Annotated in this window: 103 protein-coding genes (1 of these 103 cut by a window edge); 53 read left to right on the top strand and 50 right to left on the bottom strand. The window is 41.8% G+C overall.

The window, feature by feature from the left end; translation table 11 throughout:
- From ACP14V_RS02310 to ACP14V_RS02255, 12 genes are all read right to left on the bottom strand, one after another.
- On the bottom strand, positions 1-25 hold the 5' portion of the coding sequence (locus tag ACP14V_RS02310; RefSeq protein WP_272610811.1) for an aspartate/glutamate racemase family protein. The gene continues 659 nt to the left of window position 1, outside the view; only the first 25 of its 684 coding nucleotides appear in the window; it begins with the start codon at positions 23-25; its stop codon lies beyond the left edge, outside the window.
- Between the two features lie 172 nt (positions 26-197).
- Positions 198-566, bottom strand: a complete 369-nt coding sequence (locus ACP14V_RS02305; RefSeq protein ID WP_272610812.1) for a VOC family protein — start codon at positions 564-566, stop codon at positions 198-200.
- Between the two features lie 162 nt (positions 567-728).
- A complete protein-coding gene (locus ACP14V_RS02300; protein ID WP_272610813.1) occupies positions 729-1,544 on the bottom strand; it encodes an AraC family transcriptional regulator in 816 nt (271 codons plus the stop codon).
- A gap of 65 nt (positions 1,545-1,609) precedes the next feature.
- Positions 1,610-2,530 (bottom strand): NAD(P)-dependent alcohol dehydrogenase, encoded by a 921-nt coding sequence (locus ACP14V_RS02295; RefSeq protein ID WP_272610814.1) that lies wholly within the window; start codon positions 2,528-2,530, stop codon positions 1,610-1,612.
- A gap of 192 nt (positions 2,531-2,722) precedes the next feature.
- Positions 2,723-3,601 (bottom strand): carboxypeptidase-like regulatory domain-containing protein, encoded by an 879-nt coding sequence (locus ACP14V_RS02290; RefSeq protein ID WP_272610815.1) that lies wholly within the window; start codon positions 3,599-3,601, stop codon positions 2,723-2,725.
- Between the two features lie 162 nt (positions 3,602-3,763).
- Positions 3,764-4,216, bottom strand: coding sequence for a hypothetical protein (locus ACP14V_RS02285; protein ID WP_272610816.1), 453 nt, complete (start codon positions 4,214-4,216; stop codon positions 3,764-3,766).
- A gap of 119 nt (positions 4,217-4,335) precedes the next feature.
- A complete protein-coding gene (locus ACP14V_RS02280; protein ID WP_272610817.1) occupies positions 4,336-4,956 on the bottom strand; it encodes a HEAT repeat domain-containing protein in 621 nt (206 codons plus the stop codon).
- Positions 4,957-5,118: 162 nt separating this feature from the next.
- On the bottom strand, positions 5,119-5,958 hold the full coding sequence (dinD, locus tag ACP14V_RS02275) for a DNA damage-inducible protein D (protein WP_272610818.1): 840 nt from the start codon (positions 5,956-5,958) through the stop codon (positions 5,119-5,121).
- Between the two features lie 178 nt (positions 5,959-6,136).
- Positions 6,137-7,030: a TolB family protein gene (locus ACP14V_RS02270; RefSeq protein ID WP_272610819.1), complete on the bottom strand. Its 894-nt coding sequence runs from the start codon at positions 7,028-7,030 to the stop codon at positions 6,137-6,139.
- Positions 7,031-7,179: 149 nt separating this feature from the next.
- Positions 7,180-8,598, bottom strand: a complete 1,419-nt coding sequence (locus ACP14V_RS02265) for a hypothetical protein (RefSeq protein WP_272610820.1) — start codon at positions 8,596-8,598, stop codon at positions 7,180-7,182.
- 100 nt (positions 8,599-8,698) lie between these two features.
- Positions 8,699-8,980, bottom strand: coding sequence for a helix-turn-helix domain-containing protein (locus ACP14V_RS02260; protein WP_272610821.1), 282 nt, complete (start codon positions 8,978-8,980; stop codon positions 8,699-8,701).
- 84 nt (positions 8,981-9,064) lie between these two features.
- The gene (locus tag ACP14V_RS02255) at positions 9,065-9,364 is read right to left on the bottom strand and encodes a hypothetical protein (RefSeq protein WP_272610822.1); all 300 of its coding nucleotides are present in this window, start codon (positions 9,362-9,364) and stop codon (positions 9,065-9,067) included.
- A 241-nt stretch (positions 9,365-9,605) separates the two neighbouring features.
- On the opposite strand from ACP14V_RS02255, the gene ACP14V_RS02250 reads away from it, so the two are divergent.
- Together ACP14V_RS02250 and ACP14V_RS02245 are read left to right on the top strand one after the other, a co-directional pair.
- Positions 9,606-10,898: an alpha-L-fucosidase gene (locus ACP14V_RS02250; protein ID WP_272610823.1), complete on the top strand. Its 1,293-nt coding sequence runs from the start codon at positions 9,606-9,608 to the stop codon at positions 10,896-10,898.
- A 225-nt stretch (positions 10,899-11,123) separates the two neighbouring features.
- A complete protein-coding gene (locus tag ACP14V_RS02245) occupies positions 11,124-11,351 on the top strand; it encodes a hypothetical protein (RefSeq protein WP_136565440.1) in 228 nt (75 codons plus the stop codon).
- Between the two features lie 524 nt (positions 11,352-11,875).
- Here ACP14V_RS02245 and ACP14V_RS02240 read toward each other — a convergent pair.
- The gene (locus tag ACP14V_RS02240) at positions 11,876-13,423 is read right to left on the bottom strand and encodes a glycoside hydrolase family 32 protein (RefSeq protein ID WP_272610824.1); all 1,548 of its coding nucleotides are present in this window, start codon (positions 13,421-13,423) and stop codon (positions 11,876-11,878) included.
- A gap of 91 nt (positions 13,424-13,514) precedes the next feature.
- Here ACP14V_RS02240 and ACP14V_RS02235 point away from each other — a divergent pair, with 91 nt between their 5' ends.
- The 6 genes from ACP14V_RS02235 (at position 13,515) to ACP14V_RS02210 (ending at position 17,906) form a co-directional block, all read left to right on the top strand.
- Positions 13,515-14,030 (top strand): rhodanese-like domain-containing protein, encoded by a 516-nt coding sequence (locus ACP14V_RS02235; RefSeq protein ID WP_272610825.1) that lies wholly within the window; start codon positions 13,515-13,517, stop codon positions 14,028-14,030.
- Positions 14,020-14,634, top strand: coding sequence for a TIGR04282 family arsenosugar biosynthesis glycosyltransferase (locus tag ACP14V_RS02230; RefSeq protein WP_272610826.1), 615 nt, complete (start codon positions 14,020-14,022; stop codon positions 14,632-14,634). The genes ACP14V_RS02235 and ACP14V_RS02230 overlap by 11 nt, the downstream gene beginning before the upstream one ends.
- Positions 14,631-15,446 (top strand): purine-nucleoside phosphorylase, encoded by an 816-nt coding sequence (locus ACP14V_RS02225; protein WP_272610827.1) that lies wholly within the window; start codon positions 14,631-14,633, stop codon positions 15,444-15,446. Before ACP14V_RS02230 ends, ACP14V_RS02225 begins: the two co-directional genes overlap by 4 nt.
- Positions 15,443-16,408, top strand: coding sequence for an arsenosugar biosynthesis arsenite methyltransferase ArsM (arsM, locus tag ACP14V_RS02220; protein WP_272610828.1), 966 nt, complete (start codon positions 15,443-15,445; stop codon positions 16,406-16,408). The genes ACP14V_RS02225 and arsM overlap by 4 nt, the downstream gene beginning before the upstream one ends.
- Before the next feature lie 66 nt (positions 16,409-16,474).
- A complete protein-coding gene (locus tag ACP14V_RS02215; RefSeq protein ID WP_272610829.1) occupies positions 16,475-17,212 on the top strand; it encodes a DUF547 domain-containing protein in 738 nt (245 codons plus the stop codon).
- On the top strand, positions 17,202-17,906 hold the full coding sequence (locus tag ACP14V_RS02210) for a TIGR04283 family arsenosugar biosynthesis glycosyltransferase (RefSeq protein WP_272610830.1): 705 nt from the start codon (positions 17,202-17,204) through the stop codon (positions 17,904-17,906). The genes ACP14V_RS02215 and ACP14V_RS02210 overlap by 11 nt, the downstream gene beginning before the upstream one ends.
- A gap of 3 nt (positions 17,907-17,909) precedes the next feature.
- Here the strand turns inward: ACP14V_RS02210 and ACP14V_RS02205 are convergent, their stop codons facing one another.
- Together ACP14V_RS02205 and ACP14V_RS02200 are read right to left on the bottom strand one after the other, a co-directional pair.
- On the bottom strand, positions 17,910-18,842 hold the full coding sequence (locus tag ACP14V_RS02205) for a hypothetical protein (RefSeq protein WP_272610831.1): 933 nt from the start codon (positions 18,840-18,842) through the stop codon (positions 17,910-17,912).
- Positions 18,843-18,938: 96 nt separating this feature from the next.
- Complete coding sequence (locus tag ACP14V_RS02200; RefSeq protein ID WP_272610832.1) at positions 18,939-19,958, bottom strand: glycoside hydrolase family 113; 1,020 nt, start codon at positions 19,956-19,958, stop codon at positions 18,939-18,941.
- 136 nt (positions 19,959-20,094) lie between these two features.
- Between ACP14V_RS02200 and ACP14V_RS02195 the strand changes: the two genes are divergently transcribed.
- The 15 genes from ACP14V_RS02195 (at position 20,095) to argH (ending at position 36,704) form a co-directional block, all read left to right on the top strand.
- The gene (locus ACP14V_RS02195) at positions 20,095-21,444 is read left to right on the top strand and encodes an NAD(P)/FAD-dependent oxidoreductase (protein ID WP_272610833.1); all 1,350 of its coding nucleotides are present in this window, start codon (positions 20,095-20,097) and stop codon (positions 21,442-21,444) included.
- A gap of 9 nt (positions 21,445-21,453) precedes the next feature.
- Positions 21,454-23,058 carry a 4Fe-4S binding protein gene (locus ACP14V_RS02190; protein ID WP_272610834.1) on the top strand — a complete coding sequence of 535 codons (1,605 nt, stop codon included), beginning with the start codon at positions 21,454-21,456 and terminating at the stop codon, positions 23,056-23,058.
- Positions 23,059-23,140: 82 nt separating this feature from the next.
- Positions 23,141-23,830, top strand: a complete 690-nt coding sequence (locus tag ACP14V_RS02185) for a glycosyltransferase family 2 protein (protein ID WP_136565428.1) — start codon at positions 23,141-23,143, stop codon at positions 23,828-23,830.
- A gap of 1 nt (position 23,831) precedes the next feature.
- Entirely contained in the window at positions 23,832-25,316 is a 1,485-nt protein-coding gene (locus ACP14V_RS02180; protein WP_136565427.1) for a cellulose synthase family protein, read from the top strand.
- A gap of 4 nt (positions 25,317-25,320) precedes the next feature.
- Positions 25,321-26,673 carry a polyprenol phosphomannose-dependent alpha 1,6 mannosyltransferase MptB gene (gene mptB, locus ACP14V_RS02175; protein ID WP_272610835.1) on the top strand — a complete coding sequence of 451 codons (1,353 nt, stop codon included), beginning with the start codon at positions 25,321-25,323 and terminating at the stop codon, positions 26,671-26,673.
- 221 nt (positions 26,674-26,894) lie between these two features.
- Positions 26,895-27,509 (top strand): GNAT family N-acetyltransferase, encoded by a 615-nt coding sequence (locus ACP14V_RS02170; protein ID WP_136565425.1) that lies wholly within the window; start codon positions 26,895-26,897, stop codon positions 27,507-27,509.
- Positions 27,510-27,585: 76 nt separating this feature from the next.
- Positions 27,586-28,776, top strand: a complete 1,191-nt coding sequence (locus tag ACP14V_RS02165; RefSeq protein WP_272610836.1) for an argininosuccinate synthase — start codon at positions 27,586-27,588, stop codon at positions 28,774-28,776.
- The gene (argC, locus tag ACP14V_RS02160) at positions 28,769-29,743 is read left to right on the top strand and encodes an N-acetyl-gamma-glutamyl-phosphate reductase (protein ID WP_272610837.1); all 975 of its coding nucleotides are present in this window, start codon (positions 28,769-28,771) and stop codon (positions 29,741-29,743) included. The genes ACP14V_RS02165 and argC overlap by 8 nt, the downstream gene beginning before the upstream one ends.
- A gap of 66 nt (positions 29,744-29,809) precedes the next feature.
- Positions 29,810-30,604, top strand: coding sequence for a pyrroline-5-carboxylate reductase (gene proC, locus ACP14V_RS02155; protein ID WP_116217568.1), 795 nt, complete (start codon positions 29,810-29,812; stop codon positions 30,602-30,604).
- A gap of 84 nt (positions 30,605-30,688) precedes the next feature.
- On the top strand, positions 30,689-31,816 hold the full coding sequence (locus ACP14V_RS02150; protein WP_272610939.1) for an aspartate aminotransferase family protein: 1,128 nt from the start codon (positions 30,689-30,691) through the stop codon (positions 31,814-31,816).
- The gene (locus ACP14V_RS02145) at positions 31,813-32,754 is read left to right on the top strand and encodes an acetylornithine carbamoyltransferase (RefSeq protein WP_136565420.1); all 942 of its coding nucleotides are present in this window, start codon (positions 31,813-31,815) and stop codon (positions 32,752-32,754) included. Before ACP14V_RS02150 ends, ACP14V_RS02145 begins: the two co-directional genes overlap by 4 nt.
- Positions 32,751-33,497: an SDR family NAD(P)-dependent oxidoreductase gene (locus tag ACP14V_RS02140; protein WP_272610838.1), complete on the top strand. Its 747-nt coding sequence runs from the start codon at positions 32,751-32,753 to the stop codon at positions 33,495-33,497. Before ACP14V_RS02145 ends, ACP14V_RS02140 begins: the two co-directional genes overlap by 4 nt.
- 1 nt (position 33,498) lies before the next feature.
- Complete coding sequence (argB, locus tag ACP14V_RS02135) at positions 33,499-34,278, top strand: acetylglutamate kinase (RefSeq protein ID WP_136565418.1); 780 nt, start codon at positions 33,499-33,501, stop codon at positions 34,276-34,278.
- Positions 34,275-35,348 carry a M20 family metallo-hydrolase gene (locus ACP14V_RS02130; protein WP_272610839.1) on the top strand — a complete coding sequence of 358 codons (1,074 nt, stop codon included), beginning with the start codon at positions 34,275-34,277 and terminating at the stop codon, positions 35,346-35,348. Before argB ends, ACP14V_RS02130 begins: the two co-directional genes overlap by 4 nt.
- A gap of 75 nt (positions 35,349-35,423) precedes the next feature.
- Positions 35,424-36,704, top strand: a complete 1,281-nt coding sequence (gene argH / locus ACP14V_RS02125; protein ID WP_272610840.1) for an argininosuccinate lyase — start codon at positions 35,424-35,426, stop codon at positions 36,702-36,704.
- On the opposite strand, the gene ACP14V_RS02120 is transcribed toward argH, so the two are convergent.
- The 5 genes from ACP14V_RS02120 to ACP14V_RS02100 all read right to left on the bottom strand — a co-directional run bounded on the left by ACP14V_RS02120 (position 36,701) and on the right by ACP14V_RS02100 (position 41,136).
- Positions 36,701-37,144 (bottom strand): hypothetical protein, encoded by a 444-nt coding sequence (locus ACP14V_RS02120; protein WP_272610841.1) that lies wholly within the window; start codon positions 37,142-37,144, stop codon positions 36,701-36,703. The two genes, argH and ACP14V_RS02120, sit on opposite strands and share 4 nt — an antisense overlap.
- Before the next feature lie 3 nt (positions 37,145-37,147).
- A complete protein-coding gene (locus ACP14V_RS02115; protein WP_272610842.1) occupies positions 37,148-37,993 on the bottom strand; it encodes a pseudouridine synthase in 846 nt (281 codons plus the stop codon).
- Between the two features lie 62 nt (positions 37,994-38,055).
- Positions 38,056-38,964 carry a geranylgeranylglycerol-phosphate geranylgeranyltransferase gene (locus ACP14V_RS02110; RefSeq protein ID WP_272610843.1) on the bottom strand — a complete coding sequence of 303 codons (909 nt, stop codon included), beginning with the start codon at positions 38,962-38,964 and terminating at the stop codon, positions 38,056-38,058.
- Between the two features lie 9 nt (positions 38,965-38,973).
- Positions 38,974-39,912, bottom strand: a complete 939-nt coding sequence (locus tag ACP14V_RS02105; RefSeq protein WP_272610844.1) for a mevalonate kinase family protein — start codon at positions 39,910-39,912, stop codon at positions 38,974-38,976.
- Positions 39,913-40,050: 138 nt separating this feature from the next.
- Complete coding sequence (locus ACP14V_RS02100) at positions 40,051-41,136, bottom strand: diphosphomevalonate/mevalonate 3,5-bisphosphate decarboxylase family protein (protein ID WP_272610845.1); 1,086 nt, start codon at positions 41,134-41,136, stop codon at positions 40,051-40,053.
- 90 nt (positions 41,137-41,226) lie between these two features.
- On the opposite strand from ACP14V_RS02100, the gene ACP14V_RS02095 reads away from it, so the two are divergent.
- The gene (locus ACP14V_RS02095) at positions 41,227-41,703 is read left to right on the top strand and encodes a TspO/MBR family protein (protein WP_272610846.1); all 477 of its coding nucleotides are present in this window, start codon (positions 41,227-41,229) and stop codon (positions 41,701-41,703) included.
- A gap of 92 nt (positions 41,704-41,795) precedes the next feature.
- On the opposite strand, the gene ACP14V_RS02090 is transcribed toward ACP14V_RS02095, so the two are convergent.
- Positions 41,796-42,338: a DUF1697 domain-containing protein gene (locus ACP14V_RS02090; RefSeq protein WP_272610847.1), complete on the bottom strand. Its 543-nt coding sequence runs from the start codon at positions 42,336-42,338 to the stop codon at positions 41,796-41,798.
- A gap of 56 nt (positions 42,339-42,394) precedes the next feature.
- Here ACP14V_RS02090 and glpK point away from each other — a divergent pair, with 56 nt between their 5' ends.
- Complete coding sequence (gene glpK / locus ACP14V_RS02085; protein WP_272610848.1) at positions 42,395-43,891, top strand: glycerol kinase GlpK; 1,497 nt, start codon at positions 42,395-42,397, stop codon at positions 43,889-43,891.
- A gap of 34 nt (positions 43,892-43,925) precedes the next feature.
- On the top strand, positions 43,926-44,654 hold the full coding sequence (locus ACP14V_RS02080; RefSeq protein WP_272610849.1) for an MIP/aquaporin family protein: 729 nt from the start codon (positions 43,926-43,928) through the stop codon (positions 44,652-44,654).
- Here the strand turns inward: ACP14V_RS02080 and ACP14V_RS02075 are convergent, their stop codons facing one another.
- Entirely contained in the window at positions 44,655-45,926 is a 1,272-nt protein-coding gene (locus tag ACP14V_RS02075; protein WP_272610850.1) for an NAD(P)/FAD-dependent oxidoreductase, read from the bottom strand. It abuts the gene before it with no gap.
- The gene (locus tag ACP14V_RS02070; protein ID WP_272610851.1) at positions 45,926-46,621 is read right to left on the bottom strand and encodes a glycerophosphodiester phosphodiesterase; all 696 of its coding nucleotides are present in this window, start codon (positions 46,619-46,621) and stop codon (positions 45,926-45,928) included. The genes ACP14V_RS02075 and ACP14V_RS02070 overlap by 1 nt, the downstream gene beginning before the upstream one ends.
- Before the next feature lie 248 nt (positions 46,622-46,869).
- Here ACP14V_RS02070 and ACP14V_RS02065 point away from each other — a divergent pair, with 248 nt between their 5' ends.
- Positions 46,870-47,289, top strand: coding sequence for a hypothetical protein (locus tag ACP14V_RS02065; protein ID WP_272610852.1), 420 nt, complete (start codon positions 46,870-46,872; stop codon positions 47,287-47,289).
- 49 nt (positions 47,290-47,338) lie between these two features.
- On the opposite strand, the gene ACP14V_RS02060 is transcribed toward ACP14V_RS02065, so the two are convergent.
- Genes ACP14V_RS02060 through ACP14V_RS02050 form a run of 3 tightly spaced genes read right to left on the bottom strand, consistent with a single transcriptional unit; the run spans position 47,339 to position 52,536 of the window.
- Positions 47,339-49,117 carry an alpha-amylase family protein gene (locus tag ACP14V_RS02060; protein ID WP_272610853.1) on the bottom strand — a complete coding sequence of 593 codons (1,779 nt, stop codon included), beginning with the start codon at positions 49,115-49,117 and terminating at the stop codon, positions 47,339-47,341.
- A gap of 41 nt (positions 49,118-49,158) precedes the next feature.
- On the bottom strand, positions 49,159-51,465 hold the full coding sequence (locus ACP14V_RS02055; protein WP_424987753.1) for a glycoside hydrolase family 65 protein: 2,307 nt from the start codon (positions 51,463-51,465) through the stop codon (positions 49,159-49,161).
- Between the two features lie 51 nt (positions 51,466-51,516).
- Positions 51,517-52,536 carry a LacI family DNA-binding transcriptional regulator gene (locus ACP14V_RS02050; RefSeq protein ID WP_136565403.1) on the bottom strand — a complete coding sequence of 340 codons (1,020 nt, stop codon included), beginning with the start codon at positions 52,534-52,536 and terminating at the stop codon, positions 51,517-51,519.
- 376 nt (positions 52,537-52,912) lie between these two features.
- Here ACP14V_RS02050 and ACP14V_RS02045 point away from each other — a divergent pair, with 376 nt between their 5' ends.
- The 8 genes from ACP14V_RS02045 to ACP14V_RS02010 all read left to right on the top strand — a co-directional run bounded on the left by ACP14V_RS02045 (position 52,913) and on the right by ACP14V_RS02010 (position 70,831).
- Positions 52,913-56,029, top strand: a complete 3,117-nt coding sequence (locus tag ACP14V_RS02045; RefSeq protein WP_424987751.1) for a SusC/RagA family TonB-linked outer membrane protein — start codon at positions 52,913-52,915, stop codon at positions 56,027-56,029.
- 18 nt (positions 56,030-56,047) lie between these two features.
- A complete protein-coding gene (locus tag ACP14V_RS02040) occupies positions 56,048-57,658 on the top strand; it encodes a RagB/SusD family nutrient uptake outer membrane protein (RefSeq protein ID WP_424987749.1) in 1,611 nt (536 codons plus the stop codon).
- 336 nt (positions 57,659-57,994) lie between these two features.
- Positions 57,995-61,150: a VCBS repeat-containing protein gene (locus ACP14V_RS02035; RefSeq protein WP_272610857.1), complete on the top strand. Its 3,156-nt coding sequence runs from the start codon at positions 57,995-57,997 to the stop codon at positions 61,148-61,150.
- Complete coding sequence (locus ACP14V_RS02030; RefSeq protein WP_272610858.1) at positions 61,147-64,491, top strand: VCBS repeat-containing protein; 3,345 nt, start codon at positions 61,147-61,149, stop codon at positions 64,489-64,491. The genes ACP14V_RS02035 and ACP14V_RS02030 overlap by 4 nt, the downstream gene beginning before the upstream one ends.
- Positions 64,484-67,717 (top strand): VCBS repeat-containing protein, encoded by a 3,234-nt coding sequence (locus tag ACP14V_RS02025; protein ID WP_272610859.1) that lies wholly within the window; start codon positions 64,484-64,486, stop codon positions 67,715-67,717. The genes ACP14V_RS02030 and ACP14V_RS02025 overlap by 8 nt, the downstream gene beginning before the upstream one ends.
- A gap of 9 nt (positions 67,718-67,726) precedes the next feature.
- Positions 67,727-69,058, top strand: coding sequence for a vanadium-dependent haloperoxidase (locus tag ACP14V_RS02020; RefSeq protein ID WP_272610860.1), 1,332 nt, complete (start codon positions 67,727-67,729; stop codon positions 69,056-69,058).
- 22 nt (positions 69,059-69,080) lie between these two features.
- A complete protein-coding gene (locus ACP14V_RS02015; RefSeq protein ID WP_272610861.1) occupies positions 69,081-69,977 on the top strand; it encodes a GyrI-like domain-containing protein in 897 nt (298 codons plus the stop codon).
- On the top strand, positions 69,974-70,831 hold the full coding sequence (locus ACP14V_RS02010; RefSeq protein ID WP_272610862.1) for a hypothetical protein: 858 nt from the start codon (positions 69,974-69,976) through the stop codon (positions 70,829-70,831). The genes ACP14V_RS02015 and ACP14V_RS02010 overlap by 4 nt, the downstream gene beginning before the upstream one ends.
- An 8-nt stretch (positions 70,832-70,839) precedes the next feature.
- Here the strand turns inward: ACP14V_RS02010 and ACP14V_RS02005 are convergent, their stop codons facing one another.
- Positions 70,840-74,547, bottom strand: coding sequence for a metallophosphoesterase (locus ACP14V_RS02005; RefSeq protein ID WP_272610863.1), 3,708 nt, complete (start codon positions 74,545-74,547; stop codon positions 70,840-70,842).
- 53 nt (positions 74,548-74,600) lie between these two features.
- Between ACP14V_RS02005 and ACP14V_RS02000 the strand changes: the two genes are divergently transcribed.
- Positions 74,601-75,794, top strand: a complete 1,194-nt coding sequence (locus ACP14V_RS02000; protein ID WP_136565393.1) for a Pycsar system effector family protein — start codon at positions 74,601-74,603, stop codon at positions 75,792-75,794.
- Here the strand turns inward: ACP14V_RS02000 and ACP14V_RS01995 are convergent, their stop codons facing one another.
- The gene (locus tag ACP14V_RS01995; RefSeq protein ID WP_272610864.1) at positions 75,795-78,167 is read right to left on the bottom strand and encodes a GAF domain-containing protein; all 2,373 of its coding nucleotides are present in this window, start codon (positions 78,165-78,167) and stop codon (positions 75,795-75,797) included.
- A gap of 117 nt (positions 78,168-78,284) precedes the next feature.
- Between ACP14V_RS01995 and ACP14V_RS01990 the strand changes: the two genes are divergently transcribed.
- Together ACP14V_RS01990 and ACP14V_RS01985 are read left to right on the top strand one after the other, a co-directional pair.
- Entirely contained in the window at positions 78,285-79,181 is an 897-nt protein-coding gene (locus tag ACP14V_RS01990) for a metallophosphoesterase family protein (RefSeq protein ID WP_136565391.1), read from the top strand.
- 107 nt (positions 79,182-79,288) lie between these two features.
- Positions 79,289-79,930: a hypothetical protein gene (locus ACP14V_RS01985; RefSeq protein WP_136565390.1), complete on the top strand. Its 642-nt coding sequence runs from the start codon at positions 79,289-79,291 to the stop codon at positions 79,928-79,930.
- On the opposite strand, the gene ACP14V_RS01980 is transcribed toward ACP14V_RS01985, so the two are convergent.
- From ACP14V_RS01980 to trmB, 10 genes are all read right to left on the bottom strand, one after another.
- A complete protein-coding gene (locus tag ACP14V_RS01980) occupies positions 79,931-82,102 on the bottom strand; it encodes an acylase (RefSeq protein WP_272610865.1) in 2,172 nt (723 codons plus the stop codon).
- Between the two features lie 48 nt (positions 82,103-82,150).
- Positions 82,151-83,134, bottom strand: coding sequence for a TPM domain-containing protein (locus ACP14V_RS01975; RefSeq protein ID WP_272610866.1), 984 nt, complete (start codon positions 83,132-83,134; stop codon positions 82,151-82,153).
- Positions 83,135-83,251: 117 nt separating this feature from the next.
- Positions 83,252-83,584 (bottom strand): 2Fe-2S iron-sulfur cluster-binding protein, encoded by a 333-nt coding sequence (locus ACP14V_RS01970; RefSeq protein WP_116216329.1) that lies wholly within the window; start codon positions 83,582-83,584, stop codon positions 83,252-83,254.
- Positions 83,585-83,609: 25 nt separating this feature from the next.
- Complete coding sequence (locus ACP14V_RS01965; protein ID WP_272610867.1) at positions 83,610-83,966, bottom strand: four helix bundle protein; 357 nt, start codon at positions 83,964-83,966, stop codon at positions 83,610-83,612.
- Between the two features lie 30 nt (positions 83,967-83,996).
- The gene (locus tag ACP14V_RS01960; RefSeq protein ID WP_272610868.1) at positions 83,997-85,055 is read right to left on the bottom strand and encodes an NAD(P)/FAD-dependent oxidoreductase; all 1,059 of its coding nucleotides are present in this window, start codon (positions 85,053-85,055) and stop codon (positions 83,997-83,999) included.
- A 66-nt stretch (positions 85,056-85,121) separates the two neighbouring features.
- Positions 85,122-85,361 carry a NifU family protein gene (locus ACP14V_RS01955; RefSeq protein ID WP_136565385.1) on the bottom strand — a complete coding sequence of 80 codons (240 nt, stop codon included), beginning with the start codon at positions 85,359-85,361 and terminating at the stop codon, positions 85,122-85,124.
- A gap of 2 nt (positions 85,362-85,363) precedes the next feature.
- Positions 85,364-86,503: an Mrp/NBP35 family ATP-binding protein gene (locus ACP14V_RS01950; RefSeq protein ID WP_272610869.1), complete on the bottom strand. Its 1,140-nt coding sequence runs from the start codon at positions 86,501-86,503 to the stop codon at positions 85,364-85,366.
- Positions 86,504-86,630: 127 nt separating this feature from the next.
- Entirely contained in the window at positions 86,631-86,957 is a 327-nt protein-coding gene (locus ACP14V_RS01945; protein ID WP_272610870.1) for an MGMT family protein, read from the bottom strand.
- A 1-nt stretch (position 86,958) separates the two neighbouring features.
- Positions 86,959-87,588, bottom strand: coding sequence for a LysE family transporter (locus ACP14V_RS01940; RefSeq protein WP_136565382.1), 630 nt, complete (start codon positions 87,586-87,588; stop codon positions 86,959-86,961).
- A gap of 3 nt (positions 87,589-87,591) precedes the next feature.
- The gene (trmB, locus tag ACP14V_RS01935) at positions 87,592-88,260 is read right to left on the bottom strand and encodes a tRNA (guanosine(46)-N7)-methyltransferase TrmB (protein ID WP_272610871.1); all 669 of its coding nucleotides are present in this window, start codon (positions 88,258-88,260) and stop codon (positions 87,592-87,594) included.
- Between the two features lie 83 nt (positions 88,261-88,343).
- Here trmB and ACP14V_RS01930 point away from each other — a divergent pair, with 83 nt between their 5' ends.
- On the top strand, positions 88,344-89,459 hold the full coding sequence (locus tag ACP14V_RS01930) for a glycosyltransferase (RefSeq protein ID WP_272610872.1): 1,116 nt from the start codon (positions 88,344-88,346) through the stop codon (positions 89,457-89,459).
- On the opposite strand, the gene ACP14V_RS01925 is transcribed toward ACP14V_RS01930, so the two are convergent.
- Positions 89,381-90,439, bottom strand: coding sequence for a sensor histidine kinase (locus ACP14V_RS01925; RefSeq protein ID WP_272610873.1), 1,059 nt, complete (start codon positions 90,437-90,439; stop codon positions 89,381-89,383). The two genes, ACP14V_RS01930 and ACP14V_RS01925, sit on opposite strands and share 79 nt — an antisense overlap.
- Positions 90,439-91,125, bottom strand: coding sequence for a response regulator transcription factor (locus ACP14V_RS01920; RefSeq protein WP_136565378.1), 687 nt, complete (start codon positions 91,123-91,125; stop codon positions 90,439-90,441). The genes ACP14V_RS01925 and ACP14V_RS01920 overlap by 1 nt, the downstream gene beginning before the upstream one ends.
- Positions 91,126-91,303: 178 nt before the next feature.
- On the opposite strand from ACP14V_RS01920, the gene ACP14V_RS01915 reads away from it, so the two are divergent.
- The 6 genes from ACP14V_RS01915 to ACP14V_RS01890 all read left to right on the top strand — a co-directional run bounded on the left by ACP14V_RS01915 (position 91,304) and on the right by ACP14V_RS01890 (position 99,054).
- The gene (locus tag ACP14V_RS01915) at positions 91,304-94,246 is read left to right on the top strand and encodes a TonB-dependent receptor (protein ID WP_272610874.1); all 2,943 of its coding nucleotides are present in this window, start codon (positions 91,304-91,306) and stop codon (positions 94,244-94,246) included.
- A 50-nt stretch (positions 94,247-94,296) separates the two neighbouring features.
- Entirely contained in the window at positions 94,297-96,402 is a 2,106-nt protein-coding gene (locus ACP14V_RS01910; protein WP_272610875.1) for a hypothetical protein, read from the top strand.
- Between the two features lie 158 nt (positions 96,403-96,560).
- Positions 96,561-96,872 (top strand): T9SS type A sorting domain-containing protein, encoded by a 312-nt coding sequence (locus tag ACP14V_RS01905; protein WP_136565375.1) that lies wholly within the window; start codon positions 96,561-96,563, stop codon positions 96,870-96,872.
- 142 nt (positions 96,873-97,014) lie between these two features.
- Positions 97,015-97,338, top strand: a complete 324-nt coding sequence (locus ACP14V_RS01900; protein WP_272610876.1) for a T9SS type A sorting domain-containing protein — start codon at positions 97,015-97,017, stop codon at positions 97,336-97,338.
- Positions 97,339-97,403: 65 nt separating this feature from the next.
- Positions 97,404-98,390, top strand: coding sequence for an acyl transferase (locus ACP14V_RS01895; RefSeq protein WP_272610877.1), 987 nt, complete (start codon positions 97,404-97,406; stop codon positions 98,388-98,390).
- A 118-nt stretch (positions 98,391-98,508) separates the two neighbouring features.
- Positions 98,509-99,054, top strand: a complete 546-nt coding sequence (locus ACP14V_RS01890) for a quercetin 2,3-dioxygenase (RefSeq protein WP_136565372.1) — start codon at positions 98,509-98,511, stop codon at positions 99,052-99,054.
- Positions 99,055-99,089: 35 nt separating this feature from the next.
- Here the strand turns inward: ACP14V_RS01890 and tyrS are convergent, their stop codons facing one another.
- On the bottom strand, positions 99,090-100,385 hold the full coding sequence (gene tyrS / locus ACP14V_RS01885; RefSeq protein WP_136565371.1) for a tyrosine--tRNA ligase: 1,296 nt from the start codon (positions 100,383-100,385) through the stop codon (positions 99,090-99,092).
- Between the two features lie 84 nt (positions 100,386-100,469).
- On the opposite strand from tyrS, the gene ACP14V_RS01880 reads away from it, so the two are divergent.
- Complete coding sequence (locus ACP14V_RS01880; protein ID WP_272610878.1) at positions 100,470-101,468, top strand: NAD-dependent epimerase/dehydratase family protein; 999 nt, start codon at positions 100,470-100,472, stop codon at positions 101,466-101,468.
- Here ACP14V_RS01880 and ACP14V_RS01875 read toward each other — a convergent pair.
- The 3 genes from ACP14V_RS01875 to ACP14V_RS01865 are packed head-to-tail and all read right to left on the bottom strand — an operon-like array spanning position 101,465 to position 103,961.
- Positions 101,465-101,893, bottom strand: a complete 429-nt coding sequence (locus ACP14V_RS01875) for a DUF4296 domain-containing protein (RefSeq protein WP_272610879.1) — start codon at positions 101,891-101,893, stop codon at positions 101,465-101,467. The two genes, ACP14V_RS01880 and ACP14V_RS01875, sit on opposite strands and share 4 nt — an antisense overlap.
- Before the next feature lie 3 nt (positions 101,894-101,896).
- A complete protein-coding gene (locus tag ACP14V_RS01870) occupies positions 101,897-103,231 on the bottom strand; it encodes a dihydroorotase (RefSeq protein ID WP_272610880.1) in 1,335 nt (444 codons plus the stop codon).
- Between the two features lies 1 nt (position 103,232).
- Complete coding sequence (locus tag ACP14V_RS01865) at positions 103,233-103,961, bottom strand: polyprenol monophosphomannose synthase (RefSeq protein WP_272610881.1); 729 nt, start codon at positions 103,959-103,961, stop codon at positions 103,233-103,235.
- Between the two features lie 119 nt (positions 103,962-104,080).
- On the opposite strand from ACP14V_RS01865, the gene ACP14V_RS01860 reads away from it, so the two are divergent.
- Genes ACP14V_RS01860 through ACP14V_RS01850 form a run of 3 tightly spaced genes read left to right on the top strand, consistent with a single transcriptional unit; the run spans position 104,081 to position 107,143 of the window.
- Positions 104,081-105,742 (top strand): ArnT family glycosyltransferase, encoded by a 1,662-nt coding sequence (locus ACP14V_RS01860; RefSeq protein ID WP_272610882.1) that lies wholly within the window; start codon positions 104,081-104,083, stop codon positions 105,740-105,742.
- Complete coding sequence (locus ACP14V_RS01855; RefSeq protein ID WP_272610883.1) at positions 105,739-106,392, top strand: DUF4271 domain-containing protein; 654 nt, start codon at positions 105,739-105,741, stop codon at positions 106,390-106,392. Before ACP14V_RS01860 ends, ACP14V_RS01855 begins: the two co-directional genes overlap by 4 nt.
- Positions 106,393-106,399: 7 nt before the next feature.
- Positions 106,400-107,143, top strand: a complete 744-nt coding sequence (locus tag ACP14V_RS01850) for a uroporphyrinogen-III synthase (protein WP_136565364.1) — start codon at positions 106,400-106,402, stop codon at positions 107,141-107,143.
- Between the two features lie 66 nt (positions 107,144-107,209).
- Here the strand turns inward: ACP14V_RS01850 and pckA are convergent, their stop codons facing one another.
- Both pckA and ACP14V_RS01840 read right to left on the bottom strand, forming a co-directional pair.
- The gene (gene pckA / locus ACP14V_RS01845) at positions 107,210-108,826 is read right to left on the bottom strand and encodes a phosphoenolpyruvate carboxykinase (ATP) (protein ID WP_272610884.1); all 1,617 of its coding nucleotides are present in this window, start codon (positions 108,824-108,826) and stop codon (positions 107,210-107,212) included.
- A gap of 62 nt (positions 108,827-108,888) precedes the next feature.
- Positions 108,889-109,281, bottom strand: coding sequence for a DUF423 domain-containing protein (locus tag ACP14V_RS01840; RefSeq protein WP_272610885.1), 393 nt, complete (start codon positions 109,279-109,281; stop codon positions 108,889-108,891).
- Between the two features lie 79 nt (positions 109,282-109,360).
- Between ACP14V_RS01840 and ACP14V_RS01835 the strand changes: the two genes are divergently transcribed.
- The 4 genes from ACP14V_RS01835 (at position 109,361) to ACP14V_RS01820 (ending at position 112,251) form a co-directional block, all read left to right on the top strand.
- Positions 109,361-110,734: a saccharopine dehydrogenase family protein gene (locus ACP14V_RS01835; RefSeq protein ID WP_272610886.1), complete on the top strand. Its 1,374-nt coding sequence runs from the start codon at positions 109,361-109,363 to the stop codon at positions 110,732-110,734.
- A 48-nt stretch (positions 110,735-110,782) separates the two neighbouring features.
- Positions 110,783-111,253: an Lrp/AsnC ligand binding domain-containing protein gene (locus tag ACP14V_RS01830; RefSeq protein WP_136565360.1), complete on the top strand. Its 471-nt coding sequence runs from the start codon at positions 110,783-110,785 to the stop codon at positions 111,251-111,253.
- 39 nt (positions 111,254-111,292) lie between these two features.
- On the top strand, positions 111,293-111,613 hold the full coding sequence (locus tag ACP14V_RS01825; protein ID WP_136565359.1) for a hypothetical protein: 321 nt from the start codon (positions 111,293-111,295) through the stop codon (positions 111,611-111,613).
- Positions 111,614-111,732: 119 nt separating this feature from the next.
- Positions 111,733-112,251 (top strand): ferritin, encoded by a 519-nt coding sequence (locus ACP14V_RS01820; protein WP_136565358.1) that lies wholly within the window; start codon positions 111,733-111,735, stop codon positions 112,249-112,251.
- Between the two features lie 44 nt (positions 112,252-112,295).
- Here ACP14V_RS01820 and ACP14V_RS01815 read toward each other — a convergent pair whose 3' ends face one another.
- From ACP14V_RS01815 to ald, 4 genes are all read right to left on the bottom strand, one after another.
- Entirely contained in the window at positions 112,296-112,838 is a 543-nt protein-coding gene (locus tag ACP14V_RS01815; protein WP_272610887.1) for a DinB family protein, read from the bottom strand.
- A 2-nt stretch (positions 112,839-112,840) separates the two neighbouring features.
- Positions 112,841-113,185: a winged helix-turn-helix transcriptional regulator gene (locus ACP14V_RS01810; protein ID WP_272610888.1), complete on the bottom strand. Its 345-nt coding sequence runs from the start codon at positions 113,183-113,185 to the stop codon at positions 112,841-112,843.
- 113 nt (positions 113,186-113,298) lie between these two features.
- Positions 113,299-114,000 carry a zinc metallopeptidase gene (locus ACP14V_RS01805; protein ID WP_272610889.1) on the bottom strand — a complete coding sequence of 234 codons (702 nt, stop codon included), beginning with the start codon at positions 113,998-114,000 and terminating at the stop codon, positions 113,299-113,301.
- 94 nt (positions 114,001-114,094) lie between these two features.
- Positions 114,095-115,195, bottom strand: coding sequence for an alanine dehydrogenase (ald, locus tag ACP14V_RS01800; RefSeq protein ID WP_272610890.1), 1,101 nt, complete (start codon positions 115,193-115,195; stop codon positions 114,095-114,097).
- Positions 115,196-115,343 lie beyond the last annotated feature (148 nt).

The raw sequence follows: 115,343 nt of genomic DNA, 5'->3' as shown, positions 1-115,343 counted from the left end.
CACCCACCAATCCTATTCTTTTCATTTTTGATGTATTCTTTTTCTAGCTTGTTACCAAAGGTAAAGCTTAAAAAGCAGGCGGATTAACATTACTTCTAGTTTAACAAAATGCCCAGTTCAACAAAAAAACGGCTTGGGTTGCCCCCAAACCGTTATCGATTTTATCCATTTTGTGCGTTCGCTCTTTTATTTTCCTGTCAGTTTGGAGAATTAAGAGCCATCCTGTTTCCTTCAGAGTCAATAAAAAGGGCAAAGTATCCGCTGTCGTCCGCGTGGGCTGTTTTAGGGACTATCGTTTGCCCGCCATTTTTCTCTACCCTATCCAATACTACTTGGAGATTTTCCCCGGCGTTCAAGTACAGGGTCACTCCATCTGCCGATGGTTTATATCCGTCTGCTTGGATTATGACACCTGTTACCATTTGTCCTTCATAGGGCAATATTCCCATTTGCATACCATCAACATCCATTTTTTCTATGTTGATGTCCAACAGAGCTTCATAAAAATTAATAGCCCGCGAAATATCCGTTGCCGGAATCTCAAACATTGAAATATAACTTTTCATATCATTTACTTTTGAATTTGTATTGCACGAAATAAGGCATAGTGCAGAGACCATCGAAGCTAAAAGTATTCCTTTGACTGCCATTGGCGTGTTAGTTATTATCCAAGAGCAAAAGTAAATGTGGGCAAGAAGGCAAAATAGTAGAAATGCGACACCACAGACTTATTTGTAGAAAAGTGCGGATAGGGCCATATGTTCATTGTCCAAAAACTCCTTTGGCGTGATCCCAACAAAGTCTTTAAAATCTTTTATGAAATGGTTTTGGTCAAAATAGTCATTTTCGTAAGCAATCTCCGTCAATGTTTCTGATTTTTTGTTGAGCAACAAATGCAAAGTCGCTTGCAGTCTAATGGCCTTGCCCAGCTGCTTGGGACTAATGCCGATTTGTTTTCTAAAATGCCTTTCAAGCTTTCTTCTTTTTGAAATGTCTTCTTTTAAAATAGCATTTATAGGAGTCGCTCCGTTTGTTTTGAGCAGGGCATCAACGGTTGATTTCACGATAGTACTGACCGTATTCTTTTCGTTGAGCCGCTTTAGCAGAAAGCGTTCAACAATGGTAATCCGATGTTGTGTGTCGGTTGCATCCATCATTTGTTGTTCCAGTTCATAGGCTTCTTCTTGTCCAAAAAGTTCTGAAATGGGTGTTTCCTTGTCAACCAAGTTTTCAAGTGGTGTCTCTACGAAGTTTACAAATCCAATAGGATAGAAGCATATGGCAAACGTGTCAACATGACCAACAGGCAAAATGAAATATGATTTTGTCCGCTGCCCCATTAGCATTGCATTGGGGTGAAGGATAAAGTCATTTTCCGAAGTATATCTTCTGATCTTATCACCAAAATTGAAAGTCATTTCTATACAGCCGTCAGGAATAATTTTTTGCTTTTGGTTGTTTGGATCAAAAGGCACTTCCAAGGTCCAATAAAATTTGACTATGGACTCCAAGTCTTTATGTGGCTTATAGGTCTGGTAGTTCATTTATGCAATCTGTTTGCTGAAGTGACGGAACGGTTTAGGCTATGGGTAGTTGCTGGGTTCAGCAGTTAATTCAGTAAATCAATTATAACATTTCCCCTTTTTCTACCTGTGTCAACATATTCGTGGGCTTTTACTATTTCATCAAGTTTAAAGGATTTGTCAATAAAAGGCTTTAATGCTCCGTTTTCAGCCATATTTTTTATCAACTTAAGGTGTTCATCCTTCTCTTTTGTCAACATTTTAACCGAAACGAAAGCACCTCCGGTTTTTAAAACTTTTTTTACTTTCGCTTTTGTAGTTTTCCCAACCGCATCAAAAATCACATCAAACTTCTCACTGCCTTCAGAATAATCCTCTTTCTTATAATCCATAAGACTATCGGCTCCCAATGATTTTACCATTTCAAAATTCGAAGTACTGCACACCCCCTTTACGCTTGAACCTTTTTGATTAGCAATCTGTACAGCGTAGCTTCCAACACTTCCGGAAGCACCATAGATCAATACGGTTTGGCCTTTTTTTAAATTGGCTTTCTCCAAAAGATACATTGCCGTCATTGCTCCGATCGGTAATGCCGCCGCTTCCTGGCAGGTCAAGTTTTCCGGTTTCAATGCAACAACACCATGTTTCCACTTTTGGGGAAGGCAAATATATTCGGCATACGACCCTGAACTTAGCATTGTAGTGGTGCCGAATACGCTATCGCCAACATTGAATTTAGTAACACTTTTCCCCGTTTCTTCCACTATTCCGGCCAATTCATGTCCCAAAATTTTCTTTTTGGGTTTAAAAAGTCCAAAAACCAACCTGGCCGGAAGCCAGAATAAAGGTGGGAAATCAGAGCTGCGAAGTCTAACATCCCCGGAAGTAACCGTGGCTGCATGTATTTTTACCTGGATCTCATCATCTTTTGGTTTTGGTCTTTCCATATCCTTTAATGTAAGGACTTCTGGCGGGCCATATTTTTCATAAACTACTGCTCTCATATTTGTTTTTGGTATTCTGGAAATGACACACAACTTGTTCATAGAAACGCAAAACACACCCCACACACCCCACACACCCCAAAATATAAATAAAACCGATCATTGCATAGCAATGCCCAGAGGCACCAGACCGCAAGATGCCATCTTGCAGGAGTAGAGCAATGGATTATAGCCATTGTTGTAAGCCATTTTTTATTCACACATCGCATTCAGATAGAAACTTAAATTTTGTCCGCCTTTATTCCAACTGTCCATTGCTTTTTCTCTAAAATACGCTGTATGAGTTGGTGAACTAGCAGTTGAAATGGCAAAGTATTTACTTTTATCATCCGCTTTTACACTTTCGAGCCATTGTATAGTAACGGCAATTTCTTCTACTTCTTCTTTTAAATAAATCTCGTATGGTTCTAAATCAACTTTAAACCAACCTAAAAAATTGTCCTTGATTTCAAAAATGATATTTTTTTGGACCTTTAAATCTGTTGGAAGACCATTTTCTATCTTATAGAAATTTACTCTGAACTTTAGAGATTTGAAATCATTAGAAGTAATATTGAAGTTCAAATCTTTAATGTGACAGTTTTTCCTTATTTTGAATTTCATTCCTCGTTCTTTGCTCAAACGGTCATCAACACCTTTTTCATAGTAGGAATAAAAATTCGAGTGCATCAATCCGAGTCCTTTGGATGTTCTTCCAATTTTCTTGGACTTTAATTTAATTTTTTTTGAGGTTATAACAACTTCATCCAATTCCGTATTCTGAGGTTGCAACAAAACAGTTCTTTTATGATTGCTCAATTCAGAGACCAAATACTTTTTGGTTTTAAAACCTATATACGAAAAAACGACAGTATCTTTTGGTGTTGTATTTTTATTTAAGTCAAGTTTGAAAAGTCCATTTTCATTGGAGACTGTTCCGACCGTTTTATTTGCAATTCCAATATTCACATACGGCAAAGGTTCATTGTTTTCAAAATTCTTCACTTCGCCTATAATTTGTTTGATTTGGCAATATCCAATATTTATAGTATTGAGGGTTATAATCAATATAATTGCTGAAAATCTATTCATTTTCGAGGTTTTCTTAAATGGCTTACAACTTGTTTATATAAATACAAAACACATCCCCACACCCCCAAAATAGAAATAAAACCGATCATTGGTGTTGTTTTATGGCGAAGTAACATCTCGCAGGAGTAGGGCAATGAATTATAGCCGGTGTTAGCACAAGTATTATTTATTCCATTTCTGTACTAAATCATTCAATTTCTCAGAGACGTAGAAGTGCTTAAATTCCTTGAATCCATTTGATTTTTCTAAATCCTTAGAGTCGAAATATCCAATCGGAATTTTTCCTTTGTCAACTGGGTAAATGAACAAATTCAGTACTTCTCCATCTTTCCATATTTTCAGTGTCAGTAAGCTCCGCTTTCCTTCCGCATTGTATTTTATTTTCTTGAAGTAATTTGTTGAGTCCAAGAAAAAATTAGAAAGCAGGATGACTCTTTCCTTTTCTAAAATCCTATTTGGGTTTACAGTTCCACGTTTTTTAATTACTATGCTATCCAAATTCGAAAAGTCAAAACTTGGGAATTCCTGAGGTTTTCCATCTGAATTATTTTTTACAGGATTTAGACAAGAACTCACTGAAATAACAAGAAATAATAAAAGTAATGGTTTGGTCATATTTGTGCTAACGGTCTAGTGTATGATTAGTTGCGGACTTTTCCAACGGAAAATGTCCGCCTGACTCTAAAGATAATTGATTGCAGGAATTTCCTGGTGGAAATTCCGACCGCAATTAATTATACATCCTGCTGCCCACTGTTTTTCTTTTTTAGTTTCCTCAAAGCTCTTTCCTTCGCTTTAAACTCATATTTACCTTTTTCGGCCTCAATTTTTTCAATTATTCCAATAGCAGCAGTATTACCCAATTTTCCAAGTCCATCCAGAGCATGTCCTCTAACTTTTTTGTCAGCCAGTCCTTCCAAAAGGACTTTGTAGGCCTCCTGGTTTTTAATTTTAGGAAGAGTTTTAAGAAAAAGCATTTGTCTTGAAGTCCCAAGCGCAGAGTTTTTGCAAATTTTAATGATTTCAGGATACGATTCTTTATCATCAATTTCGCAAAGTGTATTTCCAACTGCCCAAAGAAATAATTCAGAATACTTTTTGTAATCGTAAAACATTTGTACTAAAAAGGGAGCCACTTTTTTTATTCCTTTTTCAGAAAGGGCACGTACAATCATTTCCTTTTCATTTTCCTGCACTTCGGGCAGATATTTCAGAAGAATTTCAACATACGGCTTTGAAGAAATCCTAGTATTAACCAAAGTATCAATGGGAACACCACTGAAATTAATAAATTCATGATTGGGTAATCCCAATTTTTCTAACTCCTTATTTAGTTCTTGATATTCTGGAGACATTTTTCAAATAACAGCCAACTTGTCCATAGAAACATAAAACACATCCCTACACCCCCAAAATAGGAATAAAACCGATCATTGGCATTGTTTTTTGCCGAAGTAATGAACATTGCCGAAACAGGGGAAGGGCCAACAATGAATTATAGCCATGGCTGACGTGCGTTATTTTAATTTATCAGGGTTTTTACCTAACTTTTTTGGCTCAGAATTTACCCTCCGTTCAAGTTTTTTAATATCCTCCTCAGCAGGTAATTCTTCTGGCTTTATTCCTCTTTTTAGAAGGATACTTCTAACTCCTCTATTGTTCGTAATATGTTCTGTTGATATTTGTCTTTCAGAAGTCAATCCTTTTTCTTTCGTATTGAATACGGTTATTTCTGTTGCAAAATCTTTCGCTTTTATAGTAATTGTAGGTAAAAAATCGGCTAAGGCCCTTCCTTTTGGAACACCAAGTTGGTTTTTCATTTGTTGGGTTGATTTTCCAAATAATGCTTGGTCGCCTTTACTTCTTATGATTCCGAAATTTCTATCGTTTCCAGTTTTTTCATAAATAAGTTCAGATAACTCTTTTTCTGACAAAGTAAGTTTTTGACGAGCTTGAAGTCGTTCCCAATCTTTAATTCGTTTTTCAATTACTTCCAGTTTTCTAGTCTGGACTGCAAAATAATTTTGAGCAAAAGCAATTTGTTCTTTTCTTGGGTCACCATTTTGAGCAACTAAATAACAGGCGTATCTAGTAAGCATTATATCCTCTATTTCTCGCTCTGTTCCAGAGCCAATCCTAACCATTTTGTTGACGTCAACAAAATGGTCTAAAATGTTATTTCCAGTTGCCTCGCACGATGTTTTAGCTTTTACGATTACCTTTTGAAAATTTCTCCATTCAGAATATCCCAAAAGTTGCTGTATATCTCTAGCAAACCAGAATTCAATACCATTTTCAGTAGTTTGAGAATGGTCTTCAAAGTTGTTTGATAATGATTTTATAATTTCGGATTTCATTCTGAATGTTTAAATATTTTAGTTCGTTTTTTTAATGCACCACAACCTGTTTACAAAGCACATCCCTACACCTCAAAATAGGAATAAAACCGATCATTGCATAGCAATACCCGGAGGCACCAAACCACAAGATACCGTCTTGCAAGGGCAGGGCAATTACGTATAGCCATTGTTGGCATTAGTTATTTTTTATTTCGGATTCTATATTTACCCATTTCACTTTCCAATTCTTTTCTAGATACTCTCCAGTTGTATAAAAAAGAAATTTGTTGTCAGGTGTAACATATGGATTTCCTTGCCCTTTGTTATTAATTTTGTCATTCAATTTTTTAGTGTCTATCCATTTGCCCTTTCCATCATTATAACTTATCATCAAGTCAAGTTCATTTCCAATTGAGGCAAAAATTAAATAGTCTTCTTTTGGGGAAACATATGGTGTGCATTTTCCAGCGTTGGGATTCATCGAGATTATAGTTTTTTCTGCGTTTTCAAATTTCCCATTCACTTTTTTTGAATGATAAATATCCATTTCACTATAATCCAAATTACTTGTGTGAAAATATAGAGTTTCCGAATTTGTAATTGTTGGATGCGAAACCAATTTGTCTCTTAAATTTGGAATATCAACAAAAATAGGTTCTTTCCATTCTCCATTAATTTTGTCAGATTTCCAAATATGCCAAGTTTCAAAAACACCTTGAATATTTGTCGGTCTTGTTGAACTAAAATAGATAGAATTTCCATCAGGTGAAAAACTCATTCCGTGTTCGTTATATTTACTGTTGAAAAATGCTCTCTTTGGTTCAGACCAACTTCCGTTTTTATTTTTTATTACGAAAACATCAAATTTTTCGAAGCCCTTATCTGAAATAGTAAAATAATATTCTTTTAAGTCAGGGCTAAACGTTCCCTTATGAATAAGTTTATTTTTAGGAACTAAATTTTGCTTGAATTCAAAAGGTATATTATTCGGAATTTCGTCATCTAAAAAATTCATTTTGGTATTATCATTTTCATTTCTGCAACTCAAAAAGACAATTGTAAATAGTAAGATGATTTTGAGTTTGTTCATTTCTCTAATTAATGCCAACGGTCTCGGCTATGATTTCGTTGTGGAATCATCCGCAGGATTATTCCGCTTATGAAATCAGCCGTATTTTATGTTATTATTTCCTTTTTTGCAGTAAAGCCACAATGAATTAGAGCCAATGCTAGCAACAGTTATTTTATATCTGGCAACTTTATTAAGTCTCCTAATTGGTTTTTTATTTCTATTCTGCATAATTCGGCAAATTTCATATCATCAGATTCTTTGATATATCTACTGACTAAAAATAAATCAGCAGTATTTATTAGTCCGATTTTTTCTCTTCTTGCGCCGGTTTTACATTTTTCAGTAAAGTCCAACTTTCTTTTGTTTGGCTCTACTAGTCTTTGCGGATTTCCAAAAAGTAAGCCGAATGCCTTTTCTCCAACAGTTTCTTTTTCAAAGTCAGCATTAAGTCCATCCAATAATTGTCTGAATTTAGATACATCAATATCTTTATTGTCTTTGCCTTCACACTCTCCGATAAATCTGTCTCCTTCAGGTGATATAATTATTTGGTCTAATTCAAGTTCTCCATCATCATAATTCTCTGCTTTATACCCCAAGATTTTTAGAGCTAAAACAACAGCTTCTTCTAGAGGTTTACCTGTTTCAAAAAGTAAATCTTTTAACTTTTCTTGCTCATCAAAAACTTGAGATAAATTTTCATTTTCTTCAAGCCTCTTTTCTATTTCTCGTTTGTTTTTATCAATTATTTTCTTTGTTTCTACTGCTTCAAGTATTTGGTAACTTTTTTTGTCAACCCAATTGGGTTTAGGTGACTTTTGACTCCCTTTTGATAGAACTTTATCAATTTCTGCTAAACAGTTTATAAAAATTTTTCCTTTGGTAATTGCTTCCTTTGTCCAAAATTCTTCATCAGTCTCTTTTTCATATCTAGTGAATGATGGTATATCTAATTTTAGATTTGGCAAAAAAATTACATGTCCTTCTTTGACTTTTAAGGTTGCTCCTAAAATTCTATCTTTCTTTTTAGTTGTGAATGAAGGTTTTTCGATTTTTTCACTGACCAAATATGTTTCAAAAGTGAAGAAGTCTTTAAATTGATTTATAATATTCTTGTAAGTAGTTGATTCTGTATAAACACTTTTACCAGTTGCAGAATAGTATTCTATTTTGGAAAAAGGTAAAAATTCATAATTGCTTAGTGGCGCAACGTGATTTGTCGTTTTTTGATTTCTACCTGTGCCACTTATATCTTTTGTTCCGGTGTAAATAAAGAAATCTTGTTTTTTACAGAGTACAACAAATAAAGTTCCACCTTTTTCAACAAAGTTCAATAGCTCTTTTTTCCAATGCTTAATATGTTCAAGCATTTTAGCAGAAGATTCTTTATTGTAAAGTTTTTTCCCTTCATATTCTTCATGTCTTCTATTAAATCCACCACTATTGTAACTTGAATAGGAAGTGGTACTTAAATCTGGTGAAAATACTGCAATGTCTGTTTCTGAAAGTGAACTGTTGCTATCAATACTCAAATAATCATCATTTTCAGATGGTATTGTAAATCCAATTCCTTTTATTTCTTTCATTTACAATTTGCTTTTAATTGTAGGCAACTCGTTCTTAGAAACTTTAAACACATCCCCACACCCCCAAAATAAGCATAAATACCCTGATAATCAGGCTAGCTTATTTTCCAAGATCAAAAAGCTCTTCAATACCAATTTCAAGAGCTTTGGCAATTTTGCGGAGTTGAAGAAGATTGGCTGCTCGCTCACCACGCTCTATTCTACCTATCATATTTTCATGGACCTTGGCCTCAAAAACCAAATCAGCTTGGGTCATCCCTTTTTCTTTGCGTAAGCGACGTATCCGCGCACCAAATTTCAGGAGGTACTGTTCTTCTTCTTTTGTCAAGTCTTTCAGCATAGCAGCAAATTGCCCATTCCCAAAATCGAATAAAAACACCATATGGTGTTATTTTGTGATATTTTACCTACCTTCCGTCTATAAAATCCCCAAATCCTATAATCTACTATGCCAACACCTTCCATTTTATCCACCTTTGACCGCTTTCTCCACCAAAACTCCACTGCCCCCTTGCACCTTACCTTTGCCAGCTTGGAAATCCAAAACCACCAAAACGGGCAATTGCTGCAACAGGTGCATAGGCCGCAGGGCCATCTGATCCTCCAGAAAACCCCACAAGAGGGCATGGCCCAAATAACGGTGCTGGACTATATGGTGTTTCCCTTCTCCTTCCAATTCACCATGCCCCACGCCCAAGGGCCCCATGAGGGCCACATGCTGCAGCTGCCCCGCCCCCTCCACCAAGGCAGTTGGTATGTGGACCATGATAAACTGCAGCTCTCCTTTTTCATAGATCCCCCGGACCCCTTTCTACGGCTGCAGGTAACCCATGTGTACCAATACATACTGGTGTGCAACCGTTGCTGTGCCCCATGTTGCGGGTAACCACCAACATTAGGGTTTAGTTTCTTTCGTTTCCTTTCAAGTGCGTATCTTAGCGGACCACACCAAACCTGATGACCCAATGAAGTTTTTTACAACCTGTTGTTTCCAAATCTTAGGCTGTATGTTGTTATTGCTGCCTATTTCCCTACACGCCCAAGAAGAAGTCCTTAACCTGAACAAACCGGAAAGGGAAGCTTGGTTTTCCGAGCAAGGTTTTGGCATGTTCATCCATTGGAGTGTGGATGTGGAACTGGGCTCCGTGATCAGCCACTCCCTTGTTGGGGCATCGGAAGATTACACCAAACGCTATTTTGAGGAGCTTCCAAAGACCTTCAACCCCAAGGCATTTGACCCCGAAAATTGGGCCAAACTGGCCAAACTGGCCGGGATGCGGTACGTAATGTTCACCACCAAGCACCATAACGGCTTCTGTATGTACGATACCAAGACCACGGACTACAACATCATGAACACGCCCTTTGGGCGGGATGCCACCCGCGAGGTCTTTGATGCGTTCCGAAAAGAAGGCATTGCCATTGGCGTATATTTTTCCCCGGACGATTTTCATTTTTTATATGAGCAGGGCGTTACCATCAGTCGGGTAGATCCCAAGGCCAAGGCTTCTGGAAACCCAGAACTCAATGCTTTTGCCAAAAAGCAGTTGCGCGAACTGTTGAAGAACTACGGTAAGGTAGACCTGATCTTTCTGGACGGCATGGAGCAATATGCCGAGACCGAACTGGCCAAGGTGGCCTGGTCCATGGACCCGGACATTGTAGTGACCCGCGGCGTAATGCACACCCCGGAACAGAACACACCCAACGAACCCATGCCCGCCCCTTGGGAGGCTTGCTACACCATGGGTACCCAATGGCAGTACAAACCCACCAACGAGACCTATAAAAGTGGTACGGATATTATTGAACAACTTATTGAGATCAGGGCTAAAGGCGGCAACTGGTTGCTGAACGTGGGCCCAAAACCGGATGGCTCATTGCCCATTGAACAGGAAGAGCGCCTTCGCGAAGTGGCCCTTTGGCAGTTTGTGAACGGGGAGTCCATCCATGAGGTGGAATCCTGGGGTGTGATCCGCGAAGGGAACATCTGGTTCACCAAAAAGAAGAACCAGAATACCGTTTATGCCTTTATCACCAAAGAGGCCATGCCCTTTGGGAAACGGAAGGCATTTACCCTAAATTCCGTAAAGGCGGGTCCCAATACCAAGATCAGCGTTTTGGGACAAAATGGAAAAGTGTTGGAGTACGCCCCGAACACGGACCCAGCTCCCAAGATCTTGTCCACGGAAGGTGGTCTTACCATAAGTGTGATGCGATCGCAACGCCTCTACAACGACCAGACCTGGCCCAATCCTGTGGTGGTGAAAATAGAAGGGGTGGAGTTCCAAAATCCGTAGAAGACCGGAACGCATTCCATACTAGTGAGCAACTGCGTTGACACGGGTCCAATCACTTTAAAAAGCTGTTTTTCACCCGTCCACGTTTTTGAAACTTAGAAAAAAAAGTTAAAGCGACTTTTTTCTCTTAAGGTTTTCATAAATACAAAAATCGAATGGTATTATAAGCACAAACTATAAAACAAACCCTTATATTTAGCCAATTCAGATTAATTTTAAACAAAAATGACTCAAGAGTTACTTACAAAGGCCCAAGAGTTTGAAAACAGACCTCTGAGCCACATGTCCACAAGCGATAGGGTTGAAGCTTCCAGGGAAGCCAAACAGCTTATATTATCCATTAATGAGATCTATAAAAAGACCAAAGATTCCAAATTGATGGAAGTGATGAAAAATCTGACCCTTAAAAAGCAAAAAATTGAAAAGCGTCTTAAAGGAACCCCTTTGGTTTAAGGTAAGGTTTCCTGATAAGGCAGGAATGGGGCCGTAGGCAAAAAGCTTACGGCCCCATTTCTTTTATTTTTGATTCCGACCCACACCACATCAAGGTAACTTTCTGGTTTTCAGAAAAAAACGAAACAAAAACCCACTACCTTCCATTCCTTTCCTTTCTGATTTTCAAAAAAATAGGGGCTGGTTTTTCCATTTACAAAGCAATTTGCACCAATTATATCCCATTTGTTGCCATAAATAAAATTGTGAATTGTAGGGACATTGCTTTTAGTACTTTCGGTGACAGAACATCTCAACCAAGAACAAACACTATTGCAAAATGAACACTGTAGAAGTAAAACTGGGTTACCTTTTCTGGTATTTTGTCATTGCCATTTCTGTAGTTTCCCTTATTAGCAGTCTATACAATTATATCAGTTAAGCTATACTAAACACCATTCACGAAAATTCCCAATTAGAAAATGTAGTCTCTCCAAAGGGTATCTTTTTTAGGATGCCCTTTTTTATTCCCCGTCATCAAAAATTCACCAAATGGTTTGCATGGTTTCTATGCCTTCCAATAAAATGTCTTGCCCACTTTGCCCATTGGATATGATTAAGATGGTATAAGGTGCGGTTGGGAAAATTTGGTCGGTCATCACCCAAAGCCCTTCATTTATAAAAACCTCAACAGACGACCTGTCCAAAAAGATACTTAGCTCCAGCTCCCCTACCTTGGAACAATCCAATGGCATTTGGTGATGCTTATTGCCAAACTCTTGTTGAAATTCAACCTGTCCTGAATTGGTCCGATCCAACCTAAACATATTGGTAATGGAATCCATGGACAACACCAATGCTTCATCTAAATGGTTCTTAAAAGTGATGCTGAAGTCCTTGCAAGCTGTTCTTAATTTGATTCGGGATTGGTTCAGTCCATCTAAAACCACCTCCCTTTTTCCACCTGATGGAACCCTTACATCTTTTGCCATCATTTCTGCAGTCAATCCATCTACTTGCTCCAATGGGAAGTTTTTCAAGGCATATTCCTCTCCCATTTTTACCAACGACAGTTTTCTGGGCAAGGTCATGGCACTTCTCCAAACTTGGGTCGGTGTATCCCTGGCATAATCCCAGTTGCTCATCCACCCTATAAATATTCGGTCACCGTTGGGTACATTATTATAGGTGAACCCAGCATAATTGTCCGTTCCATAATCCAACCATTTTGCCTCTTTCTGATCTGAAGTGAATTTCTCCCCATCAAAATCCCCAACAAAATACTGCGTACCACTCCCTCCATTGGGTGCTCCCGGATTTATACTGGTGATCAACACCCATTTTTCCTCATCAGTGCCCTCTACAGGCAATTTAAAAAGGTCCGGGCACTCCCACACACCGCCATGCGCACCCTGATTTTTTCCAAAATCACTGAGATACTCCCATTCCCTCAAATTTTCCGATGCATAAAACTTGGCATGGTCCCCTGCCACCAAAGCCAATATCCATCGCTTTGTGGATTCGTGCCAAAAAACCTTGGGATCTCTAAAATCCTTTATTCCCTCATTGCCAATAACCGGATTTCCTTCGTACTTGGTCCATGTATCCCCATTGTCCAGACTGTACGCAACGCCCTGGGTCTGAAAATCGGTCCTGCCCTCTTTTTCTCCTTCCATAGAGTGATAGGTGAAAATAGCCACCAAGGGTGTTTCACCATTCTTGGCAAAACCCGAAGTATTGTTACGGTCTACCACGGCACTTCCTGAAAAAATAAGGCCATGCTCATCCGGATACAAGGCAATAGGCTTGTGTTCCCAATGTACCATATCCTTACTAACCGCATGCCCCCAATGCATAGGTCCCCATACAATATCATCTGGATAATATTGATAAAAAAGGTGGTAGACCCCCTCGTGGTATACAAGTCCGTTGGGGTCGTTCATCCACATCTTGGGAGGTGAAAAATGGTATTGGGGGCGGTATTGCTCCTTATACACTTGAGGTTCTTGCCCTTCATCAACCTTCTTTTTCCTTGTTTCCTTACAGGCCATAAAACCTGCCAAAAAAACACATACGACCATTGCTTTTTGCATCGGATTGGATTTTGTTCATGAATATTCCTTTAAGTTAATCATAATAATGAATGAAAATTTAAAGGCTATCTTTGGATTACATCCAAAATCCATGAAGCATTACCTACATCTTCTTCTTTTTTTGGCCCTCAGCATGGTTTCCTGTGCGCAATCCCTTCCCGATGTACTTAAAAAGTACAATGACGACACGGTGGCATACATCCAAGTAATGGAATTGGACACAACAGGTCCTATTGTTCTTTTGGATGCACGTGAACTCGAAGAGTTTCAGGTTAGCCACATAAAAGATGCCGTATATGTTGGCTATACCGATTTTGATATAAAGTCCACACAAGAAAAAATCCCGGACCCCAATACCCCGCTAGTGGTTTATTGTTCCATTGGCGTGCGCTCTGAAGATATTGCCGAACAACTCATTACTGTCGGGTACACAAACGTTAAAAATCTATACGGTGGAATTTTTGAATGGAAAAACCAAGGTCGCCCAGTAGTTGACCAAACCCAGAAACAAACAGAAAAAGTACATGCTTTTAGTAAGTATTGGGGACGATTTTTGACCAATGCCGAAAAAGTGTACGCCAACAAAAGTAACACACATGGGCAGTAGCCTTCTCATAATTCTCACCAGAAACCCTGAACTTGGCAAATGCAAGACCCGTTTGGCAGCCAAGGTTGGAGATAGGGCCGCACTAGACATATACAAGTTCTTACTCCTCCATACCATTTCTTTTACCCAGAATCTAGATGTTGATAAATGGGTTTTATATTCAGAGTCCATTTGGGTTGACGATATTTGGAACAACCATATCTATACAAAAAAACTGCAACGCGGTCCTGATTTGGGGACACGCATGTTAAACGCTTTTGAAGAAGGTTTCAAGGCTGGGTTTAAAAAAATCTGTATTATTGGAAGTGATATGTACCACCTCTCCCAAGCCAATTTGGAAGAGGCTTTTTCCAGATTGGACGACCATGATTTTGTGGTAGGACCTGCGGAAGATGGAGGGTACTATCTTCTTGGAATGACCACCTTGAAAAAGGAATTGTTTCTGAACAAAACATGGGGAACAAATACTGTTCTCTCGGATACATTAAAGGACTTAAGGGCTGATTCTGTTTTTTTACTTTCCGAAAAAAACGATGTGGACCATTACGAAGACATAAAAGATATTGAGGCTTTTCAGCCTTTTTTAAAACATATGAAAAAATGACCCAAGCACAACTTGACGAATCTGTTGATTATTTAATAAAACGAGGGTTTGAAGCCCCTGAAATTGGAATTGTACTGGGCACAGGACTAGGGCAATTGGTAGATAACATTGAAAATCCGGTTGAGGCCCACTACAACCATATTCCCCATTTTCCTTTGGCTACAGTGGAGTTTCATTCAGGAAAACTGATCTATGGAACCATATCCGGCAAAAAGGTCGTGGTCATGCAAGGGCGTTTCCACTTATATGAAGGATATGATTTTGTGGATATCACCTACCCCATTCGGGTGATGCACCTTTTGGGCATAAAAAAACTCTTTGTGTCCAACGCGGCTGGGGCAGTGAACCTTGACTTTAAAAAAGGGGACATCATGCTCATCGAGGACCACATTAATCTTCAAGGGGGATCTCCACTGGCTTTTAAGGGTGTTTCCGAATTTGGAGACCGTTTTGTGGACATGAGCGAACCCTACGATGCGGACATGCGCAAAAAAATTGAGAACATCGCCAACAAAAATGGAATTTCCCTCAAAAAAGGAGTCTACGCTTCAGTAGTGGGACCACAACTGGAAACCAAGGCGGAATATCGCATGTTGAAAATTTTAGGGGCAGATGCCGTAGGAATGAGTACCGTACCAGAAGTAATTGTCGCCAATCATTTACGACTACCCATTGTAGCGGTATCTGTTTTAACCGATGAATGCGACCCTGAAAACCTTCAACCCATTGACATTCAGGAAATCATAGCCGTCGCCAATAGAACAGAACCAAAAATGATACAATTGTTTAAAGAATTGATACTGGAAATATGAGTTATTTAGATGCCACCCAAGACCTCTATAAAGAGGCAGCACTTACCCCAGACGTTGGACTTTGCTGTACCACCAATCCCATTTGGCAGTTCCCGGGACTGTCCATTCCCAAAATTATGCAGGAGATGAACTACGGATGCGGAAGCACCGTTTCCGCGCAAGATTTGGTGAACGACCCCAAAATTCTATATGTAGGCGTTGGTGGCGGAATGGAATTGCTACAGTTCTCCTATTTCTCCAGACAAAAAAGCGGGGTCATAGGTGTAGATTCCGTGGATGAAATGTTGGAAGCTTCCCGAAAAAACTTTAAGGTGGCCGAAGCGGAAAATGATTGGTTCAAAAGTGAGTTTGTAGACCTCGTAAAAGGTGATGCATTAAACCTGCCCGTAGCCGATGAAAGTATTGATGTTGCAGCCCAAAACTGTCTGTTCAACATCTTTAAAATGGAAGATTTAAAGAAAGCCGTTGCAGAAATGTACCGGGTCCTCAAACCCCATGGCCGTTTGGTCATGAGTGACCCCATCTGCGAACAGCCCATGAACGACACCCTAAGGAACGATGATAGGCTTCGAGCACAATGCCTAAGTGGCAGCATCCCCTTGAAAGATTACGTAAAGGTCCTGACCGATGCCGGTTTCGGCACCATTGAAATACGGGGCCGCAGGTCGTACCGAGTCTTGTCGCCCAACCACTATCCCACGGATGAACTCGTCTATATCGAGTCTATTGAAATTGCGGCCATTAAAGACCCAATGCCAGAAGATGGACCTTGTATGTTTACAGGAAAAACGGCCATCTATTATGGAAACCAAGAGTATTTTGATGATGGAAAAGGCCACGTGCTCCTTCAGAACCAACCTTTGGCCGTATGCGACAAGACCGCAACCGCTTTGGGCAGTGCATCGGATGAAATCCATATCAGTGAAAGTACTTGGCACTACAACGGAGGCGGGTGCTGCTAATATGACTCATGGAATCGCTGCTTTTGGAAATTGCACTTTTCAAAAACAGTTTACATCTTTTTGGATATGAACAGTGTTTTGCACATCGTTTTAGGGTTGATTCTGATTTGTTGCGGCGGAAAGAACGTAAAAATTGAGCATCAAGAAACATCAAACCCTTCATCACACACCCTTTGGAACACTTTGGTGCAACAGTATGTGGATAAAGATGGAAATGTAGATTATAGCAGCTTTCAAAAAGAGGCATCCCAATTGAATGGCTATTTGGAAGAACTTTCAAAAAGCCCACCAGGTTCCTCTTGGACCAAGAACGAAAAACTGGCCTATTACATCAACCTGTACAATGCCGGGACCGTGAAACTTATCGTGGACCATTATCCAGTGGAAAGCATCAAGGATATTCCCAACCGTTGGGACAAAGAATGGATCAAGGTGGGAAACGATGTACTATCATTAAATGATATTGAGCATAAAATCCTTCGTAAAATGAATGAACCCCGCATCCATTTCGCCATTAATTGTGCTTCTTATTCCTGCCCAAAGTTGCTCAACACCGCTTTTACCGCTCAAAATTTAGAGGAACAGCTTCAGCAAACGGCTTTTGATTTTATCAATGACCCCAAACGGAACCGATTTGAAGGCAATACTGCCTATTTATCCAAAATTTTCAAGTGGTACAAAGGTGATTTCACTGAGAATGGGTCGCTTCAGGAGTATATCAGTTCCTATTTGGACAAACCCATTATCAAGGATACCAAAATTGATTATTTGGAATATGATTGGAGCTTGAACGATGCCAAATAAACCTCAAACCTTAAGTATTATTATTCCTGTGCTCAATGAAGCACCGCATATTGGCAATTTACTCACATACCTTTCAAAGAATTCATCCCCACATTTGATATCGGAAATAACCTGTGTGGATGGTGGCAGCACGGACAATACAAGTGCTATTGCCAAAAAACATGGTGCAAGGGTCATACTTTCAGAGAGAGGGCGTGCCGTTCAAATGAACCTTGGAGCCAAACATGCCCAAGGCAGTGTACTCTACTTTTTACATGCAGACACTTTTCCTCCTAAAGATTTTGACCAAATTGTCCTCAAAGCCACCGAGAAAGGGCATAAGGCAGGGTGTTTCCGGATGAAATTTGACACCAAAAATCGTTTTTTGGGGTTCTTTGCCTGGTTTTCGCGCATCAACCATATCCTGTGCAGGGGTGGGGATCAATCCTTATTTGTGCAACAAGCACTTTTTAGCCAACTGGGCGGGTTCAATGAAACTTATAAAATTTATGAGGATACGGAATTTATATCGAGAGTATACAGACATGACCAATTTATGGTTTTGCCGCACTATGTAGTCACATCGGCCAGAAAATACCATGAGGTGGGATGGTTTAGATTGCAGTTTCACTTTGCCATGATCCACCTAAAAAACTTTTTCGGTGCAGGACCCGAAGAACTACATCGGTATTACAACAAAAATATCCTGACCTAAATTTTATTCATTGATTTCCAGATCAACATAATCGTTCATAATGCCATTGGTAAGCACATTGACGAACTTTTTTCTATCCAGTTGCATCGCAATTTTTTCCTTGGATTTTTTAGATGCGTTTTCTAAGGTGATAAGACTTATGGCTGGTAGAATATTTCGAGCGAGATAGAGATTTTCCTTGTCCTCAAAAATCAAATGGACATCTTCATACGTGCGGTTTGAAACACTGTTCTTTTTGAACACGTTCTCAATATTATTGGCCAAACGCTGTCCCTGCTCACTCTTATTGTAATGGTACACAGCCACATCTGTATTGCTTCCAGCAATTACGTCAACTGCACGTATCACAATAACCCTTTGGTATTTGCCTGTGTTTTGAATATAACGCTTATTAATGGCTTCAATATAATTTCCCATTTGCTGCATTTCGGTCAGCGGCTCATCCAACTCAGGGGAATCCGGAATTCCTTGTCCCAAAATATAGACTTGGGCTCCGTGAACCATCAATTCTGCGGCCAAACTCTCCGTAACACCTTTTGCATACCCATTATTTATATCTTTCTTATCCTCAACAATGAGATAATACACGGCATTTTTTAAGGTTTCACTTTTCAAGGACATTTGTGCCAACTCTGAATCAAAAATGGGTTCTTCAACACCATCTTTGGACTGCACCACCACCCCGGTTTTTTTAAACGAATCTTCAGCCCGTGGCACTTCATAGCCTACACCCACTTGTAGCAGACTGCCATTCTTTATTTTTTCAGAATTCAATTTGATGAACTCTTCATAATGTTTGACAGGATCTAACCCCTGCTTTCTCAAGAGCGAAAAAATTCCGTCCCCGGGTTGGGCAACTACGGTGTAATGGTCCTCTTGCGCCAAAATAACAGAGCAAGCACAGACCCAGAAGAATAGGGTTGGCATTAATCTCATAACTGTAATTTTTTGGGGAAGGGTGCATTACAAATATGGCAAAAAAACAGCTACGATTGCGATTGGTTAGGGGAAAATTCTTAACAATTCTTTTCTTTAACCTTGAGGGTTCAATTTCTTAATCCGGGCATAGTGTTTTCGTATCACCGATTCTGCAGGTTTGTTCTGGGGCGTAAACCTATTATCGGCATGCCCTCCAGCCCTATCATGGTGTATAAACCATTTCCAGACAAACCCTCCGGCAAACCAATCCTCGTCCCAAAACTCATCAAAAATCATCTGGGTGGCCTCTGCCTGTGCCTCAAGATTTACCTCCATTTGGTTTCGGTCCACCAGCCAAGGTTTTTTTCCTGTATAATCCATACTACGGTATCCAAACTCTGTAAAAAGAATAGGTTTTTCAAACTTTTCGGATAACGCTTTTAATTGCTTTTTCCATGGTTGCCAACCACTTTTCAATTGCTCTTGGGAAGGCTCCCGATGCTCAGATAATGGAAAATATGCATCCACCCCAATAAAATCCAACTGATTCCAAAATGGGGTTCGTGTGTACTCGTCCCAATTGGCCGCATAGGTAAGCTTGCCCTTATAAATATGTTTAACCTGAATAATCAAATCTTGCCAAAATTGAGGTCGGTTCTTTACAAACTCTTCCAGTTCGGTACCAATGCAATACATATCGCATTGGGTTTCCTGGGCCAGTTCCGCAAAAGCCAGAATGAACTTGGCATACGCACCCTCCAAAGCCTTCCAGTCCGCTTCGGATTGCATGACCATATCCCCTGTGAACGCTCCACGCCAAATCCAAATTTGGGGTTTCAACATCACTTTTATACCATTCTTATGCAACATCCCTATATACTGCTTGGCCCCCTGTTTGGTTTCACCATACCATTGTCGTTCCGTATCAAATACCAGTTCCGGAGATTGCAAATCCTTAATAAAACCAAAGGGCATTACCGCTGCATAGTTGGCATGGATATCCAATACAGGATTTACATGGGCCTGCAACACCTCTTCGCGAGACCCCACAAAACTTATCCCATTGATCTTATCTCCTTTTTGTCCACTGCAAGAAAGAAGGGCAAACCACAATAGAAAGGCAAATTGTTTCATGTATTTTGGAATGTACAGTCCTAAAAATAATCTTTTTATCTGTTGGGTCTTGTTAATTAAAACCTTTCTAAATTAACCCAAAGGGTTAAGTTCCTATCTTTAAAAACGACACAATAGCCACAATCAATCTAATCCTATGGAGAACATTGTCATTATCGGGAATGGAATAGCTGGAGTGACCGCAGCGCGGCATATCCGCAAACTTTCCGATAAACGTATCATCATCATTTCTGCGGAAACCGACCATTTCTTTTCAAGAACGGCCCTCATGTATGTGTATATGGGCCATATGAAGTTTGAGCACATTCAACCCTATGAAGATTGGTTTTGGGAAAAGAATCGGATAGAATTGGTGCGTGGCTACGTTACCCAAGTCAATACCGAAGAAAAAAAACTTATCCTTGACAACGTAAGCTCCCTACATTACGACAAGCTCATCATTGCCACAGGCTCCAAACCCAATAAATTTGGTTGGCCCGGACAGGATCTTCATGGAGTCCAAGGGCTTTATTCCAAACAAGATTTGGACCTTTTGGAAGTAAACGCCCCCAACAAGAATGTCTGTAAAAGAGCTGTAATAGTTGGTGGTGGATTGATTGGCATTGAATTGGCGGAAATGCTCCGAAGCAGGGATATTCCCGTTACTTTTTTGGTAAGGGAAACCAGTTTCTGGAACGGGGTTTTGCCTGAGGGCGAATCGCAGATGATCAATGAACATATCTTGGAGCACCATATCGACCTTCGATTGGGCACCAACCTCAAAGAAATTGTTTCGGATGAAAATGGGAGGGTAAAATCCGTAATCATCGCCGACACCAATGAAGAAATCCCATGTAATTTGGTGGGCCTTACCGCAGGGGTCACCCCCAATGTTGATTTCCTAAAAGATTCCGGCATTGAACTGGGACGAGGTGTAAAAGTGAACCGTTTCCTAGAAACCAATATCAAAGATATTTATGCCATTGGCGATTGTGCCGAACAACATGAGGCCATTGGCAACCGTAGGCCCATTGAAGCAGTTTGGTACACCAGTCGCATGATGGGCGAAACCTTGGCTCAGACCATTTGCGGGAACCGGATTGCCTATAATCCAGGGCATTGGTTCAACTCCGCCAAGTTTTTGGACATTGAGTATCAAACCTATGGATGGGTATTTTCCGAGCGGAGAAAGGAAACCCATGAGATGCATTTCCACTGGCGACACCCAGAGGAAAAAATCTGCATTACGATTGCTTTTCACCAAGATTCCAAGCAATTTTTGGGCATCAATACCTTTGGTATCCGAATGCGCCATGAAGTATTTGACCGTTGGCTCAACGAGGAACGCACCGTGGATTTTGTCCTGGAACACTTGGCGGATGCCAATTTTGACCCGGAATTTTATAAAAAGTATGAACCAGATATAGTTTCCAAGTACAATATTGATTTCGGAACCTCCATCAAACCTAAAAAGAAAAGTTTAAAACGCATATTCCAAATTACCTAAGCCCATAGTATGAGCACGTACAACAGAAGCATGGCCCTTACCGGCCAACCGCCTAAAAATATTACCCGAAACCAAAAATTCGCCACCTTGGTAGGGATGTTTGGTTTGGCCGTGATGCTATTGGCCGCCTTTAATGTCTCTTTCCCCAACAAGACACTATGGCTGACCATTTCCCTTTCCGCACTGTTCACGGGTATTCTCTGGTTTTCATGGGAAGCCTATTCCCAAAAACTGCCCGGTATTAAAAACGATGGGGTATGGTTCAAATCCATTTCCAATAAAGGGCTTTGGGGTTGGATTGCGGGAATTGCCCTTACTGGATTCTACATCGTCCTCTATTTTTATCCCGAATATTTGGGATTAGCCAGCAAAGGCAATAACAAAGGGGTGATTGCCCTGTTCGACCCACTTAGCAAAGCCTTGAGCGGGAACCCGGCCAGCCAATGGTTTGTGTATGGAACACTCTACACCGTGGCCATTTTGGCCTTTGGGATCAAGTTTTTGTGGAAATACCGACACAATCGCTACGAAAGGTTACGAACATTAAGTGTGATGTTCTTCCAAACGGCTTTTGCTTTTATCATTCCCGAATTGATGGCCCGTTTGAATGGTGATAAACTATTAAATGGTGGCAGTCTGCCCTACTACGACCTTAAAAACGTATGGCCCCTCAATTACTATAATTTTGAAGGCTATCGCATCAAAGGTTTTTTAAGTTCTGGGGATATTGGATTTGCACTTTTGATTTTTGGTATTCTTTCCATCTTTGTGATTACACCCATCCTCACATACAAATACGGAAAACGTTGGTACTGTTCTTGGGTTTGTGGATGCGGCGGATTGGCCGAGACTGCTGGGGATTCTTTCCGACAGCTCAGTGACAAATCTGTAAAGGCATGGCGGATTGAACGTTGGGTCGTACACAGCGTAGTAGTTTTTGTGACTCTCATGACCACGGCTGTCATCTATTCCTATTTGGGAACGGATACGAGCAAGTACTGGCTCACCAAAAGCACCTTTTTAATCGGTGTGGCCACTTTTTTGACCTTGGTTTTTGGTTGGGTAATGCTCTTTAAAAGGGAACAGCTTCAAAAAGATGCCCAATATGGAGCCCTAGGTTATTTTATCATCATTATGGCGTTGATCGGATTCCATTTTTTTAGTGGGGAGGGGCATGTATTCCTGTTCAAATCTGAAACCCTTCGTAAATCCTATTCATTTTTGATCGGCAGTATTTTTTCCGGAGTGATCGGAACCGGGTTTTACCCCATTTTTGGAAACCGGGTCTGGTGTAGGTTTGGCTGTCCCATGGCCGCCATACTTGGTTTTCAACAACGCTTGTTTTCCCGATTCCGCATTACCACCAATGGAGGCCAATGCATCTCTTGCGGCAATTGCTCCACCTATTGCGAAATGGGTATCGATGTCCGTGCCTATGCCCAAAAAGGGGAGAATATTGTCAGGTCTAGTTGCGTAGGATGTGGCATCTGCTCAGCTGTTTGCCCAAGGGGAGTGCTAAAATTGGAAAATGGCCCACAAAAAGGACGTATAGACAGCAACCAAGTGTTGTTGGGGAATGATGTTGACCTTATGGACTTGGTGAACCAAAAATAATTCCCATTGGATCATGTCCATTAAGTCAAAATCGGTGGAATAGTGTAGTTTTGGCAACTTCAAGATAAACCTAAGAATGCCTATGACCAACATCAAGGTAATCATTCCCGCAATCAATGAAGGAGATTCCATAGGCAAAGTGGTTTCCGAATTGCCGAAACATGTTTCTGAAATCATTGTGGTGGACAATGGATCTATCGACAATACCATTCAAAATGCTCAAAAAGCAGGAGCTACCGTAATCACCGAAACCCGCAAAGGATATGGCTCTGCCTGCCTAAAAGGAATAGATTACATATCCAAAGCATCCAAAACACCCAATATCATCGTATTTATTGACGGAGATTACTCAGATTATCCAGAAGAACTGGATAAAGTAATCGCCCCCATCTTGGAGAAGGACATTGATTTTGTGGTCGGCGCACGTAAAAAAGAACTTCGTGAACCAGGATCTATGACACCGCAACAGGTTTTTGGCAATTGGTTGGCCACTTTTTTGATGCGATTATTCTTTAGATCAAGATTTACGGATTTAGGACCTTTTAGGGCCATTAAATATGAAAAGCTCAAAGAATTGGGAATGCAGGACACGACTTACGGGTGGACCGTGGAAATGCAGTTAAAAATATTAAGAAAAAAAATGACATATACCGAAGTACCAGTACGTTATAAACGAAGAATTGGAGTGTCAAAAGTTTCAGGAACGGTAAAAGGTACTATATTTGCAGGCATAAAAATTTTGGGTTGGATCTTTAAATACAGTTTAAAATAACATGGGACTCACTATCGCTCTTATCATCATTGCTATCTACAGTACGGCCCTGATTTTGATATTCTTCTACAGTCTAGCCCAATTAAACCTCTTGATAAACTATCTAGGGTATAAAAAGCGAAACGAGGAAGCCCCAAAATTCAATTTACTAGATCCAAAAGAAATTCCCTTTGTTACCATTCAACTTCCCATTTACAATGAGGAATACGTAATGGAGCGCTTGTTGGACAATATTGCCAAAATAGAATACCCTAAAAGCAAATTGGAAATCCAAGTGTTGGACGACTCTACCGATGACTCTGTAATAGAAACAGCCAGAAGGGTAAAAGAGCTCCAAAAAACAGGTTTGGACATCCAACACATCCGCAGGGAAAACCGAAAAGGCTTTAAGGCCGGTGCCTTGAAAGAAGGTTTGGCTATAGCCAAAGGAGAGTTCATCGCCATTTTTGATGCAGATTTTCTTCCTGAAAGCGATTGGCTCAAAAAGACCGTTCCCTACTTTAAAGACGAGGAAATCGGAGTAGTGCAAACGCGCTGGGGACATATTAATCGTGATTATTCTACCCTGACCCGTATACAAGCCTTTGCTTTGGATGCCCATTTCACCTTAGAGCAAGTGGGAAGAAATTCCAAGGGACATTTCATCAATTTTAACGGTACCGCAGGTATCTGGAGAAAAGAGTGCATCTTGGATGCCGGTAACTGGGAAGGCGACACCTTGACCGAGGATTTGGACCTGAGCTACCGTGCCCAATTGAAAAACTGGAAATTCAAGTATTTGGAAGATGTGGAAACCCCTGCCGAACTTCCCGTAGTAATCAGCGCAGCCCGCTCCCAGCAATTCCGTTGGAACAAAGGTGGTGCCGAAAACTTCAGAAAAACGGTTTGGAGTGTGATCACTGCCAAAAACATTCCCTTTAAAACCAAGTTCCACGGTGTAATGCACCTATTGAACAGTTCTATGTTCCTTTGCGTGTTCATCGTTGCTCTATTGAGCATTCCAATGCTATACATTAAAAATATGTATGGCCATTTGGGATGGATATTTGAAGTGACCAGCTTCTTCATCATCAGTACCATTATCCTATTCATTTGTTACTGGTTCACCTATAAAAGTATACAGGGAAGTAGTTTTGATAATTTTGTGGACTACATCAAGTTGTTCTTTACTTTCTTTTCGGTAGCATTGGGCTTCTCCCTGCATAACACGGTTGCTGTTTTGGAAGGACATTTAGGAAAGCGAAGTGAGTTTGTGCGAACTCCAAAATTCAACATCAACAACCTTACCGATACGTGGAAGGGCAATAAGTATTTGGCCAAGAAACTATCGCCCAACATGATTTTGGAATTTGCCCTGATGGTCTACTTCCTTTTTGGAATGTACAGTGCCATCCCATTGAATGATTACGGACTTTTCCCATTCCATTTGATGTTGTTCCTAGGCTTTGGCTTTGTATTCTTTAAGTCGCTGACATCCAAGGCTTAAATTCATGCGCTCTTACTGGAACCTGCACAAATACCCGATACTCTTTGTTATCGGGAGTATGCTGTTCTACACCAGTTTTGGGTATGATTTAGACCGCACCGACTACATAAAGCTGCTGGCACTGTTTAGTGGACTGTTCTTTTTTTGCTACAAGATTATTCAGTTTGAAAAATGGAACTTTAAGTTCCTTTTGGCGGCGGGAATCCTTTTTAGGTTGATTTTCCTTATCGCAGAACCTAATCTCTCCCAAGATTTTTATCGGTTTATTTGGGATGGGGAGCTCATCAAAAATGGTTTCAACCCCTACTTGTATACGCCGGACCGGCTCATGGAGCAACCCAATCTTTCCATAGCCAATGCTGATGAACTACATGCCGGTATGGGAAGCCTTCATGCCAAACATTATAGCAACTACCCTCCGGTAAACCAATTTTTCTTTGCCCTTGCATCTATTCTGGGTGGTGGTAGTATGCTCGGTGCCGTCATTGCCCTGCGACTGATTATTATCCTTGGTGACTTGGGAGTCCTCTATTTTAGCCGAAAGCTTCTCCAAAAGCTCAACCGCCCCAGCTATATGGCCTTTTGGTATTTCTTAAACCCCTTGGTCATCATCGAACTCACCGGAAACCTGCACTTTGAAGGAACCATGCTGTTCTTCTTTGTTTGGGCAATCTATCTAATCTCAAGCCAAAAATGGTGGCTCGGAGCTCCATTGTATGCCATATCCATAATGGTAAAATTGGTCCCAATTCTCTTCCTACCTATTTTTTTAAAGTATTTGGGATTACAAAAAAGTATTTTCTTCTATGCTTTAACAGGGCTGGGCTGTCTTACTTTGCTCACTCCTTTTTACACTCCATTTTTCATAGACAACTATTCGGATACCATTGGTCTATGGTTCTCCAATTTTGAATTCAATGCCGGAATCTACAATGGCATCAAAAAAATAGCGGTCACTTTTTATGACGCCAAGCCTTGGGAACTCATTGAAGCCTATGGAACATTGGTGATCAAGGTAATGGCCATCGTCATCCTATTATTTGCCTTCTTGCGGAAGAATCAAAGCCTACAAACCCTAATTACTTCAACTCTACTGGTACTCTCGATATATTTTTTCATATCCAGCACAGTTCACCCATGGTATGTTGTGTTCCTTTTGGGAGTCTCCCTTTTAACGGATTACCGCTTCCCCTTGATTTGGTCTTTTGCCGTTGTATTGAGTTATCAGGCTTATTCAAATCCAGATTTCAAGGAAAATATGTGGTGGTTGGCTTTTGAATACATTTTGGTCATAGGCTTTTTTATTTATGAAATGATAAGCAAAGGCCCAAAAAAGTTATATTTCTTTAAAAAATAAATCTGTTCTTAGGTCAATTGGAATTAATTTGTACTTTTAATCCCGAAATGAAAGGACAACAATACATATTACATACATTGAGTATTCCTGCTCCAGTACGTCCATTTTCTCCCCGTCGTCGCCCGTAAGGGTGCATCACGATCTATGGAAATAGGTGAGTCCATTTCCGCAACAACAAACCAACATCTTTCATTAATTTTTTATCAGTTTAAACGCTTGCAATGGAAATTGTAGTTGCTAACGAATCACATTTTAAATACGCACACATCATAAGTGATACCATCACGGAATCTGCCAAGGTACGAGGCACCGGAATTGCCAGAAGAACCCCGGAGTACATTATGAAGCGATTACAGAATGGGAATGCGATTATTGCCCTGGATGGTGATAAATTCGCAGGGTTCTGTTATATAGAAGTATGGGGCAACAAGGACTTTGTGGCCAACTCTGGATTAATTGTACATCCAGATTACCGAAACCAAGGATTGGCCAAGGAAATAAAAAAGGCCATTTTTGACCTCTCCCGAAAAAAATTCCCCGACGCAAAAATATTTGGCATCACCACAGGTTTGGCCGTAATGAAAATGAATTACGAACTAGGCTATAAACCTGTTACATTTTCTGAACTCACCGACGACCCCGAATTCTGGAAAGGCTGTCAGACCTGTAAGAATTTTGATATCCTTACCCGCACAGAACAAAAAATGTGTCTGTGCACCGGTATGCTTTACGATCCCAATTCCAAAAAGCCAGTAACCAAAAAGTGGAACGAGAAAGCCTTTCAAAGACTGAAAAAAATTAAGGAAGCCCTTTTTTTAAAAAAGAAGCAAAAATAAATGTCAGTTCGAACGCAGTCGAGAACGGTAAACTTTCCACTGCCTTCGTAACATAAATTAATAGAAGAAATACAACATGAAAAAATTAGTTTTGGCCTATAGCGGTGGATTGGACACCTCATATTGTGCAAAATATCTTTCACAGGACCAAGGTTTTGAAGTACACGCCGTAAGTGTGAACACGGGAGGCTTCAGCAAGGAAGAAATCAAGGAAATCGAGGAGAAGGCGCTGGCCCTTGGTGCAAGTTCCTACACCTCCATCAACGCCATTGCCACATTTTATGAAAAAGTGGTCAAGTACCTTATCTTCGGAAATGTCCTTAAGAACAATACCTATCCCCTTTCGGTAAGCGCGGAACGGATTGTACAGGCCATCGAAATTGTAAACCATGCCAAAAAAATAGGGGCACAGTACATTGCCCATGGTAGTACCGGTGCCGGAAACGACCAAGTACGGTTTGATATGATCTTTCAAATTTTGGCCCCTGAAATTGAAATCATCACCCCGATCAGGGACAAAAAATTGGCCCGGGAAGAGGAAATCAACTACCTACAACAAAATGGTATTGATTATTCTTGGGAAAAAGCAAAATATTCCATCAACCGAGGTTTATGGGGAACCTCTGTGGGTGGTGAAGAAACCCTGACATCCCATTCGGCCCTGCCCGGAAGTGCCTACCCAAGCCAATTGGAAAAAGAGCTTCCCAAAGAACTAAAATTGACCTTCTATAAAGGAGAGCTTGTAGCCTTGGATGGGGAAAAGGACACTCCCGTAGCCAACATTGAAAAGTTATCGGCCATTGCATCCAAATATGCCATTGGCAGGGATATCCACGTTGGTGATACCATTATCGGCATCAAGGGTCGGGTCGGTTTTGAGGCTGCCGCACCTCTCATCATCATTAAAGCGCACCATCTTTTGGAAAAACACACCTTGAGCAAATGGCAGCAGTACCAAAAAGAGCAATTGGGCAATTTTTATGGCATGTTGTTGCATGAAGGAAACTATTTGGATGAAGTGATGCGAAACATTGAAGCGTTCTTGGCGGATACCCAAAAACATGTTTCTGGCGACGTTTTTATTACGCTTCACCCCTACCGATTTGAACTCAATGGAATTGCTTCGGACCATGACCTCATGAACGCTTCTTTTGGAAGTTATGGTGAAATGAACAAGGGCTGGACGGCTGATGATGCCAAAGGATTCATTAAAATTTTATCCAATTCCGGTAAAATTGCGAACCACGTAAACCAGAACAATGATTAAAGCAGGCATCATAGGCGGGTCCGGATACACTGGCGGGGAACTTATCCGAATCCTATTGCACCATCCCCAAGCCGAAATTGACTTTGTGTTCAGCACCACTAGGGCTGGAAAACCCATTACCTCGGCCCATCAAGATCTTTTGGGATTGACAGATTTGGCCTTTACCGGCGAGGTGAATCCAAATGTGGATGTGGTTTTTCTATGCCTTGGACATGGCAATTCCACCTCTTTTTTACAGGAGAACACCTTTTCAAAAGACACCAAGATCATAGACCTCAGCAACGACTTCAGATTAAAAGCCGATGCCCATTTTAATGGAAAAGAGTTTGTATATGGACTTCCCGAACTGAACAAGGAGGCCATAATATCCGCTGACGCCATTGCCAATCCCGGATGTTTTGCCACCGCAATCCAATTGGGATTATTACCCTTGGCCAAAGCAGGACTGTTGAAAAACGAAGTGCACATCAATGCCGTAACGGGGAGTACCGGTGCAGGGGTCGGGCTATCGTCCACCTCCCATTTTAGCTGGAGAAACAACAATGTATCCTGGTACAAACCCTTTTCTCACCAACATTTGGGAGAAATTGGGGAAAGCCTGGACTCGTATGGAAATCCTGTGGGCAAACTCTTGTTCTTGCCAAACCGTGGAAACTTCACAAGGGGAATATTGGCCACGGCCTATACTGCCTTTGACGGAAGTTTAGAGGACGCAAAAGCCTTGTTCAAAGAATTTTATACAGGCGCGGTTTTCACGCATGTTTCCGATGAACCCATCCACCTAAAGCAAGTGGTGAATACCAATCAGTGTCATATCCACCTGCACCAGCATGAGGATTTGATCTTGATCACCTCTGCCATCGACAATTTATTGAAAGGTGCGTCTGGTCAGGCAGTGCAGAATATGAACCTGATGTTCGGTTTCCCTGAGACCGAAGGTCTATTGTTAAAAGCGGGAGTGTTTTAAAAATAATTTTGGTCGAGCTGTCATATCGAGCACAGTCGAGATGCGAGACCCCTTAATTAAGAAAAAATGAAAATAGCCATCATAGGAACAGGAAATTTGGGATTGTCCATTGCCAAGGGCATTTTGCACAGTAATGGGGCCACCACCATGTACCTCACCAAAAGAAACACCAAATCCATCCAGGAATTTGAAAAGTACGGAAACGTTACAGTGACTTCGGATAACCAAGAAGCGGTAAAAAATTCCGACATCTTGATTTTTGCCGTGCAGCCCGGGCATTTTGCTACCATTCTAAAGGATGTCAAGGACCTGCTCTCAGAAAAACATGTGGTGATCAGCACCATTACAGGATTTAGCATTCCAAAAATTGAAGAAATCATAGGTGCTGACAAATTCATCATCCGCAGCATGCCCAACACAGCCATTTCCGTAGGCAAGTCCATGACCTGTATCTGCAGTAACGAATTGGGCAAAAAACGTGTTGATTTGGCCAAGGCCATCTTTAACCGTATGGGGCACACCATGCAAATCCCCGAAGAACAAATGCAGGCCGCAACCGTAATCTGCGCCAGTGGTATTGCCTTTTGGATGCGTTTGATACGTGCCACAACCCAAGGGGCCATTCAATTGGGGTTTGATGCCAAAGAAGCGCAGGAACTGGCCATGCATACTTGTAACGGTGCCGCAAGCCTTTTGATCGAGTCCGGAAGCCACCCCGAAGAGGAAATAGATAGGGTAACCACCCCCAAAGGCTGTACTATTGAAGGCTTGAATGAAATGGAACACCAAGGATTGAGTTCTTCCTTGATTCGCGGAATTGTGAGCTCATATGAGAAGATAAGCCAAATTAAAAAAGGATAAAACAATATGAGGTCGAGCGTAGTATTGACCTTCAACCATAAAAACCACCTCTCGGCTCGGTTCGAGATGACCAGTAAAAAGATTATGAAATTATTTGACGTATATCCTCTTTATGATGTTACCCCCGTATTTGCCAAAGGCATTGAGGTATGGGATGATAAAGGGCAAAAATATTTGGATTTTTACGGAGGTCATGCCGTAATCTCCATTGGGCACACCCATCCACATTATGTGGCGAAAATCAAGGACCAACTTGATAAGATGGCGTTTTACAGCAATTCCGTGCAAAACCCACTTCAAGAGGAGCTCGCAGAAAAATTGGGAAAATTATCCGATTGCACCGATTATGACCTGTTCATGTGCAATTCGGGGGCCGAAGCCAATGAAAATGCACTGAAAATGGCCTCTTTTCATACCGGAAAGGCAAAAGTGATTTCCTTTAAGAACAGTTTTCACGGCAGGACCTCGGCGGCGGTGGCCGCTACGGACAACCCTAGCATCAATGCACCCATTAACCAGCAACAGGAAGTGACCTTTCTTCCCTTGAATGATTTTGAGGCCTTTGAAAAGGTCATCACTTCCGATGCCTATTGTGCTGTAATCTTGGAAGCCATTCAAGGTGTGGGCGGATTGGATGAACCTTCCACGGAATTCTATCAGTTCATCGCCAAAAAATGTAAGGAGAACAACGTGGTTCTTATTGCGGATGAGGTACAATCCGGGTATGGCCGAAGTGGGAAGTTCTTCGCCTTTCAACACCACAATATTCAACCCGATATCATAACCATTGCCAAAGGCATGGGGAATGGCTTTCCTGTGGGCGGTGTGCTGCTTCATGAAACCTTTAAGCCTTCATATGGACTTTTAGGCACCACTTTTGGTGGAAACCACTTGGCCTGCGCGGCCTGTTTGGCGGTCTTGGATGTGGTTGACAATGAAAATTTGATTGCCAACGCAGCTAGCTTGGGCGCTTATTTTAAGGAAAAAGCCGCAGAAATTCCCCAAATTAAAAACGTAAAAGGCCGAGGGCTGATGATAGGTTTGGAATTTGATTTTGAAGTGGCCGATTTGCGCAAAAAACTAATCTATGATGAACATATTTTCACTGGTAGCGCCAAAAACAAGAAACTGCTTCGGTTTTTGCCGGCATTGAACATTACCAAAGAGCACATCGACCTATTTTTTGAAGCCCTAAAAACCGCACTCAAATGAAACACTATCTCTCCATAAACGATATTGATTCCCTCCCCGTATGGGTAGATGAAGCAATTACCTTAAAAAAAGACCCTTATCAATTTAAAGAACTGGGCAAACAAAAAACCATTTGCCTGCTTTTTTTCAACAATAGCCTTAGAACGAGGTTAAGTACCCAAAAAGCGGCCATACATTTGGGAATGGAAGTAATGATCATGAACTTTGGCAGTGAGGGTTGGGCCTTGGAATTTGGAGATGGCACCCTTATGGACCAAGGTACTTCAGAACATATCAAGGAAGCAGCCCGTGTGGTTTCCGAATACTGCGATATTATTGCCATTAGGGCCTTTGCCGGGCTGAAGGACAAAGCCAAGGACGAGGCCGAAGAAGTGCTGAACGGTTTTGCCAAATATGCCTCCATTCCGGTAGTGAACATGGAAAGCTCAGTGGGTCATCCACTTCAGGCTTTTGCAGATGCCATTACCATCGCAGAGCACGGTACAAAATCAAAGCCCAAAGTGGTCTTGTCATGGGCACCACACCCAAAAGCATTGCCCCATGCAGTGGCCAATTCGTTTGTTGAAATGATGAAACTACAGGATGCGGAATTTGTAATAACCCATCCGGAAGGATATGAGCTCAACCATGAGATCACAAAAGGATGTAAAATTGAGTACAATCAAAAAAAAGCCTTGGAAAATGCTGATTTCGTCTACGTAAAAAATTGGAGCAGTTATACGGATTATGGAAAGGTATTGAGCAAGGATCTTGATTGGACCATGACCCAAGAAAAATTGGGAAAAGCTAAATTCATGCATTGTCTACCCGTAAGGCGCAATATAGTTGTTGAGGATGCCGTATTGGATGGCAATCAATCTTTGGTGTTGGATCAGGCAAATAACAGGGTCTTTTCAGCACAACTCGTACTAAAGAAGTTATTGGAGGATATAAAATGAAATTAAAGGACAAGGTATGTATAGTAACTGGAGCCACCAGTGGCATGGGAAAAGCCATTGCTAAGGCTTTCTCATCTGAAGGGGCTCAACTAGTCCTGTCCGGACGAAACAAGGAAGCTGGCCGTTCACTCGAAAAGGAGCTCGGCAAAGCTGTGTTCTTGGCAGGCGACATTACCGACCCATCCTATAACGAACAATTGGTGTCCACAGCAATGGACCGCTTTGGGAAATTGGACACGCTTTCCCTAAACGCCGGTATCCTAGGCCTTGGAAATGTAATGGAGCTTCCCATTTCTGAATGGCACCAAACCATCAACACCAATTTGAGTTCAATTTTTTACCTATCCAAATATGCGCTGCCCCATTTGCAAAATAACGAACAGGGCCATATTTTGATCAACGCATCCATAGCAGCATTCAAGAGTTTTCCCAACCACCCAGCCTATTGTGCTTCAAAGGCAGCAGCCTTGGCATTGATGAAGCAAATGGCCGTGGACTATGCCCCAAAAGTAAGGGTAAACGCTATTTGTCCGGGTCCAGTGGACACCCCTTTGCTATGGGATTCCGCAAAAGCTTTCAACAACCCGGAGACGGCTGTGGAAAAGGCAAAGGAAGCCACTTTGTTAAAACGGTTAGGAACTCCTGAAGATATAGCAAAACTTGCACTTTTTATGGTCTCGGAAGACAGCTCATGGATTACCGGCACCGCAATAACCATAGATGGAGGAATTTTAAATGTATAATATGAAACAGACACTTTCCATAATAAAAGTAGGAAGCAATCTGATTGAGGACGAGAAAGGGTTTTACCGTATTTTGGAGCTTTTTTCCAAAATGCCGGGCAATAAGATTATGGTCCATGGTGGTGGCAAAAAGGCCACCGAGATGAGTAAAAAGCTTGGTGTTGAGACCAAAATGATAAATGGTCGGCGAATCACCGATGCGGAGAGCTTGGATATTGCCATTATGGTATATGGCGGCTTGGTCAGCAAGAAAATGGTAGCGCAATTACAAGCTTTTGGCACCAATGCCATTGGAATGAGCGGTGCGGATGCCAATGCCATAAAAGCCCATAAAAGACCCATTAAGAAAGTGGATTTTGGTTATGTGGGCGATGTGGATATGGTTAATTCCTATGGTATCTTTAAATTATTGCAGTCTGGTTTTACCCCCATCTTTTGTGCATTGACACACGACGGTAAAGGACAATTGCTCAACACCAATGCCGATACGATTGCTGCGGAATTGGCCATTGCAATGTCTGACCAATTTGACACCACCCTGTACTACTGCTTCGAAAAGAAAGGGGTGCTTCAGGATGTAGAGGATGAAAACTCCGTGATTCAACATATAGACACCAAGGCCTATGACGAGCTGTTGGCCTACGGTATTATTTCTGACGGAATGCTTCCCAAAATGCACAATTGCTTTTATGCCTTAAGAAATCAAGTATCCAAAGTTTGTATTGGTGATGTCAGCATGCTTGAAAAAGGCAATTCAAATTTTACCACATTAACGCTATGAAAATACCCCAAGACCAATTGACCCAAAAAGCCATTGAGCTTTTAAAACAGCTCATTTCCATTCCTTCATTTTCAGGAGAGGAAGATAAAACAGGTGATGCCATTGCTGCATTTCTCACAGGATTTGGGATAGATGTCCACAGACAATACAACAACATCTATGCATTCAACAGACATTTTGATGAATCCAAACCCACTTTACTGCTAAACTCGCACCATGACACGGTAAAGCCCAACAACGCCTATACCAAAGACCCGTTTCACCCCCATATTGAGGATGGAAAACTGTATGGTCTGGGTAGCAACGATGCCGGAGGATGCTTGGTATCCCTCCTTGCTACCTTCGTCCATTTTTACGAAATAGAGGGGATGAGTCACAATATTATTATGGCGGCAACTGCAGAAGAAGAGGATGCCGGGGAAAAAAGCATTCGTTCCCTACTGCCCATCCTTCCAAAAATTGATGTAGCTGTGGTAGGTGAGCCCACCTTGATGGATTTGGCCATTGCGGAAAAAGGACTCGTCGTTTTTGATGCTGTGGTCAAGGGAACCCCGTCGCACGCTGCACATCCGAATGATAACAATGCCATTTACAATACCATACAAGTTTTGGAATGGTTTAAAAATTGCACTTTTGATAAAGTTTCCGAAGCTTTGGGAGAAGTCAAACTCACTGTAACCCAAATCAACGCAGGAAAGCAGCATAATGTGGTCCCTTCACAAGTAGATATGGTAGTGGATGTTCGGGTAAACGATTGCTATTCCAATCAAGAAATTGCGGACATTCTACAAAAAGAAGCGCCTTGCGAAATGACTCCACGTTCCCTGCGTTTGAACTCATCCTCCATTGACCCTGAACACGCTTTGGTAAAAAGTGGTTTGGCATTGGGCAGGGGCACTTATGGCTCCCCGACCTTATCCGATCAAGCGGCCTTGAGCTGCCAATCGGTAAAATTGGGGCCTGGGGACAGCACCCGTTCCCATTCGGCCGATGAATTTATATATGTAAATGAGATTGAGGAAGGAATCGCTTTATATATAAAAATATTAGAAGGTTTTCTAAAAAAATAAAACACAAGTACAAGTTTCAAACACAAAAAAAACTGTACTTGAACTTGATTGACAATTGAACTTGAATTATTCACTATGAAACTCTGGGACAAAGGTTTTAGTACCGATAAGAAAATAGATCACTTTACCGTAGGCAACGACCGTGAATTGGATTTGGTTTTGGCCAAATACGATGTAATGGCTTCAACCGCACATGCCAAAATGCTGGGAAAAGTGGGATTGATTACCGAAACGGAAACCAAGGATTTGGTAAAAGCTTTGGGAAACATCGCCAAGGATATAGAAAAAGGGAAATTTACCATTGAGGGTGATTTTGAGGACATGCACTCGAAAATCGAGTTTTTGTTGACCGAAAAATTGGGGGATACCGGAAAAAAAATCCATACGGCCCGATCTAGGAACGATCAAGTCCTGGTGGCCATGCAATTGTATCTCAAGGATGAATTGGATGCTATCAAGGCTCTGGTAAAAACACTTTTTGACCTATTGCTGAAACTTGCGGAGCAACACAAAAATGTATTGTTACCAGGATATACACATTTGCAAATTGCCATGCCCTCTTCCTTTGGGCTATGGTTTTCTGCCTATGCCGAAAGTTTGGTGGATGACCTTTATTTTATAGACGCCGCCAATAAGGTTGCCGATCAAAATCCATTGGGAAGTGCTGCTGGTTATGGCAGCTCTTTTCCCATAGATAGAAGTTTCACTACTACCGAAATGGGCTTTGAAACCCTAAAATACAATGTGGTTGCCGCCCAAATGGGGCGGGGAAAAGTAGAAAAGGCCACAGCTTTTGGAATTTCGAGTGTAGCTGCCACCCTTTCCAAAATGGCCATGGATATCTGTTTGTACATGAGCCAGAATTTTGATTTTATCTCCTTCCCCAATGAGTTGACCACGGGAAGCAGCATTATGCCCCACAAGAAAAACCCAGATGTGTTTGAATTGATTCGGGCCAAATGCAACAAGATTCAGGCGGTACCCAACCAATTGATCCTCATCATGAACAATTTGCCCAGTGGCTATCACCGGGATCTTCAATTGGTGAAGGAGGTAATTGTTCCTGCTTTACAGGATATGCAGGCCTGTTTGGAGATGATGGTGTTCAGTCTAAAGGAAATTAAGGTGAACGCAAATATTTTGGACGATCCCAAATATGATTATCTCTTTAGCGTGGACACTTTGAACGAGCTGGTAAAAAGCGGAATGCCGTTCCGGGATGCCTACAAGACCATGGGTAAGGCCATTGAGAATGGTAATTTTAAGCCTAAAAAGGATATTGAACACTCCCACGAGGGTAGTTTGGGGAATCTATGTCTGGAAGAAATCCGAGCCAAAATGGACAAAATTGTCTAATTGGTTTTATGTTTTATTGTGGATGTTAAAATATTTGCGAAATATAACGTTTGACCCACAATGAATCCCAACAATACCAGAAACCACGCATAATCAATACGCTTTAGCAAAGCTAGGCTTTCAAAGTTAGGTTCAGGGGAAATTAGGTTGGCAAGGGATATCATCAAAAAAGGCAAAAGACTCAATACAAAGTGTGCCCAATGCATCCATTGAAACACCGTTATTTTTAACCTAAAAAGAATCCAATAGCCCAATCCGCAAAGGCCAAACCACAAACCCGTCAAGACGAACAGGTCGGCATGGGCCATGACAAAATAGGTGTCATGGACATTAATGTCAACATATGAGTTTCCGAAGAAAAACTTGAAAACGGCCGCAAGTGAAAAAAAGCAAAGTGATAACAACCAAAAACGAGTATGATAGAGCTTTGCTTTTTCCAAATCTTATTTTATGTTTCTAAGATTAATGATTTCCTGCTCGGTCAAATGCCTCCAATGGCCCCGGGGCAAATCCTTTTTGGTAAGTCCGGCAAATATAACCCGGTCCAATTTGGTCACCTCATAGCCCAAATGCTCAAAAATACGGCGCACAATACGGTTTCTTCCGCTATGGATTTCCACCCCTATTTCTCGTTTGGGTGCTCCTTGGATAAAACTGATGCTGTCCACATCAATAGGCCCATCTTCCAGTTCCAAGCCTTCCTCAATCTTATGCAAATCGGATAAACTCAGGTTTTGATCCAAATGCACATGGTATATTTTACGTACTCCGTGTTTTGGGTGGGTGAGCTTTTTGGTAAGATCCCCATCATTGGTAAAGAGTAAAAGTCCAGTCGTGTTACGATCCAATCTCCCCACGGGCAATAGCCTGGCTTTGGAAGCGCTTGAAATCAACTCCATTACGGTTCGTCTTCCCTTTTCGTCACTGGTGGTGGTAATAAAGTTTTTGGGTTTATTCAAAAGGATGTATTCTTTCTTCTCGAGGCTCAATCGCTTTCCATCGAAACGGACCTCATCAGAGCGCTTTACCTTATAGCCCATTTCAGTGACCACCTTTCCGTTCACGGATACGTTACCGGCAGCAATGTAAGTGTCGGCCTCCCTACGGGAGCAGATGCCTGCATTGGCAATATAGCGGTTCAACCGAATCTCATCCGGGTTGGATTTTTTCTGTGGTGTATTTCCTTTTTCACGGGTGTTGTACTTTTTGGCAAAGGGCTTACGGTTGTTTCCTCCCCTGTTGCCGCCTTTTGGATTTCTCCTGTTCCCGTTATTGTCCGATCTCGTCATCAGTCATCAATTTTTTGCAAATGTAGTGTTTTTACCTCCCGAAAAACCTCTAGGGCAAACAATTACAGGATTCGGTTCAGTACCAAGTCCACATCAATCAGAAGAATGCTAAAGACACCTGCTACAATGATAAACTTCAGGATGTTATGGAGCCAAACATAGTCCCGTTTTCCTTGCGATTTCCACAAAAGCACCAAAAACAGCAAAAGCAAGGCAATACAGGCCACAAAGTAGAGGTACATATAGCCCACATCAAAGGTCTTAATCAGTAAAAGTGCAGGGACCAGTGTTAGGACGATGAGCAGACCGATAAGAAATTTGGAAACCTTTGGACCATAAATAATGGGAATGGTCTTATAGTTCTGTGCCATGTCCCCAGCCATATTCTCCAAATCCTTGATCATTTCCCGGGCCAAAATCAAGAGAAATAAAAATAAAGCGTGCACAAAGATCACGGTCTTAAAGTTCTGATAGTAAACAAATACCACAAAGAAGGGCGCAATGGCCAAGGTTGCCGAAACCAGGTTGCCCAAAAAGGGAATGCGTTTCAATTTGTGGGAATAGAACCAGATACCAAAAATGTAGGCCGAAAAAAACAACACGGCCTTAAACGAAATATAACTTGCCGCGAACACCGCCAAAAAATTCAGGATAAAATAAGTCGTCAGCTTAAACCGTTGGCTAACCAACCTGTCCAACATACTTTTGGTGGGTTTGTTGATCAGGTCCTTTTCGGCATCATAAAAATTATTGATGATATATCCACTTGCAATGACCAAGGCAGAAGCCGTAACGATCAAAAAAAGATTAAGATCAAGCACCACCTGACGAAGCGGGACATCTGGTGAAAGTATGTAGATGGAGGCCAGATACTGGGCCAAGGTGATCACCAAAATGTTATATCCGCGCACCACAGAAAACAGACTCAACAGCTTAAAAAGCAAGAGTTTGTTCTTTCGACTGAGTAACATGGGACGATTTTAGAAGTTGTACACCACCTCTAAATTGTAGTCTTTGAGTGCTTTTTTGGCCTTCTCTAAATCTTGGGTAAAGCCCAAAATGTATCCTCCGCCCCCAGAACCACACAATTTCAGGTAGTAATCGTTGGTTTCAATACCTTGCTTCCAAAGTTGATGGAATTTGGAGGGAATCATAGGTTTAAAGTGGTCAAATACCACATGGGACAGTTGCTTCAGGTTTCCAAAAAGCGATTTGATGTTCCCATTCAAAAAGTCCTCCACACAGGCATCGGTATGTTTTACAAATTGGTTCTTGACCATATTTCTAAACCCTTCCTGCTTCATCTTCTCCATAAAAATCTGGACCATTGGTGCAGTCTCTCCAGTGATTCCGCTATCCAAAAGGAATACGGCGCCTTTTCCATTGGTATGTTGGGAAGGTATGCTGGTAGATTCTATATTATCCTTGGAATTGATAAGGATGGGAAGGCTCAAATAGCTGTTCAGGGGGTCTAAACCAGAAGATTTTCCGTGGAAAAATGATTCCATCTTTCCAAAAATCTCTTTCAACTTCAGCAATTTGTCCCGGGTCAGGTTTTCAAGCACCGTGATTTTGTCCTTCGCATATTTATCGTAAATGGCTGCCACTAAGGCACCACTACTGCCAATCCCATAACCTTGGGGAATAGAGCTGTCAAAGTACATTCCGCTGGCTATATCCTCTTCCAAAGCTTTTAAATCAAAAGACACCAAATCTTCCTCCTGATTTTGGAGCTGCTTTAAATATCCCGCAAAAGCCTTTAGACTTTCATTGGATTTCTGGGCTTGTCCAGACAAATCCTTACCCCTTTTTAAAGCTCCCTTGAAAAAATTATAAGGAATGGAAAGTCCTTTGGAATCTTTGATGATGCCATACTCTCCGAAAAGTAGAATCTTGGAATAAAACAGAGGGCCTTTCATATACTAGCGCTAAGATACAAACTATGTGTTTGATTATTAAACTAATCCGATGAACAAAACTGTTTTCTCTTCAAAATCTTGTGTCACCGTCAAAATTTGGGGCAAAGAACGCAAAAAAACGGCTTCCTTGAGTTTGTTTTACCGTATTTTTCGTGCTCCTTGGCCAATTCGGTCGCAAATGTAGTGGCCTTTCTCACAATGTTCAATCAATTCATCCTGAATAAATTGGATGGCTTTTTCCTTGACCGACTCTGGGTAGAACACATGCACATTGGCCCCTGCATCCAAGGTGAAGCAAATGGGAATATGGGTTTGCATTCGGTAGGCCCAAATCTTGTTGATAATCTCCAAAGTATCCGGTTTCATTAAAATGAAATAGGGCATACTGGTCATCATCATGGCATGTAGGGTAAGCGCCTCACTTTCCACAATCTTGATGAATTCCTCCACATCTCCATGGGCAAATACCGGCTTTAGCGCATCCAAATTTTCATGGGCTTGCCGAAACCTATTTTCGGCAAAAGGATGTCCATGCATCAATTCGTGCCCCACGGTGCTGCTCACTTGTTTTTGCCCTTTATGGACCAATAAAATGGTATCGTGATAATTTTTGAATACCGGATTGACTTCAAACGGGTATTTGATCCCGTACAGATTGGAGCTTTCGGGTATGTTTTTATGTGTTCCCCATTGAATCAAATCACCCTCAATACTCCTACAGGCGCTTCCCGAACCCAAACGGGCCAAAAAGGATGCTTTTTTATTGAAAAAGACCTCGTCCATATCAGGGTTCATTTGCTTTTCAATGTCCATGATACACAAGGACAATGCGGCCATACCGCTTGCCGAGGAAGCAATTCCACTACTGTGAGGAAAGGAATTGGAGGTTTCAATAACCAAATGGTATTCCTTTAAAAAAGGAACATACGCATCGATACGTTCCAAAAAGGTTTGGATCTTGGGTTTAAAATCTTCCTTGGGTTTCCCCTCAAAAAAGAAGTCGAAAGAAAATGTATTGGAGCTTTCCTCTTTTTTCCCGAATGCCATCGAAGTGGTCGTGGCACAGGCATCCAACGTAAAACTGATGGATGGGTTGGCCGGTATCTGATGGGCCAGTTTCCCCCAATATTTCACCAAGGCGATATTGCTGGGGGCCTTCCATGTGACCTTGCCCTCCTTTGGAAAATGGGAATAGGTGTTTTGGGAAAAGTCGTTTTCGGTCATGGGAAATGTTTGGACAAATATAAGATAGCATGCCTCTTACCGGAAAGGGGATTCAAATAAATTCTTATTTTAGTTGATGTAGTGCCAGCCATGAAAAAAAGAATCATTTACATTTCCATCAGTGTCGCCGTGTGTCTTCTCATAGGTTTCCTTTCGGGTTTTGCAACCCAAAGTTCTGTTAATGAATGGTATACCACTCTGAACAAGCCTTCCTTTACCCCGCCTAATGAGCTTTTTGCCCCGGTCTGGACCGTGCTTTATGTGTTGATGGGTGTTGCGGCCGGGGTGGTCTGGTCCAAGGGATATCACCATATTTGGGTGAAAACGGCCCTTTATCATTTTGTCTTTCAATTGCTTTTCAACGCTTTGTGGAGCATTGTCTTTTTTGGATTGAAGAATCCACTATTGGCCCTTTTGGTGATTTTGGTGCTGCTCACCCTGATCATGTTGACCATTAAATGGTTCAAGGTGGTAAGTAAACCTGCCGCTATTTTAATGGTCCCCTATCTATTATGGGTTTGTTTTGCCGCTGTCCTCAACTATAAGATATGGGAGCTTAACCCTTAAATACAAGTTCAAGTTCAAAAGCAAGCTCAAGTTCAAACATAAGTTCAAGGGCAAGTTCAAGTTCAATACCATTTGCGGGCAATATTGGTCGACTACTTTTTTTGGACCATATCCAGCAACTTTTGCATGGTTCTCAAATTGCGGGTAGTGGCTTCCACTTTGAGTTTTTGCTCTACCAGATTATTACTGAGTTTGGCGTTTCCATATCCCTTTTTGCATAGTAGATAGACACAGGCATCCGTGATGTGAAAATCTTCTTGTTCAAAATTGAGTTTATTGAATTCATTTATGGCATTCTTCCCTGGAGGTTCCTTGAGCAATACATAATATAATTTATTGTCCTCATCATTTTGGCCAAACGGATTTTTATTCAATATTTCTTTGATATCCTCCTCCAATACCACCAAAATGGGCACTTCAAAGCCAAAATCATCCGAAATGGCCTTATGGATACGACTTTCAAGCACTCGCTTGTTTGACTCCTCATCCCTAAAAACCACATTCCCGCTCTGAATGTAGGTTTCCACATTGTTCAATCCTGTTTTTACCAAGGTTTTCTTTAGGTCTGCCATTTTTATCTTCTTTTGTCCCCCAACATTGATTCCCCTTAGAAGTGCTATATAGTTATGCATCATAGTAAAAAGCTACCCAAATTAATTTTAGTAAATTCAATCGCGTTAAATTAACTAAAATGAACCAATACATCCTTGCTTTAGATCAAGGCACTACCAGTTCCAGGGCCGTGATCTTTGATCAAAAGGGAACTATTATCTCTGTGGCCCAGAAAGAATTCACCCAAATTTTTCCTAAACCGGGTTGGGTAGAACACGACCCCAATGAGATATGGGCTACCCAAGCAGGAATGGCCGCCGAAGCGGTCAGCAAAAAAGGATTGAAAGGGGAACAAATGGCCGCTATTGGCATCACTAACCAGCGTGAGACCGTAGTGGTTTGGGACCGAAACACCGGGGAACCTGTCTACAATGCCATCGTCTGGCAGGACAAGCGTACGGCCGACTATTGCGATGTCTTAAAAAAACAAGGGAAATCAGACTTGATCCGTAAAAAAACAGGTTTAGTTATTGACTCTTATTTTTCGGGAACCAAGGTAAAATGGATATTGGACCATGTGGAAGGCGCCCGGGAAAAAGCCGAGGCCGGTGATTTGATCATGGGCACTATAGATACCTGGCTCATCTGGAAAATGACAGAGGGCAAGTTGCATATCACGGATGTCACCAATGCCTCACGCACCCTTATCTTTAATATAAACACCATGCAATGGGACGATGAGCTGTTGGAGTTGCTCACCATTCCAAAAAGCATGCTTCCCAAAGTACATCAATCCAGTGAGGTCTATGGCTTTACCAGTCCTAATTTCTTTGCCTCCAAAATCCCCATTGCGGGAATTGCCGGAGACCAACAAGCAGCTCTCTTTGGCCAAATGTGTACTAAAAAAGGCATGGTCAAGAACACCTATGGCACGGGTTGTTTTATGCTCATGAACATTGGGGAGACCCCTGTAGTATCCAAAAATAATCTATTGACCACGGTGGCATGGAAAATCAACGGAAAGACCCAATATGCCCTGGAAGGGAGCATTTTTATTGCCGGGGCTGTGGTACAATGGCTTCGGGACAGTTTAAAGATCATTAAAACCTCCTCGGAAGTTGAACAACTGGCAGGGGGTGTCAATAGTTCGGATGGGGTCTATTTTGTTCCCGCCTTTGCAGGTTTGGGGGCGCCGCATTGGAACCAACATGCACAAGGCACCATTTTTGGATTGACACGAGGAAGTACCGATGCCCATATTGCAAGAGCCTCTTTAGAATCCATTGCTTATCAAACCATGGATATTTTAAAAGCCATGGAGGCTGATTCAGGCATTTCCATCAAAGAGCTTCGGGTGGATGGCGGTGCAACCATAAACGATATGCTTATGCAATTTCAGGCCGATGTATTGAACACGGTTACCGTTAGACCGAAAATTGTGGAAACCACAGTCATGGGTGCCGCTTATCTAGCTGGATTGGCCGTTGGGTACTGGAAAAGCACCTCAGAGATACAGGATATTTGGCAAGCCGATGTTCATTTTAAACCCACATCGGACAGAGAAACCATAGATCAAGGTATACAAGGATGGTACAGGGCTATAAAAGCTTTGGAACATTGGACAGAAAACCCATAAATTAACCCACTGTAAACACTAAACCTAAATCCGTATGACTCCCTTTATCGCCGAAATTGTGGGCACCTTTCTTTTGATTCTCTTGGGGTGTGGTGTCAATGCCAACGTCTCTCTACAAAAAACCTACGGAAATGGCTCTGGTTGGATTGTGATCACCACTGGATGGGCCTTTGCGGTTTATACCGGGGTCGTGGTAGCCGGCCCCTACAGCGGTGCCCATCTTAACCCCGCTGTTACCATTGGGTTGGCCGTGGCAGGGGAATTTCCAGTTGATGCCATTTTAAGCTATATTTTGGCGCAGTTCATAGGCGCCATTTTGGGTGCCTTTTTGGTGTGGCTCATTAATAAAGACCATTTTGATGCCACTGAGGACGGGAACGCAAAGCGTGCGGTCTTTTGCAATGCTCCCGCTATTCCAAATACCTTCTTAAATCTGTTGACCGAAATCTTGGGCACTTTTGTCCTTGTATTTGCGGTGCTTTATTTTACCGATGCCGTGATGTCTTCTGACAACACCATCATTGGTCTGGGTTCCTTGGGCGCCTTACCTGTAGCATTGATCGTGTGGGGGATTGGGTTGTCCTTGGGAGGTACTACAGGCTATGCCATCAATCCGGCACGGGATATGGGGCCTAGAATCATTCATGCTTTGGTACCCATAAAAAATAAGGGTTCCAACGGGTGGGACTATTCTTGGATTCCAGTGATAGGCCCTATTCTGGGAGCGGCATTGGCTGCTGCTATCGCTATGCTCTTGCAGTAATTAATCCGATGATGCAATTGCCTGTGCGGCCAAGTAGGCCCCTGTCCATGCATTTTGAAAGTTGAATCCACCGGTAATGGCATCCACGTTGATAATTTCTCCGGCAAAATAGAGATTGGGAATGATTTTACTTTCGAATGTCCTAAAATCGATTTCTTTTAAATCCACCCCTCCAGCGGTGACAAATTCCTCTTTAAAAGTGCTTTTTCCATCAACCTTAAAGGAGGATGCGGTAAGCTGTTTTGCCAAGTCTTGAAGTTTCTCTTTGGTCAGGTCTGCCCATTTTTCTTCTTTTTTAATATGTGCCGCATGAACCAGTTTTGCCCAAAGTCGTCTTGGAAGTTCAACGGCATGGGTTCTCAAAACCGTCTTTTTGGGTTCTACTTCTTTAATTTTTCGGAGTAAGCCTTCCATGGAAGCTGTTGTATATTCAGGTGTCCAATTGATGTTCACTCGAAATACATAATTATATTCATTCAAAATATTGGCTCCCCAAGCAGACAATTTTAGGATTGCCGGTCCACTTAACCCCCAATGTGTAATCAATAAGGGGCCTTCGGACTGTAAAACGGGTTCTTCCTTCTTTGCACTTTTTAAATTGAGGTCAACTTTATTGGAAGCGAAAATTTTCTTGGGAGGGATTTCAGCAGAAACATAGGTGCTTATGCCTTGTATTCCATTAATGCGCTCATCATTGATGTTGAACGTGAACAAAGAGGGTACGGGTGTAACAATAGTATGTCCCAACGTTTGAAGTTGTTGCCAAATTTTGGTGTTGCTCCCTGTGGCCAGGAGCAGTTTTTTGGCATGATAATGTTTATTCATGGTGGTTACCTGCCATTCCTCCCCAATTTTTTCAAATTGTTTTACGGAGCTGTTCCGCAAAATCGTGATGCCCAATCGTTCGGCTTCGCCTACAAGACAATCTATTATGGATTGTGAAGAATCGCTTTGGGGGAATACGCGTCCATCCTCTTCAATCTTGAGCGGCACCCCACGTTCCTCAAAAAATGCCATGACATCCATGGGGGCGTAATTGTGGAACGGTCCCAATAGCTCTCTCTCACCACGGGGATAGTTGGTACAAAGATCGCGTGGCGAAAACTCACCATGGGTTACATTGCACCGACCGCCCCCTGAAACTTTTACTTTGGACAATACGCTCTTGCCCCGTTCAAAAATGGCAATCTTTAAATGGGAAGCCTTTTCGGCAATGTGGATTCCGGCATAAAACCCGGCAGCACCACCTCCAACGATGATCACATCAAACATCAATGCGCTCGTTCAGGATAATTGGTAATGATTCCGTCTACCCCAAAATCTTTCATTCGTTGAATATCTTCAGGTTCGTTGACTGTCCACGTATAGACCTTCAATCCTTCTTCCTGCATTTTTTGCACGTTTTCAGCAGTCAATGTGGTATATCTGGGATTGATGGCCACTGCATTCAATTCTTTAGCTACCATAATTGCCTCCAGTGGGTCTTCTGCCGTTAGTACCGCAATCTTGATATCCTTGTTTAGTTTTCGCATTTCCCTTAGTTCGTCCCAATCGAAACTGGAAATAACAATATTATCTGGTGACCAGCCCTTGTTTTCAATAAAACTTTTTGTGATGAAGTTAACCTGGTCAGACGTTCCCGCACCCTTCAATTCAATATTTAATCCCACTTGGTTATCAATAAGATTCAACACATCCTCTAGCAACGGAATCTTGTGTCCTCCATCCAAAACAAGTTCCTGCATGTCAGTTAAAATATATGCTTCTATTTCACCTTCCCCATTCGTTAATCTATCCACTGTATCATCATGAAATACCACAGTTTCGCCACTTTTAATCTGGAATACATCTATTTCAATCATATCCACACCCATATCCAGTGCCTTTTGTACAGACGCCAATGTGTTTTCGGTTTCGCGCCCCATGGCCCCTCTATGGCCAATGACCAATGGTTTTAAATCTTTCATTCCACAGCTGTTAAATAAGAAAGTGACAATCGATGCCCAAAGTAGGTTTTTCTTCATTTTTTGATTTTTAAGACAGTTAAAAATACAACTTGAAAATTGAATTTGGGAGCTAAATGGGAAAATGAAATATTTACGGACCATATGGCTTAAAAAAGAGATATTCATTTTATAACACATTGATTTTTATCGATTTGTTAAATTTTATTTAATACATTTATCATATTGATAACCAATAAAAAACTATGAACATGTTTTCTAAATCTAATTTGTTGGCCACCTTGGTTGCCGCTATTGCCATGTTTTTTCTGGGATACCTCATTTGGGGTATTGCCACTGTAGACTTTTTTACAGAACACACCATTGTCAACGCCATGAAAGAGGTTCCCGATTTGGGAATCATAGCCTTAGCGAATCTTATTGCCTCCTTTATCCTTAGTACCCTGTACAGCAAATGGGCCAGAGGCCATCATTCTTTGGGTCAAGGATTTGAGTTCGGGGCCTGGATTGGGGCTCTAATTGGATTGGGAATGGGACTTATTACTTATGCCACCGTAAGTTGGATGGACATTACCGCTCATTTGGTCGAAGCCATAATCGACATTATTTTTTACGGTATCATAGGGGCCATCATTGCACTGATCTACAAAAAAACAGCTGCAAAGGAGTAAGGCAACTAACCAACCTAAGCTCGGGCGGATTGCTTTGCAATCCGCTTTTTTATTGTTCCAATCTAAAAATATTGGATTCTAAAGGTTTCAACTCTACCCAAACCTTTCCTTGCCCATTCTCTACTGATAGGGTTGGTTCCACTTTTCCATATAATGCTTCGGAAAGGCCATACGCTTTATCCTTCAATTGCCATTTGGCAATGATATCTCCCGGAACCTTAAGCTCAAAGGCATAGCTTTTTTGGGTATCGAAATTGGAAATGACCAGCAGTTTTTCCTCATCGGTCCACCTTGCAAAGGAAAGGACCCTATGATCATAGTTCTCGGTACGTTCTTTATTATAAAAATGAGTTTCTTGGTAATCGCCCATCAAGGCCTCACTTTGTTTGGTAAAATTTAAAAGACGGGCATAAAAATCCCGTAGGTCTTTTTCTTCTTGTGACAATTGACCTCCATCAAATGCTTTATTGTTCATCCAACGTTGATGGTGGGGCACTCCAATGTAATCGAAAATGGAGGTTCGTGTAGGACTTCCAAAACCAGCATCCTCAGCGGCTGGCTCACCCACTTCCTGTCCAAAATAAATCATGACAGGAGAGGTACTTATGGTTGCCGAGACCACCATCGCTGGTTTTCCAAGTTCCGCTTTGCCTGCAAAATCTGGGCTGGCAATCCTTTGCTCATCATGGTTTTCCAGAAAATGGAGCATATGGTGCTCAATGTCCAACACTTTTTGCTGCACTACGGGAATATGGTCTGTCCAACCATACCCTTTCATAATATGCTTTAAACCATCATAAAAATCCACTTTATCGTAGAGATAATCCATTTTTCCCAAATGGATATAGCCCCTATACAGGTCAGGATTGTACACTTCCGCCATTAAAAAAGCGTCTGGCTTCTTCATTTTGATGTTGGAATTCAGGTAGCTCCAAAACTCCACCGGCACCATTTCGGCCATGTCGTAGCGAAACCCATCCACTCCAAAATCTAACCAATACAGCACAATATCCCTAAATTTTATCCAAGAATCGGGCACAGTTTTATCACTCCAAAATTGAAAGTGTTCTTTGTAGCCCTTGCTCCTGAAGTCCCCCGGCAACTCATCAAAATCCTTGGTTCCATCCGGACGCACCCCATAATTGATTTTCACCGTTTCATACCAATCGTTGAAATGGGGTTGGGCCATTCGGGAGCCATTTCCTGTCCATTTTGCTGGATTTTCCTCAAGCTTTTGATTTGACCCTGGAAAGTTTCTCCCTCCCAAAGGTATATAGCCATGCTCCCAATGTGGCAATTGAAAGGGTTGACCAGGGATGTAGTAAAAATTATTGTCAACATCGTATTCCTTCATAACATCGTCACGGTCGCCCAAGTCCACCACTCCTTCGGGGTTGTTGGTTCCTTCATATTTGCGGGCCACATGGTTGGGAACTATGTCAATAATCACCTTCATCCCCAATTTATGGGTCCTCTGGATAAGTTCCTTGAATTCATCGAGTCGTCTGGAAGGGTCCAAGGCCAAATCGGGATTTACATTGTAGTAGTCCTTCACGGCGTAAGGTGAACCTGCACGTCCCTTGACTACATTGTAATCGTTATTGGAAATGCCATAGGCAGTATAATCATTGACCAATGCATGGTGTAGCACTCCGGTATACCAGACATGGGTGACCCCTAAAGCTTTAATTTCCCCCAAAGCTTTTTCAGTAAAATCCGCGAACTTCCCCACTCCATTTTCCTGAATGGTACCCCAAGGAATGTTATGGGCATTTGTGTTTCCAAAAAGTCGGGTAAAGACTTGATAGACTACTGCTTTTTTCTTCATGGGTCTCGGGGTTTTTCCAACCGCAAAATAAGGGAACTTTTTTAGGCACGAACCGTTTTCCCCGGTATCAACTTGAGGGGTTTCCCATCTACCTGAATGGTCAGGGCATCATCCCCGGAAACTGTAAAGGCAGTTCCTTGGGTAGAGACGGTCATGGTCACGATTTGGTTCCTAAAATTGATTTTGAAGGAGTAGGATTTCCATTGTTCTGGAATTTGTGGGTTAAAACTGAGTACGTTGTCCACAACGCGCATTCCCCCAAAGCCTTCCACAATGCTCATCCATGTGCCGGCCATGGAGGTAATGTGAAGCCCTTCCTCCACTTCCTTGTTATAATCGTCCAGATCCAACCGGGATGTTCTCAAGTAAAAGGTATAGGCCTGTTCCATGCGTCCCAGTTTGGCAGCCTGAATGCTATGCACGCAGGGTGAAAGTGAGGATTCGTGAACGGTAAAAGGTTCATAGAAATCGAAATGACGTTCCAATTCCTCCTGACTGAAATGGTCTTCAAAAAAGTAAAAGCCTTGGAGCACATCGGCTTGTTTGATGTAAGGAGACCGAAGAATATGGTCCCAACTCCATTTTTGGTTGATGGGTCTTTGGGACTTGTCCAAATCTTGCACCCGAACCAATTCCTTGTCCAAAAATCCATCTTGTTGTAAGAACACTTTGTGTTTTTCAGAAAAAGGAAAATACATGTTGCCGGCCATTTTGGCCCAGTCTTCAATTTCAGTTGGAGACAACTTTGTGTTGGAAATTATACGTTGGTAATCCTCAGGGTAGGATTCGGCTACTATTTGGAGCTGTTCAGCGGCATATTCCATACACCATTTGGCCAAATAGTTGGTGTACCAGTTGTTGTTGACATTGTTCTCATACTCATTGGGTCCGGTTACGCCCAGCATGACATATTGTTGTTTTTCTTCTGAAAAATTGACCCGCTGGTGCCAAAACCGAGCTATCCCGATCAAGACTTCCAAGCCCATTTTGGGGATATAGCTGTAATCTCCCGTGAAACGGTGACAATTGTATATGGCGAAGGCAATCGCCCCGTTTCTGTGGATTTCCTCAAAGGTAATTTCCCATTCGTTATGGCATTCTTCGCCGTTCATGGTGACCATTGGATAGAGTGCCGCACCATTTTTAAATCCTAATTTTTCCGCGTTCTCTATGGCCTTTTGTAAATGGTTATAGCGGTATTCCAATAGGTTCCATGCCACCTCCTGGTTTTTGGTGGCCATATAAAAGGGCAGGCAGTATGCCTCGGTGTCCCAATAAGTGCTTCCTCCATATTTCTCACCGGTGAACCCTTTTGGGCCAATATTCAGTCTGGAATCTTTTCCAAGATAGGTTTGGTTAAGCTGAAATATGTTGAATCGGATTCCTTGCTGTGCCTTTACATCACCTTCAATGGCAATGTCGCTCATTTCCCAAATTTTAGCCCAGGCTTTCTTTTGCATTTGCAATAGGGCTTCAAAACCTAGTTTGGATGCTTGGTCCAGAACCCGATTGGCAACTTCGACAAGTTTTTCTGCCGGATGATTTCTATCCACGGTATAACCGCCATATTTAATCAAGGTCAGGGTATCATCCTTTTGGAGGTTTAACTTATAGGTATGGGATATGGAAACTTCATCTTTTTTAACGGCAGGGATTTCATTGGTCTTGATTCCATCAACATATAGCTCACTACCCATGAAGGTACAGACCTTAAATTGGGTCTTCATGGTGTGCGATTCCACAAAAGCCCTATTTTGTTTGGAGTCAATTCCAGTGATGTTCCAAAATTTGTCGTCCCAGTTGCTATCCCTGTTCTTTATCCCACCATCCACATAAGGCGTTACTGTGACTTCTGCATCGGCATTGAGGAGCTGTACATTATATTGTATGGCACCCAATTCATCCAAATCCAAACTCAAAAAACGAACCACCTCAACAGCAATTTCCAAATCATTGGGCATGGTGGCAACGAAACTGCGCTTGTACCATCCTTCTTTCATATTGAGTTCCCGAAGAAAATGCGCAACTTTTTTGCAGTCGGCCAAATTCAATGGCTGGCCATTCAAGGGAATATCGATACCAATCCAATTTGGCGCATTGAGGACTTTTGCGAAGTACTCTGGATAACCGTTTTTCCACCATCCCACACGGGTTTTGTCCGGATAGTAGACCCCAGCTATATAACTGCCCTGAAAAGTTTCCCCTGAATACTGCTCTTCAAAATTGGCGCGCTGCCCCATGGCTCCATTCCCAAGACTGAATAGGCTCTCGGACGATTGTACCAATTCTTTATTAAACCCCTCTTCAATAATGGACCAAGGGTGTGCGGTTATGTATTCTTGATTCATTTTTTCTGAATTAATATGCTGGCCGAAGTTAACCTATTACCCGCATTTTGGTTAATGTACGATGGAATCCCTGATCACCAAGGTAGGCTCCAAAATTTTGGTCTGGTAGGTTTCTTCATCTTCTTCACTTTCTACCTTGTCTATCAGCATTTGGGCAGAGACCTCACCCATTTTTTCGCCATGTTGGGCCACTACTGTAAGACTTGGATTGGCATATTTGGACAAAACTCCATCCGTAAAACCTATAACAGAAACATCTTCCGGAATTCTAAGTCCATTTTTCTGTGCCAATCGCATGCTATAGACGGCGAATATTTCATTAACGCATAGGACTGCATCAAGTTTTTGGTTTTCCAAGAAGTCTTTGATGCTTGCTTCGTCCATTTCCATGGTAGGTAGTTTTAGGATTCTGGATTCATCCACCTCAATACCGGTTTCCATGAGTGCTTTTTTGTAACCCATGGTACGTGATTTGCTTACACTGAGGTAATCGTCCGTAGTGATCAACGCTATTTTTTTCCTCCCCTGTTCCACGAGCTTTTTTGTGGCTATATACGCCCCAAGCTCATCATCTATGATGACTTTGTCACATTCAATCTCATTGGTGATACGATCAAAAAGCACCACAGGAATCCCCTGCTCGGTAACTTCCTTAAGGTGATTATAGTCCCCTTTTTGTTGGGTTTCCGATGATAGCGACATAATAAAGCCATCTATGCTTCCATTAGCCAACATTTCCATGTTAATTACCTCTTTATCAAAGGACTCCTCGGAAAGGCATACAATTACATTATAGCCCCTGGCATTGGCATACTTTTCAATACCCCGAATAACTGTGGTAAAAAAATGGTGCACAATATCCGGGATTACCACACCAATGTTCTTGGTCCTCTTATTCTTGAGGCTAATGGCTATATTGTTGGGTTTGTAATTATACAGCCTTGCAAAAGCCTGTACTTTTTCCTTGGTGTCCCTACTGATTTCTTCACTGTTCTTCAGTGCCTTTGACACAGTGGAGATGGACACCTCCAATTCTCTTGCGATATCTTTTAAGGTGATTTTTGTTTTCAACAATCCAAAATTTTAGATTTTCATGATTTGGTATTTTGAAAGTACGCATTAAAAAAAAGAGCCTTTATCAAAATATGTTTTTTTAACACATAAAACCTTTTAGTTAGAAATAAAATCTTAATTAAATGTTAAAACGTCTAAGAAAATAAAAAATGTTATATTAGCCATGTATTACAAAATTCTTAATTTTCTTTTCTTATATTGTAATATAAACAAACCAACCCATTAAGTTTTGTCAACCCTTCACATATCCAAAGTTATTAACACGAAACCGTTTTCGTTTTGCATTGCAGATATGTGTTGATTTTAATTAACATATTTTTTATATATGTTTACCACTTGAATTAAAATTAACTAAACTTAAAATTAATTATTTATGAAGATTACGCTACTAAAAAGCTTTTTGATGCTTGGGGCATTTTTATGCTTTGGCTTAGCAAAAGCTCAGACAGTGTCAGGTACTGTTTCGGACGCAACTGGACCGTTGCCCGGGGCAAGCGTACTTGTAAAAGGCACTACCAATGGTACTCAAACCGATTTTGACGGAAACTACACCTTGGACGGCATAGCTGACTCTGCCGTTTTGGTGTTCAGTTATATTGGTTACAAATCCATTGAAGTTGCCGTCAATGGACGCTCTACAATAAGTGTGACCCTAGAAGAGGATACCCAAGCCTTGGACGAGGTTGTAATTATTGGTTATGGTCAAACAACCATTAAAGATGCAACTGGAGCCGTAGCTGCCGTTACCTCGGAAGATTTTAATGGTGGGGTCATTGCTTCACCTGAACAGCTTATTCAAGGTAAGACAGCCGGTGTGCAGATTACCCAAGCCAGTGGTGCTCCAGGAGATGGAGTGGCTATTCGTATCAGGGGTACTAACTCGGTTCGATCTAACAACAATCCACTTTTTGTGGTGGATGGAGTGCCACTTTCTGGAGCTGACACATCTCCTTCCAGTGGAGACACCGGTCTTGGAACCTCTACATCTTCCAACCCGCTTAACTTCCTTAACCCCAATGACATTGAAAGCATCAGTGTCCTAAAAGATGCCTCCGCAACTGCCATCTATGGTTCCCGTGGGGCAAACGGTGTGGTTATTATTACCACCAAGACAGGAAGAGGAAGTCAAGGAGGAATATTTGAATTTTCTTCCAACCTCAGTATTTCAACCCCTGCCAATGAATACGACCTTTTGGACAGAGAGGCTTTCTTGGATGCTGTTGAACAATTTGGAGGTGACCGAAATGCACAAGACTTTGGCAACAATACGGATTGGCAAGATTATGTAACCCGAACTGTTGCATCACAAAACCAAAACCTTTCTTACTCCCATAATTATGGAAAGGGTAATGTTAGGGCAACTTTTGGATATGGAAAACAATTTGGTGTTGTTGAAAACTCAGACTTGGAAAGAATCACAGGACGTATCAATGCCACACATAGATTTTTGGATGATGACCTAACCTTAAATTTCCAAGGAACAATTTCAAGAGTAAACGAGCAAAGAGCGCCATTGAGCGGTAGTGCAGGTTTTAACGGGGATTTGCTTGGTGCGGCATATTCAGCCAACCCTACTTGGCCTACAAATGCATCGTTTTCTGCAGCCGGTGGACTATTAAGTCCTGCAACATTATTGGAAGAAGTAAGAACTACCAGTAATGTGAACCGCATACTATTGAATGGGTCGGTTGAGTATAAATTTACTCCTGAACTAACCGGTAAAATCAATGTAGGTTATGACAAATCCAACGGTCAAACTATAGCACTTACCACTAAAGATGCCATCAATGCAGGACGAAATGTCCAGGGTAACGGTCGGGGTAACTACAACACCCTTGATTTGGAGAACCGTCTTGTTGAAGCTACTTTGAACTATCGCAAAGAGTTTGAAAATTCTTATTTGGATGCAATTGTGGGATACTCTTTCCAAGACTTTGGCACCAGTGGCCGAAATGTGGAAGGATTTGGTTTTAACTCCTCTGATTTCAACACCATGGAAACTGACTTGAAAAGATCTACCCGAACTACTCAGGCAGAAATAGATGGTCGCTTCCAACAGTTTGGTTATGATGCCAGATCTGAGGATATTATCGTAAATCGTCTTTTGCCCACCGTTGAGGCTGCAGTGGCCGTGCCCTTGGGCAATTCCACTCGCTCTGTTAGAGCACTTGCCGCCAATACTTTTGACAATACCGATGAACTACAGTCATTCTTTGCCAGGGTAAACTATACTTTAATGGATAAGTACTTGTTCACCGCTACTGTCCGTGCTGATGGATCTTCCCGATTTGGTGGAAACAACCAATATGGATACTTCCCTTCAGCAGCATTTGCTTGGAAAATAAACGAAGAAGATTTTATGGGCGATACCTTCTCCACCCTTAAATTACGTTTGGGGGCTGGTATAACAGGTAACCAAGAAGGTCTTGGGTATGGTCAGTTCATCAGACGTGAAAGATTTGGAGACCCATCCATTAATGATAACGGTGAGTTTGTACCACCTGGAATTTCGCCCGTTACTTTTGCAAACCCAGATTTGAAATGGGAAGAAACTTTGGACTTCAACGTAGGTGTTGATTTTGGATTTAACCAAGACAAGGTTTCAGGTAGTATTAACGTTTATCGCAAGCAGACCACTGACCTACTGTTGAACATTGAGGCGGCACAGCCATCTCCGCAACCAAGATTCTTTGAAAACTTGGATGCTACTTTGATCAACCAAGGTGTGGAATTTGAAATGAACGTAGATTGGGTTGCCACAGAAGATGTCAACTTCTCCACATCATTCAACATAGCTTACAATGAAAACGAACTACAGGATTTTGACGGACAAATTCCTTCCGGTACGATCCGAGGACAAGGTCTTTCATTGGCATTTGCCCAAATTTTGGCAGGAGACCGTCCATTGTTTTCATACTTCCTTCGTGAATTTGGCGGATTCGAAAACGGTCTTCCAATTGGAGATGTTCAGGGGTTTGTAGGCGAAGATGCATTACCTGATGTCAACGCTGGTCTTTCATTGAACTTTGGGTATAAGAATTGGGACGTTTCCGCCTATATGGCCGGACAATTTGGCTTCTCTGTATATAACAATACCAAGAACGCCTTCTTTACCGCTGGTTCTATTGGTAATGCCAGAAATGTTACTCCAGATGTACTTACCTCCGGGGAAAGTAATCTGGCTTCCGCCCCAGTTTCCACAAGATTTTTGGAAAAAGGTGATTTTGTTAGAATGCAGAACGCATCCATTGGCTATACTGTGCCTCTTAGTGGTGACGGCGGATTAAAAAGCCTAAGACTATCTGTTACAGGACAAAACCTTTTCTTGATAACAGATTATAGTGGTTTGGATCCAGAAGTAAGTGTGCAGCCAGGCACACCAAACAATGGAGTTAGCGATTTGCTGAATGGTATTCCTACGGCTGGTATCGATTACACATCTTTCCCAAGACCAAGAACAGTGACCTTTGGCATAAATGCTACTTTTTAAACAAAAAAATTGAAGACAATGAAAAGAAATCGATTTAAAATATTTGCGCCAATTGCGTTAAGTTTAGCCCTCGTGGTCTCCTGTACAAATCTGGAGATCGAGGAGACTGATTCGAACTTCCCAGAAAATACCGGCGAAGGATTCTCAGGAGTTGGAAATCCAGCGAGTCAGGTAGATGGTCTCTATAATGATCTTAATGGCCATTTTGGGGATCAAGCAAACTATTATGCCCTTACAGAAGTTTCAACGGATGAACAGTTGGTCCCAACCAGGGGTACTGACTGGGGTGATAATGGTATCTGGAGAACCTTACACCAACACACGTGGGATGCTTCCCATCAATACATACTAAACACTTGGAACCAATTTAACCAAAACGTTTTTAGAGCGTCGGAGGTTATTGATTCCAGAAGTAACTCCCCAGCAGATGTATTGGCTGAAGCTCAATTCATCAGAGGGTTAAGTATGTGGGTAATTTTGGATTTGTATGGTCAAGTTCCTTTCAGGGAAGTTGATGAAGGACCTGAGATCAACCCTCGTTTGCTATCAAGAAGCGAAGCCATGGACTTTGTTATTTCGGATTTGGAAGCAGCCATCACTGGCCTACCATCAGTTGCCGCCCCAAGTGGGGATGACAACAAGAGAGCCAGCAAAGCTGCAGCAAGATTCCTATTGGCCCGTATTCTGTTAAATAAGCATATCTATAATGGCTCTGGAACTCCAGAATCTGCAGATATGGCACGTGTTATTTCTTTAGTGGATGAAATTGCTGCTGAAGGATATGCTCTACAAGCTGGCTATTTTGATATTTTCCGTGATTCTCCTGATACAGAAACCATATGGTGGTTGGAAACGTCAGTGGGTAACCGTATTTTCAACGGACTACATTACAACTCTACCGAGCTAGGTGGTGGTGGCTGGAACGGATTCAGCACCTTGGCAGAATTCTATGATATGTTTGAAGGGGACCCCAATACCAACCGAGGAGAACTGGATGGTACTCCACTTGACGGCCAAGAAGAGCGTAGAGGTTGGGTACCAAACGCTGGAACCCCGTTTACAAGTGCTGCAGGCACCAAGGATGAAAACGGTGACGGTTTTGAGGATGGATCAAATGTTGGTTTCGGATTTTTGATTGGACAGCAATATGCTCCAAACGGAAACCCATTAAAGGATAGACCTGGAAACAATTTGGAATTCACCAAAGAACTTCCTGGTTTGGTAGGTAACAACGAAAGAACCGGTATTCGTGTCCAAAAATATGGCGCACGATATGGGGAATTCCTAGGTCATGAAATCATCTTCAGATATGCTGATGCACATCTTATGAAGGCAGAAGCCATGATGCGCAGTAGTGGAGATGCAACGGCCATGGTCAATGAATTGCGCACCCTTAGGGGAGCAACTCCTCTAGGTTCTGTCTCTGAAGCAGATCTTTTGGCAGAAAGAGGTCGAGAGCTTTACGTCGAATTTGTTCGTAGAGGCGATATGATTCGATTTGGACAGTACACAAGGGATTGGGAATTCAAAGATCCCGATGCTGTTGGGGATGAAACAAAGCTATTGTTTCCAATTCCCAACAACGCCCTATTGTCAAACCCAAATTTGGTTCAAAATCCTGGATACTAGACAATCCATAGTTTAGGCTTTTATATATCTAAGGAGGCCGCCAATTGGCGGCCTCTTTTATTTGTGAAACCACAAACATTCAATAGCTTACCATTATACAATCATTAGTCAAACCTTAGACGATTGTTAACCTTTACAGTCTTCCGGTTTCCTATGGAAATGGTTAACTTACCATCTATTTTTATGGGTAAAATGAACAGCACATACTGGTTTGTTCTTGGGATTTTTTTAGCGACCACAAGTTGTACTAATAAAACTCCAGATTCCCTATTTGCGGATAAAAAACCGTCCCAAACAGGTATAACCTTCATTAATAAACTCCATCAAACACCAGAATTGAACATTCTAAACTACCTCTATTTTTATAATGGAGCAGGAGTTGCGGCGGCAGATTTCAACGGAGACAACCTAGTTGATCTTTATTTCACATCCAATCAAGGTGAGGATAGGCTATACCTGAATCATGGCGATTTTAAGTTCGAGGACATTACGGAAGCAGCTCAAATTAAAAACGATACCGGTTGGACCACAGGGGTAACGCATGCCGATGTTAACAACGATGGACTCATCGACATATACATCTGCAAAGTTGGGGACCATGGTCCCATAAATGGAAAAAATCTTCTTTACATCAATAAAGGAGTAAGCGAAAATGGAACCCCTATTTTTAAGGAGGAAGCTTCAAAGTATGGATTGGACTTTATCGGCTATTCTACCCAAGCTGCGTTTTTTGATTACGATCTTGATGGAGATTTGGACATGTACCTACTAAATCATTCGGTAAACCCTAATCGTTCCTACGGGAAAGGCTCTAAACGAACAATAACCGACTCTATGTCCGGTGATGTTCTCTTCAGAAATGACCATGGTAATTTTGTCAATGTTTCCAAGGAAGCTGGAGTATTTCAAGGAAGTATTGGGTATGGCCTTGGACTGGCTATCAGTGATATCAATAATGATGGGTATCCGGACATTTATGTGGGGAATGATTTTTTTGAGAACGATTATCTCTACATCAACCAAAGAGATGGCACATTTAAAGAGGTTATATCGGAGGATAATACCAAAATTGGGCATACTACTCATTTTTCCATGGGTAATGACGTGGCCGATGTGAACAATGATGGCCTACCAGACATTTTATCCCTAGATATGCTCCCAGAAGACTTGGAGACCTACAAAACATCCGGGGCGGAGCACCCTTATCCTGTTTATCAGCAATACTTGAAAAATGGATTTGCCCCCCAATACATGCAAAATGCACTCCACCTTAATCTGGACGGGGAACGCTTTGGGGAAATTGCCAATTTAAGTGGCATTGAGGCTACTGAATGGTCCTGGGGAGCCCTATTTGCAGACTTTGACAATGATGGTTTCAAGGATCTGTTTATATCCAATGGCATTCAAGGTGTAACCAACGACATGGATTACATCAACTATATTTCCAATGAACAAATTCAAAAAAATATAGCATCCGGGCTTTCGGATAAGGACATGTCCCTTATTGAAAAGCTCCCCAAAAAGAAAGTCCCCAATTATTTCTATAAAAATACGGATGGTGTCACTTTTACCAATGTCACGGATGTATGGAGTCAGAAAAAAGCTTCCTACAGTAACGGTTGCACCTATGCCGACCTTGATAATGACGGCGATTTAGATCTTGTGGTGAACAATGTCAATCAAGAAGCTTTCGTCCTTGAAAATACCTTAAAAAAATCAAACTATATCAAAATACAATTTAAAGGCTCGACCAAAAACCCATTTGGCATTGGGGCAAAGGTCATTATATTCCAAAACTCCCAAAAGGCAGTCCAGGAAAACATTCCAACCCGTGGATTTCTTTCCGCAAAAGACAACACCTTAAACTTTGGTCTTGGGAAGGATAGCATCATAGACTCCATACAAATTATTTGGCCTGGGGGGTCGCACCAAACGCTCCATCATTTGGAAACCAACCAAACTTTGACGGTATCCCAAACAGATTCCAAGGGCGATTATTATACCTCAAGACCTCACAAGAGTGATCTAATATTTTCAAAGCCTACTCAACCCTTCGATTTTGTTCACAAAGAACAACCCTCCTTGGATTTTGATAGAAACCCGTTGATTCCTTTTTCTTATTCAAATGAAGGTCCATCCGTATCCGTAGGAGACATAAACAAGGATGGTTTTGATGATATTTTTATCAGTGGTGCCAAAAAACAGGCTTCTGTTCTTTTCATACAAGATGAAAATGGGAACTTCACCAACCACCAAGAAGATGTATTTAAAGAAGATACCATAAATGAAGATATTGATCACACGCTTTTTGATGCAGATAATGATGGGGATTTAGACCTTCTTGTGGTAAGTGGTGGCAATGAATTTACCCAAGGGGAACCTTTACAGCCCAGATTATATCTTAATGAGAATGGGAAGTTCGTTAAAAATCGCACAAAATTTCCTCAAGTGGAAGTGAATGCCTCCAAGGTAGCCGCCGTGGATTTTGACAATGATGGAGATTTAGATATATGCATTGCCTCCAATGGATTGCCCACTAAATTTGGAGAGTCTTCCAAGCAATATATTTTTCTAAATGATGGTAGCGGAATGTTTACGGAAATCACTCCAACCTTTGCTCCAGATCTTGAAAATAATATCAATGTCAAAGATTTCGTCTGGACGGACTTGGATGGAAACGGATTGCCAGATTTGGTCATTGCTGGGCACTGGACTCCCATCACTATTTTCCTTAATGACGGCAAGCAGCTCATCAAACAGACCAACAACGGTCTTGAAAACACCAACGGATGGTGGAACTGCATACAAGTGGCCGATTTGGACAATGATGGCGACATGGATATTTTGGCTGGAAATTGGGGCCTTAACACCAAGTTCAGAGCCTCACACGAACGTCCTATAACGCTTTATATCAATGATTTTGATAACAATGGCTCCATTGAGACGGTGGTCACCTATTTTCACGGAGAGCGGGAAACCGTTTTTTCATCCAAGGATGAACTCGCCAAACAGATGCCTTTCCTCAATAAAAAATTCCTATTCTATAAAGATTTTGCCAAGGCATCCTTAGAAGATCTTTTTGAAAAGGATAAATTGGACAAGGCCCTCAAGAAAAAAGTGTACATGTTAGAGACAACCTATTTCCAAAACAATGGAAACGGTGTCTTTGCCCCAAAGGAATTACCCTTTATGGTACAAGCCTCTACCGTTAATGACATCTTTATTGAAAAGAATGATAAAGAAACGATTAATGAAATATTAATGGTGGGCAATAATTTTGAGATAAGTACCCAACTTGGTAGATTAGATGCTTCACATGGGCTTTTGTTACAAAATGATGGGCAGGGCAATTTAATCTGGAAACAAAGCTTGAGCATTTCTGGAGCTGCCCGTAAAATTGAGAAGATAACAAGAAACGGGGATACGGGATTCATCATTACACTCAACAACAATTCTCCTTTCTTTTTAAACAAAAAACAGAACTCGGAATGAAACTCAGATATACAATCCTATGCGCTACATTGATTTTTGTTGCGTCTTGCGGAAAAAAAGAATCAAATAATGGTGGGGAAGAGCAACAAGAAACGCTGTTTACGCTCCTATCCCCTGAAGAGTCTGGAGTAACGTTCGTAAATGTCGTTGAGAACCAAAAAGACTTCAACATCTTCAAGTATCGTAATTTTTACAATGGGGGAGGCGTTGCCATAGGCGACATTAACAACGATGGGCTTTCCGATATCTACCTAACCGGAAACATGGTTTCCAATCGTCTTTACTTGAACAAAGGCAATCTTCAATTCGAGGACATTTCCGAAAGTGCAGGCATTATGGGAAATAAACCGTGGTCCACAGGTGTGGTCATGGTAGATGTGAACCAAGATGGTCTTCTGGATATCTACGTCTGCAATGCCGGGAACATGGAAGGCAATAACCATGATAACGACCTGTACATTAACAATGGGGATCTTACTTTCACGGAAAAGGCCAACGAGTACAATTTGGCAAAAACCGGGTTTACCACCCACGCTTCTTTTTTTGATTATGACAAGGATGGGGATTTGGATGTCTATATTCTAAACAACAGCAACATTCCCGTGAGTAGCTTAGGATATGCAGAACAAAGAGAAGTAAGGGCCCAAGATTGGGAGGGTGTTCCCGATATTTTCAAAGGTGTTGGGGATATGCTACTCCGCAATGATGATGGCAAATTTGTTGATGTCAGCGAAGAAGCAGGAATCTATGGAAGTCTTATCGGTTTCGGATTGGGGGTATTGGTCACCGATTTTAATGGAGATCTCTACCCAGATATTTATGTGTCCAACGATTTTTATGAAAGGGATTACCTCTACATCAACCAAAAAGACGGCACCTTTAAGGAAGAAATCAAGGCATGGACATCCCACCTGAGTTTGTCGGCCATGGGTATAGACATTGCGGACATCAACAATGATGGCCATAACGACATCTTCATTACAGACATGCTGCCCGAAGAAGAGCATAGGGTCAAATCCGTAATGGAATTCGATGGCTACAATGTCTTTGACCTAAAACAGAGCAAGGATTTCTACCAACAGTACATTCAAAATACACTTCAGCTCAATAATGGTAACGGTACTTTTTCCGAAGTAGCCTATTACAGCGGTATCGATGCCACGGATTGGAGCTGGGCCGGCCTTATGTTCGATATGGACAATGACGGCCTAAAGGACATTTTCGTGACCAACGGTATCAACCATGATCTTACCGATTTGGATTTTGTGGACTTTTTTGCCAACGAAATCGTGCAAAAAATGGCCCTCACCGGAAAAAAGGAATCCATAGATTCCATCATCAGTAAAATGCCCATTAAACCCCAACCCAATTATGCCTATAAAAACAATGGGGATATTACTTTTAAAAATGCCAACAAGGAATGGGGGTTTGAACTACCGTCCCGATCCAACGGTGCTGCATATGGGGATTTGGACAATGATGGCGATTTGGATTTGGTCATAAACAATGTCAACACCGAAACGTTTGTCTATCGTAACAATTCAGAAACCCAATTGGATAACAACTTTGTCCAGTTAAAATTCAAAGGACCCAAAAACAACCCCTTTGCTATAGGAACTTTGGCCAAATTCTATTTTGATGGAAACATCATCAACCAAGAACTGATTCCATCCCGGGGATTTCAATCTTCCATGGGGTACGAAATGACAATTGGTCTAGGTAAAACCGAAGCATTGGATTCCATCCGCATTGTTTGGCCCGATGAGAAAACCCAAAAACTGGAAAATGTAAAAGCCAACCAAGTATTGGTGCTACATTATGAAGACGCCACCCAAACCTATACAATCCCAAAAGAAAATACCCAAAATTCCTTCCTTAAAGAGTTGGATGCAGCAACCATGGAATCGCACATGGAAGATAGCTATAACGATTTTGACTATGAGGGGCTTATCTATCAAAAACTGTCCCAAGAAGGCCCTTCATTGGCCGTGGCGGATATTAATGGTGATGGCAACGAAGATTTTTTCATAGGAGGTGCTCGTGGCCAATCTGGAACCATATATCTGCACACAGGAAGTGGAAAAGTCAAGCAAAAAATATCAAAAGTTTTTGAAGATGACAGGGATTATGAAGATGTGGCCGCCGCTTTCTTCGATGCCGATGGGGATAACGACCTTGATCTCCTTGTAGGTTCCGGGGGTAACAATGTAGGCTTACAACGAAGCTACAGACCGCGTTTGTATCTTAATGATGGCAACGGAAATTTCACAAAATCGGACAACGAATTACCATCCACGTTTAAAAATACTTCCACAATTTCTCCCTATGATTTTGATAACGACGGTGACATGGATGTCTTTATTGGGTCAAGAAGCGTGGTAGGGGTCTATGGCCTTTCCCCAGATCATTTATTCTTGGAAAATATGGGGGATGGCACTTTTACCAATGTCACCGAACGCCTAGCATATGACCTTAAGGATGCTGGCATGGTCACCGACTCCAAATGGGTTGATATGGATGGTGATGGAAAGGATGATCTCATCATAACTGCCGAGTGGGATACGCCAAAAATATATAAGAACACGGGGCGTAGACTTACCAAGATGTCCTCTTCCTTGGACAGTCTTTATGGATGGTGGAACACCGTGGAAACTGCAGATTTGGACGGAGATGGTGACCAAGACCTTATTTTGGGCAATCAAGGTTTGAACCTGCATTACACACCTTCCCATGAGCACCCTATGAAAATGTGGATCAATGATTACGACAATAATGGTACCATTGAACAGGTGGTGACCTTGGCACAAAATGGAGGTGATTACCCCATACACCAAAAAAGAGAACTTACGGAACAATTGCCCCCGCTTAAAAAGCAAAATTTAAAAGCATCGGATTATGCCCATCGTACCATACATCAAATTTTCCCGAAAGACGTGTTGGACAAATCCATTGTAAAGAAAGTGGAAACTTCGGCCTCCGTAATTGCCATTAATGACGGCGGCGGGAAATTTACCATACAAAATCTACCGCCAAGGGTACAGTTATCGTGTGTTTGTGATATCACTTGTGCCGATGTGAACAACGATGGCAATCTGGACCTTATCATGGCAGGTAATAATTATGATTTCAAACCCCAGTTTTCCCGACTAGATGCCGGCTATGGTAACCTTCTACTGGGCGACGGCAAGTTGGGTTTTGAATGGCAAAATTATAATATGAGTGGTTTTAAAATCAAAGAAGAAGTAAAGTACCTGAAACAATTCAGGGATAAAACAGGAAAAACTTTTGTCATAGCGGCAATCAACAATAGCAAACCCAAGATTTTTGCCATCAATGAATAAACTGTTGGTCATACTGTTGGTTCCTATTTTCTTGGTAGGATGTAAGAAGGGCGGGGACCTTTTTGAGAATCCCGATTCTGACAAGACGGGGATTACCTTTACCAACACGCTCACCTCCTCAGATGATCTCAGTATTTTGGACTATCTGTATTTTTACAATGGTGGGGGCGTTTCCATTGGAGACATCAATAACGATGGCCTTCCTGATATTTTCTTCACGGGCAATCAGGTCAAAAATAAACTGTACCTGAACAAGGGACATTTAACATTTGAGGATATTTCCAGTTCTGCCGGTATTGAAGGAAACAGTAGTTGGAATACCGGGGTTACCATGGCCGATGTAAATGGTGACGGCTTTATGGACATTTATGTCTGCGCCGTGGTGGGCATCAACGGATTTAATGGGTTCAACGAGCTCTACATCAACAACGGTGACAATACCTTTACCGAAAGTGCCGCCCAATATGGTTTGGACTTTGATTCATACAGCTCAAATGCTTCGTTTTTTGATTATGATTTGGATGGAGACCTAGACCTTTACCTTCTTAACCATGCCGTGCATACCCAAAATTCCTTTGGCCGGTTCGACCTACGGTTTGAACGCCGATATGAAACGGGTGACAAACTCCTTCGAAACGACAATGGAAAATTTGTGGATGTCAGTGAAGAAGCAGGAATTTATGGCGGTGTAAACGGATACGGTCTTGGTCTGGCCATTGCCGATTTTAATCAAGATGGCTATCCGGATATCTACGTGGGCAACGATTTTCATGAAGACGATTACTATTATTTGAACAACGGCGATGGTACATTTACCGAAAGCCTTAAAAAATATTTTGGCCATACCAGTAGGTTTTCCATGGGGAACGATGTGGCGGATATCAATAATGATGGGAGACCTGATTTTCTGTCATTGGATATGCTACCAGAAGATGAGGTAGCCCTAAAATCATCTGAAGGTGATGATAATATTCAGACCCAGAAACTACGGGTAGACCGTTATGGATACCACTATCAATTTACCCGAAATATGCTCTTTGTGAACCAGCCGGACGGCAATTACATGGAGACCGCTTTAATGAGTGGTATTGCTGCCACGGATTGGAGTTGGAGCGCTCTTTTTGGCGATTATGATCAGGATGGTATGCAAGATATTTTTATTTCGAATGGGATTCCAAAAAGACCAAACGATCTGGACTTCATCAATTTTGTTTCCAATGATCAAATCCAGAAAAAACTTGATAACACAAAATTAGTGGACCAAGAGGCACTGAATCTTATGCCTTCGGGGAATGTGCACAATTATATTTTTAAGGGCACTGAAGACCTTATGTTTAAGGACATGTCCAATAAGTGGATAGCCAATGACACCCTGATTTCGGGAGCTACTGCCATGGGGGATTTGGATAATGATGGAGATTTGGATTTGGTCACCAGTAATATTAACCATCCCGCCTCACTGTACATCAACAAGGCATCCAACAAAGGTAATTACCTAAAAATCAAGTTCAAATTCACCAAAAAAAACACCTTTGGAATCGGCACCAAGGTATTCTCTTATCAAAATGGAGGGCTTCAGTTCAAGGAATTATTCCCTACAAGAGGTTTTCAGGCATCATCGGAGCCTTTAATCCATTTTGGGTATGGGAATATCCAACACGTGGATTCCATCAAAATCATTTGGCCCAATAAAACCTTTCAAGTGGTTAAAAACGTGCCCGTAAATCAAACCTTGACCGTACAACCAGAGAATGCAAAGCCTTTCAATTACAAGAGCCTGCACAAAAAAGGCAAACCACTTTTTACGCCTGTTCCCAATAACTTAGGTTTTGATTTTACCCATGTTGAGGATAACTATACCGACTTTAACCGCGAAAAGCTGATTCCATATCAAGTTTCGGACAGAGGCCCTGCATTTGCCATGGGCGATATAAACGGGGATGGCAAGGAGGATCTTTTTTTAGGAGGTTCCAAATTCATCCCTTCGCAAATCTACCTCCAACAGGATTCCTCTTTTGTGGCTAGCAGGTTTGATGCTATTTCCAAAGATTCCATTAAGGAAACCATATCTGCGGTCATTGCCGATTTCAATAACGATCGAAAGAACGATTTGTTCACTTCTTCGGGTGGTGGAGACTTTTTTGGTGAATCAGAAGCTCTTTTGGAAGCCTACTATCTGCAAACCGATTCCACTTTTTCTGCTATGGAGCTGCCCAAGTTCTACCAAAACTCATCGGTAGTGCGCCCCTTTGACTTTGATGGGGATGGGGACTTGGACGTGTTTATAGGCGGGCACACCATTACTTCAAAATTTGGAGCACCGGCCACCTCCCATCTTTTGGAGAATGATCATGGAATGTTCAGAATCTTTAAAGGTTTCACTGTTAAGGGAATGGTCACTGACGCAGTCTGGGACGATTTTGACGGCGACGGCCATACGGACCTTATCTTGGTGGGAGAATGGATGTCTCCCAAATTCTTAAAATATCAAGGAGATTCATTTGCCGAATCCAATCCCTTGGGTGTAAATGGACTGTGGCAAAGCATTAAACCCTTTGATATTGATGGGGATGGCGACACAGACTACCTACTTGGAAATTGGGGAACCAATTCCAAGTTCAAGGCTTCCAAAAAGTATCCCCTAAAACTGTTTTTCAATGATTTTGATGGCAACGGACAGACCGAAACCGTTACGGCTTTGGAAAAAAACGGAAAATATTACCCATTGGAATCCTTGGATGGACTTGCTTCACAGCTGGTTTTTTTAAAAAAGAAATACAATACCTATCGGGAATTCGCTGGAAAAACAATGGAAGAATTGTTCGGATCAGAACTTCTGGATAATTCCACACTGTTGGAGGTAAATACACTGGAATCCGGGTTTTTGCGAAATGACAATGGAAAATTCAACTTTATCCCATTTGGGAGTGCAATGCAAGTGTCTCCCCTTACCGTTTTTGCAACAGGTGATTTTGATGGGGATGGACAAACAGAAGCATTGGCGGGAGGCAATTTTTTTGGGATAAAACCATACCACGGTCGCTTGGATTCTTTTCCCGGGGCATTGCTCAACAATGAAAATGACATAATTTTAGGAAATGAATTAGGACTTGACTTAACCAAAAAATCTGTCAGACATTTGGGAACGGTCACCCTAAATGGGCAAGTTTATCTGCTTGCAATTTTCAACAACGACAAAGCACAAGTCTATAAAATCAATAATTAAAAAGGAACCATGAAAGAAAGATTAAGTCTATTAGCCATACTGCTGATGGTTTTCACCTCTTGTAAGAAAGAGCCCGAGCAAATCGTAATTACTTCAGAGGAATACCATAAATCTGTGGACAAGGTAATCGAGGTAATGATCCACGATATCTTTTCACCTCCAGTTGCAAGTAGAATTTTTGCGTATCCCAATATTGCAGCCTATGAAATCATAGCTAAGAAGAACGATTATTATAAATCCTTGGCGGGCCAGGTACACGATTTAACCCCCATACCAGACCCCAAAGCAGGGGACAGCATCAATTTTGAGCTGGCCGCCCTAGTGGCCCATATGGATTTGAGCAAAAAGTTGATTTTCTCCGAAGACCGCATTGAAAGCTTCCGTGACAGTCTTTACTCTATTTGGGTCGACAAAAATGAAACGCTGTTTAATGCTTCCAAGGCTTATGGTTTGGAAGTAGCCAATCACATTGCCGCTTGGATGGATAAGGACAACTACAAGCAAACCCGAACCATGCCCAAATTTTCGGTAAATTCTGAAGAACCCTCCCGTTGGCAACCAACTCCACCGGCATACATGAACGGTTTGGAGCCTCATTGGAGCAAAATACGGCCGTTTGCCATTGATTCCGCAGATCAATTTAAACCTGCTCCCCCTCCAGAGTTTTCCATGGAAGAAGGTTCAGATTTTTATAAAGAAGTTAGAGAAGTATATGAGATTGGCAAAGATATTAGTTCCCGAGGGGACGAATCAGAAGAAGTGGCCATTGCTAAATTCTGGGATTGTAACCCCTATGTCTCTGTAACACGTGGACATTTAATGTTTGCTACCAAAAAGATAACGCCAGGTGCCCATTGGATTGGCATCACCAAAATTGCATGTAGAAAAGACAATGCCGATATGGCCAAGACAATTTATGCTTACACCAAGGCTTCCATAGCCATAGCAGATGGGTTTATCAGCTGCTGGGACGAAAAATATAGAAGTAATCTCATTCGTCCCGAAACCTTGATCAACGAACATTTTGATGATAGTTGGGAACCTATATTGCAAACCCCTCCATTCCCTGAATATACCAGTGGCCATAGTGTGGTATCTGGAGCAGCATCTACTGCACTTACCGATGTTTTTGGAGATAATTTTGCCTTTGATGACGATACTGAAATCCCGTTTGGTTTACCCGTTCGCTCCTTTAAGTCATTTAAAGAAGCGGCAGATGAGGCCGCGATAAGTAGAATGTATGGTGGAATCCATTATCGTGCTGCCGTAGAAGTAGGTGTTACACAAGGACGTGATTTAGGAGCATTTATCGTTAACAAACTGGACATGACAAAAGGGTGATTCCCTATCTTTGCCACCAATTATGAAGAGAATCAGTGTAACAATTCTTGCCCTTGTATCTCTATTGCTCTTTTGGTACCTGTTCCTAAAACCACAAGATTATCAGGTGAGTTTTAAGGCCAAGGCAATTCCCGGGACGATCTATGAAACCGTAAAGGCATGGAACAAGACCATGGATACTACCATTCCGGTTGATTATGAAAGTCTAAACCGTTTTGAACAAACCATTATATCAAATGACTCGGTAATTTTATACGAATGGAACGTTACCCCTATACATGATTCTTTAAGCCAAGTTAAGGTGAACATCAAGGATTTGGATCACTCCTTGGTGAACAAAATAAAAATTCCATTTTCTGATACTGATTTTGAAAAAGGTTCCCGAAAGACACTTTTGGATTTTAACGAGTTTTTGAACGAACACCTCAATAACATCAAGGTGACCATATTGGGAGAAGATGAGCTTTTTTCTACCTTTTGTGCCTGTGTTTCTTTAGAGACCCCTCAAGCTGAAAAGGCATCTGGCATGATGGCCAATTATTCGTTTTTAAGTTCAATTTTGGTCGAAAATGAGGTGCAGGTAAATGGCCCTCCCTTTATTGAAGTTGTGGATTGGAACCTGGAAGCAGACCGCCTTTCCTATAACTTTTGCTATCCCATAATACGTTCTGAAAAGCTCCCCAATCATCCCAACATCCATTACAAGCGGATTTTTGCCAAAAGGGCTTTAAAAGCTGTGTACAATGGCAATTATGTTTCTTCGGATAGGGCATGGTACGGCTTATTGGAGTATGCCAAAAAGAACAATGTCCCCGTTGAGGAAAAACCCGTTGAGGTTTTCTTCAACAACCCGAACATGGGAGGAAACGAACTCTTGTGGAAAACTGAGGTATATATGCCCTTAAAAGAATCTGAATGAGCAGGATTTCCATCCTATTGGTTCTTTTTTTTATACAGGGCTGCGCCCAAAAAACCTATTACGGGCAATTGGAAACACTTGGCAAGTTTCCATCAAAACTTTCTGAAGTTTCTGGGTTGGAAATAGCTTCCAACGAAAACATTTGGGTTATCCAGGATAGTGGCAACAAAAGTTCCATTTATAAAATCGATACTACTGCCCAAATTATTGAGACCTTTAAAATTGACCATGCAAAAAATAAGGATTGGGAAGATTTGGCCCAAGATTCTGATGGCAATATTTATATTGGGGACTTTGGCAACAACAACAATATGCGGGAAGATTTGGTCATCTACAAAGTATCCCATGCAGAGTTTGGCAAAAAAGAGCCCAATGCCAAAAAGATACGATTCCATTATCCACAGCAAAACAAATTTCCCCCTAAAAGAGATGGTTTACTTTATGATGCTGAAGCCTTCTTTCATTGGAAAGGCTTTCTATACATTTTTACCAAAAACCGAACACGGCCTTACACAGGGGAAACCTTAGCCTATAGGATTCCAGACACAGAAGGGGACTATAATGCCGAATTTTTAGGGAGTCTGTCCCTCTGCATGGACCAGGACCATTGCTCCGTTACCGGGGCGGATATTTCACCGGACGGCAAGTCCATTGCCCTTTTAAGCTATGGGTTTGTATTTTTGATGACAGATTTTGATCTTTCCAATATTACCAAAGCCCACATAAAAATTATTGATCTCAACTCTTCAACCCAGATAGAATCCATTGGATTTTTGGACAACAGCACTTTGCTACTTGCTGATGAGGAAAACAAAAAAACAGGGCGAAAACTATATCGGTTTAAGTTAAATTGATTTTTTCATCAGAAACCAAACCCTACCCCAAAGGCAAACCGGAGGCCATCCATACTATTGAACAAGCCAAAATTTGCCGTGATGATATCGGTCCCATTGACAAAAAAACCACCTCCATACGAATTGTGCCATTTGCTTGATTCTTCGGAGGGAAGCCAAACCCTTCCATAATCGAACCCTCCATAAATTCCAGGGGTTACGGGCAACACCCCGGTTCGCTGGCTTCTAAAGCTATATCGAATATCTGTGTTTTGATAGAATGCCGTTTTTCCTGTAAACCTTTGGAAACGAAATCCACGAAGACCATTATTTCCTCCTATGCTGGCACCTTGGTAGAATTCAAAATCATCACCAATGATAAAATGACCTTTGAGTTTGGTGGCCAACACCAATCTACCATCCGAGGATATTTTATGATCCACGGCCAAACTGGAGACAATAAACCCAAATGACCTACCAGATTCTTCCACATTGGTCCTGTATCCACTTTGTAGCGAAAAATCCATCCCCATAGTCGGAAATGCTTCATTATCTGTATTGGAATAACGGTACTCCCCATCAACACCAAAGAAATTCTGATGACTCTCTTCTCCGTTTCCAATATAAAATTCATTGATGAACCTGTCCTCGGTCTCCTCTACCTCGATACTTTCATATGAAACGCCCAAACTAACTTTGGACCCCAAGTAGCCTCTCCAAACCAAAGAAGGATTAAATCGTAAGGTTCGCAGCTTTACCCTATTGTAGTCCAAGCCCAAAGGTTCTTCATCATCGTTATTTTCGGTTTCATTGCCAAAACCAAAAAAGTTAAGGGTGAAATTAGGGCTGGTAAACCGTATTTTCATTTCCAGGTTTACCTTGTTGAAAACGTTCGCAAATTCACCTGTATAGCCCACATCAAAACCGTTTGTGGCAAAATAATAGGCCGCGTTTACTATATGTTGTTGGGTAAAAGGGTTCTGCTTAAACCCATTAAAGGTATAGGTATTGGTAAAACCAATCCGGAACCCGTCATCTGGATTAAATCCTAAAGTGGGCAAAATCTGATTATTGCTGGCCTTTACCTTTAAAAAATCATACGTGTTTGTCTCGTAGTCGTTCAGTTGATGGACACTTCCCCCAAAGGCCTCATCGTATGTATTCTTCTTGGCCTTAAAATCATAAGTATGTACTTTTTTGGAGTCTTCGGAAATCTTGTAGACATCATTATTCTGACCTCCAACAATCCTTACCCTAATTTTGGAAGTCGGCGTATTTATATCAAAAACATCATCGTCGTCCAAGCCGTATATCCAGATTTCCTTTGTGAACGTAGGGTTATGCACCTTTTCAAAAAACAAATCTTTCCTTTCCCCTCCCTTTATTCGATAGGCACGCACCTCAACAAAACCATTGGGCATGGATGTAACATTAAAATAATCGTCTTTATCCGTTCCTGTAACCACACTATACCTGTTGAGTACGGAAAAGTATTCCTTGGCCGTTTCCACAAGGTTTCGCTTTCTGGCCAGTAAAATGTCCTTTATTTTCATCAAGGATTCATCCCTGACCTCTTCGGGAAAATCCATAAAAGCATTGTCAATAACCTTTTCATCTATATTTTTTTGGATGAATTGGGCCTGTTCTATCCACAGATTCACATCAGATGCGGATAAAAGAGCCATATCCAGTGCAAAAGTCCTTGGAGATGAGGTAAAGCCCTTTACACTTCTTATTTCTTTTTGAAACCCTTCAAAAATTTGAAGCCCTGGAACTGCTCTTGAACCAAACCCCATGACCAATCCATCGCCCCATCGGGAAAATGCTTGATCCCTATCCCTCGGTATAGGTTTAAAAACTTTGTAGCCCCCTTCTTTAAATTCGGCCCATCGCCACTGATCTACGTGTCGGTCCCAATCCCCAATGAGAATATCGAACAATCGAGCCTTTATATACTCCTTCTGGTCTATACGATATTCTTCATCTTCCCTTAGCTTGTTCATTAAATCATAGGTGCTTTCAATTTTCTTGGTTCTACCAAAGCTCTCAAGATCATCATGCTCATCGGAAACATGCTCCTCTATCATGTAAAGCCCATCACCAAAATCTGAATTAAAGCCTCCCAAAACGGATTGCTTGGGCACATAGTACAATTTTGGATTGGTATGGTAAAGCCCAACAGCATCAGACAATTTACCAATGGTAAATGGTGCATAAGGGTGTGCCCCAGTATATAGATCTAAAAGTAAGTCCTCGGTAAAGGTATCTTCAAATTGACCTATAATGTACTGCTCTTGAAACGCTATGGCTTGTAGATAGCGTTCTGCACTTTTACGGAGACCACGCATAACATACTGTCTACCTTGATCATCTTCCAATCGTAAGGAATTGGACTGGTTACCCCCTCCTTTACGAACTACTTTTAAGCCCCCGAAAAGCGTATCTAACCTAACCGTTGGCGCTTTTACCTTGGTTGCGTAATACTTTCGGTAGCGTTCTCCCCACAAAAATTTATGAAAGCCACTTTTGTCAATTTCTTCTTCAGTATACACCGATGCCTCCATAAAAGAGGGAAAATCAGCCGGCATGGATACACTTTTTGTAGATTGGTCTGCAGGCAGTACTTGGGTCTGGAACAACAACTCTTCTGACCTTTCGTCCGCACCAAAAAAGCTTACACTACTTGAGCCATCCTTGTACACCCTGAGAATGGCATATCCGTTCTTCCCAGTGGAAAACTTACTGCCATTGAGTAAGCGCGTAGCTCCTTCCTTTGCTCCAGAACCACTAACAATCTGCGGTTTTCCAAATTCTTCAATATATTGAAGGGTATGCTCATGGCCCGATACAAATATTACCTTTTCGGAGTACTGGGAAAGTGTAAGGATCCTCTTTTTTAGTTCATTGTATTTTTTGTTGGATAAATCTGTGATGGATGCGCCCGAGGTCCTGCGCAAAACATTGGCCATTGTGCCTAAAACGGGAAATGGGAAGCTTCCTCCAGAGGGATTTAGATGTTCTTTGGCAGAAAACTGGCCCCCATGGGAACCGTAGGTAAACATGGGGTGATGCAGAGCAATAACAATGGTCTTATCGAGATTTTTCTTGATCAGGCTTTCCAGTTCCTCCAAAAATCTTGAACGGCTCTTTATCTCGCACTTATCGTTCATCGTGGGATGCTTGTCCCAATCGGTCAAGTACCATTCCGTATCTATGGCAATGACCATTATCTCATTGCTTATTTCAACTTTTTCAATGGGACATCCATTGTCTGGCAGGAAAACATCTTTGCTATCCAATGCTTTTTGGATGTACTCCTCTTCCCGTTCCAGACCTTTTAAACCCTTACTATACCAGTCATGATTTCCGGGAATGAACAGGGTCTTACCTTGAAAAGATTTTACCGTAGCCAATTGCGCGTCCAGATGATTCTTTGCCAACTCGTGGCCCTTTGGGTCATCGTCATTGTCAGGAAATCCAGCAGGATAAATATTGTCGCCCAAAAAAAGTACTGTACTATTGGTGCTGGCTTTATCCAAAACGGACTTAAACCGCTTTAAGGTAGGGTTCATGTCTCCCAGTGGTGACTCCCCTGCATCTCCGATCAAATAAAACGTGTGCTCCACTTCCTCGTTAGAGGCCACATCAGAATTAGCTGGGGCTTCATATTTTGCTTCATATGTGGCGCATCCGTACGCCAAGATGAGCAAGCTTGCAAGCACGTAATGTTTCTTCATATCCATGAGGTTGAATCCAAAATTTTGTACTTTGGATGATCAAACTATTAGTTATGTCGGAAATAGTAGAAAAAGCTGAACATTTTGCTTCGGAACTTTTGAAAAATGAGCTTGATCCAAGGTTTTTGTATCACAACCTACGACATACCCAACGCGTAGTTAAAAGTACTAAAGAATTGCTCAATTTCTATGGTTTTGACAAGGATGAGGAGGAAAAATTGCTTTTAACAGCATGGCTCCATGACACAGGATATGTCCATGGTCGTGAAAGCCATGAAAAAGCCGGATGCAAGATTGCCACGGATTTTTTGAAGGAGAATGACTATCCCACCACTGATATAGATAAAGTCTGCAGTTTAATCATGGCCACCGAAAGACACCATGAACCCCAGAACTTATCCGAACAGATAATCCGTGATGCCGATTCTTCCCATTTTGCCAAAAAAAGCTATTGGGAAACCACCGATTTTTTGAGGATGGAACTAAAAGAACTTGGCGTGGCCGATTATTCCCCAAAAGAATGGCGCGACATTAATATTAAAATGTTCCGCAATGAGCACGTTTTTTATACCGATTATGCCAGAGAGAATTGGGAAGAAGGTAAGGAACGTAACCTGAAACAGTTGGTAAAGGAGAAAAAAACCGAAAAAGACATTGCCAAAAAGGAAGCGCTCAAAGCCAAATACAAACAGGAAAGCCCAGACAGGAGCGTGCAGACCCTATACCGCGTTACCTTAAAAAATCATTTAAAGCTGAGCGATATTGCAGACACCAAGGCGAATATCTTACTATCCGTGAACGCCATAATCATTTCCTTGGTCTTGGCCAATTTGCTCACCAAACTGGACAACCCATCCAATACCTATCTCATATATCCCACATTTATTCTGATTCTGTTCAGCGTGGCTTCCATGATCTTATCGGTTTTGGCCACTAGGCCGAATGTTACCACTGGAAAATTCACCAAGGAAGATGTGGAGCAAAAAAGGGTGAACCTTTTATTCTTTGGCAATTTTCATAAAATGGATTTGGCGGAATATGAATGGGCGCTTCAAGAACTGGTCAAAGACAAGGATTATGTGTATTCCTCATTGACCAAAGACTTATACTATCTAGGTCTTGTTTTGAATAAGAAGTACAAAATCCTCAGGATTACCTACAACATTTTTATGTTGGGAATGATTGTCTCTGTACTGGCTTTTGGAATTGCTTTTCGCTTTTTTGGCCCGGATAGGCTTACCTTTTAATCACGTCTTCAGTTCTTCCATTAAATCATCGTAGGTATAGGTGCGTTCAGACGCCTTGTCTTTCTTGTACAAAATCTCCGCCCTAATAGCCTTAAGTCCTGTAACACCTTGAAGTCCTTCAAGCTCTACAATCTCTATATTGTTGGTGAAATAACCTTTGGCCTTTAAAAACTGAATATACCGCATGTACTCCCTTTCCTCTTTACGCTGGGAATATACAATGGCAAGTTTGCCTTTTTGGGTCAGCCTTTCGTTGGTGCCTTTTATATACGATTTGTCAATTCGCTTTTTGATGACCTCATATCTGGCGTTGTAGGTTCCATCTACATCAAAGCGCTTTTCATCCATTCTAAAACGTATGGACAAGGAAGTACTGTATACCAAAATCAACGAAGCCACATCCAGTTTTACAGGCAAATGAGGCTTCATGGCATAGTATTTATTCTCCATGTCGCACATAACCTGAAGCTGCCACAACCTTAGATTGCTCAAATACAGATTGTTGAATTTCCTATCCCGTGCAATGGAGCTTCCAATATACATGTTGTGCTCCACCCCGTCAGTCTTGTACCTTTCAAAATAATGCGGAAACATTTCTTGGGCAGCCACCTGTTTCTTATCCAACAAAGCCGCTAGTTGCATGTTGGCCTCCATGACACTTTCATCATAATTACGACGGTGGTCATAATACGATTCAGTGGTTTCATCAATCTTGTACTCGTATTGTTGAATAAGGTCCTTGATTTCTTTATCCTCTTTCCTTAAATGCTTAAAAACTGGGTCTATTTCCTCTTTTACAAAATCAAACACCGCCTGCTCTGTATGGGTATAGAGGGCTTCTTTGACCTCATTGAGATAGGTCTCCACCCTATACATCAATTCTTCATAAATGGGAAGTTTATACTTTTTGATAGCAGCCTCTAAAATCTCATTGATTTCCGAAAGCTGGATCATTAAATCGCGCTGAATGGAAAGGTTACGCTCCCTGGAAGAATCCTTGATATCTATTTGACCATACAAGGGGTGTACATCCTTAAATACAATTTCCTTGAACAAGGGTTGATTCCCTGCAAGCTCATCGGCCATAAAACGTTTGGCCTCTTCCTGAAACTTCCAATATACCGAAGGGTGTACGGTGGTACATTCATGTTGAATGATGGCATCTACCAGATTTTCCTCTTCTTCAATAGATCGCAATACCGCAGATATGATAAACGGCATTACATCATCCAATTTATTGGCATTGACACTATTGAGCTCATTGACCTTGTTTGAAACCAGTTCCAATACGCCCAAAAGCTCTCCGTCATTTGAAATGGGTGCCAAAATAGCGCTCTTTATACCCTGTTCGTTCAAACTTTTGTAGGGCTGACCATTCTTGGACCTGGCCAACGATTTCTCTACATTGGAAATGGCAAAATACTTACTCTCCCGAAACAGTTTTCCGTGCGAATAGTCACATAGCATAGCATCACAGGGCTGTGAATCCTCACCATGGAGGATAAAGCTTTCCATTCCCTTGCCGTAAATCTTAAAAAAATGATTGGCATTGGAATCATAGCCCGCAAATCCCACTCTGATTTCCTTGAGCTTGAACAACGACCTAAATGTATCCTGAAAGCTCCACATAAAGTCATCCCCTGCTTGCTTGTGCTTTCCTATAAGGGTTGATTTGATTTCAGAAATGGAATGTTCCGCAGTGACATCGAACATATTGGAAATCACAAAACCCTTGGTGATAAAGCTATTGGGTGGAATTTTTTCCTTCCAAAGCTCCAGGTTTTCAAAATTTTCCAAAAGCTCATCCACATCTTCCTGGGTGAGTTCCTTGGACTGCTCCGTGGGAATGATTTCCATGAAATCCGCATTGTACAGAATACGATAGTGATGCGTTACCCCGTTGGCATCAGGGATATCATAAAAGAAGGGCCGCTTAAAATCCAATTTAAAGCCGTAATAAAAGCTAAGGATCACAGTACATTTCATGATGTAGCTAAGCTCATCAGGAATGTTTCGGATTTTCAGTTCAAAATCCTCTCCGGCATCTTTCAATATTTTTTTAAATCGCTCCGATGAATTGAAAGTCAAATTTTCAAATGGAGTGGATGCGGTCTTTATCTCATTTTGGGTAAGCACGGAAGAAAAGGTGTCGGCCAATATTACACCAATGACATCCTTATATTTTTCCAACAAACTAAAATCGTCGAAACCCTCCCTGAGTATTGGGTAAGGGGCCTGTGTGTCCAGAATATACTTTGCCCGTTCAGCAAGATGCTTATCCTTGCTGTTCAATTGTTCGTCATAATGCTCAAGTAGCTTGTTAAAGCTTACCAACTGCACCATTGGACTTTCAGCATTGTAATTTCCCCTCATACAGCTATTGGTCGAAGTTTAGTTTACAAAGTTACAAAAACACCCACTCTTCTTTTCATAATGGAAATATTTATGGATTAATCGCCATTTTTAAGGATATTTAGTAAAATTTATCGCATGTCCTCCAATGCCAGATTAGATCGGGCCTACAAAAATGCCAAAGTCATTCCTTTTGATGACGACTCCAAGTTTATTTTATTCAGTGATTGCCATAGGGGAGACAATAGTTTTGCCGATGATTTTGCCAATAACAGAAATATTTATTTCCATGCCTTAAATCATTACTATCGAGAAGGGTTCCATTACTGCGAGTTGGGTGACGGCGACGAGCTTTGGGAAAATATTGGGTTCGATTCCATTTTTGAGGCGCACAAAAATGTGTACCAACTGCTTCGTAGGTTTCATTTGGAAAAACGTTTGCACATGATCTGGGGGAACCATGATATGGTATATAGGGACAAAGATTATGTAGACAAGCACCTGTCTCATTATTTTGAACCTATTGATGGATCGGACAAGGCCCTTTTTGAAGGAATCACTTACCACGAAGGCCTAGTCTTAAAACATACAGAAACCGGCCAAAAACTTTTCTGTACACACGGACATCAAGCCGATTGGTGGAACTATGTGTGTTGGCGCATTGGACGTTTTTTGGTCCGTATACTCTGGAAACCCCTTCAGGTGGTTGGCATTGCAGACCCAACTAGTCCCGCCAAGAATTACAAGGAGCTCATAAGAATTGAAAAACGAATAAAACGCTGGATTCTTCGAAACAATCTTCAAATTACCATTGTTGGGCACACACATAGACCACGCTTTCCAGAACCGGGGCAGATTCCATTTTTCAATGACGGAAGCTGTGTTCACCCCAGAAGCATTACCGGATTAGAGGTCGAAAATGGAAAGATTTCATTGATCAAATGGCATATAGATACCAAGGCAGACGGTACACTACAGATTGTAAGGGTATTACTTGAAGGGCCAGAAAAGTTGGTGGATTATATGGGCAATTAAAAAAATTACCATTTTCCGAATGCGCTTTTCAACGATTTAACTTCAATTTATCACCCTCATGGCAAGGTATTTGTTAACTTTATCATAGCCGTTTTACCCTTTTTGCTATGAAAAGACTTGTTTTTTCTTTCTTAGGTCTAGTGTTGGGAATCAGTGTTTTGCAAGCGCAATCCGATCTTCCTACCACCCGTCCATTAAAGATTGGTGAACGAAACGATTTGGACATAAAATCTAGCAATCAAGGGACACTTCTTCGCATGCCCTCAGTTCTTGACGAAAACCTTAAGGACAAAAATGACAAGCCAAGCGTGAAAATGCTTCCAGATAGGGAACTTTTACAAGCAGGGCATGATATGGTCATTGATCCAAAAGTGGGAGAAAAAGAGAAAAAAGGGTCCAAAGAACATTTTGGAGATCAATATTTGGGAGATTTTAAGACCTCTTCCAAGTTTGTGGGCATAGTGTGCCGAGATCACGAATATGTGGATGGTGATCGTATTAAAATCTATGTCAATGGAGAAGTGGTCGAGTTCAATCTTTTGCTAACTGGTTCCTTTAAAGGAATCAATGTAGATTTGGTCAAGGGATTTAATCGTATTGAGTTTGAAGCGCTCAACCAAGGCTCGTCCGGACCCAATACGGCCCAAGTCGTGGTGGCCGATGAGAAAGGCGAGGTTATCCACAACAACCGTTGGAACCTTTCTACAGGTTCTCGGGCCAGTTTAATCATCGTCAAGGAAGACGAATGATCATTCCCCAGGCTTGTAAGTCCGTTTAGCCCTTTTTAGCACATCTTCCTTATAGTAAGCGGCATCTTTGAATTCCATATCGGCGTATCGCTGCGCTTGATCATTAAAATGTGGCGAGTTGGGGTCTCCGCTCTGCCCTCCTGCCAACATGGTCTTTGCCTTTACCCGATCACCAAACTCTACCACGGCCACAAAACTGTTGCCGCGGGTCCCATAAATCTTCTTGGTATTGTTATCATATCGTGCCCCATAGGCCGCCAAAGCCCCCCATCTACCACTGGCAAAACCAATGGGCATGCTAGGTTTTGCATCATCAAACGGCTGGCGGATATCCCCATTTAGGCGTTGGTATCGATTAACCTCACCCCAAGGCATTTGCCATTTCCCAAAGTCATCCGTCAATTTTTGTATAGCGAACCCAAGAAGTTCCAATCTATTTTCAGCAGATGCCCAATCATCAAAATTAGATAGCAATTCCATTTGACTAGGATAATTTTTCATCTTTCCAGAATACCCCCACAACAAACAATTAGAGCCATAATAATGCGCCAAGGTCATGGCAACAGACTCCTTTGATGTAGTGAAATCCCACTGGCGTAAAACTTCTATAGGTTCTTTTAATTCTGGTTTTGGACGGGCATCATAGGCTTTTACCAATCCTGGAATCAAGGCCTCAAATGCCGGCAGGTAGGGGTCATGGGCCAGCTCAATTAAACTGTCCAAGGTATACCCGCTTCTATCGGTCAACAATTCAATGGCATGTACTCCCCTAAAATTTTCTTCATCCCGAGACATGTACTTAGGATAGTTTTCCCGTTTAGGACTGTATTCCAAAGCCGATGTGTAAGGGGTAGAATTACAATTTTGAATCCAACCATTCTTAGGATTCAACACCAAAATATTTTCGTCAACCGTGTGCAAACCCTGCCAATCTGTTTTGGGATTGCTTCCATCCACCGGTTGGGTAAAGTCAAAAATGGTGTCCCGTTTAGGAACAAAGTTTCCGTGAAAGTAAGCTATGTTACCCTCAGCATCGGCATAGACCGTATTGTTGGACGAATTGGTACGGATGTCCATCATCTTGCGGAATCCGTCATACCCCTCCTGTTTGGTTCTAATATAGGACTGCTCCAAGGCTTTTACGGGTTCCCACATCATGGCACTTGCCGTCCATTGGCCATCCTCCATGTGAGTGATGGGCCCGTGATGGGTCCTGTACATGGGAAAGGTCTTCTCCCTTATGGTATCCCCCTCTTTGTACTTCAGTATTGTCTCCAGAGAATCTACAGGGCGTAGCTCCTCTCCGTAGGCATAGAAAAGCTTGCCATCATTTTTAACCAAGGTTTCCTTGAATTCATCCATCACATCAGTATAGGTTGATGTGTGCATCCATCCTGTCTTTTCATTAAACCCTTGATACACAAAAAACTGCCCCCAAGTTACCGCGCCGTAGGCATTGAGTCCGTCCTCGCTCACCACATGTACCTCTCCCCTAAAATAGAACGAGGTATGGGGATTGATCAAGAGCATGGCGTTGCCCGATTGCGTCAATTCCCCAGAAATTGCAATACCGTTGGATCCTTGGGGCTCTGCCATTTCCTCTTCTTGTTGCTGTTTGATCAATTCCATTTCCGGAATTTCCATATCACTTTCATAAAATGCCTTGATTTTTCGGATGGAAATACGCTCAATATCCCCACCAATGGACCCTTCACTGAAATACATGGGCATCCACGGTTCAAAACGGGTCAGCAATTTGGGTTTTACTTCGGGGTGGGTGTGCAGATAGTAGTTGACACCATCTGCAAAAGCGTTGCACAATTCTTTCAACCATTCGGGACTATCTTCATAATTGGCCTTGGCCTCTTCCTCGGTCATGAATAGTTTGGCCCGTAGATCGCTATACAATGCTTCCTCCCCTTCCACTTCTGCCAAACGACCGGTAGCCCAGATATAATTCTGTTCCACTCGGTTAAAGTCATCCTCACATTGGGCATAAAGAAGTCCAAAAACAGCGTCAGCATCTGTTTTTCCGTAGATGTGTGGCACTCCAAAATCGTCACGGATTATGGTGATATTTTCTGCTTGGGCCTGCCATTTTTCAACTTCTGATATTGGTTTTGGCGTACAGGCCATTAGAACAAAAACTGCAGCTAGGATAAATGCTCTCATTTTGAGGTAGTTTGTTTATGTTGTGAAAATACAGGATTTCAATTTGATTTACCAACTGCCACTAGCCCCGCCACCTCCCGAACTTCCACCTCCGCCGGAAAAACTGCTGGAACTCCCGCCCGAACTTGATCCAAAGGAATGGGTTCCCGAAGAGGAAAAGGTCTTGCTCATGTAGTTACTATCCGACTTAACCCATGAAAGTTTAAAATCTTCTTTCCCTTTGAACATTATTTTCAACAAAGCCAAAAGCATGGTGAAAACAAAAAAGCCAGGAAGCACATAATACAGCCATGATAGGTTTTCCATTAGTGGGTCAATATTGATATTGAGTTCCAGAAACATGGAAAGGAAAAACAGGGGCATCAACATAAAGACCAATCCAAAACCAGCTTGAAGCATCCCAAAGGGGATCATGAAAATCCCCGGTACCAAACCAAGCTTTCCAATAAAAATCCCCCTGAACATTTCAATAAGTGCCGAATACCCTTTATAGAAAACAAATCCGCCTGCAAAAACGAAGACAGAGAGAAACAAGATCATCACAATTTTTGCCCAGAGCGGCATGGTACTATCTTCTTCTATCTTTCTTTTGAATTCTTCAAGTGCCTCTGGATCAAGCAAAAATTCTATGATTTGGTCCGTGGCCAAATCCAGTCCTCCAAAATAGTCTTCCTCCTTAAATCTAGGAATCATGGTGTTCCTGATAATTCGTGATGCCACCGCGTCCGTAATATAAGGTTCCAAACCATATCCCACCTCAATGCGCACTTCACGGTCGTTTTTGGAGAACAGGATCAAGATACCGTTGTCCTTATCCTCTTGTCCCAACCGATTCTGGTTGAAGGTGCCATTGGCATATTCTTCTATAGTTTCGTAGCCCAGTTCGTTTATGGTAAGAATCACCAACTGGTTGGTGGTCTCCGATTCAAAACGGTTGAGCTTACTGGCCAAGGAGTTAAGCTGTTCCGGTGTGAAGATTTGGGCACTATCGGTAACTATGGCCCTTAACTGCAAATACTGATCTTGGGCCATGCCCAAAATCGATATGAAAAGAAAAAAATGGAAAAGTAATGCCTTTCTCATGTTGTGATACAAGAAAGACTAAAGATAGGGTTTTGTTCGTTTTCGGAATCCGGGTCCGCTACAGAATCAATCTTCAGCAGGGGCGAGCTCTACTTTAAGGCCGTCCAAATCTTCGGTAATATGGATTTGGCAACCCAAGCGACTGTTGTCCTTCACAAAAAAGGCCTCGGACAACATGGCATCCTCATCATCGGACTTTTCAGGAAGCTGATGGTCCGATTGCACATAGCACTGGCAGGAAGCACACATGGCCATTCCTCCGCAAATCCCTATGGTGCCTTCAGGGGCCAGCTCATAGGAACGGACCACTTCCATAAGGTTCATGTTCATATCTGTTGGCGCATCCACTTCGTGTGCCACACCTTCTCTGTCAGTAATTGTAATCTTGATATCGCTCATTCGTAAAGGAAAAAGTGATTAGGGGTTAGGAATTGGGTTTCATGGATTTTATCAATCCGTACAATAATTTTGAAACTTCATTGGTCGCATCAATTAGCAAATCTGCCTTTTTCTTCTCAATTAATTTCAATTTTATGGCAAGATAGAGCATTGATCTAACTTCACTATTAGAACCAAGGGAATAAAACAAAAATTTGGAAAAATCTGAATTTGAACTTCTTTCGAACCCTTCAGCAATATTATTGGAAATGGATACAGAAGCTCTTCTTATTTGGTCCCTAAATCCAAAATCATTACAATTTTGAAACTCGGTATAAATCATCACACCAAGTTCTTGGGCTTTTTGCCAAACGATTAAATCTTCAAATCTTTGAACCGCCATACCTAATTCCTAGCTCCTAATTCCTGAAAGCTAATCTATTGCTTTGACCACGGCTTTGGGGGCTTCTTTTTTGCTTCCATCAAAACCAGTGACCCCTCCGACCGTTGTATACTTCATTACATATTTTTTATCAGGGTGGATACGCTGATAGGCACTTTGGCACATTAATGTGGCTTCGTGAAACCCGCAAAGAATCAGTTTTAATTTCCCTGGGTAGGTATTTACATCGCCAATGGCATAAATCCCTGGCACATTGGTCTGATAATCCAGAGTATTGTCCACCTTAATGGCATTCTTCTCAATTTCGAGTCCCCAATTGGCAATGGGACCCAATTTTGGCGAAAGGCCAAAGAGGGGGATAAAATAATCTACCTCAACGTCTATATCTTGGTCCGTATCCGTATTCTTGACCGTTACTTTCTCCAGTTGATTTGCTCCATGCAAAGCCGCTACCTCAGCAGGCGTAATCAGATTGATCTTCCCTTCGTTTTTGAGTTGCTGTACTTTTTCAACGGAATCCAAAGCACCTCTAAACTCGTTGCGTCGGTGCACCAAAGTGATTTCATTCGCTACATCAGCCAAAAAGATGGACCAGTCCAGTGCAGAATCACCTCCACCTGCAATCAATACCTTTTTGTTCCGATAAATTTCAGGCTCCTTGATCATATAGGCCACTCCATTGTCCTCATATTTGGACAGGTTTTCCAACAAAGGTTTTCTAGGCTCAAAACTTCCCAGTCCACCTGCAATGGCAACTACAGGGGCTTGATGTTGGGTTCCTTTATTGGTGGTGACCACAAAAGAGCCATCTTCTTGCTTTTCTATGGTTTCGGCCCGTTCTCCCAAAGTAAATCCGGGCTGAAAGGGCTTAATCTGCTCCATAAGATTGTCCACTAACTCACCCGCCAATACTTCAGGATACCCAGGAATGTCATAAATGGGTTTCTTCGGGTATATCTCGGAACATTGGCCCCCTGGCTGGGGTAAGGCATCAATCAAATGGCATTTGAGTTGCAATAGGCCCGCTTCAAAAACAGCAAAAAGACCCGTAGGTCCTGCTCCAATAATGAGTATATCGGTCTTAATCATTCAACAAAAATTTTTGAGGGATGCAAATTACCACTTGCTTTGGTAAGGATTTATGATTTTTGTCAGCTAGCTCACATTGATGACCTCTTCTATCTGGGGTGCATACTTCTTGATGGTCATCTCCACACCGCTCTTGAGGGTCATTTGATTGACGCTGCAACCAATGCAATTTCCTTCTAACCGTACCTTTACGGAACTATCATTATCTATTGAGATCAATGTGATATCACCTCCATCACTTTGAAGAAAAGGTCGGATTTCATCCAAGGCTTTTTCAACATTGTTTTTGATTTCTTCTGATGTCATGCTCATTTCTTTTTAACGGCGGCACAACCAGCCATTGTTGTAATTTTTATTGCTTCAGTGGGAGGGAGGTCCGTATTTCTTCTAACCAATTCCTGCACCACATTTTTTGTAATTTCTTCAAAGGCCTCTTCAGTTGGGGTTGCCGTTTGCAATGCTGCCGGTCTTCCCACGTCTCCGGCTTCACGGATACTCTGTACCAAGGGAATTTCTCCCAAAAAAGGCACTTTTAAGTCTTCAGCTAAATTTTTGGCCCCATTTTCCCCAAAGATATGGTATTTGTTGTTAGGCAGCTCTGCTGGTGTGAAATAGGCCATATTTTCCACAATTCCCAGAACCGGAACATTGATGGCTTCTTGATGGAACATGGCCACCCCTTTTCGGGCATCGGCCAAGGCAATTTCCTGTGGGGTACTCACTACAACCGCTCCCGTTACCGGCATGGATTGCATGATACTTAAGTGGATATCACCGGTGCCTGGAGGCAAATCCAACAATAAAAAGTCCAACTCCCCCCAATGGGCATCAAAAATCATCTGATTCAATGCTTTAGCCGCCATGGGGCCACGCCAAATTACAGCTTGGTTGGGTTCTGTGAAAAAACCAATAGACAACAATTTGACCCCATAATTTTCAACGGGCTTCATTTTGGCCTTGCCATTTACGTTGACAGACAAGGGCTTCTCTGTGGCCACATCAAACATAATGGGCATGGATGGTCCATAGATATCCGTATCCAAAAGCCCTACCTTAAAGCCCATTTTGGCCAAGGTAACCGCCAAGTTTGCCGTTACCGTGGATTTCCCAACGCCACCTTTTCCTGAAGCAACGGCAATGATATTCTGGATTCCAGGTATAGGGTTCCCCTTTATCTGGTTCACCTTGGGCTTGGCCGGGGCATCAACCTTTAGGTTGACCTTTATCTTGGCCTTTTCATAGACCTCGCTATGGATGATCTTCAAAATTTCCACTTCGGTCTTCTTTTTGGCCTGAAGACTTGGGTTCTTTATGGTCACGTCCACTTCCACCTCATCGCCAAACACTTGGACATTGGTCACCCCTCCGCTCTCCACAATACTTTGGCCTTCACCTGGGGCGGATATTTTTTCCAACGCTTTTAGGATATCTGCTTTTTTCAGCTTCATCAATCTTGTTTTTTCTGCAGTCGTTTGTATTGATTCTAAATTACAAAGATACGCCTTAGGCATGGATTATTGGAAGTTTGCCCATTGAAAATGAAGATGGTGGGATTGGCTCTACTTATGCCTTTTTTTAGCCCAATTCCTTGATAGGGTCCCAAAAATATTTTTGAAAATCCACAATCTGGTTTTCCTTGACCTGGATGCCTTCATTTTCCAAAAGCTGTTGCATGAGGTTGGTCCCACCAAAATGGTGTTTTCCCGTTAGCACTCCCACACGGTTTACCACTCGGTGCGCAGGCACATCCTTTGCCGCGGAATTGTTCATGGCCCAGCCTACCATTCGGGCACTTCGGGTGGCACCCAAATATTTGGCAATAGCCCCATAGGAGGTGACCCTGCCATACGGAATCTGTTGGGCCACTTCGTATACTCTATCAAAAAAGTTCTGCTCTTCCATATCAGTTATAAAAAATCCGGATCAAGGTTATCACCAATAGTACGAGCATGAGTGCACTCAAAATGTAGTTCGAGTTCTTTGAAAATCGATTGGTCTTGGTCTCCAGCTTATCAAAATAGAAGGTGTACAGGTATAGCACGGAAAAGGTTCCGGCACCAGCAGCCACAACAAATGTAGTGATGTCCTGGGCCTCGAATTTTATCCATCCGGCTTCGTTCCACATGGCATTGAGCCCGCTGTAGTAGGGTATGGTCAACAAATTCAATGCAGCCAACAACACACCTTTGTAAAAACTGTTCTTTTTACTGACTTTTACCTTTTGCATTTTTTTGGCTTTCTTTCTCTTGGCCGTAATAAAAAAGAAGACGGCAAAAAAGGCAAATACCACCAAGGCAATTTTCAGCAGAAGGTCTATCACTTCTGGATTTCTATATAAAAACTTGGAAATGAGCACGGCAACATATGCCTGTACCATGATCATTGAGGAAACGCCCAAACTAAACACAATGCCATTTAATTTTCCTTTTTCCACACTGGTCTTGGCCGCATTCATATTGAGCAAACCTGGCGGCACTGTAGCCATGAAGGCTGCCGAAAACGTGGCAAAAAAGAGGATTATGATATGGGTCATTGGTTAGTTGATCCTAAACTGGATATAGGTAATCGGTTTTCCTGCTTCAAGATACTGATTTTCGTAAAATGTCTGTATTTCCAAAACTTCTGGTGGACTTCCTTCGTTTCGGTACACATCGTGATTGGCATAGCAGATTTCATGTCCCATCCCTTGCAAAAGCCCCAAAGTGTAGCCATGCATATATTCACTATCTGTCTTCAGGTGAACAACCCCTTGGGGTTTAAGAATCTGTTTGTATTTCTTGAGAAACATGGGGTTGGTAAGCCGGTGTTTCGTGCGTTTGTATTTTATCTGGGGGTCGGGAAAGGTTATCCAGATTTCGTCCACTTCGTTTTCCCCAAATAGTTGATCTACCAACTCAATTTGGGTACGCAGAAAGGCTACATTCTCCAATTCTTGTTCCAGCGCAGACTTGGCTCCTCGCCAAAACCGGGCTCCTTTGATATCGACCCCAATATAATTTTTATTTGGGCTTCGTTGGGCCAAACCAACCGTGTATTCCCCTTTTCCACAGCCCAATTCCAATACAATGGGATTATTGTTCTTAAAAAAGGTGTGCCATTGACCTTTTAGACCAAATCCTTCCAAAACCTCGTCCCGTGTAGGCTGGACCACATTGGTAAAAGTCTCATTTTCCTTGAACCGTTTTAGTTTATTCTTACTTCCCACCGCTTACAGATTGAGCAATAATTTAATGTTTTGGCAAAACTAAGGAAATCCGCAAGCAATATGGATTTTGTTTTTTTGCAATCATGCAAAGTTCTAAACGAATTCTAGTTGCCCCATTGAATTGGGGGTTGGGACATGCCACGCGTTGCATTCCTATAATACAGGCTTTGTTGGACCATGGCCATCAGCCTTTTATTGCTTCGGATGGGGTTGCCCTCTCCCTTTTACAGAAAGAATTTCCCGGATTGCCTTCTTTTGAATTGCCTTCCTACAAAATCACCTATGCTGAAAAAGGAAAGAATTTTAAAATCAAAATGATCTGGGATTCACCCAAAGTACTCAAGGCCATGGCCAAGGAAAAGAAGGCCGTAAAACAATTGGTCAAGGAGCATGGGCTGGACGGTATCATTTCTGACAACCGCTTGGGGGCATTTTACAAAAAGGTGCCCTGTGTTTTTATCACCCACCAACTTAATGTGCTTTCTGGAAACACCACGTGGATGAGTTCCAAGGCCCATCAAAAGATCATAAAAAAATTCAATGCCTGTTGGGTACCCGATGTGAAGGATAAGCCCAACCTAACCGGGAAACTGGGTCATTTAAAAAAATCCAAGTTGAACATCAAGTATTTGGGTCCGTTGAGCCGTTTTGAAAAAACAAACGATTCAATCTTATACGACCTTATGGTGCTATTGTCCGGTCCAGAGCCTCAAAGAACTTTTTTAGAAGAAAAACTGTTGTCCGAACTTCTAGGTTTTAAGGGAAATATACTTTTTGTAAAGGGAAAGATTGAGGAATCCCAGACCAAAGAAGAGCTATCAACCCCAAAAGGTTCCATCATGCTGTATAATTTTATGCAATCCCGAGAGCTTCAAACTGCCTTGAACCAAAGTGCCAAAGTCTTATGTAGATCGGGGTATACCACTGTCATGGATTTAGCCAAACTGGAAAAAAAGGCCTTTTTTATTCCAACCCCAGGTCAATATGAACAAGAATATCTGGCTAAACGATTGGAAAAACACGGATTGGTCCCATACAACATCCAAGAGAATTTTGTTTTGGAGGACTTAAACCGAATGGATGAATTTGAAGGATTGACCCAGTTTGAATCCGAAGTTGACTATGAAGATTTGTTTTCGGTCTTTTTCTCCATCGTAAACGAAAATTCCGACCCGATTCCTTCTTCGCTCTCCACATAGATTTTTTCACCGTGGGCTTCAATAATGTGTTTTACAATGGAAAGTCCCAGTCCTGAACCGCCTTCACTGCGGCTACCGCTCTGGTCTACTCGGTAAAACCGTTCAAAAAGTCTAGGAATGTGCTGTCTTGGTATGCCTTCGCCATTATCGGTGACCCTGATAATGACTTTGTTCTTGATTAAATTTTCCACACTCACCTCAGTTGTACCTTTGGGAGAGCCGTACTTAATGGAGTTGACCAGTAAATTGCTGATGACTTGCTGCATTTTCTCCCTATCGGCATTCACATAAATGGGATCGGAATACTCCATATCAAAGGTTAGCGTAATTTCCTTTTGGGCCGCTTTCATTTCCAAAAGGTCAAACACATTTTGGATAAGCTCGATCACGTCAAAGTTTTCGCGATCCAATTTGAGTTCGCCCACTTCCAACTTCGTAATTAAATCCAAATCTTTTACAATGTAGATCAAGCGCTCCACCCCCTTGTTGGCCCTTTGAAGGTATTTTTCCCTGATCTTCTTGTCCTTCATCGCTCCATCCAGCAGGGTAAGGATGTAACCTTGCACGGTAAAGAGGGGTGTTTTAAGCTCGTGTGATACATTACCCAAAAAATCCCTCCGATATTCTTCCCTGATTTTAAGGGTGTCAATCTCAATTTTTTTCCCTTCTGCAAATTTTTCTATCTCTTCGGTGAGGGTTTTCATGTCCGTAGTGACCGGTTTGGAAGAAAAACTTGATGACTCCAGCAAGGAAACATCATCATAGATTTTTTTGATACGTCTGTATATGAACCGTTCCACCCTAATCTGGAGCACAGCAAAACAGATAACAAAACAAACCAATGCAAAACCCAAGGTGTGCAACCACAACATTTGCCCATTAAGAATCTGGAAGGCAATAATTGAGATGGTGGTAAATATGGTGATAAGCAGGGATGACCGTAAGGCAAACTTATAGGATTTCCTTAATTGTATGGCCATTATAGAACAAACTTATACCCTACTCCCTTAACGGTTTTAAAGTGATGATCGCCTATTTTTTCACGTAGCTTTCTGATGTGCACATCTATGGTACGGCCACCAACAACCACCTCGTTGCCCCAGACCTTATCCAAAATGACCTCTCTCTTAAAAACCTTGCTCGGTTTGGAGGTCAAAAGTGATAAGAGTTCAAACTCTTTTCTAGGCAGTACAATTTCTTCCCCATCATTGATGATCTTATACTCTTCCCGGTTGATGACGATGTTGCCTACCTTAACAATCTCCTCAACTTCTTTCTTTTCTTCTTTAAGTCTTCTTAGGAGCGCCTTGACCTTGCTTACCAAAACCTTTGGTTTTATGGGTTTGGTAATGTAATCATCTGCTCCGGCATCAAAACCGGCCACCTGGGAATAGTCTTCACCACGAGCTGTAAGGAAAGTGATGATGGTATCCTCCAGTCCTGGGGTGTTACGAATTACCTCGCAGGCTTCAATACCGTCCATTTCGGGCATCATAACGTCCATGATGATCAAATGCGGGTTTTTCTTTTTGGCTTTTGCCACAGCCTCTACGCCATTTTTTGCGGTAAAGACTTCATAGCCCTCAGAAGAAAGGTTGTAGCTTACAATTTCCAGAATATCAGGCTCATCATCAACAAGTAAAATCTTAATATCCTTCGTTTTCATGGGATGGTATTTCAAGGTTAATCGCCCAAATGTAAAGATAATACTATAATGCCATAAATGCTTAACGTTGATTTAATCTCCTAACATTATTGTAACAGTTTTCCAATAAACACTTAACACACAGCTAACATCGCTTTTACAGCCTGTGGCGTTCTTTGCGCCAAATACTAAGCTGATAATGAAATATTTTTTACTGATTTTTACGCTTGCCGTTTCCATGCAGGCGGTAGCACAGCAAACCACTGGAAGTATCGTGGGTAAGCTGACCGACAAAGAGCTTAATGATGAGCCTTTGGCTTTTGCAAATGTACTTATTAAAGGTACCACAATGGGTACCACTTCAGATTTTGATGGTCTCTATGAGATTTCAAGTGTTGAGCCTGGAATCTACACGTTGACCTATAGCTATTTGGGCTACGAAACCGTTGAAATTCCAAATGTGGAAGTAATTGCCGGTAAAGTAACCAGTGTAAACGTTCCCATGAGCGCATCTTCCGGATTGGCCTTGGATGAAGTGGTAATCACAACTGTTGCTCGAAAAGACTCTCAAACGGCACTATTACTAGATCAAAAAAGAGCAGTTACGGTAGTCGAAAGCATTGGTGCGCAAGAGCTCGGCGATTTGGGTATCTCCGATGCCAAAACCGCAACAACCAAAATTTCCGGAGTAACAGAAAGCGAAGCTTCAGGTGACATTTTTGTTAGAGGCCTAGGTGACAGATACCTATCAACAACATTGAATGGCCTACCCATACCATCGGATAATGTGGATAGGAAAAACATAAACTTAGGTTTGTTCCCTACAAGGGTTATCCAAAACATTAGTATTAGTAAAACCTATTCTGCCAGAACCTCAGCAGATCAAGCTTCTGGTAATATCGATATTGCCTCCAGAGAACTTGCTGGAACTTCAGAGTTGAGCATAGGTGTTTCTGGTGGTTTAAACACTTCCGTTTATCAAGACGGGGTCAATGACAACTTTTTAGTTTCCCCAAATTTGGATGACGAAACCACATTTGGCTTTTATGATTCAAATAGAACGCTTGTTCAACAATTGACTGAGCAATCTTGGGATCCGGCTACCAAAAAAAACCCATTGAATTATGGATTAAACCTAACCTTTGGTAAAAAACTTTTTGACAATAAGCTTTCTTTCATTCTAACAGGTTCGCACAATGAAAGCTTCAGACATAATGAAGGTGTCTATCAAATTTTGGAGTATGGTTTTGTTCAAGTAGGCGCATCGGACTATACGACATATGAGTCAGAAATCACCAATACCGGGTTACTGGATTTAACCTATTATATAAACGATAAGAACAAGATAAAATCCACCACCACTTTTCTCAACACATTAAAAGATGAAGTTGTAGAATTTGGTAGAAACGGCGAGGCACAGGTTAGTGATGATACAGGAGCTTTTGGAAGTTTTGGGATTCCCTTGGAATTTGTAAGAGATCAAAACACCAAACAAACCAGATTGTTGGTCACACAGCTTTTAGGTGAGCATAAGCTTTTCGAGAACAATCAATTGACTTGGGCAGGTGGTTATAATTTGCTTAATGCCGATGAACCTAACCGAATCAGAAACCAAGTATTCTTTGATGCCGCCCCAGAAACTTCCGTGGCACTAAACTCACAAGGTGGTTTTAATCAAAGAAAAGCCGCACAATTGATTGAAGATATTGAATACAACGGTTACATAAATGATGTGATCAATATTATTAATGAAGAGGGTGAAGAAGGCGAATCCAACAAAAAGTTTGATGCTGAACTAGGCGTTTTCTATCGAAACAAAGAGCGTGATTTCAGCTCTGAGTTTGTTGGGGTTACAGAATCCAACAGTGTTGATCGGTTTAGCACAAGAACGAATAGCCTGGACAATTTAAACGGAATCCTAAATACGCAAAATTTTGCCAACGGTTCATTGCAAGTTGTTCGGTTAAGTGCAAACTCCAACGGTGAAACAAAAGATATCTATACCGGGGAATACACCTCGAAAGCCGCTTATGCCAATTTTAATGTCCAGTTGAACAAAATTGGAATAAATACAGGTATCAGGTTTCAAAAAGATGAAATATTCGTCAGTTATGATGTGGGTGGTAGTGGTACAAGGATTGTTGGAGATACCCAACAAGATTATTCCAACTTTTATCCAAGCTTGAATCTAAAATACTCCATTAATGACAAGCATGCGTTAAGGTTTGCAGCTAGTAGAACCATCACGCTTCCCGAATTCAAAGAAATAGCTCCCTTTAGGTATGTTGCCCCTTCTGGTCAAGAAGTCACTGGTAATGCAGATAACCTTACTGCGTCCTTTACAAATAATTTTGACCTTAAATGGGAATTTTTCCCTACCAACGATCAGTTGATTTCCTTAGCGGTTTTCTACAAGGACATTACAGACCCTATCAACAGAACCACACAGCGTGGGGGTGAAAGTATTTGGACTTATGAAAATACAGGAGAAAAAGCTGAGGTTTATGGAATTGAGTTGGAAAGCAAAATCAACCTCATCAAGCCCACCTATGATGAAGTAAATGACGTTGATTCAGGTATTGATTTAAGTCTTGTGTTCAATACTACCCTAATGCACCATGAACAAGATTTGAAACTTGTTCTTACAGAGGATGGGGCCAGCGCTACAGACTTCTTCAGATTTGGGACCAATACTTCTACAGGTTTGCAAGGAGCATCCGACTTTATTGTCAACACAAACTTGAACCTTAAAACTGCTGGTGAAAACCCATTTGGTGCATCGCTTAACGCTAATTACGCTTCTGACAAAATCTTTGTTTTGGGTAGTGCCGAAGGATTCAACATATATGATTATTCCTATAATGACAATATCGTTGAAAATGGGTTTGTAGTCTTAAATGGTAGACTAAGTAAAGATATTGGTGAACATTGGCAGCTTTCCTTAACTGGACAAAACCTATTGAATCCAGAAATCAAAAGAACTCAAGGTGTTCTGGACAACCGAAATGAAATTCGAAATTTTTCATCTGATATAAATGAACGTTTGGGGCCAAACGCGCCACAAAGAATTATCCGTACCGAAACGGTAAGATCCTATAAACTGGGCAGCACTGTAAGCCTGGGTGTAACCTATAATTTTTAACTAAATATAAACCTGTAACCATAATATTTTAAACTTCAAAAACCCTAATTATGAAAACGAAAATCTTTAAACTTTCAATAGCCTTAGCAGCTGCATTTGCGCTCGTACTCACGGGTTGTAGTAGCGATGACGGTGGCCCCGCTGGCCCAACATGTTCCGATGGCATTCAAAACGGCACAGAAACAGGCGTGGATTGCGGTGGTACTTGTGGCGCTTGCCCTGTTGAAGCAACATGTGATGATGGTATTCAAAACGGTGATGAAACGGGAGTAGATTGCGGTGGTTCTTGTCCAAATGCGTGTACAGATGCCTCAGACTTGACCTCCATCAGTCCCATTACAGAGGATTTGGAACTTGACCCTTCCATCGCCTATACCTTAGACGGAGCGGTAAGCGTTGAGAATGGTGCTAAGTTAACTATTCCTGCCGGTACCACTATTACAGCTACGGCTGCATCCGGTGATGAAACCGAGACATACATTGTAATCCAAAAAGGTGCTTCCATTGACATCCAAGGGACTGCTGCCGATCCTGTAGTAATGACTTCCAATAATCAAACTCCAGGAGACTGGGGTGGTTTGGTAATCCTTGGTGATGCTACCACTACCAAAGGTACCGATGCTACCGCAGAGGTTGGTGAGTTCAAATATGGTGGTTCCAACGATACGGACAACTCTGGTACCATCAACTATTTGATCATCAATTACGCCGGGGCCCAAATCAATCCAGAATCCCAGTACAACGGCCTTACACTTTATGCTGTTGGTTCCGGAACAACAATCAGCAATGTTGCGTTGTTAAATGGCACTGATGACGGTGTTGAGTTCTTCGGTGGAACAGTTTCTGCTTCCAACTTCTACTTGGAAAATAACCAAGACGATGCCATTGATTGGACGGAAGGATGGAACGGTACGTTGACCAATGCTTATGTATTGCATACCGAAGCAGGATTCTCTACTGCTGTTGAAGCAGATGGTGACAACAACATGCCAACTTTAGAAAACTTGACAGTTTTGTCAACAGTAGGGGGTACCGCACTTCAGTTCAAAAAAGAGTCTGGTGCAACTATCACTGGTCTTTCCATATCTGGTTATGAAACTATCTTGGATTTTAGGGATGGTGGCGCTGTTTCCAACGTACAGATTGAAGGTGAAGATTCCGATCCAAATGAACTATATGCCAACTTGGCAACTGTTGACATTAATATGTTCTCTTGGGCAACAGGTGAAGACATTACCACTTCAGCAAACCTTAAGGGAAGTGTTACTTCAGATTTGACTTTGGATGCCTCAACTGCATATACTTTGCAAGGAACTTTGAGCGTTGAATCAGGTGCTACTTTGACTATCCCTGCTGGTACCACTATTACCGCCGATGTACAAGCTGCCGGTGCAACAAGTACTTACATTGTAGTACAAAAAGGTGGTATGATCGATATCCAAGGAACTGCTGCTAATCCAGTTGTTATGACTTCCAGCGGTGAAACTCCTGGTGATTGGGGTGGTTTGGTCATTGCCGGAAATGCCACAACTACCAAAGGTACCGATGCAGTTGCAGAAGTAGGTAACATTATTTATGGTGGTTCCAACGATACTGACGACTCAGGTTCTATTGATTACTTGATCATTAACTACGCTGGTGCGCAGATCAACTCCGAATCTCAATACAACGGTCTTACACTTTATGCTGTAGGTTCCGAAACTTCCATCAGCAACGTTGCCGTATTGAACGGTGCAGATGATGGTGTTGAGTTCTTTGGAGGTACCGTTTCAGCATCCAACTTCTACTTGGAAAACAACCAAGACGATGCTATTGACTGGACAGAAGGTTGGAACGGAACTTTGACTGATGCTTATGTACTTCATACTGAAGCTGGTTTCTCTACTGCTGTTGAAGCGGATGGTGATAACAACATGCCAACTTTGGAAAACTTGACTTGTGTTTCCAGTCAAGGTGGTACCGCATTACAATTTAAAAAAGAATCTGGTGCTGCAATCACTGGTCTTTCCTTAAGTGGATATGAAACCAACGTTGACTTTAGGGATGGTGGTGCCACTACCAACGTTACTGTTGACGGCGTAACCGTTGATGTGGATGCGGCTTATGATGATCCAGCAACAGTAGATGTAACCATCTTTGATTGGGCAACCAATTAAGAAAATGCTCTTGACATAATAACCTACAAGCCCCTTGATATTGTCAGGGGGCTTTTTTTTGCATTTCATCGAAAAAAGAAACACTAATCGTTGAACGGTCCCACCATCGCAAGCATATTTTTTTATATTTGTGGCACAGCCTTTGTTATCAATACTTTATGAAGCACTTTTACCTTGTAATTCTATTTTTTGTCTGCGCCATTGGGTTTTCTCAGGAAAATGCAAAGGCAAGCTCGGATATAGAAGGATTTAAACTCTATCCAAACCCTGTTACACAAGGAAAAGTCTTTATAGAAACAGCCTATAACGCACCCAAACAAATCCTTATTTTTGATGTTCTGGGCACCCAAGTGCTACAAACCACAATTATCGGTCAAGAACTCAATCTTTCTCGCTTAGACAAGGGCGTTTACATCCTCAGGGTTTTTGAAAACAACAAAGTGGCCACTAGAAAGCTAATAGTCAAGTGATTTGGACTGTTTTAGCCCACTGACAAGGTCATAAACCACAGTTTTTTCTGCTTTACCAACACAAAGTGCCATTTCACAACATTTTATGGCCCTTTTCTACTGGTTTACATACTTTTACATTGCATACCCCAAATCAGCATTCATGAAGAAACTCTACTTTGTTCTCATTATGGCTTTACCTATATTCACCTACGGTCAGGAATTGGTCAGTGTAAACACAGAGCCCACACAAGAGCTTCAGGGTTTTAAAATGTACCCTAACCCCGCTTATGGCGAGGAAGTCTATATTACCACAGAATCCAACGGGACCAAACAAATAAAAGTGTTCGATGTTTTCGGGGAAGTGGTTCTTACCGATAGAATCGCAACCAACACTTTAGACATATCCAGGTTGGTTCCAGGGGTCTACGTACTCCAAGTAACCGAACAGAAAAAAACCATGACCCGAAAACTGGTCGTGAAGTAAAATATACACTTTAAAAAGCTCTCTTACCAAAGGGCTTTTTTATTTTTGGGTACTTTTACGGCCCAATGGACAACACGGATATCCAACAGCTATTTTCCATCCAAGATTCCAATGAATTTGATTCCTTGGCCATGGAAATTTTTCAATTTCAATATAGAAACAATCCCGTTTACACAGATTATTGCAATCATTTGGGGAGAACTCCCATAGAGGTCAATCACATATCCCAAATTCCTTTCCTACCTATTGATTTCTTCAAGACCAAAACCGTAGTTACTGACCAAAAAAAACCGGAAACCGTATTTGAGAGCAGTGGTACCACCCAAAATACGACAAGTAAACATTACGTGGCCGATCTAAGCTTGTACGAACGTAGTTTTTTAGACGCTTTTACATTGTTTTACGGCCCTGTGGAGGAATTATGTATTCTGGCCTTATTGCCATCTTATTTGGAGCGAAAAGATTCGTCGTTGGTCTACATGGTCAATGAGCTGGTATCCCGTTCACAACATCCCAACAGTGGATTTTATCTGTACAATCTTCAAGACCTTCATCAGAAACTGAAAGCACAGGAGGCTTCTGGCTCCAAAACCTTATTGATCGGTGTCTCTTTTGCCCTGCTGGATTTAGCGGAACAATTTCCCATATCCTTAAAACATATCACCATTATGGAGACCGGTGGAATGAAAGGGAGGCGCAAGGAATTGATTCGTGCCGAACTACATGACATCCTAAAAAATGCCTTTGGGGTTCCCAGCGTACATTCTGAATATGGGATGACAGAACTCTTATCCCAAGCCTATTCCCAAGGTAACGGCATTTTTATGGCTCCTCCATGGATGAAAATCTTGACACGGGACACGGAAGATCCACTAAGCAATCAATCTCATGGAAAAACAGGTGGAATCAACGTAATTGATTTGGCCAACCTTCATTCGTGCTCCTTTATAGCTACCCAAGATTTGGGTAAGACCTACGCCGATGGGTCTTTTGAAATTTTAGGCAGGTTTGACCATTCAGATGTTCGGGGATGTAATTTAATGGCACTTTAATGGAAAAACAACAAAATCCTTCGATCCGCACATAAATACAAACCTCTTATATATCCATTCTAAATGGTTTTCAAAGTTTTATGTAATTTGATTGGAATAATCAAACAAACCAACAATTATGGATAGAAATGCATTCTTAAAAAGAAGTGCCCTTTCCGCTGCCGCACTTGCATCATTACCCTCGTTTGCCCATTTTTCTTCAACATCGAAAAAAGAGAATGATCCCTTGAGCCCAAAAATCGTGCGCAAGGATGAAGGCAAGAAGGTGAACGTTATCGGAGACCAACAAACCTTTAAACTAACCGGTGAAGACACCAATGGCATGTTTACATTGATTGAGGAAGTGAATCCACCGGGCACCATGATCCCACCCCATGTACATACCAACGAAGATGAAATATTCAAAGTTTTGGAAGGCGAACTGGAAGTCACCGTTGGAGGTGAAACCACTGTTTTAAAAGCAGGCGACCTTGCTTTTGCCCCTAAAAATGTACCCCATACTTGGAAAGTAGTGGGTAATCAAGATTGCCGAACCATTCTAAGCGTTTTCCCTGCAGGACTGGAGCATATGTTCGAAGAGTTGGGGAAACTGCCCCCAGGACCCCCTGATTTTGCCAAAGTGAGTGAAATCTGTGGGCGTTACGGAATATCCTTCATCGCCTAAAAACAAGGGCCATCTTAAAAGATGGCCCTTGTTTTCTATTCCACTACCATGACAAAGTAGTTTTTCTTACCCCTTTGGAGCAATACAAATTTGTTGTTGATCAAATCGGCCTCGGTAATTAGGTAATCTTCCTTAACCTTTTCCTTGTTTACTGAAATGGAATTTTGTTTAAGCTCCCTTCTGGCTTCACCATTAGATCCCAAGAATTGGGTTTTTGCGGCCAAGGCACCGATCATATCCAAACCAGAAGTTATCTCTTCTCTTGATACTTTCGCTTGTGGAACTCCTTCAAAGACATCCAAGAAAGTCTTTTCGTTCAACTTTTTTAAATCTTCTGAAGTGGATTTTCCAAACAAAATATCACTGGCCTTTATGGCATTGTCCAAATCTTCTTCGGAATGCACCATAATAGTGATTTCCTCTGCCAATTTTCTTTGAAGGGTTCTTAGGTGGGGGGCTTCTTTATGCTCGGCCACCAAATCTTCAATCTCTTGTTGGTTCAAGAAGGTAAATATTTTGATATACTTTTCAGCATCTTCATCCGAAGTGTTCAACCAATATTGGTAGAACTTGTAGGGAGAGGTTCGCTCAGCATCCAACCAAACGTTTCCGCCTTCGGTCTTGCCAAATTTGGTCCCATCTGCCTTGGTTATCAGAGGACAGGTCAACGCAAAGCCTTTTCCATTGCCAATACGCCTTATCAATTCTGTTCCTGTGGTAATGTTACCCCACTGATCGCTCCCGCCCATTTGAAGCGTACAATCGTGTGCACGGTAAAGGTGCAGAAAGTCGTACCCTTGTACCAATTGATAAGTAAACTCAGTAAAAGACATTCCCTCCTTGGCATCGGCCGAAAGTCGTTTTTTAACCGAATCCTTGGCCATCATGTAATTAACTGTGATATGTTTTCCAACATCCCGAATAAACTCCAAGAATGAAAAATCTTTCATCCAGTCGTAGTTGTTCACCAAAACGGCGGCATTGGGCACATCGCTTTCAAAGTCCAAAAACCGACCCAACTGTGCTTTTATGGCCTCTTGATTATGTCTGAGTGTTTCCTCATCCAATAAATTTCGTTCTGCGGATTTACCGGAAGGATCTCCTATCATTCCTGTTGCTCCTCCCACAAGCGCATAAGGCTTGTGTCCTGCCAATTGAAAGTGTTTCAACATCATCACCCCCACCAAATGTCCAATGTGCAGGGAGTCCGCTGTAGGATCAATCCCCACATATGCAGCCCGCATGGCTTCCATTAGATGCTCCTCCGCTCCCGGCATTACATCATGTATCATTCCCCTCCATTGCAATTCCTGAACAAAATTCTTCTTCATGATCTACTTTTAGAATAGCTGCAAATATAAAATGAAGTTGCCACTTCCCTGAATAATTTCAGTACAAATAGGTACTTTTACCACATGATATTGGTCACTGGAGGTACTGGGTTGATAGGTTCGCACCTGCTGTTCCATTTGGTGAAAAATGGAAAAACAGTAAGAGCCAACTATAGAACCGAAGAGTCTCTTGGAAAAGTTTCCAAGATTTTTGGGTATTATTCCAATCAACCTGAAAGTCTTCTTGAAAAAATACAATGGGTACAGGCCGATATTACCTCTATGGGCAATTTAGATCAACTTTTTATTGGCATTGAGGAGGTCTACCATTGCGCTGCCCTAATTTCTTTTGACCCTAAAATGTACAAGGCTTTGGTCCAGGCCAATGTAGAAGGGACTGCCAATGTTGTAAACTTGAGTCTTAAGTATGGCATAAAAAAACTTTGCTATGTAAGCTCCATTGCTGCCATTGGATCTAGTATAACTAAAAAAGAAGTCACGGAAGACACTGAATGGGCCAATACCAACGCTTCGGTGTACGGGATTACCAAACACGATGCTGAACTTGAGGTATGGCGCGCATCCCAAGAAGGGCTGTCAGTGGTCATTGTAAATCCTGGTGTAGTCATTGGCCCTGGGTTTTGGAAGTCAGGCAGCGGTAGTTTTTTCACCTATGCAGCCAAAGGTAAAACCTCTTATATTCCAGGTGGTACCGGTTTTGTGACCATTAGTGATGTAATCAATGCCATGACCACACTTATGGATTCCAACATTGTCGGGGAAAGATTCATATTAGTGAGCAATAATCTGTCCTATGCAGAATTGTTCCAAAAAATTGCTCCAAAATTGGGGGTATCCCCTCCAACAAAAAAAATCCCTTTTTGGATGTTGGAGATTATGTGGCGCTTGGACGGACTACGAAGTTCTTTGTTGGGGAAAAGGCGTAGACTTACCAAAAATATGGTGAAAGGATTGCGACACCAAGATATTTACAGCCACGAAAAAATTAAAAATGCGATTGATTTTAAATTCGAGGATTTGGATGCAGCCCTAGATTTTTGTTGCTCCAAATTTCCGGATTAGGGCTCCGTTGGCTTGTTTTCTTCTCTTTTGGCCTTAATGGAATCGCGTAGTCGTAACTGAACCTCCTTAATACTGTCGTTCTTTTGTTTGCTGATGTTTTCCATTATGTTTTTCCTATTATCAATCCTTTCCTCCACTTTTTCATAAATGGACTGGTACTCCAACGGAATGGAGGCATAGTACAAATCACTTTCCACAAATTGCACGCTGTCTATTTGATATTTCTCGTAAAGAAAATCCATGACATCAATACCCGATTCTTTAAACTTGCTGCCAAAAGCGGCTTTTGTAGCGTTCAAAAGCGAAAGGTCATGGAGAATATCCACCATTTTCTCCTTAGGAATAAGATTTTCAGGTTTCTCTACCACCTTCTCACCACAAGAGAAGAGCAACATTCCAAAAAAGAAAAAAACAGCTTTTTTCATGCCCTATCGGTTAAATGTAAGTCGCTTGGCGTTCTTTTTTTCAGAAAAACGACCATTCTCATAGGCTAAATGCCCATTGACAAAAGTTCGCGATACTTTGGAGTCAAAAGTAGCACCTTCAAAAGGAGACCAACCACATTTATAGAAAATATTATCCTTTTTAACCTCGTTTTTAGAATTTCGGGTCACCTGGACCAAATCGGCATAATACCCTTCCCGAACAAACCCCCTACGATCAATATCAAATAGTTTTGCAGGATTATGGCACATTTTCTCCACCATTTTTTCTAAACTAATCTTGCCTTCCTGCTCTTTTTCGAGCATTGCCAACAATGCATGTTGCACCAATGGCCCGCCAGATGGAGCTTTGGTATAAGGATTATTTTTTTCTTCCAAAGTATGTGGGGCATGATCGGTGGCCACAACATCTATCCTGTCATCCAAAAGGGCGTCCCAAAGTTTGTCACGGTCCTCCTTGGTCTTCACAGCGGGATTCCACTTGATCAGAGTACCTTTTTTGGCGTAGTCCTCATCCGAGAACCATAAATGATGGATGCAGACTTCCGAGGTAATCTTCTTTTTCTCCAACGGAATTTCATTGGTGAACAAATCGGTTTCAATGCCGGTAGATATATGAAAAACATGCAAACGGGCCCCTGTTCGTTTCGCCAAAGCTATGGCCTTTGAAGACGAAAGATAACACGCTTCTGCACTTCTAATAATAGGATGCATCTCCACAGGAATATCATCTCCGTACATTTCCTGATACTTGGCCATATTGGCCCTTATGGTTCCTTCATCTTCACAATGGGCCGAAATCACCATTTCTGTATTGCTGAATATTTTTTCAAGAACAGACTCGTCATCAACCAACATATTTCCTGTAGAAGACCCAAGGAACAATTTCACTCCTGAGCAGGCATTTTTATCCAATCGCTTTAACTCTTCCAAGTTATCATTGGTGCCTCCAAAGAGGAATGAATAGTTGGCAAAAGCATCTTTTGAGGCTATGGAAAATTTCTCTTCCAGTTTTTGAAGGGTAGTGGTCTGTGGATTGGTGTTGGGCTGTTCCATAAAGGTTGTAATGCCTCCTGCAATGGCTGCTCGGCTCTCCGTGGCAATGGTGCCCTTGTGGGTTAATCCAGGCTCCCTAAAGTGCACCTGGTCATCTATTATGCCGGGCAACAATAAATCCCCCTTTAAATCTACAACCGAGGCATTGGCATCTGAAATATCAGCATCCATTCGCGCAATATAATCACCCTCCAATAACACATCTGTTTCAAATATGCGGTTCTCGTTGACCACCTTTGCGTTTTTCAATATTATTCTTGGCATCCTAAAAGTTCTTTCTGAAAAATATGCTTCTAAATTTCATGGCGATTACCCCGAAAATGGCTTCCCGGATAATGGCCGAGTTCATTTTGGACTTTCCATTGATCCTATCGGTAAAAATAATGGAGACTTCCTCTATTTTGAATTTCTTGAGGTACGCCCTATACTTCATTTCAATTTGAAAAGCATACCCAATAAATTGCACATTGTCCAGTTTTATTTCTTCCAAAACTTTACGCTTATAGCATATAAAACCGGCTGTTGGATCATGCACTTTCATTCCGGTTATGAACTTGACATAAAAGGATGCGCCATAGGACAACAGGATTCTAAAGAGCGGCCAGTTTACCACATTCACCCCTTTTTTGTAACGGGAGCCTATGGCCACGTCGGCACCATTCAGGCAAGCACGGTGCAACCGGGACAAATCTGCGGGACGGTGTGAAAAATCGGCATCCATCTCAAAAATATACTCGTAACCACGATCCAATGCCCACTTAAATCCATGTATATAGGCTGTTCCCAAACCTGCTTTCTCTTTGCGCACCTCCAAGAACAATTTATCCGGAAATTCCAATTGGAGGGACTGTACGGCTTCAGCCGTGCCATCAGGGGAATTGTCATCAACCACAAGAACATGAAAATCTTTCTTAAGGTCAAAAACCGTTCTTGTGATGGCCTCAATGTTCTCAATCTCGTTGAAAGTGGGTATAATAACCAAGCCGTCCGCCATTGGTAATCTATTAGGAGGTAAAAATACGGTTTTCTTGCTTGCCTATACAAGTTGTTCTGCGTTAGGCACCTCCGTCTGTCCATCAATATTTGTAACTTTGCCCATCAAAAATCCATTTAATGATCCAAAAGTTTCCAAAGCTTTTCCTTGTTCTACTGGCCATAGTTTTTGTCCTAAATCTTGTTCAAGGCTTTTTCACGGAACTTATTTATGATGAGGTTTATTATTGGTATTATGCCCAGGATATGGCATGGGGCTATTTTGACCATCCGCCCATGGTGGCCCTTTTGGTAAAAATCAGCAGTTTCTTTTTTAGCGACGAGCTTGGGGTTCGTTTTATGGGCAGCGTGCTATCGGCAGGAACATATATGTTGCTTTGGCTACTTGTGGATGACCCCAGAAAGAAAGATTATATAATCCATTTTTTCCTGTTGGTGTTTTCATTTACACTGATGAATGCCTATGGTTTCTTGACGCTTCCAGATACGCCCCTTCTATTTTTTACGGCGCTTTTTTTATGGCTCTACAAATGCTTCCTGAAAAATCCTTCTACTTTGACTACGGTATTGCTGGGGTTGGTCATGGCTGCTTTAATGTATAGCAAGTATCATGCGGTTCTGGTCATTTTGTTTGTGTTCCTATCCAATGTTAAGCTCATTGCCAATAAAAAAGCTTGGATGGCGGTAATTTTGGCCTTGGTTTGTTACATCCCCCATTTTATTTGGCTCTACCAGAACGATTTTGCACCCATCACCTTTCACTTATATGAGAGGCCCAACCAAGCCTATTCGTTTGGAGGGTTTACCTTGGGCTATTTTTTAAATCTCATAGTAATCATTGGCTTACTATTTTACTGGGTCTATGCCTCCTTGTTTCGGTTCAAGGCTACCGACACCTTTTCCAAAGCACTGTTGTATTTAGTGTATGGTATTCTGATTTTTTTCTTTATCTCCAGCTTTAATAGACGTGTACAGGCCCAATGGGCCATAGTTATTTCCATTCCTTTGGTGGTTATGGCATTCAACTATCTCATGGATAATTCCAAGAGCAGAAAATGGATGTATCGTATGGGAATTGTAAGTGTACTGCTTCTTTTCTATGCAAGGGCATGGTTAATATATCAGCCCCTATTTCCTAAGATATATGAAACCCATGGCAACGAAGAATGGGTAGATGATCTGCATGAAAAGGCAAAGGATTTTCCAGTGGTGTTTGAAAATTCGTATCGCCGTTCCCCCATGTACGAGTTCCATACAGGAATACCTACTTTTTCGCTGAACAATTATATGTATCGAAAAAACCAATACTCCATAGATGGTTCCGAGGAAAGGGTAAGAGGCAAAAAGGTGGTCTATATTACCCAATACAGAAAAAGTGGAGACCTACAATACATTGATCAGGACAGCACTGTCTTTTATGGCATATTTATAGATGATTTTCAGTCCTACAGAAAATTAAAGTGCATTGTAACCAAAACGGAAACAGGTAGTGGATACGACTTAAAAGTTTACAATCCCTATCCATTTGATATTTTACTTGAGAATTTAAAATATACCATTTCCTATTCCAACCCCTACAAACAAGTAAAGGAAATGCTGCCACAAAAAGTGACCAACCTATATCCGGAAAGTGCCTACCTAAAAAGCAAGGACACCGCCCATTATAAGTTTGAACTTCCATTACCCAAGAAAATAGACAATCCAACTTATTTTAGGATTGGTATATCGGAAAACGGATTACCCCCCGGTTTAAACGGAACGCCAATAAAAATCCAAGAATGATCCCAATTGAGAAAACCATCAATTCTTTGGATTGGATGACCATTGTCCTATTTATGGCCCTTTTCGTGCTTGCCTTGGGAAAATATTTGTACCACAACAGGTTTGTGAATTTTATAATCCTGCCTTTTAACGACAAATATGTACTGCTACACAAAAAGGGGCACCTCTTAAACTGGTTTCATATATGGCTTACCCTGTTCCAATTGGCCAACCTTTCCCTTTTTGTTTTTCTGTCGTTAAAGATTTTTGATGCCCTGCCGGAAGGCCCATCCCTAATGGTATTTTTTATACTGATGGGGTTTCTGGCCCTTTTTCAGCTGTTTAAATTTTCTGTTCAATTCCTAAAGGCCTATGTGTTCAACACCCAAGAACTTGTGTCGGAATTGGTGTTCAGTAAGACATCCTATTTCAACTATAGCGGTCTTGTGCTCTGTGCAGCCAATATAATTTTGATTTACATCCTAAAGGACTCCAAAATAGTGGTTTATGCCGCAATAGTCTTAATTCTTCTTATAAATGGCATCGGAATCGCAAAGCTGCTGAAGAACTATCAAAAAGCCATGTTTCCGTATTTTGTCTATTTTATTTTGTACCTTTGCGCACTCGAAATTGCGCCCTTGGTGATAATTGGAAGCTACCTAAAAGATTGAAAAGCTTATGAAAGTAAAAACAATTTTGGTTTCCCAACCAGAACCCAAAATCGAAAACTCTCCCTACTCACGGTTGATCGAGAAAGAAAAGGTTAAAGTAGACTTTAGGCCTTTTATCCATGTAGAGGGAGTTGAAGCCAAAAATGTAAGGCAGCAAAAAATCGATCTGAACAACTTTACGGCAATTATCCTGACCAGCAGAAACTCTGTTGACCATTTTTTCAGAATTGCCGAGGAGATGCGTTTTAAGGTTCCTGACACCATGAAGTATTTTTGCCAATCAGAGGCAGTCGCCTACTACTTGCAAAAATATGTGGTCTATAGAAAGCGTAAAATCTATGTTGGTAAGCGTACGTTCAATGAACTGGTTCCGCTTATCAAAAAATATAAGGATGAGAAATTCCTTTTACCTTCCTCCGACGCGCTTAAGGCAGCAGTGCCCCAGGCTTTGGATGAGTTGGGCATAGATTGGAAACGCGGTATTTTCTATAAGACGGTCATCAGTGACCTTTCAGACCTTAGAAACGTTTATTACGATGTATTGGTATTCTTTAGCCCATCAGGAATTGAATCGCTTTTGAAGAATTTCCCGGATTTTGAGCAGAACAACACCCGCATTGCCGTATTTGGCAACAGCACTGTAAAAGCTGCTACCGACGCTGGTCTTCGAATAGACATTCAGGCTCCCACACCGGAGACACCATCCATGACCATGGCGCTACAGAAATACATTACCAGCGTAAATAAGTAAGAATTTTATTTGTATCCCAATAAAAAAAGCCCGGCATTACCGGGCTTTTTTCCTTTACTTCCAATTCTAAAAGGCGTAGCGTTGCGGACCACCTCGCCTTATCTCTTCGTTTGCATCGGCTTCAAACTTTTTAAAGTTTTCCCTGAAGGCGTTGCTCAATTTAAATGCGGTTTTATAATATGCTTCATCATTGTTCCATGTGGCTCTAGGGCTTAGTACCTCTGTTGGAACCCCGGGACATTCCCTTGGTTGGGCCACCCCAAAAACAGAATGGATGTGATACTTGTCGTAACAATACAACCCAAGCTCTCCACTCAATGCTGCATGGATCATGGCACGGGTATACTTCAACTTCATACGGGTACCCACACCATAAGGTCCACCGGTCCAACCTGTGTTGATCAACCAAACATCTACTCCGGATTCTTTCATTTTTTTGCTCAACATTTCGGCATATTTGGTGGGATGCAATGGCATAAATGGCGCGCCAAAACATGCTGAAAAGGAAGGTTGGGGCTCCACAACCCCTGCTTCAGTACCGGCTACCTTGGCCGTATATCCCGAAATAAAGTGATAGGCCGCTTGGGCAGGTGTTAATTTTGAAATGGGGGGCAATACCCCAAAAGCATCAGCAGTGAGAAAAAAGATATTCTTTACATTTTCCCCTATCGAAGGCTCTTGCATATTATCTATGTGATAAATAGGGTAACTCACCCGAGTATTCTGCGTTATGGAAGTGTTGGAAAAATCGACCTCCCCATCATCATCCATAATCACATTCTCTAAAATGGCTCCTTTTTTGATTGCTCCATAAATCTCAGGCTCACTTTCCTCCGAAAGGTCAATGACCTTGGCATAGCAGCCTCCCTCAAAATTAAAAACTGTATTGGCTTCGGTCCACCCATGTTCATCATCACCAATGAGCTTTCTGTGCGGATCAGTGGATAGGGTGGTCTTTCCAGTTCCTGACAATCCAAAGAAAATCGCTGTATCCCCAGCTTCACCAACATTGGCAGAGCAATGCATAGGAAGTGTGTTTTTATAAACAGGAAGAATAAAATTCAGGGCAGAGAAAATGCCTTTTTTAATTTCTCCGGTATAGCCTGTACCTCCAATCAATGCAATCTTTCTGGTAAAGTTTAAGATAGCAAAGTTGTGTTGTCGCGTTCCATCTACTTCTGGGTCTGCCATAAAGCCCGGCGCATTGACTACAGTCCATTCTGGTTCAAAACCTTCCAACTCCTCTTCAGTGGGCCTCAAAAACATGTTGTAGGCAAACATATTGGACCAAGGATATTCATTGATGACCCTCAGGTTCATTTTGTATTTGGGATCGGCACAAGCGTACGAATCCCTAACGAACAACTCTTTTTCATTGAGGTAATCAATGACCTTATTGTACAGTAGATCAAATTTTTCACTCTCAAAAGGGATATTGATGTTGCTCCACCAAATCTTATCCTCTGTAATGTCGTCCTTTACAATAAAACGGTCTTTGGGAGACCTTCCTGTAAACTCTCCCGTATTTATGGCCAAAGCACCAGAAGATGACTCTTTACCCATGCCCATTTGCAAGGTGAGGTCGTGCAATTCGTCTGGAGAAAGTTGATAATGGACATTCTTGTGTTGAATTCCATAGGGTTTTAGCGAAATCGTTTTCGAAGCTGATGTGGAAGCTTTCATTTGTTAGTTTTTTATATACTGCAAAACTAGAAAAATATAACTTTTAAACCCTCTTTTGTGGTTTATTTAAGCCCTTTGTGGGTTAAAATGTAATATCCCAAAAGAAACCATCCCAAAATCAGAAAAACTCCACCAATAGGTGTTAAAAAACCAATGACTTTAAAATCAAAGTTGGTAAGACTGTTGAGGGCCAAAAAATAAATTGAAAAAGAAAATAGGATAATTCCTATCAAAATCATCAAGTATACCCTCTTTTTATGCTTTTCACCAAGGCTGCCGAATATTGCCAAAAAAAGCAGGAACAAAGCATGATACATTTGGTATCTCACACCAGTCTCAAAGACCTCAACCGATTCAGAATCTACCAGTTTTTCCAAGCCATGGGCCCCAAAGGCACCCAAAACTATGGCCAACAAACCAAGTAGAATTCCCGTCAACAATATTGTTCTGTTCATAACTTTTTTTACTAATTTTTTTAGAAATATAACAATTTGATACCTTAGTATCCGTTTTAATCAAAAGTAATCAAAACCTATGGTCCGCACTATTTTAGTTGTTGGGGCAGGAAAATCAACCTCCTATCTACTAGACTATCTCCTCAAAAAATCAGATAGTGAAAATCTCCATTTGGTCATTGGAGACCTACAACCAAAGAACATTCCTGAGCAATTTTCCTCTCATCCAAATTGTGAGGTTATTACGTTGGACATCTTTAACGAAGAAGAACGCAAGAAAGCCGTGTCGTTGGCATCAATCGTTATTTCCATGCTTCCGGCCAATTTGCACATTAAGATTGCAGAGGATTGCATCCAATATAAAAAACACTTGGTGACGGCTTCTTATGTGAGTAAAGAAATGGAAGCCCTTAACGAAGAGGTCAAAAAGAACGGTCTCATTTTTATGAATGAAATAGGACTTGACCCTGGAATTGACCACATGAGTGCCATGGAAGTGATAGATCGTATCCGATCCAAAGGTGGTAAAATGTTACTGTTTGAATCCTTTACTGGTGGGTTGGTAGCTCCAGAAAGCGATTCCAACCTCTGGAATTACAAGTTTACCTGGAACCCTAGAAATGTTGTCCTGGCGGGACAGGGCGGCACAGCAAAATTCATTCAGGAAGGGACCTATAAATACATCCCCTACCAAAAACTGTTCAGAAGAACGGAGTTTTTGGATGTAGAAGGACACGGAAAGTTTGAAGCCTACGCCAACCGTGATTCCTTAAAATATAGGGAAGCTTACGGTCTTCAGGACGCCCTTACGCTTTTTAGGGGCACCATGAGAAGGGTAGGGTTTTCCAAAGCATGGCAGATGTTTGTTATTTTGGGGATGACCGATGATAGTTACACCATAGAAAACTCGGAAGGCATGTCTTATAGAGAGTTTGTAAACCTGTTTCTTCCTTATTCCCCTACTGATTCTGTGGAGCTAAAAATGCGGCACTATCTAAAAATAGACCAAGACGATATCCGTTGGGGAAAATTGTTGGAACTCAATCTTTTTGATCCCTCCAAAAAAATACCGCTAAAGAATGCAACCCCAGCACAAATACTACAATTTATCTTGGAAGATAGTTGGACCCTCAGGGAAGATGAAAAAGACATGATCGTGATGTACCACAAATTTGGATACGAATTAAACGGTGAAAAAAAGCAGATTGATGCAAACATGGTGGTCATTGGCGAAAACAGAACCTATACCGCCATGTCCAAAACAGTAGGTCTGCCTGTGGCGATGGCCACATTGCAGATATTGAACAAAAAAATAACAACCCCTGGGGTACAGATACCCATAAGTATGGAGGTTTATCAACCCATACTAAGTGAACTCAAATCCTATGGGATACATTTTAAAGAGTACGAGGTTCTCTATCTAGGCTACAATCCAGATTCTGTTGCAGGTTAACCGAATTCATATTTTCTATATCTTTAGCTTCAGTTTTAAATCTTTTCTGTGAAAAATCATAACAGTTCGGTTAAAATTGATGGCATAGACAAGAAAATCCTAAGATTTTTGATGGAAGATGCCCGGAGGCCCATTTTGGAAATTGCCCGTAACATTGGTATTTCCGGGGCGGCCATTCACCAAAGATTACGAAAATTGGAAAGCTCTGGCCTCCTATCTGGGTCAAAATTCGTTATCAATCCCAAGGTATTAGGTTATACTACCATGGCATATATTGGCATCTTTTTAGACAAAGCCATGGCCAATCCGCAGGCTGTAAGGGAACTTGAGAAAATCCCAGAGGTTCTGGAATGCCATTACACCACCGGAAACTGGTCCATACTCATAAAAGTCTTGTGCCGCGACAATGAACACCTTATGCAGGTGCTCAATAAAAAAATCCAACAAATTGAAGGCGTTTCACGAACCGAAACTTTCATTTCATTGGACCAACAAATAGATCGGCAAATTCAAATCTGATATTTGTATTCAATCTAAATAAAGTTTACATTTGTACCCATGAATGTAGTTTATCAGTCTACATATTACACTTTGTACCAATCCGTGAAGGAACGTTGTTTCTATGTGGATTTTGGGCAAAAGATGGTGCGAATGTCACTTTGCCAATTGCTTTCCCTCCGATACAAGGTATTGTCCATCTCCATTGAAGATCATTTTGACGGGGATTTGAACAGACACGGCTTTGAGGTACTCATGCTTTGCAACAAAGAGCATCTATTTGTACTTAACACCTTAGAAGTCTTGGATTTAAAACAATTGGTCGACCATAGCTTTGTTGCTTTGGGCCTTTCTGAAGAACGTGAGACCGCCTCCATTTAGATTTGTTTTCTTCCTCCTATTTTTATTCAATCTAAAACTGCCTTAAAACAAGGGAGTTACTTCCAAAACGGAATCAAATTCCGTATTTTTGTTAGTATAACTTGATAAACCCAATATAAATGAAAGATATAGCAAGACAAAGTATGGGCATTAAAGTGGAATCCATGGATTTGCTCAACGGACAGATAAAAATGGAAGCCCATGCTTCTGCCACCTATTTGGCCATGGCGTCTTGGTGCGAGCAGAATGGGTTTTTTACCAGTGCCAAATTCTTTTACAAGCAAGCTGAGGAAGAGCGTGGCCATATGATGAAGATTTTCGAATTTTTGATTGATACAGGAGGAAATCCCCTATCCCCAGAAGTTACGGGAATCAACCATGACTACTCTTCCATTGTTGATGTATTTGAAAGCACCTTGGAGCATGAAGTGGCCGTTACCAAGTCCATTCACAACATTGTAAAAAAAGCCCGTGAACTGGGAGATATAGCTACTGAGCGTTTCTTGGACTGGTTTGTTCTGGAGCAAGTTGAAGAGGAGAACACCATACGTGACATTTTGGACATGATCGCGGTGACCGGCACGGAAGGTGTGGGACTTCAGATGATCGACAATCAAGTAGCCAATTGGATGGAATAGGTTCAAAAAAAAATACCAATGAAACGGGGCCTTTGGCCCCGTTTTTAGTTTAGGTATCGTTCTTTAATGATGTTAAAATGTCGTAGTTCATGCCCTGCAATATGATAAGCCAATCCTCGAACCGTTCTTTTGTTGATAATACTTCCATCATGATCAATACCTTCTCCCCCCCGGGTAAAACTTTCTTCTGGCAAATACTTAAATAGGGCAATGGTAGATTTTCTTACCCATTCATACTCTTCAAATATACTTTCCAAGCTTCTACTATTGGCGTCGGAAAACTTGGCATATTCATCTTGATCAAAACCATGAAGCGGTGTACTATCGTTTCGGGCATACCGTAACGCCCGATAAGCAAAAATCCGTTCATCATCTATAAGATGCACCAGAATCTCTTTAATAGTCCATTTACCCTCAGCATAACGATACGTTAATTTCTCCTTTGGAAGGGATTGGATACAATCCTTAATCTCAAGAAAATTTTGCCAGAGATGCTCCAAAACCTTAACATCATCTTTCATCAAATCCATATAAATATGTGAATATGGTGGGTATTCTCCCTGAAGCGGTTTTTTAATGTTTCTCATAGTTATTTTTGATTGTCGTTCTCAAAACTTTTGGCCCAACTATGTCGAGCCCATGAACCCATTGGCTTTAAAAGTTCAAACAATTCCACCCCTTGCTCGGTGAGACTGTAACCATGCATTGTTCTGGCAATCAAATGGCATTCCCGGAGTTCTTTGAGCCTAGTGTTGAGTGTATTTGGTGAAATGGACTCACAATAATCTTGTAAATCCCGAAAAGTACTGGGTCCAGAATACAAGTGCCATATAATCCCCATGGCCCAACTTCTGCCCAACAAATCGAGCAAAGCCATGATAGGCTGACCCGTTTTGGAGCCACGAACTGGTTGACCGGGAACAGGTATTTTCATGATGCTATAATTTTAATAGCAAAGCTACAAAAAATATAGCAATAGGTTATGACAAGAAAAAACCTGCTCGGATTGACTCCGGGCAGGCTTATAATTTATTCTTAAAAGCATTGTTAATCCCTGCTTCCAAACACTTGTAAGGCCCAATAAAGTAGTGAGGCCAATGCGCCCAACGCAGCTACCAAATAGGTTCGTGCCGCCCATTTTAGGGCATCCTCGGCTCCTGCATATTCTTGCTGGCTCACCATGTTTTTTTGCTTCAACCATACCAAGGCCCGCTTACTGGCATCGTACTCAACAGGCAAGGTCACAAAGCTGAATAGCGTAGCCATCCCCATCATCACCAAACCGGCCACGGCAATATAGAAGCCAATTCCACCCGCAACACCTGTAGCCGCCATTAAGGCGATACCTCCAAATACGACCCAAGTAGACATTCCCGAAGTTACGCTTACCACAGGAACCAATTTGGATCGCATGGTCAACCATTCATACGCTTGGGCATGTTGTACCGCGTGTCCACATTCGTGGGCAGCCACAGCAGCAGCGGCGGCATTACGTTGACTGTAAACGCCTTCGCTAAGGTTAACGGTCTTGTTTTTTGGATTATAGTGGTCCGTAAGCATTCCTGGGGTAGAAGTTACCTTTACATCACGGATGCCATGGTCATCAAGCATTTTTTGTGCAATCTCTGCACCACTCATGCCATTTCTCAGATGTACTTGGGAGTATTTCTTGAACTTACTTTTCAGTTTGTTGCTCACCAACCAACTCACCAGTGCAATTCCACCGATCAATATATAATATGTCATCATAACTATTCGATTTTTGGTCTTATAAATATACCATATTACAACAAAAACCCCGCCAAGGTTCGGCGGGGTTCTTCTACTGACAAAATGTATGTTTTTACGCCAAAGCAGATTCCCAATGAAAAGCCTCAACAATTTCTTTGTATACCACTTCTCCTTCAACAATATTCAACCCTTTGGCCAAGGTCTTATCCAAATTGCAGGCACTTCGCCAGCCCATATTGGCCAATTTCAGCACATAGGGCAAAGTTACATTCGTCAAGGCCACGGTTGACGTATAGGGCACGGCCCCTGGCATGTTGGCCACACAGTAATGGACCACATCATCAATAATATATATGGGGTTGCCGTGTGTGGTTGGCTTGGTAGTCTCCACGCATCCTCCTTGGTCCACCGCCACATCCACGATAACCGTTCCTGGTCGCATGTCTTTGAGCATATCCCTAGTGATCAGATTGGGCGCCTTGGCCCCTTTCAACAACACGCCCCCTATTATAAGGTCATGGGATTGTATATGCTTTCTGATGTTGAACTCATTTGAAAACTCCGTTACCACATGACTTGGCATAATATCGTTTACATAGCGAAGCCGTTTCATGTTCACATCCAAAATGGTTACGTGTGCACCAAGTCCTGCTGCCATTTTTGCAGCTTGAATGCCCACGGTTCCTGCCCCAAGGATCAACACACGGCCTGGAGCAACACCTGGAACTCCTCCCAAAAGCACTCCACGGCCCTTTACGGGTTTTTCCAAATACTTGGCTCCTTGTTGAATGGCCATTCTTCCGGCCACTTCAGACATAGGGGTCAACAAGGGCAGTGTACCCTCCTCATCCTCAACAGTCTCATAGGCAATACAGATTCCCTTGCTTTTAATCATGGCCTGCGTCAAGGCCTCACTCGAAGCAAAATGAAAGTAGGTAAAAACAATCTGCCCTTCTTGAACCAAATCGTACTCCTCGGCAATAGGTTCTTTGACCTTCACGATCATATCACTCTTAGCATACACCTGTTCAATGGTATCCAGAACAGTCGCCCCGGCTTGTTGGTAATCTTTGTCAAAAAAACCACTGCCCTCACCTGCGCCAGATTGCACATAAACGGTGTGGTAATTCTTCACCAATTCAAAAACCCCAGCTGGTGTCATACCAACTCGGCCTTCACTGCTTTTGATTTCTTTAGGCACCCCTACAATCATCTTGTTGTGTTTTATGGTTACTATACCCAAAGTTGTTATAAAAACTGGAATCAAAGAAATGAAATCGATAAAATGTAGGGGTTGCCAGATAAATTTCACATAAAATTTACATTATACCCTATTTTTTTATGGGGTCAATCTATATTTA

This window comes from Flagellimonas alvinocaridis, assembly GCF_965248585.1.
GTDB classification, from domain to species: domain Bacteria; phylum Bacteroidota; class Bacteroidia; order Flavobacteriales; family Flavobacteriaceae; genus Flagellimonas; species Flagellimonas alvinocaridis.
This window is presented reverse-complemented; position numbering and strand designations above follow the sequence as displayed.

Coding starts and splice junctions, on each gene's coding strand:
- ACP14V_RS02305 (WP_272610812.1), bottom strand. CDS start 566: ATGAAAAGTTATATTTCAATGTTTGAGATTCCGGCAACGGATATTTCG.
- ACP14V_RS02300 (WP_272610813.1), bottom strand. CDS start 1,544: ATGAACTACCAGACCTATAAGCCACATAAAGACTTGGAGTCCATAGTC.
- ACP14V_RS02295 (WP_272610814.1), bottom strand. CDS start 2,530: ATGAGAGCAGTAGTTTATGAAAAATATGGCCCGCCAGAAGTCCTTACA.
- ACP14V_RS02290 (WP_272610815.1), bottom strand. CDS start 3,601: ATGAATAGATTTTCAGCAATTATATTGATTATAACCCTCAATACTATA.
- ACP14V_RS02285 (WP_272610816.1), bottom strand. CDS start 4,216: ATGACCAAACCATTACTTTTATTATTTCTTGTTATTTCAGTGAGTTCT.
- ACP14V_RS02280 (WP_272610817.1), bottom strand. CDS start 4,956: ATGTCTCCAGAATATCAAGAACTAAATAAGGAGTTAGAAAAATTGGGA.
- dinD (WP_272610818.1), bottom strand. CDS start 5,958: ATGAAATCCGAAATTATAAAATCATTATCAAACAACTTTGAAGACCAT.
- ACP14V_RS02270 (WP_272610819.1), bottom strand. CDS start 7,030: ATGAACAAACTCAAAATCATCTTACTATTTACAATTGTCTTTTTGAGT.
- ACP14V_RS02265 (WP_272610820.1), bottom strand. CDS start 8,598: ATGAAAGAAATAAAAGGAATTGGATTTACAATACCATCTGAAAATGAT.
- ACP14V_RS02260 (WP_272610821.1), bottom strand. CDS start 8,980: ATGGTGTTTTTATTCGATTTTGGGAATGGGCAATTTGCTGCTATGCTG.
- ACP14V_RS02255 (WP_272610822.1), bottom strand. CDS start 9,364: ATGGTCCACATACCAACTGCCTTGGTGGAGGGGGCGGGGCAGCTGCAG.
- ACP14V_RS02250 (WP_272610823.1), top strand. CDS start 9,606: ATGTTGTTATTGCTGCCTATTTCCCTACACGCCCAAGAAGAAGTCCTT.
- ACP14V_RS02245 (WP_136565440.1), top strand. CDS start 11,124: ATGACTCAAGAGTTACTTACAAAGGCCCAAGAGTTTGAAAACAGACCT.
- ACP14V_RS02240 (WP_272610824.1), bottom strand. CDS start 13,423: ATGCAAAAAGCAATGGTCGTATGTGTTTTTTTGGCAGGTTTTATGGCC.
- ACP14V_RS02235 (WP_272610825.1), top strand. CDS start 13,515: ATGAAGCATTACCTACATCTTCTTCTTTTTTTGGCCCTCAGCATGGTT.
- ACP14V_RS02230 (WP_272610826.1), top strand. CDS start 14,020: ATGGGCAGTAGCCTTCTCATAATTCTCACCAGAAACCCTGAACTTGGC.
- ACP14V_RS02225 (WP_272610827.1), top strand. CDS start 14,631: ATGACCCAAGCACAACTTGACGAATCTGTTGATTATTTAATAAAACGA.
- arsM (WP_272610828.1), top strand. CDS start 15,443: ATGAGTTATTTAGATGCCACCCAAGACCTCTATAAAGAGGCAGCACTT.
- ACP14V_RS02215 (WP_272610829.1), top strand. CDS start 16,475: ATGAACAGTGTTTTGCACATCGTTTTAGGGTTGATTCTGATTTGTTGC.
- ACP14V_RS02210 (WP_272610830.1), top strand. CDS start 17,202: ATGCCAAATAAACCTCAAACCTTAAGTATTATTATTCCTGTGCTCAAT.
- ACP14V_RS02205 (WP_272610831.1), bottom strand. CDS start 18,842: ATGAGATTAATGCCAACCCTATTCTTCTGGGTCTGTGCTTGCTCTGTT.
- ACP14V_RS02200 (WP_272610832.1), bottom strand. CDS start 19,958: ATGAAACAATTTGCCTTTCTATTGTGGTTTGCCCTTCTTTCTTGCAGT.
- ACP14V_RS02195 (WP_272610833.1), top strand. CDS start 20,095: ATGGAGAACATTGTCATTATCGGGAATGGAATAGCTGGAGTGACCGCA.
- ACP14V_RS02190 (WP_272610834.1), top strand. CDS start 21,454: ATGAGCACGTACAACAGAAGCATGGCCCTTACCGGCCAACCGCCTAAA.
- ACP14V_RS02185 (WP_136565428.1), top strand. CDS start 23,141: ATGACCAACATCAAGGTAATCATTCCCGCAATCAATGAAGGAGATTCC.
- ACP14V_RS02180 (WP_136565427.1), top strand. CDS start 23,832: ATGGGACTCACTATCGCTCTTATCATCATTGCTATCTACAGTACGGCC.
- mptB (WP_272610835.1), top strand. CDS start 25,321: ATGCGCTCTTACTGGAACCTGCACAAATACCCGATACTCTTTGTTATC.
- ACP14V_RS02170 (WP_136565425.1), top strand. CDS start 26,895: ATGGAAATTGTAGTTGCTAACGAATCACATTTTAAATACGCACACATC.
- ACP14V_RS02165 (WP_272610836.1), top strand. CDS start 27,586: ATGAAAAAATTAGTTTTGGCCTATAGCGGTGGATTGGACACCTCATAT.
- argC (WP_272610837.1), top strand. CDS start 28,769: ATGATTAAAGCAGGCATCATAGGCGGGTCCGGATACACTGGCGGGGAA.
- proC (WP_116217568.1), top strand. CDS start 29,810: ATGAAAATAGCCATCATAGGAACAGGAAATTTGGGATTGTCCATTGCC.
- ACP14V_RS02150 (WP_272610939.1), top strand. CDS start 30,689: ATGAAATTATTTGACGTATATCCTCTTTATGATGTTACCCCCGTATTT.
- ACP14V_RS02145 (WP_136565420.1), top strand. CDS start 31,813: ATGAAACACTATCTCTCCATAAACGATATTGATTCCCTCCCCGTATGG.
- ACP14V_RS02140 (WP_272610838.1), top strand. CDS start 32,751: ATGAAATTAAAGGACAAGGTATGTATAGTAACTGGAGCCACCAGTGGC.
- argB (WP_136565418.1), top strand. CDS start 33,499: ATGAAACAGACACTTTCCATAATAAAAGTAGGAAGCAATCTGATTGAG.
- ACP14V_RS02130 (WP_272610839.1), top strand. CDS start 34,275: ATGAAAATACCCCAAGACCAATTGACCCAAAAAGCCATTGAGCTTTTA.
- argH (WP_272610840.1), top strand. CDS start 35,424: ATGAAACTCTGGGACAAAGGTTTTAGTACCGATAAGAAAATAGATCAC.
- ACP14V_RS02115 (WP_272610842.1), bottom strand. CDS start 37,993: ATGACGAGATCGGACAATAACGGGAACAGGAGAAATCCAAAAGGCGGC.
- ACP14V_RS02110 (WP_272610843.1), bottom strand. CDS start 38,964: ATGTTACTCAGTCGAAAGAACAAACTCTTGCTTTTTAAGCTGTTGAGT.
- ACP14V_RS02105 (WP_272610844.1), bottom strand. CDS start 39,912: ATGAAAGGCCCTCTGTTTTATTCCAAGATTCTACTTTTCGGAGAGTAT.
- ACP14V_RS02100 (WP_272610845.1), bottom strand. CDS start 41,136: ATGACCGAAAACGACTTTTCCCAAAACACCTATTCCCATTTTCCAAAG.
- ACP14V_RS02095 (WP_272610846.1), top strand. CDS start 41,227: ATGAAAAAAAGAATCATTTACATTTCCATCAGTGTCGCCGTGTGTCTT.
- ACP14V_RS02090 (WP_272610847.1), bottom strand. CDS start 42,338: ATGATGCATAACTATATAGCACTTCTAAGGGGAATCAATGTTGGGGGA.
- glpK (WP_272610848.1), top strand. CDS start 42,395: ATGAACCAATACATCCTTGCTTTAGATCAAGGCACTACCAGTTCCAGG.
- ACP14V_RS02080 (WP_272610849.1), top strand. CDS start 43,926: ATGACTCCCTTTATCGCCGAAATTGTGGGCACCTTTCTTTTGATTCTC.
- ACP14V_RS02075 (WP_272610850.1), bottom strand. CDS start 45,926: ATGTTTGATGTGATCATCGTTGGAGGTGGTGCTGCCGGGTTTTATGCC.
- ACP14V_RS02070 (WP_272610851.1), bottom strand. CDS start 46,621: ATGAAAGATTTAAAACCATTGGTCATTGGCCATAGAGGGGCCATGGGG.
- ACP14V_RS02065 (WP_272610852.1), top strand. CDS start 46,870: ATGTTTTCTAAATCTAATTTGTTGGCCACCTTGGTTGCCGCTATTGCC.
- ACP14V_RS02060 (WP_272610853.1), bottom strand. CDS start 49,117: ATGAAGAAAAAAGCAGTAGTCTATCAAGTCTTTACCCGACTTTTTGGA.
- ACP14V_RS02055 (WP_424987753.1), bottom strand. CDS start 51,465: ATGAATCAAGAATACATAACCGCACACCCTTGGTCCATTATTGAAGAG.
- ACP14V_RS02045 (WP_424987751.1), top strand. CDS start 52,913: ATGAAGATTACGCTACTAAAAAGCTTTTTGATGCTTGGGGCATTTTTA.
- ACP14V_RS02040 (WP_424987749.1), top strand. CDS start 56,048: ATGAAAAGAAATCGATTTAAAATATTTGCGCCAATTGCGTTAAGTTTA.
- ACP14V_RS02030 (WP_272610858.1), top strand. CDS start 61,147: ATGAAACTCAGATATACAATCCTATGCGCTACATTGATTTTTGTTGCG.
- ACP14V_RS02025 (WP_272610859.1), top strand. CDS start 64,484: ATGAATAAACTGTTGGTCATACTGTTGGTTCCTATTTTCTTGGTAGGA.
- ACP14V_RS02020 (WP_272610860.1), top strand. CDS start 67,727: ATGAAAGAAAGATTAAGTCTATTAGCCATACTGCTGATGGTTTTCACC.
- ACP14V_RS02015 (WP_272610861.1), top strand. CDS start 69,081: ATGAAGAGAATCAGTGTAACAATTCTTGCCCTTGTATCTCTATTGCTC.
- ACP14V_RS02010 (WP_272610862.1), top strand. CDS start 69,974: ATGAGCAGGATTTCCATCCTATTGGTTCTTTTTTTTATACAGGGCTGC.
- ACP14V_RS02005 (WP_272610863.1), bottom strand. CDS start 74,547: ATGAAGAAACATTACGTGCTTGCAAGCTTGCTCATCTTGGCGTACGGA.
- ACP14V_RS02000 (WP_136565393.1), top strand. CDS start 74,601: ATGTCGGAAATAGTAGAAAAAGCTGAACATTTTGCTTCGGAACTTTTG.
- ACP14V_RS01995 (WP_272610864.1), bottom strand. CDS start 78,167: ATGAGGGGAAATTACAATGCTGAAAGTCCAATGGTGCAGTTGGTAAGC.
- ACP14V_RS01990 (WP_136565391.1), top strand. CDS start 78,285: ATGTCCTCCAATGCCAGATTAGATCGGGCCTACAAAAATGCCAAAGTC.
- ACP14V_RS01985 (WP_136565390.1), top strand. CDS start 79,289: ATGAAAAGACTTGTTTTTTCTTTCTTAGGTCTAGTGTTGGGAATCAGT.
- ACP14V_RS01980 (WP_272610865.1), bottom strand. CDS start 82,102: ATGAGAGCATTTATCCTAGCTGCAGTTTTTGTTCTAATGGCCTGTACG.
- ACP14V_RS01975 (WP_272610866.1), bottom strand. CDS start 83,134: ATGGCCCAAGATCAGTATTTGCAGTTAAGGGCCATAGTTACCGATAGT.
- ACP14V_RS01970 (WP_116216329.1), bottom strand. CDS start 83,584: ATGAGCGATATCAAGATTACAATTACTGACAGAGAAGGTGTGGCACAC.
- ACP14V_RS01965 (WP_272610867.1), bottom strand. CDS start 83,966: ATGGCGGTTCAAAGATTTGAAGATTTAATCGTTTGGCAAAAAGCCCAA.
- ACP14V_RS01960 (WP_272610868.1), bottom strand. CDS start 85,055: ATGATTAAGACCGATATACTCATTATTGGAGCAGGACCTACGGGTCTT.
- ACP14V_RS01955 (WP_136565385.1), bottom strand. CDS start 85,361: ATGACATCAGAAGAAATCAAAAACAATGTTGAAAAAGCCTTGGATGAA.
- ACP14V_RS01950 (WP_272610869.1), bottom strand. CDS start 86,503: ATGAAGCTGAAAAAAGCAGATATCCTAAAAGCGTTGGAAAAAATATCC.
- ACP14V_RS01945 (WP_272610870.1), bottom strand. CDS start 86,957: ATGGAAGAGCAGAACTTTTTTGATAGAGTATACGAAGTGGCCCAACAG.
- ACP14V_RS01940 (WP_136565382.1), bottom strand. CDS start 87,588: ATGACCCATATCATAATCCTCTTTTTTGCCACGTTTTCGGCAGCCTTC.
- ACP14V_RS01930 (WP_272610872.1), top strand. CDS start 88,344: ATGCAAAGTTCTAAACGAATTCTAGTTGCCCCATTGAATTGGGGGTTG.
- ACP14V_RS01925 (WP_272610873.1), bottom strand. CDS start 90,439: ATGGCCATACAATTAAGGAAATCCTATAAGTTTGCCTTACGGTCATCC.
- ACP14V_RS01920 (WP_136565378.1), bottom strand. CDS start 91,125: ATGAAAACGAAGGATATTAAGATTTTACTTGTTGATGATGAGCCTGAT.
- ACP14V_RS01915 (WP_272610874.1), top strand. CDS start 91,304: ATGAAATATTTTTTACTGATTTTTACGCTTGCCGTTTCCATGCAGGCG.
- ACP14V_RS01910 (WP_272610875.1), top strand. CDS start 94,297: ATGAAAACGAAAATCTTTAAACTTTCAATAGCCTTAGCAGCTGCATTT.
- ACP14V_RS01905 (WP_136565375.1), top strand. CDS start 96,561: ATGAAGCACTTTTACCTTGTAATTCTATTTTTTGTCTGCGCCATTGGG.
- ACP14V_RS01900 (WP_272610876.1), top strand. CDS start 97,015: ATGAAGAAACTCTACTTTGTTCTCATTATGGCTTTACCTATATTCACC.
- ACP14V_RS01895 (WP_272610877.1), top strand. CDS start 97,404: ATGGACAACACGGATATCCAACAGCTATTTTCCATCCAAGATTCCAAT.
- ACP14V_RS01890 (WP_136565372.1), top strand. CDS start 98,509: ATGGATAGAAATGCATTCTTAAAAAGAAGTGCCCTTTCCGCTGCCGCA.
- tyrS (WP_136565371.1), bottom strand. CDS start 100,385: ATGAAGAAGAATTTTGTTCAGGAATTGCAATGGAGGGGAATGATACAT.
- ACP14V_RS01880 (WP_272610878.1), top strand. CDS start 100,470: ATGATATTGGTCACTGGAGGTACTGGGTTGATAGGTTCGCACCTGCTG.
- ACP14V_RS01875 (WP_272610879.1), bottom strand. CDS start 101,893: ATGAAAAAAGCTGTTTTTTTCTTTTTTGGAATGTTGCTCTTCTCTTGT.
- ACP14V_RS01870 (WP_272610880.1), bottom strand. CDS start 103,231: ATGCCAAGAATAATATTGAAAAACGCAAAGGTGGTCAACGAGAACCGC.
- ACP14V_RS01865 (WP_272610881.1), bottom strand. CDS start 103,961: ATGGCGGACGGCTTGGTTATTATACCCACTTTCAACGAGATTGAGAAC.
- ACP14V_RS01860 (WP_272610882.1), top strand. CDS start 104,081: ATGATCCAAAAGTTTCCAAAGCTTTTCCTTGTTCTACTGGCCATAGTT.
- ACP14V_RS01855 (WP_272610883.1), top strand. CDS start 105,739: ATGATCCCAATTGAGAAAACCATCAATTCTTTGGATTGGATGACCATT.
- ACP14V_RS01850 (WP_136565364.1), top strand. CDS start 106,400: ATGAAAGTAAAAACAATTTTGGTTTCCCAACCAGAACCCAAAATCGAA.
- pckA (WP_272610884.1), bottom strand. CDS start 108,826: ATGAAAGCTTCCACATCAGCTTCGAAAACGATTTCGCTAAAACCCTAT.
- ACP14V_RS01840 (WP_272610885.1), bottom strand. CDS start 109,281: ATGAACAGAACAATATTGTTGACGGGAATTCTACTTGGTTTGTTGGCC.
- ACP14V_RS01835 (WP_272610886.1), top strand. CDS start 109,361: ATGGTCCGCACTATTTTAGTTGTTGGGGCAGGAAAATCAACCTCCTAT.
- ACP14V_RS01825 (WP_136565359.1), top strand. CDS start 111,293: ATGAATGTAGTTTATCAGTCTACATATTACACTTTGTACCAATCCGTG.
- ACP14V_RS01820 (WP_136565358.1), top strand. CDS start 111,733: ATGAAAGATATAGCAAGACAAAGTATGGGCATTAAAGTGGAATCCATG.
- ACP14V_RS01815 (WP_272610887.1), bottom strand. CDS start 112,838: ATGAGAAACATTAAAAAACCGCTTCAGGGAGAATACCCACCATATTCA.
- ACP14V_RS01810 (WP_272610888.1), bottom strand. CDS start 113,185: ATGAAAATACCTGTTCCCGGTCAACCAGTTCGTGGCTCCAAAACGGGT.
- ACP14V_RS01805 (WP_272610889.1), bottom strand. CDS start 114,000: ATGATGACATATTATATATTGATCGGTGGAATTGCACTGGTGAGTTGG.
- ald (WP_272610890.1), bottom strand. CDS start 115,195: ATGATTGTAGGGGTGCCTAAAGAAATCAAAAGCAGTGAAGGCCGAGTT.